Consider the following 115,343-nt stretch of genomic DNA (forward strand, 5'->3'; position numbering starts at 1 on the left):
TCAGGCCGAGGGCGATGATGATCTTGTTCATTTTCGTATTCCTTTATGTGTCGGGTTGAAGACCTGGTCTTCGATTTTGCGCCAGGGATGGGATGAAGCCGGTTGGGAGGAACCCGGCCTCATCCTGTTATCCTGGTGTTAGAAGCTGAGATTGCGCTCGCGGTTCTGCGTATCGATTGCAGCCTGCGAACCATCGCCGAGCGATGCGGTTGCCGTGTAGTCGATACCGGCCTTGCCGGCCCGATCCTGGTTTTCACCAGCGGTGTGGTAGGCAGAACCGTAGCTGGCGCCGGGAAGCTGATCGTAGTTGAAGCTGGGCTGGGCGAACGCGCCGGTTGCTGCAGCGAGTGTCAGGCCGAGGGCGATGATGATCTTGTTCATGGTCGTTTTCCTTCTGTGTTTGTCTGGTGTGTCGTTAGACGGTTGATCTGCAATTTGCTCTGAAGCGTGCGGTCCGTTGATCGTGTTGATCTGCTGTCCGGGCCGCGCCGTTCCGATGAGCTAGAGATGGGCCTGCCGCGGATGACTTGCGAAACACATGGATGTGATCGGGCCGGGAAAAATGCGTGAGCCGGCAAACCAGTATTTTTTGATGAAACTTTTTAAGCGTAATAATATCAGTGATTTAGGCTATGTTTACGGCTTCTGGCAGCGGTTTTCTCGTCAACCGCTTCTGTCATGCACCGTTCACAATCCGGCACTTCCGGGCAGGGCGAAAGACCGGAAACCCGGCATTCTTCGAAGGCGATAAAATCCGACGGGGTCGGGCCTCGGCCATCGCGCCTGACTGTCAAAACCCGCCATTCTCACGCCGCCTCACAAACGCGTGATCGGTCTTTACGGGGTGTGATTAAAATGCGGGGGACTCGGAGGGTGTTTGGACCGCTCCTGAAGTGAAATAACGCCCGCTTCTCGACGCCGGCTATGGCAAATATGCCCCGCCCGAGCCTTTTACTCCCGTCCGGTTCGGGTCGCAGCCGGTGATGCCAGCTGCGGACAGCGCACTGCAGGTCAATTTAGATCCTGCTTAATTGTATGAATTCAGATGGTTAGATATCTCGATCGAATATCATCTGTTAATTTTCGTCTGCTACCATCCGTTGTCATGGGAACACTTGGCCACACGGGAAGGGGCCAATAACAAGGGGAATGAGCTATGGCTGCGGGGACAAACTATCTGCAGAGAGAAGAATCCTTCATGTACGACCGGGAAGTCCGGTACAAGATGGAGGAAACGATGAACGAGGCCCGGATCGAATACACCGAGAAGGGCGTCATGCACATGGCGTCGCGCCGTTGCCAGTTGATCGGCATTTCGCCGGCCGCAGCCGTTCTCGGCATCCTGACCCAGTTCAAGCTGCCGCAGGAGTTCAATCTCGATGTTCCCGAGGCGCGGATCTCCAGCATCGGCTGCGTCCTGACCCGCACTTACACCAACAACACGGTCGAAGTGCGCTTCCTCAGGCTGCTGACCGACAAGGAACTGCACCGCATCTACGTCTTCAGCGCCCACCCCAACCATCGCGACCACGTCATGGACGTGCGCTCCTGGTAGGAAGGTTCATGGATCAGGCAGGCGCGGCCGGACGGCCGCGCACCCATCCATGTTTCGATTGCGTCTCTTAATAAAGAACGCTGGCGCCCTCATCGGCGGTGCCGGCGTTGTCGCGCAAGCGGGCAAACAGCTCCCGGCCCATGCCCCATTCATTGTGACTGAGATCGGCGGTTGCCGGCTCGCGGGCGGCGAACTCCTCCGCCGGCATCAGAACCTCCAGCGATCCGGTCACGGCGTCGAGACGGATCATGTCGCCGTTGCGGATGCGCGCGATCGGCCCGCCGTCCTTGGCCTCCGGCGTCACGTGAATGGCGGCCGGCACCTTGCCCGAAGCGCCGGACATGCGCCCGTCGGTCACCAGCGCCACCTTCTGGCCCCGATCCTGCAGCACGCCGAGCGGCGGCGTCAGCTTGTGCAGTTCCGGCATGCCGTTGGCCTTCGGCCCCTGGAACCGCACCACGGCGATGAAGTCGCCATCGAGTTCGCCAGCCTTGAAGGCCTCCTGCAGGCCGCTCTGCGTGTCGAACACCCGTGCCGGCGCTTCCACCACGTAGCGCTCCGGCTTGACGGCGGAGATCTTGATGACGCCCTTGCCGAGATTGCCGGTCAGCATCTTCAAGCCGCCATTGGGCTGGAACGGCTTGTCCGCCGTGGTCACCACCTTGGGATCGCCGCTGACTTTTGCGATCGGCTCGCGCACCACCGCGCCATTCTCGCCGAGCCTGGCTTCCACCGCATAAGAAGAGAGACCCTTGCCCCACACGGTGCGTACGTCCTCGTGCAGCAGTCCGGCCGAAAGCAACTGGTCGATCATGAAGCCCAGGCCACCCGCTGCGTTGAAATGGTTCACGTCGGCCGGTCCGTTCGGATAGACCCGGGCCAGCAGCGGCACCGCGTCCGAGAGCTCCGAAATGTCCTCCCAGGTCAGCCGGATCCCTGCCGCCCGCGCCATCGCCACCAGATGCATCGTGTGGTTGGTCGAGCCGCCGGTCGCGTGCAGCCCGACGACGCCGTTGACCACCGAGCGCTCGTCGATCATCTCGCCTACCGGCGTGAACTCGTTGCCGAGCGCCGTGATCGCCAGCGCCCGCTTTGTCGCCTCGGCCGTCAGCGCATCCCTCAGCGGCGTGCCCGGATTGATGAAGGATGCGCCGGGCAGGTGCAGCCCCATGATCTCCATCAGCATCTGGTTGGAATTTGCGGTGCCGTAGAATGTGCAGGTGCCCGGCCCGTGGTAGGACTTGGATTCGGCCTCCAGCAGTTCGGCCCGCCCCACCTTGCCCTCGGCATAGAGCTGGCGGATCCGCACCTTCTCGTCATTGGGCAGCCCGCTGGTCATCGGTCCGGCGGGGATGAACACCGCCGGCAGATGGCCGAAACTCAGCGCGGCGATCACCAGCCCCGGCACGATCTTGTCGCAGACGCCCAAGTAGACCGCGGCATCGAACATGTTGTGCGACAGCCCGACCGCCGCCGCCATCGCGATCACGTCGCGCGAAAACAGCGACAGCTCCATTCCGGGCTGGCCCTGGGTGACGCCGTCGCACATGGCCGGCACGCCGCCCGCCACCTGCGCCACGCCGCCGGCCTCGCGCGCCGCCTTGCGGATCAGTTCCGGATAGGTCTCGAACGGCTGATGCGCCGACAGCATGTCATTATAGGATGTGATGATGCCGAGATTGGGCACCACGTCGCCGGCCAGATCCGCCTTCTCCGCCGGCCCGCAGGCGGCAAATCCGTGCGCAAGGTTGCCGCACGACAGCGTCGAGCGGAACGGGCCCTTGGTCGCGGTCTCGCGCAGGCGCGCAAGATAGGTCTCGCGGCTTGGCTTCGAGCGTTCGACAATTCGGGCTGTGACAGCTGCAATGCGGGGATCGACAGTCATGGCTGGCATCCTTCTGTTCGATTTGGGTGTGGGCCCTCGGCCCTCTCGCCGCCCGGTCGGCGCCGGGCGCAGGTCCGGGCGCTCAGGGCGCCCAGTAGATCTCGACCGGTGTCCTGGCGTGCCTCAACACCGAACGCACCGGCATCTCGGCTTCCGGCCCGGCGCCGAGCGCCTTGGCCAGCACGGCCTGCTTCTGCTCTCCTTCTATATGGAGCACCACCAGGCCCGCTTCCACGATCCGCGGCAGCGTCAGTGTCAGCCGGGGCTCTCCGGCACCCGGCGCCTCGATCGCCATCACGCTGCGGGCGCAGGCGGGAGCGGTCACCGCATCAAGCGTGGTCCCGCCGGGAAAGAACGAGGCGGTATGCCCGTCGGTTCCCATGCCCAGCACCACCACGTCGAACGGCAGCGCCAGCGCATCGACCGCTGCGGATGCTGCCTGCGCAACCGCCTCGGCATCACCGTCGGCATGATAGAGTGGCACGAACCCGGCTTCCGCCGCCTTGTTCTGCAGCAGGAACAGAGTGGCCAGCCGGTGGTTGGAGCGCTCGTGCGCCGGCGGAACCATGCGCTCGTCGACCAGCGTCACCGTCACCTTGTTCCACTCGATCGCCCGTTTCGACAGCGCCGCGAAGAAGGCCTTCGGCGTGGTGCCGCCCGACACCGCAAGCGTCGCCGCGTCGCGCGCGGTGATCGCCATCGCCAGCGCACCCGCCACCCTGTCGGCCAGCGCCTCGGCCAGTTCGCCGCCATCGGCGAAGCTGATCTGCCTTACATTGGACTGCGCAATCTCAGTCGCTTTCATGCCAGGTCCTGCCGTCGCGTTCGATCAGCGCAATTGCCTGGCTCGGCCCCCAGGTGCCCGCCGTGTAGGGCTGCACGGTCTGCCCGGTCTCGGCCCAGGCGGTCAGGATCGGGTCGACCCATTTCCATGCGGCTTCCACCTCGTCGCGGCGCATGAACAGGGTCTGGTTGCAGCGGATGACGTCGAGCAGCAGCCGCTCGTAGGCGTCCGGATTGCGCTCCTCGAACCGGTCGGCGAAGCTCATGTCGAGCGAGACGTGCTTCAGCCGCATTCCGCCCGGACCCGGATCCTTGATCATGATCCACTGCTTGACGCCCTCGTCGGGCTGCAGCCGCATCACCAGCTTGTTGGCGGTGATCCGCCCGGCGCTCGGTCCGAAGATCGAATGCGGGATCGGCTTGAACGCCACCACGATCTCCGAGATCCGCTCGCTCATCCGCTTGCCGGTCCTGAGATAGAACGGCACCCCGGCCCAGCGCCAGTTGTTGATCTCCGCCTTGATCGCGACGAAGGTCTCGGTGTTCGAAACCCCGCCTTCGAGTTCCTCCAGATAGCCCTTCACCGGCCCGCCTGCCGAGGCGCCGGCCTTGTACTGGCCGCGCACGGTCAGCGTGTCCGCGTTGGCTTCGGTGATAGGCCTGAGCGAGCGCAGAACCTTGAGCTTCTCGTCGCGCACTGCTTCGGCGTCCATCGAAGCCGGCGGTTCCATCGCGACCAGGCACAGAAGCTGCACCAGGTGGTTTTGCACCATGTCGCGCAGCGCGCCGGCCTTGTCGTAATAGCCGGCGCGGCCTTCCAGCCCCACCGATTCCGCCACCGTGATCTGCACGTGGTCGATATGCGCCGAGTTCCACAGCGGCTCGTAAAGCGCGTTGGCAAACCTGAGCGCCATAAGGTTCTGCACCGTTTCCTTGCCCAGATAATGGTCGATGCGGTAGATCTGCTCTTCCGAAAACACCTCGCCGATGGTCCGGTTCAGTGCCCGCGCCGATTCGAGGTCCCGCCCGATCGGCTTTTCCACCACGATCCGCGTCTCGTCGGTCACCAGACCGTTCGAGCGGATCTTCTCGGAAATATCGCCGAACAGCGCCGGCCCGACGGCAAGATAGAAAGCCCGGACCCGGTCCTTGCCCTCGTCGAGCAGGGCTTTCAGCTCCGGCCAGCCCCTGTCGGATTTGGCGTCGACGGCAACATAAAACAGCCGCGCCACGAAGCGCTCGACCTCGTCATCGTGATATTCGCCCGCCTTGAGGTGCTGCTTCAGCGCATCTCGCGCGAAGCCGCGATATTCCTCATGGCTCATCTCCGAGCGCGAGGCGCCGATGATCCGGGTCGGATCGGTCAGCTGCCCGGCCATCTGCCGGTGATACAGCGCCGGCAACAGCTTGCGCTCGGCAAGGTCCCCGGTGCCGCCAAAGACGACATAGTCAAATGGGTCGACCGGGATGATGATCTGGCTCATTGCATGGCATCCTGTCCGTGAACGGTGGGTTTCTCATAATCTAATCGATTAGATAAAGCTAGGGGTACAGCTCACCGAACGTGGCAAGCATAAGAAAAAACCGGGCAGGAGAAGACTCCACCCGGTCAAGGCATTAATCGGAAGAACGAAAGCGACCAGCGCCGACGCTCAGTTAAGACGGATATGAACGCCAGTGCGAGCGAACACGCTCGACACGGCCAAACCGAATACGGATGTAGGAAAGAACCCAGACCATCGGTTTACCTCATTTTCACGAGAGGCCTTGAAATGAGGCGGTATAGATGCGATTCTTAGCGTTGGAGAGTGCCTTGAATCGATGAGGTATACCGCCTCAATCCGATTGCTTGGTCATCTAGGCCGCCTTACCCCTGCCAGGGTTTGGCGGCTTTTTCGTAGTCTCCCCTCTGGCGTCGAAGACCAGAGCGCGAGGGGCTAATCAGGTCTCATCATCGTCCTCCATGCGCGTTTTGTTGTTCCTAGCATCCCTTTCAGAAATGACCGGGATGTAGAAATTCAGGAGGTGACCAAAGGTCGCCAAAAACTGATCGCGCTTCGCTTCACTCCATCCTTCATCAGGTGACGGCAGACTTTGGAGAAGTCCGGCGATAGCGGGGTTCAAGTAGGTATGGTGTTGCGTACCCGGATCATGCTGCGTTTTCTTTTCTGCGCGGACTTGCCCACCCGCAGGTGGCGGACGCCGAGGCGTCGTGCTTCGCTGTGTGGTCTTGCGTTCAGATCCTTCACGAAGACCTGCGGCAGAAAACAGCCCCGTAAACAATGTCATCATTCGAGCTTGTTGACCAACGGGCGTGTAACTGCGGAATGCGTCCCTTATCGCTGTTTCATCAGCGTCGGGCTCTATGAAATTCAAAGCGTCGGCGTATGCGCTGCGCAACCAATCGGCCATACGGGACTTGAACTCAGTCTCTGGCGCAAGCCTTAGTCCCTCAAAGGTGTCCGAGGGCTTCCCATCTTCATCGATCAAATCCAATGCGAAAAGCGCTTGTAGGGTTCGCGGAATGAGGCTGGCTGACACACCAGCTCGCGCTAATGTGTCCGAGGTAATAGGAGATGGCAAACCTTTACTCCGGTGCCGCTCCACCAGATTGAGCACAGCAGAGGCGGGGGCATAAGGAGCAGCGGCATCTTGTGTAACTGGCATCGCGTCCTCCGGGTAAAACAATCTTGCATGAAACCTTATCAGAACGCTGTACCCGCGTCAAATCCGCGTTACAGGTACATTCGAGATCAAAAATAGTATGCTTAAGAGTATGATATATATGAATAAATATTAGCATGGAAAAGTGATTAACTTGACTTGGTGAAAACGGATGTGGGCAACGTTTTTGATGTTCGCGCCCTTCACCGAGGTGATTCGGCGTCACTGCGGAGACCTTCTAGTGGTTTCACGATGCGGTTGAGGTCCGCACATTGCTGCAACGTCCGCCAGCGAAATCGATGGCTTACAACTTCGGAGATTTTGGCGTGGGCCTGATCTATTTAAAACCGGTCCCTCAACGAAAACCAGGTCAGCGCCAGGAACAACAGCGGCTTGCGGAAGCGGTCGCCGCCGGGGAAGGGGCCGACCTTGAGGTTGCGCATCACCTCGAGATCTTCCGAACCACCCAGCACATGGTCGGCATAGAGCTTGCCGCAATAGTTCGACAGCATCACCCCGTGGCCGGAAAAGCCGCCGATCGAGGTGACGTTGTTCATCACTTCGCGCACGAAGGGCCGCCGCGACAGCGTGATCCCCACCGAGCCGCCCCAGGCATGGGTGATCTCGATGTCCTTCAGCGCCGGGTAGAGCTCGGAGATCTGCCGGCGGATATGGCTCGAAATGTCGGTAGGATTGTCCGACGTGTAGGCCTCGCGCCCGCCGAACAGCAGCCGCCCGTCGGCACTCTTGCGGAAATAGCGCACCACGAAGCGCGAATCGTCGACCGATTCGCCGCCAGGGATCACCGGGCTGTCATCACCCAGCGGCACGGTGGCGCCGATGAACGAGCGGATCGGCATCACATGCGCCGATGTCACCGGTTCGAGCCCGTCGATGAAGGCGTTGCAGGCAATCAGCGCCCGGCCGGCGACGATGTCGCCGGCGTCGGTCTTTATCGTCACCTTGCCGCCGGTGCTGGAAATCGCCCGCGCCCGCGTGTTTTCATGGAGCCGCGCCCCGGCCGTTGCGGCGGCCCGCGCCAGACCGACCACGTATTTGAGCGGATTGATGTGGCCTGTGCCCGCGTCATGGGTGCCGCCGTGATAGCGCGTCGAGCCGAGGGCCGCGGCAAGTTGCTCGCGGTCGAGAAACCGCAGGCCTTGGTAACCGTACTCTTCGGTCATGATCTTCACGTGATCGCGGTAGTCCTTGACATAGCCCGGCTTGTGCGCCGCCGAGATCTGCCCGGGACGGAAATCGGCGTCGATGCCGTGCGTTGCCGAAAAGCTGAGCAGATGCATCTTCGCCCGCTCGGCCACGGCAAACTGCGCCTTCGCGTTGTCGCGGCCGAAATCCGCCTCGCTTTCCTCCACCCAGGCCCGCTGTCCGGTGCCGAGCTGCCCGCCATTGCGGCCCGAGGCGCCGTCGCCGAAGCGCGCGCCCTCGATCAGCACCACGTCCTTGCCGCTGGCCGCCAGATGATAGGCCGCCTGCAGCCCGGTAAAGCCGCCGCCGACGATCACCACGTCGGCGGTCGCGGGTCCGGGCAGCGCAGGGTAGGCGGGACGCTCGCCGAGCGTGGCCTCATAGAACGAGATGCCCGGCGCGATGGGGCTTTGGTAGGTCATGGCTTGCATTTCTCAGACGTTGAGCAGCAGGAACTCGCGTTCCCACGGGCTGATCACCTGCATGAAGGTTTCGAATTCGCCGCGCTTGACCCCGGCATAGGTGTTGATGAACTCCTGGCCGAACACCTGGGCAAAACTTGGTTCGCTTTCCAACAGCGACACCGCCTCGAGCAGCCCGCGCGGCAGGTCGACCGAGCCTTCGTTGACCGACTGGTAGGCGGGGTCCGATGGAACGATGCCATTGACCATGCCGAGATAGCCGCAGGCCAGCGACGCCGCCAGCGCCAGGTAGGAGTTGGCGTCCGACGAGGGCAGGCGGTTTTCCACACGCCGCGCCACCGGTTCGGAATGCGGCACCCGGAAGGCGGTGGTCCGGTTGTCGTAGCCCCAGGCATTGTTGACCGGGCAGGCCATGTCCGGCGTCAGCCGCCGGTAGGAATTGACATAGGGTGCCATCATCACCAGTGCCTTGGGCACGTAGTGCTGCATGCCGCCGATGAAGTTGAAGAAGGCCTCGCTCGGCTCGCCGTCGGGCTTGGAGAAGACGTTCTTGCCGGTCTTGGCGTCGACCACCGACTGGTGGATATGCATCGCCGATCCGGCATACTGCTGCATCGGCTTGGCCATGAAGGTGGCGTACATGCCGTGCTTGATCGCAGCCTCCCGGATCGTCCGCTTGAACAGGAACACCTGGTCGGCGAGCTCGATCGGGTCGCCGTGCCTGAGGTTGATCTCCAGCTGCGCCGGGCCTTCCTCGTGGATCAGCGTGTCGATCTCCAGCCCCTGCTTGTCGGAGAAATCGTAGATGTCGTCGACCAGCTCGTCGAACTCGTTGACGCCGGCGATCGAGTAGGACTGCCCGCCGGTGATCGTCCGGCCCGAGCGGCCCCGCGGAGGCTTCAGCGGGTAATCCGGGTCGTCCGACTGGGCCACCAGGTAGAATTCGATTTCCGGCGCCACTACCGGCTTCCAGCCGCGCTCGGTGTAGAGATCCACCACATGCTTGAGCACGTTGCGTGGCGTGTAGCTCACCGGATCGCCCTTGGTGGTCACCATGTCGCAGATCACCTGCGCCGTCGGATCGGTTTCCCACGGCACCACCGACAGCGTCGACAGGTCCGGCATCAGCTTCAAATCACCATCGAGCGGATCGTAGCGGAAATCGCCGGTCTCTTCCGGGTATTCGCCCGAGATCGTGTGCCGGAACACCGCCGAGGGCAGCGACAGCGAAGTGTTGGAGGTGAATTTCGACGATGGCATCATCTTGCCGCGCGCCACGCCGGCGAAATCGGGCGTGATGCACTCGATGTCCTCGATGCCGCGGACCCTGAGCCATTCGGTGGCCTGGGTCCAGTTGGCGACACCGCGCTTGATGTCGAGATATTTCGGCGCGGCAGCTTGCGCCGGTTTGGTTGAAGCCGGCTTGCCGGACTTGCGGGGTGCCATAAATCACCTTGGTTTGATCAGTAATGGCCGGATCATAAAGCTTTTTTGCCGCAGCACCAGCCACCCGCGCCGCCACCGGCCCTGTGCGGGCACCCGCATCGGGCGTCATATCACCGCAGCCTTGCGAGATGCCGGCCGCATGTGCGTGCGGTTCGGCGGGTGCAGCCTGCGATCTACCTCTGAAATTCGAACTTGTACGTTCAGGTTGCCTTAACCCCGTTCTGCCAGCATGTGACGACGGGGAGAGGCGCCCTCCATGTGTTGGCAGCGGTGCGCCTGCATGATGCAACCCTGCTTCTCGCGGTCCGCGCGCGCCGCATGTTTCAAGTCATTTCGGCAGGAACCACTCATGATCATCGATCGGCTGCTCGCCCGTTTCTCCATCCAGACCAAGGTGGTTGTCTTCATCGTTCCCCTCATTGCGGGGATGGCCGGCCTGGCCGCGATCAACCTCTATACCGGCAACCTGCTGGGCGAACGGCTGACCGGAACCAGCGCCAGCATCGAGACGCTGAGCGGCTTCAAGGAAGCCTATGCCGGCATGACCAACTTCCTGCACGACCAGAACGAGGAACGGCGCGCCGCGGTGATGCAGAGCCTCGATTCGCAGCTGCAGCGGCTTGAAAAGATCCTGGAACTGGCCGAGACCGAGACGGAGTCCGCGGCCATCACCCGGTCCCGGACCGTGGCCGAATCCCTGCGCGGCGATGTCGACGCATTGTGGGGGCTGCACAACGAGGTCACCGGCATCCATGCAGCCTTTGCGGACACGCTCAGTGAACTCGGCAATGCGCGTGAACGTCTCAACACCACGATCAAGACCGTCGGCGAGGAACTGGCCCGGGCCGAGGACGAAACCAAGACCCTGCTGCGGGCCGCCGACCAGCTTGGCAACGGCGCCCAGGCTATCGTCAGGATCTCGGGCGGCATCTCAGGCGCCGCGACGCCGGAAGAGGCCTTCGCTGCCGCCGACGATCTCAAGCGCGAGATCCGCAAGATGGCCAGGGACCTGCCCAAGGTCATTCCCGCCGACAAGCCGGCGCTCAAGAGCCTGCTGAGCGACAATCTCGAGGGCCTGCTTGCGGCGCAGAAGGCCGGCGTGGTCAACGAGGCCGGCATGATCGAGCTGCAGAAATACGCCAACGCGCTGCGTCCCTCGGGCATCATGCTGCAGGGCCTTGCCTCCCAGGTTGCCCGCGACGCCACTCTCAAGTTCGGTCAGCTCGACGACGAGATCCTCATGGGCCAGCAGATCATCACCGACAGCCGCGATTTCCTCGCCCATCTGTCGGCCCTGGAGCTGTCGATCGTCCATTTTCTCGGCCAACCCGACGCAACCCGCGGCGAGGATGTCGCCGCCAAGCTCAGCCGTGTCGACCAGAGCATCCAGCTGATCGCCTTCTCCAATGGCGGCGAGACCGTGATGGAGGCGATCGGCCCGGCCTGGAGCGCCAAGTCAGTCACGATTCCGGCGCTGATGGCCGAACTGATTGAGAAGAAAGCGGCCGAAACCAGCCTGTTCATGACTGCGTCCGAGCGCATCGATCAGGCCTGGAGCAGCGTTGTCGACTTCACCTCAAGCCAGCAGAACGGCGCTGAAGCGGTCAAGGACCGGGCCTCCGGCATTACCCTGTCGGCCGCCCTTGTCGGCGGCGTCTTCGGCCTGGTTGCCGCCTTCATGCTGATCGCCGCGCTGAAGGGCCCGATCCGCCGCCTGGTCCGCGCCATGGGCGATGTCGCCTCCGGCGATCTTGACGTCGACGTCACCGACAGTGCCCGCGCCGACGAGATCGGCGAGATGGCCCGCGCGCTCGACGTCTTCAAGATGAACGCCATCGACAAGATCCGCATCGAGGGCGAAAGCGAGAAGGAACGCGAGATGGCCGCCCGGGCGCGCCAGCAGTCCGACACCGAGAAGGCTCAGGCCGACGCCCAGGTTCGCTTCGCCGTCGAGCAGCTCGGTGCTGCGCTGCGCGATCTGTCCCAGGGCAATCTGGTCGCCACCATCGACACCCCCTTTGCCGGCGAGCTCGACAGCCTCAGGCTCGACTTCAACGGCTCGATCGAGCAGATGCGCGATGCGCTCAGCCACATCCGCGACAATGCCCGCTCGATCAGCTCCAACAGCGGCCAGATGCGCGCCGCCGCCGACGACCTGTCGCGCCGCACCGAGCAGCAGGCGGCCTCGCTCGAAGAGACCGCCGCCGCCGTCGACCAGATCTCGGCCACCGTGCGCACCGCCTCGGGCCGCGCCGCCGACACCGACAAGCTGGCTGGCGAGACCGCCGATGACGCCCGCGCCTCGGGCCAGATCGTTGCCCGCGCCGTCGATGCCATGAGCCGCATCGAGGAGGCGTCGGGCAAGATCGACAGGATCATCGGCGTCATCGACGAGATCGCCTTCCAGACCAACCTCCTGGCCTTGAATGCCGGCGTCGAGGCCGCCCGCGCAGGCGAGGCCGGCCGCGGCTTCGCCGTCGTCGCCCAGGAGGTCCGCGAACTGGCCGGCCGCTCGGCCACCGCCGCCAAGGAGATCAAGGAACTGATCGCGGCGTCGGGCGAGGAAGTCCGCTCCGGCGTCAGCCTGGTCGGCGAAACCGGCGAGGCCATCACCCGCATCATCGCCCGCATCGAGGAAATCTCCGAGCATGTCGGCGCCATGGCGACAGCCAGCCGCGAACAGTCGACCGGGCTCGGCGAGGTCAACGCGGCCGTCAACCAGATGGACCAGATGACCCAGCAGAACGCCGCCATGGTGGAAGAAACCAGCGCCTCGAGCCACACCCTGGCCCAGGAAGCCGCCGAACTCACCGCCCTCGTCGCAAAATTCCGCCTCGACCTCGAGGACGCCGGCCACGCCGGCCACAGCCGCGCGGCGTAAGGTCGCCCTTCCTCTCCAGCCGGTTTTCCATTGGCAACCCGGCTGGTCTGGACAACAGCTTGTCCACCTCCCCTCAAGCGGGAGGGGAAGCCTTAGCCACGGCCCGTCCACACGCCCCTCACATTCCGCTTCCGTATTCCCGCGCCTTTGATATGTTGACCAAGTCAACATACACCGTGGCAGGCAGGCTCGCATGCACGACATCGACACCCGGATCGCCGAGATCCGCGCCTTCAACCGCTTTCACACCAGGCTCGTCGGCGCGCTCGACGAGGGGATGCTGGCGTCGGATTTCCCGCTCGTCCAGGTCCGGGTGCTCTACGACCTGGCCCATGCCTGCAATCTCGCCGCCGCCGATCTCGTCGCCCGCCTGGGCGTCGACGCCGGTTACATGAGCCGGATGATCGCGGCACTTGAAAGCCGCGGGCTGATCGAAAAGACCCCAGACAGCGACAACGCCAAGCGCCTGGTCCTGTCGCTGTCGCAGCAGGGCAGGGCGGTGTTCGAGCGGCTCAACCGGGCCTCCGCCGAGGAGGTGCGGCAGCTGATTGCGCCGCTGTCGGAGGATGAGCGCCGCCAGCTGGTCGGCGCCATGCACACCATCCGCCGCCTGCTCGGTGATGATGCGCTCTCGCCCTCCATCGGCCCATCGGACCCCGCCTCGGCCACTCCCTCCACCAAAACACGCTTCACCCTGCGCGCCCCCCGGCCCGGCGACATGGGCCGGGTGATCCACCGCCAGGCAGCACTCTACGCCACCGAATACGGCTGGGACTGGAGCTTCGAGGCGCTGGTCGCCAGGATCGTCTCCGACTTCATCACCGGCTTCGACCCGGCGTCCGAGCGCTGCTGGATCGCCGAGGTCGACGGCGAGATCGCCGGCTCCGTCTTCGTCGTCCGCAAGGACGAGACCACCGCCAAGCTGCGCCTGCTCTATGTCGAGGCCTCGGCCCGCGGCATGGGGCTTGGCCGGGCGCTGGTGGGCGAGGTGATCAGCTTCGCCCGCGCGCGCGGCTACACAAGCCTCGAGCTCTGGACCAATTCCATCCTCGTCTCCGCCCGGCGGATCTACCAGGCCGCGGGTTTCGAGCTCGTCGACGAACAGCCGCATGTGAGCTTCGGCCACGACCTCGTCGGCCAGACATGGGTGCTCGAGCTGTGAACACGGGTGTCGTCGCCGGGCTGTTCACCGGCATGCAGGTGGGCGTCGCCCTGTTCATGAGCCAGCTCGTGGTCGGCGATGTCGGCGTCGGCCTGCTCGGGCTGATGCGCTACGGCACCGCGCTTGTGTGCCTGCTGCCTGTCGTCTTCCTGTTCCGCAAATCCCCGCCGATCGCCGCGCGCGACTGGCCCTGGATCGTGCTTCTCGGCATGGGCCAGGTCGGACTGATGATCACGCTGCTCAATCTCGCCGTCGCCTACACCAGCGCCGCCCGCGTCGCGCTGATCTTCTCCACCCTGCCGGCCATCAGCCTGTGCGTCGACATCGCCCGCCGCCAGGTCACGGGCGGCCGGCTTTCCGTTCTCGGCATCAGCCTGAGCATCTCCGGCGTCGCCGTCCTCGTCGGCCATGATGCGTTTGCCGCGCGGCTCGCAGGCACGGAACTGATCGGCATGGTCGCGGCCCTTGCCGCCACCTCCATCGTTGCCGTCTGCTCGTCCTTCTACCGCCCCTACGTGATCCGCTACGGCGGCGCCCGGCTCGGCGTCATCGGCTTCTGCGTCTCGATGCTGCCCTTGAGCCTTCTCGTCCTCTTTCTGCCGCCGGGAACCGCTGTTGCCGACTGGCAGGCCTCGACATGGTGGCTGGTGCTCGCCATCGGCGTCTCCTCGGGCGTCGGCTATTTGCTGTGGTTCCACGCCATCAGCCGGCTGCCTGCCACCCGGGTCACCGGCTTCCTGGCGCTCAACCCCGTGACCGCCGCCGTCCTCTCGCTGATCTTCGCCGACACGCAAGTCACCCCGACCCTCATCCTCTCCGTCTGCCTTGTCTGCCTCGGCATAGCCTGCTTCGCCCTCTCCCCGCCCGCCAAGGCGCCGGATCCGGAGGCGGCGACTGTGGCGTGAGGGGGTGAGTCCGCCCGCAATATTCGTCTGCGATCCCTCCATCGTCATCCTCGGGCCCCGACCCGAGGATCCATTCCGTGATCTCATACAACGTGGACGCGGCGGTCCCCCCTCTCCCTTGGTGGGAGAGGAAGAAAAATCACGGCCTTGGTGCGTAGCGCCAAGTCGTAGATTTTTCAGGTGAGGGGGGTATTCCATCCCCCTAAACAGACCCCCTCTCTTGCAAAATCTATGACTTAGCTGGCGCTAAGTTCATGATTTTGCTTTCTCCCCCACCAGTGGGGAGAGGGTGCCCGCTGCGAGATCTGCGCAACGGAACACCGCCATTTCATCCACACCCTCCGCCCCCATGCCATACTCATCCCGCTCCCGCCGCCGGATGGTCCGCAAACGTCTCGGACCGGGCGGGAGGAAGGCCTTCCAAAGCTGCCGTAACGTGCGGCGGGCCGAGGGAGGAGGCAGAGCACCGGCATTGCTCAGCTGGCAGCCGTTGCGCCGATCAGGCGCGCGGCTGACCATCCACCGGAGAAATCCTTGCCCTTTGTGCCGGTCCGGGCCGGCCGGCAGCCGGGACGGGGATGGAAACGGGCCTGTGGCGGGCCGTCTTGCGGATGCGGGGAAGGGCACGGCGTTCAAGCGCCGCCGCCCTGGCGCCCCCGGATCGTCAACGCGAGGCCAAGCCCGTGTCGGAGAATGCCGTAAGCCGCTTGAAGCCGCCCGTGTCCGGGCAGCGATCAAGTGGCACGCCCTGCCTGTCGGATGCGGACACCATCCGGCGATCATCGGGTCTGCGCGCGGATTGCGCCACCCCCGTGCATGCGCCTCGCATGCACACACATACAAACCTTTCCCAGAGGCGTCAGCCCGCGCGCGGCCCTCCGGACCCGGTCTCCCCTTCAAAACCCCGGCGGTTGCCCGCGCGGGATCGCGGGGCGCTGTCGTTCCGTAAGTCATATCTTACGCAAATCCTCTTCACCGGAAACCGCACCCTCCCGATTGCCCCCCCGATTGCAAGGCCGGCTGCATGGCCTGTAGACTTCAGTCCTTGTATTGGCGGCAATTGCAGGCCGAGGAGGTTTTGACATGACAAACGTCACCGGCGGCTGTCTTTGCGGCAGGGTCCGCGTCACTGCGTCGGGCGATCCCGACCGGGTCGGCCTCTGCCACTGCCTCGATTGCCGCAAGCACCATGGCGCCCTGTTTCATGCCTCGGCCATCTTCGCGCAAGCCGCCGTCAGCGTCGAAGGCGAAACGCGCCATTATCAAGGCCGGCATTTCTGCCCTCATTGCGGCTCCTCCGTCTTCAGCCGCTCGGGCGACGAGTTCGAGCTCCATCTCGGTGCGCTCGACCAGCCCGATTGCTTCACACCGACCTACGAACTCTGGACCCTGCGCCGCGAATCCTGGCTGCCGCCGTTCCCGCTCGCCCGGCATTACGAGCGCGACCGCGAGGGCGAGGGCCGCGAGCAGGCGTAGCCTTGGTGCAACACCCGGTCCCCAAAACGCCCCTCCGGTTCCGGATCCGCGCTTTGCAGATCCCGAAAACGGGGCTACAGAAGTCCTCACGCCCAATTGCGGGAGCACGTGTTGTGAACAGTTTTCCATCAATCCGGTAGCTCAGGCGGATTTCAGGCCCGGTCTGCGAAGGCATTGTGACCTTCGGCGTCCTGGCAGAATCTGATCTCCGCCCGCTCCACCAGAAAATGTGACGGCCTTTCGGCAGTCAGGCTTTTCGTTTCGTCGCCGCGGCATCAGCCGCCGGAACGGGCACGTTTGCTGCTGCTGCCAATTTCTGTCAGCGAATCGAAATATCAGGAGGATGGCGCATCCCGTTTGATTGCAAGGGGTGCGGCCTTCCCGCTTCATGAGGTTGTTTCAATGTCTCCCTTCTTCCGTTCCGCGGTCGTGCTCGGCCTGTTGTGCGCCACCGGCCCGCTCGCCATCGACATGTTCCTGCCGGCGCTGCCCACCATTGCCGGCAGTCTCGGCAGCACCGTCGCCGCGGCGCAATTGACCATCACCGCCTATTTCATCGCCTATGGCCTGGCCCAGATGGTCTACGGCCCGGTGGCCGACATGGTTGGCCGCAAGCCGCCGTTGATTGCAGGTCTCGCGCTGTTTGCCGTGGGCTCGGTCGGCTGCGCGCTGGCGCCGGACATGAACTGGCTGGTCGCCGCCCGCGTCGTCCAGGCCTTGGGCGGGGCCGCGGCCATGGTGATCCCGCGCGCCATCATCCGCGACATGCACACCGGCCCCCAGGCGACCCGGCTGATGGCGCTGGTCATGCTGATCATCTCGGTCTCGCCGATGCTTGCGCCGCTCGCCGGCTCCGGCATCATCGCGCTGTCGGGCTGGCGGGCGATCTTCGCCACGCTGGCAGTCGCGGCCGTGCTCAGCATTGCCGTCACCCTGCTCATGCAGCCCGAAACGCTTCTGCCCGAGCACCGGGTTCCGGTGCGCTTCTCGGCGCTGCTTTCGGGCGTTTCGACGCTGCTGCGCGATCCGGTGTTCATGGGGCTGACCTTCGTTGGCGGCTTCGGCATGGCGAGCTTCTTCGTCTTTCTCGCCTCCGCCTCCTTCGTCTACACCGGCCATTACGGGCTTTCGCCCACCGGCTTCAGCCTGGCCTTCGCCGCCAACGCGGCGGGCTTCTTCGCGGCCTCGCAGCTTGCGGCCAACCTGGGCGAGCGGTTCGGGGCCGAGCGCGTGGTCAACTGGGCGGTCACCGGCTTCATGGGCTTCTCGCTGCTGCTGGTGGCGCTGGTCTGGCTCGGCATCGACCAGTTCGCGCTCTTGGTCGGCCTGCTGATCTGCGCCAATGCCTGCCTCGGCCTGGTCATCCCCACGGCAATGGTGATGGCGCTCGATGATCACGGCGACATCGCCGGCCTCGCCTCCTCGCTCGGCGGCATGCTGCAGATGCTCTCGGGCGGGGTGATGACCATGCTGGTCGGCCCGTTCTTCAACGGCACGCCGCTGCCCATGGTCGCGGCCATCGCCATTTCCGCAGTCCTTGCCTTTGCGGCGATGCGCTTCACCGCCAGCGCCCGCACAAGGCGCCCGGTGGCGCCGGCCTGATCGCCGCCGGCCTCAGGAGCACCCACAAAAAACCCGCCGTGGTTTAAAACCGCGGCGGGAAATTTATTGCCTGGAGGCAAATCCGGGAACAGGGATCCCGGAACCGGGGGCGGGGTCTTCAGGCTCGAACGAGCGGCCCGAAGTTGCCCGCTATCTTCAACGGCCCTGCGTGACGATCACCGGGATCAGCAGGTCACCCCAGTTGCCTTCGCCGCCATGGTGGCGGGCCGAGCGAACCAGCTCCACCGACACGCCGGCATCGACGGCCTTCATGACGGAGTGGTTGAGACGGTGCAGGTCGTTGGCCAGCATGCGGATTGCTGCCTGCTGGTCTGCATCCATTGCCGAAGACTGCTCTTCTGCTCTTTCCTTGACGCGGGTCTGGGGTGCCATGTGCATTTCTCCTCTAGCGGGGTTTGTGATCGGGTCGTCTGGGTCGTCTGTCGGGGTCCCCCACCCGCCCTTTGGCGGGTGAGGGGCTGTCTTGCTTTACTCGGCAGCCGGCTTGAACTGGGCCGATTCTGTCGATTCGCCCATTGCGGTGGTCGAGGACTTGCCGCCGGTGATCGCCATCGAGACGGCGTCGAAGTAACCGGTGCCGACTTCGCGCTGGTGCTTGGTCGCGGTGTAGCCGTTGACCTCGGAAGCGAATTCCGCTTCCTGCAGCTCCGAATAGGCTGCCATCTGGCGGTCCTTGTAGCCGCGGGCCAGTTCGAACATGCCGAAGTTGAGCTGGTGGAAACCGGCCAGCGTGATGAACTGGAACTTGTAGCCCATGGCGCCGAGTTCGCGCTGGAACTTGGCGATGGTCGCGTCGTCGAGGTTCTTCTTCCAGTTGAACGACGGCGAGCAGTTGTAGGCGAGCAGCTTGCCAGGGTGGTGCTTGTGCACGCCCTCGGCGAACTTGCGGGCCTGCTCGAGATCCGGCTTCGAGGTCTCGCACCAGATCAGGTCGCAATGCGGGGCATAGGCAACCGCGCGGGCGATGCATGGCTCGAGGCCATTCTTGATGTTGTAGAAGCCTTCGACGGTGCGGCCGGCATCGTAGTCGACGAACGGACGGTCGCGCTCGTCAATGTCGGAGGTCAGCAGCTTGGCGGCTTCCGCATCGGTGCGGGCGATGACGAGCGTCGGCGTGCCCATCACGTCGGCGGCGAGGCGGGCGGCGTTGAGGTTGCGGATGTGCGCCGCGGTCGGGATCAGAACCTTGCCGCCCAGATGGCCGCACTTCTTTTCCGATGCCAGCTGGTCTTCATAGTGAACGCCGGCTGCGCCCGCCTCGATGAAGGCCTTCATGATTTCGAACGCGTTCAGCGGTCCGCCGAAACCGGCTTCCGCGTCGGCGACGATCGGTGCGAACCAGGTGTCGACCGACAGGCCCTTGCCTTCCGAGGTTTCGATCTGGTCGGCGCGCTGCAGCGTCTTGTTGATGCGCTTGGCCAGTTCCGGAGCGGCGTTCGCCGGGTACAGAGACTGGTCGGGATACATCGACGAAGCGGTGTTGGAATCGGCGGCAACCTGCCAGCCGGAAAGGTAGATCGCCTTCAGCCCGGCGCGAACCTGCTGCATGGCCTGGTTGCCGGTCATGGCGCCCAGCGCGTTGACGAAATCTTCCTCGTGGATCAGCTTCCACAGCCGGTTGGCGCCCATTTCAGCGAGCGAGTACTTGATGTTGACCGAGCCGCGGAGCTTCTGCACGTCTTCAGGGCTGTAGGGACGCTCGATGCCGTCGTAGCGGCCTTCGGGTGCGGTTGGAACGAGATTGTAAAAATCAGTCATGACGTCTCTCCGGTCAGGGTATGTTGCTGTCCAGCGAACCAGCTTGGGAGCCCTTCGTTCGCCTTCGATGTGACTGGATTTACATTGCGCTGCACACGAAGCCGAGAGAATTCAGCAAATGCGGTCGAAAAATCAGGTCAAGCTGTCTTGTGTTTGACAAAACCGGAGTGTAAATTTGTCACAATTGTAAAAGCGAAATCTCTGCGGACTGTGGCGAAAGTCTGTAAAATCCTGTAAAGATCGAGGCGATGGCTGAACAGAAGATATTTGCCGGTCCGCGCATCCGCCGCATCCGCAACGCCAAGGGCTTGACCCAGACCGCCATGGCCGAGGCGCTCGGGATTTCTCCCTCCTATCTCAATCTGATCGAGCGCAACCAGCGGCCCTTGACGGTGCAGCTGATCCTCAAGCTCTCTTCGGTCTACAAGGTCGACGTCGAGGAGCTGCAGGGCGAGGGCGGCGGCACCACGCTGGCAAGCCTCAAGGAGGTCTTCGCCGATCCGCTTCTGACCGGCGAGCTGCCGGGCGACCAGGAAGTGGTCGAGATCGCCGAAGCCGCGCCCAATGCCAGTGCAGCCATCCTGAAGCTGCACCGCGCCTACCGCGAGCAGGCCGAGCGCCTGTCCGATCTCTCCGCCATGCTGGCCCGCGAGGGCCACAGCCCGGCGCTGTCGGGCGCGCGGCTGCCGATGGATGAAGTCCGCGAGTTGCTCGAGAACCGCCCCAATCACCATCCGGCGCTGGAAGAGGAGGCGGAATCCTTCCACCAGGTGCTCAAGCCCGGCGATGATCTGATGGGCGCGCTCAAGGCCTGGCTCAGGACCGAGCACGGCGTCGTCGTCCGCCCGCTGCCGGTTGCAACCATGCCCAACTGGCGCCGCCGCTATGACCGCCACTCGCAGCGCCTGTTCCTGTCCGAACGCCTGTCGCCGTTCGACCAGCTGCGCGAGGTCGCCATGGAAGCCTCGCTGATCCGCATGAATGTCGCCATCGCCGCCGGCGTCGGCGAGCTCAAGCTCTCGAGCGACGAGGCCCGCCGCATCGCCCGCTTCGAACTCGCCCGCTACGCCGCGCACGCGCTGATGATGCCCTATCAGGCCTTTCACGCCGCCGCCCAGCGCGCCCGCTACGACATCGACGTGCTGAAATCGCGCTTCGGCGTATCCTTCGAGCAGGCCGCCAACCGCGTCACCACGCTGTGCCGGCCGAACCTTTCGGGCGTGCCTTTCTTCATGCTTGAGGTCGATGTCGCCGGTCACCGCTTCCGCCGCGCCGGGGCGCAGGGCTTTCCGCAGCAGCGTTTTGGCGGCAATTGTCCCAAGCTGTCGATCCACGCCGCCTTCTCGCAGCCCGCGCAGGTGCTGGTCGAGGCCGTCGAAATGCCCGGCGGCGCCGAGTTCCTCACCGTCTCCCGCACACTCGAGGGGCCGCAGGGCGCGTTTTCCGAACGGCCCCGCCGCACCGCCATCCTGCTCGGCTGCGACATCGGCTTCCGCGATGAAATCGTCTATGGCGAAGCCCTGCCGATGAGCGGCGGCAAATCAGCGCAACCGGTTTCCATTCCCGTCGGTCCGGCCTGCAGGCTGTGCGAACGCGCCGGATGCCTGGCCCGCGCCGAGCCGCCGATCACCCGGCCCTTGGGGCTCGACGAGATGGTAACGGGGCTTTCAGCCTTCGATTTTCAATGACCTGACCCCGGTTGACCGCGTGCGGGCATGCCAGGTGGTGGACAACGGCGCGGCGGAAGTGCGTTGCAGCATTTTCTCGGGCAGGGGTATCAGGAAATGACCTGATCACCTCTTGTGCAACCTGAGATTCCGCCTAAAGTTGACCCATCCGCCGCACCCTGCCGCTCAAGGTCGGGACGTGGACGTCCCCCGGGCGGCCCTGCCGTCCGCCGGGTGGCAAGATCCGAAGAACGAGAGGAACAGGAATGACCCTGAAAGCCCGCCTAATCTCCGCAGCCGTCATGCTCGCCGCATCGACCGTGCTTGCAACCGCCCAGGAGCGCGTCGTCAACGTCTACAACTGGTCCGACTATATCGACGAGTCGATCCTCGAGGAATTCACCAAGGAAACCGGCATCAAGGTTGTCTACGATGTTTATGATTCCAATGAGGTTTTGGAAACGAAATTGCTCGCCGGGTCGACCGGTTACGATCTCGTGGTCCCGACCGGGACTTTTCTTGCCCGGCAGATTCAGGCCGGTGTCTATCAGAAGCTCGACAAGTCCAAGCTGCCCAACCTGGTCAACATGGACCCGGCCATCATGTCGCGGCTGGAAAAATACGATCCCGGCAACGAGCACGCCATCAACTACATGTGGGGCACCACCGGGATCGGCATCAACGTTGATATGGTCAAGGAACGTCTAGGCGACCAGCTTCTAAATACCTGGGACATCGTTTTTAAACCGGAGATACTAGCCAAGCTCGCCGATTGCGGCGTCTACATGTTGGATACTCCGGACGAAATGGTCCCTGCGGCGCTGAACTATCTCGGCCTCGATCCGGACTCCAACGCGGCCGAGGACATCGCCAAGGCCGAGGAACTCCTACTAAGTGTCCGTCCGAGCGTGAAGAAGTTCCATTCCTCGGAATACATCAACGCGCTTGCCAATGGCGATGCTTGCCTGGCCGTCGGCTGGTCCGGCGACGTTCTACAGGCACGCGACCGCGCCGCTGAAGCCGATCAGGGCGTCACCATCGATTACATCATCCCCAAGGAAGGCGCGCTGATGTGGTTCGACAGCTTTGCCATCCCGGCAGATGCGCCTAATGTCGCCGAGGCACATGAGTTCCTCAATTACATGATGAAGCCGGAAGTGGCCGCCAAAGCCTCTAACTATGTCTACTACGCCAACGGCAACGAGGCCTCCAAGAAGTTCCTCAACGAGGACGTGATCGGCGACCCGGCTATCTACCCGGATGAGGAAGCCTTCGGGCGTCTCTATAGCACCTCGCCAAAGGATCAGCGCACCCAGCGCCTCCTGACGCGGACCTGGACAAAGGTCGTCACCGGTCAGTGACACGAGAATGAACCCCCGGTCCGGTCAATGGGCCGGGGGTTTTCACTTCGGCGCCTCTGCGCCTGACGTCAAACGCAGAGGCCGCTGTAGCAGTTTGAAAGAATGCATGCGCGGTATCGCCGGGATGAACAAGGTTGAACGCGACAGGCACTGGTATTGATCATGGGGACAGTTGATCATGAAATCATTGGGCAGCATCCGGCGAAGCTTCGAACCATGGAATGATCCGAACCAGCGCCCCTATATCGCGTTCGAAAACATCACCAAGAAATTCGGCGATTTCGTCGCCGTCAAGGATCTGACGCTGCACATCTACCAGCGCGAGTTCTTCGCGCTGCTGGGCGGCTCGGGATGCGGCAAGTCAACGCTTCTGCGCATGCTCGCAGGCTTCGAGAACCCGACCGAGGGGCAGATCCTGCTCGACGGCGAGAACCTGGCCGGCGTGCCGCCCTACAAGCGGCCGGTCAACATGATGTTCCAGTCCTACGCGCTGTTCCCGCACATGAGCGTCGAAAAGAACATCGCCTTCGGCCTCAAGCAGGACGGCATGGCCAAATCCGAGATCGACGACCGCGTCGCCAACATGCTCAAGCTGGTCAAGCTCGAGCAGTTCGGCAAGCGCAAGCCGCACCAGCTCTCGGGCGGCCAGCGCCAGCGCGTCGCCCTTGCCCGCTCCATCGCCAAGCGGCCCAAGGTGCTGCTGCTCGACGAGCCGCTCGGCGCGCTCGACAAGAAGCTGCGCGAGGAAACCCAGTTCGAACTGATGGACCTGCAGCAGGATCTGGGGCTGACTTTCGTCGTCGTCACCCACGACCAGGAAGAGGCCATGACCATGGCCGACCGGATCGCGGTAATGGATGTCGGCCGCATCGTCCAGATCGGCACCCCGGCGGAAATCTACGAGGCGCCGAAGTCGGAATTCGTCGCCAGCTTCATCGGCGACATCAATTTGTTCCGCGGCGAGGTGACGGCGGTCAATGGCAATCTGGTCGATATCACCACCCCCGACGGCATGGTCATCCGCTCGGAAACCCCGCATGCCCACAAGCCGGGCGAGAAGGCGAGTTTCGCTGTCCGCCCCGAGAAGCTTCGCGTTTCCCGCAGCAAGCCCGAGGGCGGCATCAATGCCGCAGTCGGCGAGGTCTGGGACATCGGCTATCTGGGCGACATGACGGTCTTCCACGTCAAGCTCAAGAGCGGCGATGTGGTCAAGGCCTCGCTGCTCAACGCTGTCCGCACGGTCGAGAACCCGATCGGCTACGACGAGGAGATCTGGGTCTGCTTCGACACCGACAGCGGCGTCGTGTTGAGCAGTTGAGGAATGTCCATGGAGCGCACCGAGCCGTCAGACCAGGTTGCCCTGCAAAGGGCCTTCAGGACAAACCGCATCGCCGCAGTTGTCATGACCGTGGCCATCGCGGCGGGTCTGCTGCTGCAGCGTCCGGAATTTGCTGCGGTCTATGTCGGCTATGTGATTGTTTCCGTCTATTTCCTCGTTCTGGCCAAAAGCTACGGGATTTTCGTCAAGCCGTCTCCACCGGCCGAGCAGAATTTCGCGGCCTATGTGTCGATTTCCACCCTGGGTTTTTTCGCCGTCATGATCGGCGCGCCGGAGCTTGTCGACCTCTACGGCACCATGGTGCTGGCCGTTCTCTCGATGCTCATGGCGATCTTTCTCGCCCGCGCCGTTGTCAAGTCGCTATGAGGGGCTCCCGATGAAACTCATCTCCGCCATCACCCGCCGCCTGGTCATCATCATTCCCTATGCCTGGCTGTTGATCTTCTTTCTGGTGCCCTTCGGCATCGTGCTGAAGATCTCGCTCTCCGAGCCGATGATGGCGATGCCGCCCTATGCGCCGACCATCGACATGGCCGACGGCATTTCGGGCATCATCGAGGCTTTCCGCCAATTCAGCTTCGCAAACTATGTCTGGCTGACCGAGGACGCGCTCTACATCAACGCCTATGTTTCCTCGATCACCATCGCCTTCATCTCGACGCTGCTGACGCTGCTGATCGGCTTTCCGCTGGCCTACGGCATGGCGCGCGCGCCCGCCTCGCTGCGCCCGACGCTGCTGATGCTGGTGATCCTGCCGTTCTGGACCTCGTTCCTGATCCGGGTTTACGCCTGGATCGGCATCCTCAAGCCCGAGGGCCTGCTCAACCAGCTGCTGCTGGCCATCGGCGTCATCGACGAGCCGCTGATCATCCTCAACACCAACACCGCGGTCTATATCGGCATCGTCTATTCCTACCTGCCCTTCATGGTACTGCCGATCTACTCGGCGCTCGAGAAGATGGATTACACGTTGATAGAGGCGGCGCAGGATCTTGGCTGCCCGGCGATCTCGGCCTTCTGGAAGATCACCTTTCCGCTCGCCATCCCCGGCATCGTCGCCGGCTGCCTGCTGGTCTTCATCCCCGCCGTCGGCGAGTTCGTCATTCCGGACCTGCTCGGCGGCTCGCGCACCCTGATGATCGGCAAGACGCTGTGGAGCGAGTTCTTCAACAACCGCGACTGGCCGGTCTCCTCGGCGGTCGCCGTGCTGCTGCTGCTGATTCTGGTGGTCCCCATCATGTTCTTCCAGCAGGCGCAGGCCAAATCCCAGGAAAGCGGACGGTGAGGATTTTCCCATGAACACGACCTGGTCCCGCTTCAACATTGCCTCGGTGGTCTTCGGATTTGCCTTCCTCTACCTGCCGATCGTCATCCTGGTGGTCTATTCGTTCAACGAGTCCCGGCTGGTGACGGTCTGGGCCGGCTTTTCGACCAAATGGTATGGCGAACTGTTCAACAACCAGGGCCTGATGGATGCAGCCTGGGTGACTGTCCGGGTGGGGTTCGTCTCCGCCACCTTCGCAACCGTGCTCGGCACGCTGGCGGCGCTGGCGCTGACCCGCTACACCCGCTTCAACGGCCGTATCCTGTTCTCCGGCATGGTGTTTGCGCCGCTGGTCATGCCCGAAGTCATCACCGGCCTGTCGCTGCTGCTCCTGTTCGTGGCGGTGGACTTCTCGCGCGGGTTCTGGACCGTGACGCTGGCGCACATCACCTTCACCATGTGCTTTGTCGCCGTCGTGGTACAGTCGCGGCTGATCAGCTTCGACCGCTCGCTCGAGGAAGCGGCAATGGATCTGGGCGCCGGTCCCGTCACCACCTTCCTGCAGATCACCCTGCCGGTGATCCTGCCGGCGGTCATCTCCGGATGGATGCTGGCCTTCACCCTGTCGCTCGACGACTTGGTGATCGCCAGCTTCACCTCCGGTCCGGGTGCGACCACGCTGCCGATGAAGATCTACTCGCAGGTGCGTCTGGGCGTCACGCCCGAGATCAACGCGGTCTGTACGCTGCTGATCGGCGCGGTGGCGATCGGCGTCATCATCGCCTCGGTGCTCAACAAGAGCCGCGAGGTCCGCCGCCAGCGCGACGAGCAGGCTGCGTTTGCCAATCGATAGATAGTGGCGTCAGTTCCGCGGCGGCCTGAGCAGGTAGGTGACGAACCAGATCGGAACGATCACCATCGAGCCGAGCACGATGTTGGGAATCGCCCAGGCCGCCCCGTTCTGCAGGGCCTCGAAAACCCGGTCCGGCGTCAGCCCGATCTCGGCCAGCAATTCGGCCGCAGACAGGTTCAGCGCCGACAGAACCGCGCCGGTGATCAGCGAAGCCAGTCCGATTTTGACAAGTGCCGAAAGCAGTTTCAGCATTCCCTGACCGTTCCCCATATCAGCCCCGCGGGCGCCCGGCATAGCCGAAGCAGTCCGCCATACCGATTGTCGCCAAATATGCGATTTTTCGCAAGCGTGCTCGATCCCTGCCCGGTTTCACGGCGTCACCGGTGAAATCACCGGTCGCGGCCAGGATCCGCCGATGAAGAATCTGAGCGGCTCCGGAGCCGCACCGGACTGCGTGGCCTGGCCTTCGGCCACGGGCACTGGTGCCAGCACGCCGGCAATGGCAAGGCTCGAGCGCGAATAGGGAATGACGCCCGACAGCGAGATCATCTGCTGCGGGCCGACCAGTTCGGCGGTCGTCAGGTTGGCCTCGCCGCCGGCGATCGTCGCGTGAATGCGCGCCGAATTGAAGGAGAATCCGGTGCCTTCGCCCAGTTGATCGAGATCGAAGAAGCGTTCGGTCTTGGCGAGTTCCCGGAACTTGGCGATGTTGAGTCCGGGCACCATGCCGGCATCCACGGCGAGATCGATCTTGCCGGTGAGATCCGACAGCGCGGTCGCCCAGGTCGGAAAGGGAGAGGTGACTTCGATGTCGAGTGACCCGGTGCCGCGCGGCAAGGGTCCGGTCAGCCCGATTGCGTCGAACAGGCCGCCGAAATTGGTGTTGCGCGCCGAAAGCTGGACCTTGACCCCGCCGTCTATCCCCTGCTCGGAAATGCCGATGCGGCCGATCAGGTTGCCGCCATAGGCGGTGGCGTCGCCGACATCGAAATTGGCGCGGCCCTGCTCGACGCGGGCTGCGGCGGCGAGGTTGGAGAGCATCACCGGCCCGAAGCTGGCCGATTGCGCCGACAGCCTCAGGTCCAGCCCGATCTCGCGCAGGAAGCGCGTGTCGATGGTCGAGGCGATGTCCTTGCCGGCCTTGGGCAGCGGCGTGAACGCCTGCAGGAACGAGGCGATATCGAGCGAGTTGAACGCCAGCGTTCCGGCAATCAGCGGCGGTGCGTCGTCACGCAACGACATGTCCAGAACGCCGATGCCGCGGTTCCGGTCGATCATGATGATCAGGTCATCGAGCTTTGCCTTGGTCTGCTCGGCGCTGATCTTCGCCGACAGATCAAGCGCGCCCAGCGCCTCGCCGGGCTTGATCTCGGTGCCGGACCATTCGAGCGCGCGTCGCACCGATACGCTCGAAAGCTTGAGCGCGCCGGACAGGAAGTAGTTCTGCCCGAGGCTGGCCGATCCGCCAAACTCGATATTCAGCGGCGCCGAGGTCAGCTTGATGTCCACGGGTGCTGTCCGGCCGCCGAGCAGCAAGAGCGGCGCCGCGGTTGATCCCGCAAGCGTCACCTGTTCGCCGCGGAAGATGGCGGTGATGTTGGCGCGCGCCACCGCCGTCGGAGCGGTCCAGGCCAGCGTGCCGTTGATCGCGGTCAGTTTTTCCGCCGCGGCACCGGGGTCGCGGATCCATTTGACCGTGCCGTCCTCGATGGTGACGGCGCCGAGTGCGGCGGATTCGGGGATGACCGCGGTAGCCGGAGCGGCTTCACCCGATTGCGCCGCTAGGTCCCTCGCCACGGCCGCCGCGACCCCTTGCGCCAGCTCGCCGGAGGCGGAGGACCAGTTGGACGTTGCATCCGGGTAGAGTTCCACATTGAAGGTCGGCCGGATCAGCTTGAACTCGGAGAAGCTCGGTGCGCCGAGCACCGCCGAGAACAGGTTGAAGTTGGCGACGATGCTGTCGGCGCGCAGGATCGGATCGCTGCCGGCAAAGGTCGACGGCAGGATTTCGACATTGTCGAGCTGGATCGTCGGCGTTGGCCAGAAATCGAGCGAGGGGGCATTTCCGAGCGACACCGGATGGCCCGCCCAGGCGCTGATGTCGCGCTCGAGCCGGTCGCGCACCACGCCGCTGGAAACCGCCAGCGGCAGGCTTGCGAACACGGCCAGGACCGAGACGAGCACGAACAGCGCACCCGAAATCGCCGCACGTCGCAAGGACCACTGTGCGATGATGAACCCCAATCCTGATACCCCTCCGACTGTTGCCCCGTACGGCGCTGTTGGTTCTGGTTAAAGCTTGGTGAAGGCGAATGCAATTGGTGACTGCCGCGCGTGGCTTTTGTGATCGGTTGCGGCGTGAAGTTCTGTTTGCATCGGGCAGCGCCAATGCTACACCCTGACCCGCATTATCTGGCAGGAGCACATCATGACCGACACCCCGCTGTGGAGCCCCAATGAGCAGGACCTGAAGCAGAGCCCATGGATGGCATTTGCGGCGTTTGCAGGAGAACGGGCAGGCCGCCCGCTCGCCGATCCGCTGGCGCTGCATGAATGGTCGGTCACCGACCGCGAGGGCTTCTGGTCGGCGATCTGGGATTTCTGCGGCGTGCGCGGCGAAAAGGGCGAGCGGATCATCGAGAACGGTGACGCCATGCCCGGCGCCCGCTTCTTCCCCGACGCGCAGCTGAATTTCGCCGAAAACCTGCTCTCCCGCACCGGCTCCGAGCCGGCGCTGCTGTTCCGCGCCGAGGACAAGACGAAAAGCGCCATGAGCTGGGACGAACTGCACGCGCTGGTCTCGCGGCTGCAGCAGGCCTTCCGCGCCCACGGTGTTGAAAAGGGCGACCGCATTGCCGCGATGATGCCGAACATGCCCGAAACCATCGCCTGCATGCTGGCCTGTGCCTCGATCGGCGCGATCTGGTCCTCCTGCTCGCCTGATTTCGGCGTCAAGGGCGTGCTCGACCGATTCGGCCAGATCGAGCCGAAGCTGTTCATTTCCTGCGACGGCTACTGGTACAATGGCAAGCGCCAGGATGTGAGCGGGAAACTGGTCGAGATCGCCACGGCGCTCAAGCCGAAGGCCACGATCATCGTGCCGATGCTCGATGACGCGCGGACCGTCGCGGGCGCGGTGCCGGGCGCCGAAACGCTCGCCGATTTCATCGCCGGATATCAGGCCAGGCAGGTGGAATTCACGCCGCTGCCGTTTGCCCATCCGCTCTACATCCTGTTCTCGTCGGGCACCACGGGCATCCCCAAATGCATCGTCCACTCCGCCGGCGGCACCCTGATTCAGCACCTCAAGGAGCACCGCATCCACTGCGGCATCGAGCCCGGCCAGCGGCTGTTCTATTTCACCACTTGCGGCTGGATGATGTGGAACTGGCTGGTCTCCGGCCTCGCCGCCGGCGCGACCCTGTGCCTGTATGACGGCTCGCCGTTCTATCCCGACGGCAATGTCATCTTCGATTATGCGGCGGAAGAGAAATTCTCGGTGCTCGGCACCTCGGCCAAGTTCATCGACGCCGTCCGCAAGGGCGGGCTGGAGCCGGCGAAGACCCATGATCTGTCCTCGCTCCGGCTCCTGACCTCGACCGGCTCGCCGTTGTCGCCGGAAGGCTTCTCCTTCGTCTACGAGGGCATCAAGTCCGACGTGCATCTGGCCTCGATTTCCGGCGGCACCGACATTGCCGCCTGCTTCGTGCTCGGGATCCCGGCGCTGCCGGTCTGGAAAGGCGAGATCCAGGGCCCCGGCCTCGGCATGGCCGTCGATGTCTGGGACGAGGACGGCCATCCGGTGCGCGGCGAGAAGGGCGAACTGGTCTGCACCAAGCCGTTTCCGTCGATGCCCGTCGGTTTCTGGAACGACGAGGGCGGCGAGAAATATCACGCCGCCTATTTCGACCGGTTCGACAATGTCTGGTGCCACGGCGATTTCGCCGAATGGACCCCGCATGGCGGCATGATCATCCATGGCCGTTCGGACGCCACGCTCAATCCCGGCGGCGTGCGCATCGGCACCGCCGAGATCTACAACCAGGTCGAACAGATGGGCGAAGTGGTGGAAGCCATCTGCATCGGCCAGGACTGGGACGACGATGTCCGCGTGGTTCTCTTCGTCCGCCTCGCCGAAGGCGTGACCCTCGACGACGATCTCAAGGCGAAGATCCGCGCCAAGATCCGCACCGGCGCCTCGCCGCGTCACGTCCCGGCCAAGATCATCGCCGTCATCGACATCCCGCGCACCAAGTCCGGCAAGATCGTCGAACTCGCCGTCCGCGACATCGTCCACGGCCGCCCGGTCAAGAACCAGGAAGCATTGGCGAACCCTGAAGCGCTCGCGCTGTTTGCCGACCTCGATGAGTTGAAGACTGCGTGAGGTGAAGGCCGGATCGGCTCAAGCCGGGGCGGGCATCGCGCAAGCGAGCCCGCCCTTTTCTGTCTTGGCTATGCGGCCTTTGCCGGAACGCCTGACAACCGCAGCGCAATGGCCCGGACCGGCTTGCCGATCGCGACCGCGATCAGGAAGCCGAGCGGCCAGCCGATGGCAAAACCGCGGGCCCAGGACGCGAGCCATTGCGGCGTCGGTCCGAAAGCGAGGTAGGTGAAAAAGCCTGAAAAGAAGGCCGACATCGCAAACGACATCAGCAGCGCGATCAACAGGTTTATCTTAATCTGGGGTGTCATGGTCATCTCCTGCTTGGGGCAGGCTGGCGGGTTTCCACGCCGACACCTGCCCGAATTGACTTCGGGTTCAAGTGTCGCGGGTTCATTGGAAACGTGGCCCGGATCACCGGCGCCGGACGACCAATCCGGCAAGCGCCTCTTTTCGACAGGGTGAGCCTAGGCGGACGCCGCAATCGCGTCAAGCGGGCAGGGCGTTCACCCCCACCTGCCGTCGGGCCTCAGATGCGCATGCGCGGCACGTCGTGCGGGTCGAGCCTGAGTTCGATCAGGAGCGGCCGGTCGCGGGTTTCGATCGCGGCAAGTGCCGATTCGAGCTCCGCATCGGAGTGGACCTCGATGCCGTAGCCTCCGAGCGATCTGGCGATCCCGGCGAAGGACGGCCAGTGGAACTCGGTCAAGCTCGGATCCATCTTGCGGTCGAGAAACTGGATGTGCTCGGCGCCGTAGGCGGAATCATTGGCCAGTATGACGATCAGGTCGAGCCCGAGCCGCACCGCGGTGTTGAATTCGTTGATCCCGCCCATCATGAAGCCGCCATCGCCGGAAAACATCACCACCGGGCGTCCGGGAGCGGCGAGCCCCGCGCCGATGGCTTCCTGCAGGCCGAGCCCGATCGAGCCGAAATTCGCCGTCACCACGAAGCTTCGCGGGTCGGGAGCGGAGATGCGGCACCAGACCTCGGTCATGAACCGCCCGCCGTCGGTGACGAGCACGCGATCCTTCGGCAGTGCCTGCTCGAGCCGCTGCAGCGAGTGGACGTAGTTGACGCACCCGTCGGCGGCCTTGCCGGTGCCGGCGGGGTGGGCGGTCAGCACCTCGATGTCGAGTTCCCTGGTAAAGCCGCTCGCCGGGATCTCCGCCTCGTCGAGCCAGTAGACGATGGTCTCTGCGGTCCGGCCGGCGTCGGCGAGAAGGGCTGCGTCGGGATGAAGCCCGCCGCCGATCGCAGTCGGCTCGATGTCCACCTGCACGATCCGCTTGCCCTTCATCAGCTTGCCGCGATCGGTGGTGAAATCGTGCAGCCCGGTGCCGAAGCAGACGATGCAGTCGGCTTGCGCGATCAGGTCGTAGGCGGCGGGCGTGGAAAGCGTGCCGAAAATGTCGATGTTGTAGGGATGGCCGTTGAACAGGCCCTTGGCTTTCAGCGTCGTGGCCAGTGGCGCCTCCAGCCGGTCGGCGAGCCGGATCAGCTCTTCGCGCGCGGTCACCGCACCGGCCCCGGCGAGGATCAGCGGCCGGCGGGCCGAGGCGATCATGCCGATCGCCTGGTCGAGAATGTTGCCTTCGGCCACGCCGCCCGGCGCCGTGAAGACGTCGAGCACTTCGGACTTGTGGCTGACCTCCTGCCACATGAAGTCTGCCGGCATGTTGAGAACGATCGGACGCCGTTCGACCTGGGCCCGGTAGAATGCGCGAGCCACGTCCATGCCGACGGTATCTGGCGCACGCACCTGCTCGAATCCGGCGCCGGTGGCCTTGACCAGTTCGCGCTGGTCGATGCTCTGCAGATGACGCGGGTTGCTCACCGGCGTGTCCCCGGCCATCAGCACCATCGGGATATGACCGCGCGCGCCTTCGGTCAGCGCGGTGACGCAATTGGTCAGCGCCGGGCCGTGGGTGACGGTGGCCACGCCGACCTTGCCCGCGACATGCGCATAGGCCAGCGCCATCAGCACCGAGCTGCCCTCGTGCGCGGCGGGAACGAACCGGCCGCCGCAGTCGCGCACGAAACTGTCGACCATGAACAGGTTGGCGTCGCCCATCAGCCCGAACATCGTCTCCACCCCGTGGTCCGAGGCCGCGCGGGCGATGGATTGATAGACGTGCATGGTGCTGTTCATCGGGCTCTCTCCTGTGTCGACGGCCTAGGTGATAACCCAAAACCCGTGCGCGAAACGCGCAATCTTGATGCTGTGTGATGAGAATATGCCGCTGTAGAAGGAAAAGTGAAAAAATCATGCACGATTTGTGCATGTTCGGATCCGTCTCGCAAGCTCGACGCATGAGCCGGAACGGTCGGGCAGCCTGCAAGGCTGATGGAACCGCCTGGCGAAGCACCGTGCATATTGTCGGGCTGTCGTTCAGTCGAACCGCCGCCAAGGCAAGGCCCGGCCCAAGGCCTCGGTAGAATCCACAGACTGCCGGCGCCGCATGGTTAACCAGACCTTGCCGCGAAATTTAACCAAGTCCTGCGAAGCAGGCGGTTTCGCTAAAATCTTAAACATTCCGGCAAGGACCCGGAAAGGCGTTGCGAGCATAACTGTGGGCAACCTAGGGGATTATTGTTGCCTCCCGGGTGTTGGTTAGCACTGATGCAATTACACAAACGGGGACCCACTAGGTCCCCGTCTTTTTTGTCGCTACATCGCCTCAACAAGAAGGCCTCAGTCGGCCAGCACCCGCTGCGGCGGGAACGAGATCGACACCAGCGTGCCTTCGCCCGGAGCCGAGATGATGTCGAACTGGGCGCGGTTGGCCTCGACCATCGCCTTGGTCAGCGGCAGTCCGAGACCGGTGCCGTCGCCGCGCTGCCGCGGACCGGGGCCGACCTGGCCGAACGGCTTCATCGCCTGCTCGAGTTCCTTGCGGTTCATGCCGATGCCGGTGTCGCGGATGCGGATCACCACATTGCCCGAAGCCTCGTAGGAGGTCGACACCACGATCTGCCCGCCAGACGGCGTGTAGCGGATGGCGTTGGACAGAAGGTTGAGCGCGATCTGCTTGATCGACCGCTGGTCGGCCACGACATCCGGCACGCTCGCCGACAGGCTGGTGCGGATGATCACCCGCTGGCTGTTGGCCATCGGCTGCAGCAGCGAAACGCTCTCGGCCAGGTGGTCGTTGAGCGAGACAGAGACGAACTCCATGCTCACCTGGCCGGCCTCGATCTTCGAGATGTCCAGCAGGTCGTTGACGATGTCGAGCACATGCTTGCCCGAATTGCCGATGTCGTGGGCGTATTCGAGATAGCGCGGGCTGCCGATCGGCCCGAACCGCTCCTCCACCATCATTTCCGAAAAGCCGATGATGGCATTGAGCGGGGTGCGGATCTCGTGGCTGACCCGGGCGAGGAAGTCGGACTTGTGCGAATTCGCGGTTTCCGCCGCGCGCTTGGCGTTGCGCAGTTCTTCCTCGGTGCGCTTCCAGTTGGTGATGTCGCGCAAGACGGCGCAATAGCCGTTCGAGCCCGACAGCCGGCCGATGGTCATGAACAGCGGCAGGAAGCCGCCCGAAGCCTCGCGGCCGATCACTTCACGGCCGTCGTTGAGCACGCTGGAGACGCCGTGTTCGGCAAGTCCCGCGACATAATCCATCACCGCGCGCTGGCTCTCATGCGCAAACAGCATGGCGAAGGGCTGGTCGCGGGTCTCGGCCTCGTCATAGTTGAACAGCGCGCAGGCCGAGCCGTTCATCGAGCGGATGGTGCCGTCATTGTTGAGAATGACGACGCCGTCGGTGGCGGTCTCCAGAATCGAGCGCAGCTCCTGCGCCTCTATCGCCAGCGCGGTGGCCAGGTGGCTTTCTTCCCGGGCCGGCTCGGGTTCCTCGGAGGCGTCACCCTGCAGGCCCAGAGATTCTGGTTCGGCGGCCGCGGTTGCAGCCTCGCGTGGCGACAGTGCCAGCAGCAGCGCCTGGCCGTCGCCCCAGTTGACCGAGCGCAGCCGGGCCGTGACTTCGCGCCGTCCGCCGTCGCCGCGGCGGATGAACAGCCCGCCGTCGCCGGAAGCCTCGTCCTCGCCGGGACGCTCGAGCAGGTGGTCGAGACCACCGTGATCCGCCAGCTCCGCAAGCGAGTTGTACCCGGTCAGCTCGAGGAACTCGGCATTGCCGTGGATCAGCTCGTCGCCGGAATGCACCAGAAGAGCGGCCGGGATCGCATCGATGATGCCGGCATCCATGCCCGCCGGCATCACCTGACGGGCGGGTAGCGCGAATGCCGACGGCAGCGGTGCGGGTGCGGTTGCCACGATCTCGGGTGTCTGGGCGGGTTCGGCAGGTTCGGCCGGGGAGGGCGCATCGGTCTCGGGCGCTGTATCCGCATCGGCCGCTGCATGAGCCTCGTCATGGACTGCGTCGCCCGTTACAGTCTCTTCAGCCGCGAGCGCATCGGCTTCCGACAGTTCGGCTGGGCTTTCGGCCTTCTCGCCGTCAACGGAACTCCCGTCGTCGCCGGACGGCTCATCGCCGCGCGGCGGTTCCTGTCGCTTGCCGAAGGGCTGCGGCGTTTCCGGCTGTGCCGGGGCCGGGGCCGGGGACTCTGTCTTCGTCTCCGCAGTGTCCGTTGGTGCCTCCGCCGGGGGCACCGTCGTCTCGGTCAGCCGGGCGCCGATCTCGCGGAAGGCGGCCTGTTCACCCGGCGAAAGGCTCTCGCGTGCCGTGCGCGGCCGGTGCGCCTCGAGGCTGATGATCTTGTCGCTGTCGCGGCGCATCGGCGTTTCCACCAGCCGGATGGCCGGACGCTCGCCGCGGAACGGATCGGTCTCGTCGACGCCCGTCTCGCTGATACCGGTGTCGTCATCGCCGGTCTCGCCGGTCGCATCCCCGTTGGTTTGCTCCGCCTGACGTTCGTCCTCGGTCGCCTCGCCATGAACACCGTCCATGCGCGACAGGTCTTCGATGTCGTGCTCGAGGTTGCGCATTTCGAGGTCCGCGTCATCATCGATGGTCGACATGTCGTGGTCGATCAGGCCGGCCGGCTCGTCCTCGGGACGGGCATCGGCATAGTCTTCCCGCATCGCCTCGACGGCGGGCGAAACCCGGCCCGGGACCAGCGCCAGCCCCAGCGCTTCGGGGTCCCGGCGGGCTTCGCCGATGCGGACGATGCCGAAACCGCGGAAGCCGTCGAAATGCCGGTCGCGGGTGTAGGTCGGCAAGGCAGCCAGGTCGACCGGTGTCACCAGGTCGGTGCCCTGGATCGGCCAAAGCACGGTCTTGCCCGACCAGGTGTCGCGGCGGTTGAGCAGGTCGGTGATGACATGATCGGGATCGAGGTTGAACACTCGCGCCAGATCCGGGAACCTGCGGCCGATGATGTCGGCCGAATGCGGGCCGACGGCGGCGGCGAATTCGGGCGAGACTTCGCTGAACTCGCCGTCGCGGTTGATCTTCCAGACAAACCGCGCCGCCTTTGCCGCCGGATCGAAGCGGAAACCGGTTACCTCGGCCACAGCCTCTTCCGGCTGGGTCTCGTCCGGAGCCTCACCCGTCCGGTCTTCGTCCTCAGCCGATGGCAGCGCGGGCTCGTCGGTTTCGCCGGCAGTCGTGTCTTCGGCCTGATCTTCGGCCACGGCCTCCCGATCCTCGCCGGACATTTCCTCGACGGGCATTTCCTCGCCGGTGGCGGCAGGCTGCTCCCGGTCGGCACCGTCCTCGCGGGATTCCGGCAGAACGATATCTTCATCGACCGGCGCGGGATCTTCATCCAGGCTCATGTCCGGGGCGGTGTCTTCCGTAAAAGCCTCGGCGCTTTCGTCGGCATCCGGCGCCGTGTTGTCCGCCTGACGGGTGTCTTCCGCATCAACGCCATCCCCGGACGGGGTGGGCGACACCTCCGGCACTTCGAGGCCGCGCGCCTCTTCGAAGGCCTTGGGAAGCTCGGACTCCTGCTGGGCCTTGGCCAGCCGCCTGTTGAGCTCGTCACGGATCCGCCTGGTGTCGAAGAACGTCCGGCGCGGCGGCTCCTGTGCGCCGGCGGTCCCGGTTTCGGTCTTCTGTGCGCTTTCGGCAGTAACTTCTTCGGCGGCCTCGGCGGTGTCGCTTGTCTCTTCGGTACCGGAAGGCGCCTCTGTTTCGACGGCAGTCACAGTTTCCGTTGCGTCTCCGGCTTCCGCTGTTGGCTCCGCTACCGGTGCGGTCTCATCCGGCTGCATGTCTTCGCCTGAAGCGTCCGGAACCAGGTCTCCGTTGTTCTCGATGGCCGTTACTGCATCGTCGACCGGGGCCGGCTCGACTGCAAACAGCAGGTGCAGCGCCGGATCGTCCGCCAGACGCCCGATCGCGGTTGGCATCGCGCCATTGGGCGAGTCCGTCATCCGCTTGACCAGCCGGTCGGAGGCATCCGCCACGTCCGCGACCATCCGCTCGATGTCTGCGCCGGCCAGGCCGATCTCGCCGAATGTGCTCGATGCGGCGAGCACATGGCTGTCCTTGTCAAGAACCGCGACATGGGTGCCGGTTCCCTCGAACCCGGCGATGATCTGCCTCGCCCGCGCGCCCGGCGCCAGCAGCTGGCCGGCATGGCTGCTGGTCAACAGCAGCGCCTGGGCGCCGTCGGGCAAGGTGATTTCCTCAAGCGTCGCCGGCGCCATCGTCCGCGAGAAGCCGCCCGCCGCCCGCATCATGAAATTCTGCGGCCTGCCGGTGCGTCCGAGCCCGCTGACCGCGCTCTCGATCTGCCGCCGCGTCGAGATCTGGCCGCCAAGGCCTTCATCGAGCGCGTCATAGATATTGGAGAAGCCGAAGAGCTGCGCCGCCGCGCCATTGGCCCACAACACCTCGCCGAGGTCGCGGCTCAGCACGGCCACAGCATCGCCCTTGGCGAAATGGTCGCGGACCGAAGCGTGAACCGCAAGATCGATGAACGGATACTGATGTGCCGGCATGGGTGGTATTCCAGTTTGGGCCTGTCTGTCCCCTTCGTCAGGGGGAATTAAGGCTTTATTAATAGCTTTGCCACCGTCACGGGTCCAGCGAACCGGGCCTAAACGGCCGTCATTTGTCGTGAAACGGTTAACGGATGGCGCGCTGCACAATAAATGTTGCACTGCACCATAAGCCGTGCTATATATCCTTTGAAATCGAAACGGGGCCGCGAAGGTCCCACTGATGCTTCAAGGAGAAGTGACATGGCGACCAAGAAAACCACCACATCCGCAGAAATGTTTGAATTCCCGACCTTCGACGTCAGCAAGATGACTGACAGCTACCGCGAGATGGCTGACAAGTCGGTCAACCAGACCAAGGAAGCCTATGCAAAGGCCAAGACCGTCGCCGAAGATGCCACCAAGGCGATCGAATCGACGCTCGAAACTGCACAGGCCGGCACCGTCGAGCTCAGCCTGAAGGCAATCGACGCGGCTCGTGGCAATGTCGAGCATTCGCTGTCGCACATGGAAGCCCTGCTCGGCGTCAAGTCGGTCGCACAGATGATCGAACTGCAGACCGGCTTCTTCCGCAAGCAGGCTGAAATGATGGCCGACCAGGCCAAGGCCATGCAGGAAGCTGCCCGCAAGGTTGCCGAAGACGTTTCCAAGCCGGCCAAGACCGTTGCCGAAAAGGCCATGAACGAAATCAAGGCTGCCTGAAGTCTCCGGCTACTCAGCTGAATTCTTCATGCACTGAAATGACAAAAGGCTGGACCCGGTGTCCGGCCTTTTTCGTTTGGGGGTGGTTTGCGGAACCCGTCGCCTCGACTGCTTCGGGGCGAGTTTTCAGCCTGTGAATTTGCGAAAACCGGCCTGAAACCTCTTGCAAAAGCCACCTGCTGCCAGTATGTGAGCGGCAACAAAGCGACACGGACATGGTCCCTGTCAGCTGGCGTGCGGTTGTAGCTCAGTTGGTTAGAGCGCCGGATTGTGGATCCGGAGGTCGGTGGTTCGAGCCCACCCAATCGTACCATTTCATTTCCCGGCAAAATCTGTAGGAACCGCGCATCGCACATGGCCTGCGGGGCAGGTCCTGCGAACGCGGCAGCCCGTTCCCTGCAACGGCTCAGAATGCCTTGAAGGTCAGGATCGTGTGGGTCCGCTCCACGCCCGGAACGGTGTGGATGTTGTCGGCGACGAACCGGCCGATATCGACATCGTCCTCGATATAGAATTTCGCCATCAGGTCGAACTGGCCGCTGACCGAGTAGATTTCGGATGCGATCTCGCGATTGGCAATCTCATCGGCCACCGCATAGGCTTGGCCGAGCTTGCACTGGAACTCCACGAAAAAACACTGCATCGCCGGTCTCCTTCTGCCCTTGACGGATGATATCGGTGTACACCTTGGAACCATGCCCGGGCCCGGCGCGCAAGAGACAATCGCGGGCAATTTATTTTAAGCTTAAAAAAAGCACTGGAATTCTTCGGATCGGCTGGTAAGGTCGCGGACAATGGCGATGATCCGGGCGCCGCAAGCCGCTCGGATGCTCGAAAACGACGCGTGTAAGTGATGTCTGGCGAAAAATCGTGGACCATCACATGCATTGATCGCCTAAAGGGGATAAAGTTGCTTTGACCGGACCGCGACAAGGCCGGCGTTGCATAAAACACGAGAGAGGAAAACCAATGAAGAAGACAGTCTTGAGTCTGGCGACCGCCGCGTCGCTTCTGGCCGGCGTTTCGTTTGCCGCCGCCGAGCCAGTCAAGGTCGGCATGATCACCACCCTGTCGGGTGGCGGCGCCTCGCTCGGCATCGATTCCCGCGACGGCTTCCTGCTGGCAGTCAAGCAGTCCGGCAACAAGGACATTGAAGTCATCGTCGAGGACGACGCGCAGAAGCCGGATCTGGCCGTGCAGCTGGCCGACAAGCTCATTCAGTCAGACAAGGTCGATGTGCTCACCGGCATCGTCTGGTCAAACCTCGCCATGGCCGTCGTGCCGTCGGCGGTGGCCCAGGGCAAGTTCTACCTGTCCACCAACGCCGCTCCATCGCAGCTGGCGGGCGCGGGCTGCAATCCGAACTATTTCTCGGTCTCCTATCAGAACGACAATCTGCATGAAGCGGCCGGCGAATACGCCAACTCCGCAGGCATGAAGAAGGTCTTCATCATGGCGCCGAACTATCCGGCTGGAAAGGACTCGCTGTCCGGCTTCAAGCGCTTCTACAAGGGTGAGGTCACCAACGAGATCTACACCCAGCTCGGCCAGACCGATTATGCCGCCGAAATCGCCGAGATCCGCGCCTCCGGCGCCGATGGCGTGTTCTTCTTCCTGCCGGGCGGCATGGGCATCTCCTTCATGAAGCAGTATGCCGGCGCCGGCGTCGAAGTGCCGCTAATCGGCCCCGCCTTCTCGTTCGACCAGAACATTCTGCAGGCGGTCGGCGATGCGGCGCTGGGTGTCAAGAACACCTCGACCTGGTCGAAGGATCTCGACAACGAGGCCAACAAGGCATTTGTTGCCGCCTACCAGGCCGAGTACAACCGCCTGCCGTCGATCTACGCCGCGCAGGGCTATGACACCGGCAACCTGCTGCTCTCGGCCATGGCGGCCGCACCGGTCACCGACGCGGATGCGTTCCGCAAGGCGCTGGAAGCCGCCGACTTCAAGTCGGTTCGCGGCAAGTTCAGCTTCGGCCCCAACCATCACCCGATCCAGGACATCCATGTCCGCGAAGTGATCAAGGAAGGCGACATCTTTACCAACAAGGTCGTCGGCACCGCGCTCGCCGACCGGGCGGATGCCTACGCGGCCGATTGCAAGATGTGATCGTCATTCGTCATCGCCGGGCGGACCTCGCATGGTCCGCCCGGTTGGTTTCCTGCAGCGCCGCGCACCCGATCGGATGCGCAAGGGATGCTGTCAACTGTTGAAACAATGCATGTGCGCACTCGTTCAAATGAAGCCATTTGAATGCGGCATGCATTCTCACTGGTGCGAGCCCGGTAGACGATGACCGTTGCCCTTTTTCTTGAGCAGATCCTCAACGGCCTGCAACTCGGCGTCATGCTGTTCCTGATGGCGGCCGGACTGACCCTGATCTTCGGGGTCATGGGGCTGATCAATCTTGCCCATGGCTCGCTGTTCATGGTCGGCGGCTTCGTCTGCGCCGCCGTCGCGGCCTGGACCGGCTCCTTCTGGATCGGCCTTGCCGCCAGCCTTGCCGCCGCCGCGGCGCTTGGCGCGCTGGTTGAAATCACCGTCATCCGCAGGCTTTATGACCGCGATCACCTGGATCAGGTGCTGGCGACGTTCGCGCTGGTGCTGATGTTCTCCGAAGGGACCCGCTTCGTCTTCGGCTCCTTCCCGCTCTATCTCGACCCGCCTGCCTTCCTGTCCGGCCCCGTGACGCTGCCGGGAGGCTTGCCCTATCCCGCCTACCGCCTGGCAATCATCATCGCCGGTCTCGCGGTCGCAGCCGGGCTTGGCCTGCTGATCAGCCGCACGAGGCTCGGCATGCAGATCCGCGCCGGCGAGGCCGACCGCGAGATGATCGCCGCCCTTGGCGTCGATATCCGTTTTCTCTACACCGTCGTCTTCGCTCTTGGCGCAGCCCTTGCGGGCTTTGCCGGCGCGCTGATCGGCGCCATCCAGTCGGTTCAGATCGGCATGGGCGAACCGGTCCTCATTCTCGCCTTCGTCGTCATCGTCATCGGCGGCATCGGCTCGATCCGCGGCGCGCTGGTGGCAGCCCTGATCGTCGGCCTCGTCGATACGCTCGGCCGTTTCCTGCTGCCGACCCTCTTGGCCGGCGTCATGGAAGCCTCCGCCGCTCGCGGCGTCGGCTCAGCGATCGCCTCGATGCTGATCTATCTGCTGATGGCCGTCGTGCTGGTGTTCAAGCCAAAGGGGTTGTTTCCTGCCAATGCCTGAGTTTGTCACCGAACATCGTCTCAACATACTGCTGGCGCTGATCCTGCTCGGCGGGCCGCTGGTTGCCCATTACGCCGACGAGCCGTTCCTCGTCACGCTCGCCACCCGCGCCACCATCCTGGCGCTGGCCGGTGTCGGGCTGAACATCGCGCTGGGGCTTGGCGGTCTCGTCTCCTTCGGCCACGCCGCGTTCTTCGGCCTTGGCGGCTACGCCGTGGGCATTCTCGCCAGCCACCACCAGAACTACGAACCGCTGATGACGTCGCCCTTCGTCATCAACGGCACCAACCAGATGCTGGTCTTGTGGCTTGTCGCCATCATCGTCAGCGGGCTTGCGGCGCTGGTGATCGGCGCGCTGAGCCTCAGGACCTCGGGCGTCTACTTCATCATGATCACGCTCGCCTTCGCGCAGATGATCTACTACTTCGCCATTTCCTGGCCCGCCTATGGCGGCGAGGACGGCCTGTCGATCTACGTCCGCAATGCCTTCCCCGGGGTCAACACGCTGCGCCCGCTCGACTTCTTCCTGCTCTGCTACGCTGTGCTGATCGTGGTGCTGATCGCCCAGTGGAAGATGACTGGTGCGCGCTTTGGCATCGCCCTGCAGGCGGTGCGCCAGAACGAGGGCCGCGTCGCAGCCCTTGGCCTGTCGCCGTACAAGATCAGGCTTGCCGCCTTCGTGATCTCCGGCATGGTCACGGGCCTCGCCGGCGCGCTCTATGCCGACCTCAACCGCTTCGTCAGCCCCTCGATGATGTCCTGGCACCTGTCGGGCGAGATCATGGTGTTCATCATTCTGGGCGGCGTCGCCCGGCTGTTCGGCCCGGTGGTCGGCGCCTGCCTGTTCGTGCTGTTCGAACATGCCTTCGGCAGCGTCACCGAGCACTGGCAGTTCTTCCTCGGCGCGGCGCTGCTTGCAGTGGTGCTGTTCGCCCGGGGCGGTTTCATCGGCCTTGTTGCGGGGAGGGTGCGTCATGACTGAACCGGTACTGGCGCTCTCCGGCCTGAGCAAATCCTTCGGCGCGCTCAAGGTCACCGACGGCGTCGAGCTCGATCTGCGTCCCGGCGAGATCCATGCGCTGATCGGCCCCAACGGCGCCGGCAAGTCGAGCCTGATCAAGCTGGTCGCCGGCGAGCTCACGGCAGACGCGGGCTCGATCCGTTTCGATGGACGCGAGATCAGCGATCTCGACCAGATCGAACGCGCCCGCCTCGGCCTCACGCGCACTTTCCAGGTCTCCTCGCTGATCCCCGAGTTCTCGGCGCGCGGCAATGTCATGTTCGCGGCCCAGGCCCGGCGCAGATCCATCTTCGGCTTCTTCCGCCAGGTCTCCCGCGACCGGGAACTGATCGACGAGGCGATGGCCGCGCTCGACCGCGTCGGATTGGCAAGCCGCGCCTCAGTCCGCGTCAGCGAGCTGTCGCATGGTGAAAAGCGGCTTCTGGAAATCGCCATGGCGCTCGCCATGCGCCCGCGCATCTTCCTGATGGACGAGCCGATGGCCGGTCTCGGCCACGAGGGCTCGCAGAAGCTGATCGGCTTCCTCGACCAGCTGCGATCGGAAGCGCCGATCCTGCTGATCGAGCACGACATGGACGCCGTCTTTCAGCTGGCCGACCGGATTTCTGTTCTGGTGGCTGGCAAGATCATCGCCCGCGGCAATGCCGACGAGATCCGCAATGATCCGGAAGTCCGCACCGCCTATCTCGGGGAGGACGCGGCATGAGCCTGCTTCAGGTTAAAGAGCTCGAAGCCTTCTATGGCGCCTCGCAGGCGCTGTTCGGCGTCGATCTGGAGATTGCCGAGGGCGAACTGGTGGCGCTCATGGGCCGCAATGGCATGGGCAAGACCACCACCGTGCGCGCCATCACCCGCATGCTCCGCACCACGCGTGGCGAGATCCGGTTTGCCGGCCAGGATGTGTCGGTGCTGCCCTCGTTCCGCGCGGCACGGCTCGGCATCGGGCTGGCACCGGAAGGCCGCCGCTGTTTCGCCAACCTCTCAGTGTCGGAAAACCTGATGGCCTCGGCCCGATCCGGCCCGTGGGATATCGCAAAGGCGACCGAGCTTTTTCCGCGGCTCGGCGAGCGCATGACCCAGAACGCGGCCACGCTGTCGGGCGGCGAACAGCAGATGCTGGCGATCGCCCGGGCGCTTCTGACCAATCCTCGGCTGCTCATACTCGACGAGGCAACCGAGGGACTTGCGCCGGTCGTGCGCCACGAGATCTGGGCTGCCATCGCCAGGCTCAAGCAGGGCGGACAATCGATCCTGGTCATCGACAAGGCGTTCTCGGAACTGCGCGCCGTGGCCGACCGCTGCGTCATCCTCGCCCGCGGCGAGACCGCCTGGACCGGCACCCCGGCAGGCCTGACCCGCGACGTCGAGACCGAATTCCTCGGGGTCTGAAGCTTTGAATCTGAAGGGCCGGCGCTGTTGTCAGCGCCGGCCCTTGATCATTCCGCGGCCTGCTGGGTGATCACCAGCTTCGGCGGCGTTCGTTCCGCCTGGCCTTCAAGCCGCGACAGCCGTTCGCGCAGCGCGGCGATTTCTTCGCTGTTCTCGCCGATCGCAACGGTCATTGCCTCGGGTTCGAGCACCTCCATCTCCTCTTCCTTCGGACCGATGAAGCGGCTGAAGATCCAGCTCAGCAGTCGCGACAGGTCGTCCATGATCAGGAAGAACGACGGCACCACCACGAGGCTCAGCACGGTTGAGACCATGATGCCGCCGATCACCGCGATTGCCATCGGCGCGCGGAACGAGCCGCCTTCGCCGACGCCGAGTGCCGACGGCAGCATGCCCGCCGACATGGCGATCGAGGTCATCACGATCGGCCGCGCCCGTTTCTGCCCGGCCTCGATCATCGCTTCCACACGGTCCCGTCCCGAGCGGATAAGCTCGACGGCGAAATCGACCAGCAGGATGGCGTTCTTGGTGACGATGCCCATCAGCATCAGGATGCCGATCAGCACCGGCATCGACAGCGCATTGTTGGTCAGGATCAGGCCAGCGGCGACCCCGCCGATGGCAAGCGGCAGCGAGAACAGGATGGTGAACGGCTGGATCACGTCCTTGAACAACAGGATCAGCACAGTCAGCACCAGCAGAAGCCCCATCAGCATGGCGTTGAGGAAGCTGTCCATCAGCTCGTTCTGGACCTCCGCATCGCCCGATTCCAGCACCTGCACGCCGGCCGGGAGTTCGGTCGAGGCGACGATCTCGTTGAACCGCTTCTTGGCGGTATCCAGCGCCACGCCGATCGGCAGGCTGGCGCCGATGGTTGCCTGGCGTTCGCGGTTGAAGCGCTTGATGGTCGATGGCCCCTGGGTGATGACGATGTCGGCCACGGTCTTGAGCGGTACCGTCACTCCCTTGGAGGTCTGGACGCGCAGGTTGCCGATCCGGTCGATGTCGGTCCGGTAGGCGGGATCGAGCTGCACCCGGATCGGGATCTGGCGGTTGTCGAGCGAGATCTTGGCAAGTGCCGCGTCGACATCGCCGATGGTGGCGACCCTGACGGTCTCGGCGATTCGCGATGTGGTCACGCCCAGCCGGGCTGCTTCCTCGAGCCGCGGACGGATCTGCACTTCGGGCCGCGGCAGCGAACCCGAAACGCTGACACTCGATAGCACGCTCTCGGCCTTGAGCTTCGGTTCAAGCAGGGTGACTGCCCGGTCGATGGCCGCGTCGTCGGTCGAGATCACGTTGTAGCTCAGGTCGCGTTCGCCGCGATCGTTGAGCTTGTAGGCGCGGATATCGGGAATGACGGCAAGCTTGTCGAAGATCTCGGTTTCGATCTCCCCCTGCGAACGCACCCGGCCCAGCACTTCCATGCGCGGCACGAAATCGCCGGGCACGGCGCCGGCCAAACCGTTGACCACCTTCTTGACGATGGAATGCTCGATCTTCTCAAGCTGCACCGACACCGAGGCGCGACGGATGTCGAGCTCGCCGCGCGGCGAGGTGCCGCCCAGGATGAACACGCTCTCGACGCCCTCGACATCCTTGATGATGTCGTACATCGCACCCGTGGTCACGTCGGTGTCGTCGAGCGTCGCGCCGGGCGGCAGCTCGACGCTGATCGAAACCCGCGACACGTCTTCCGGCGGCAGGAACGAGCCTGGCACCTGGGCCATGAAATAGACGGCGACCATCAGCGATCCGATGGCTGCGAGCAATGTCGTGTACCGCCAGCGCAGGGTCTTGGAAACGAACCAGGTGTAGCCGCGCATGATCCGCCCGCCGCCTTCGGCTTCCTCATGGGCGTCGCTGTCGCGCATCAGGTAGGCGGCCATCATCGGCGTGATCAGCCGCGCCACCAGGAGCGAGAACATCACTGCCACGGCCACCGTCATGCCGAACTGGATGAAGTACTGCCCCGGAATGCCGGGCATGAACGAAACCGGCACGAACACCGCGATGATGGTGAAGGTGGTGGCGATCACGGCCAGCCCGATCTCGTCGGCGGCCTCGACCGCGGCCCGGTAGGGCGTCTTGCCCATGCGGATATGTCGCGAGATGTTCTCCACCTCTACAATCGCGTCATCGACAAGAATACCCGTCGCCAGGGTGATGGCGAGCAGGCTCACCAGGTTGAGCGAGAAGCCGAGCAGGTCCATGACGTAAAATGTCGGGATGGCAGACAGCGGCAGCGCAACCGCCGCAATCAGGGTTGCCCGCCAGTTCCTCAAGAACAGCAGCACCACAAGAACCGCGAGCAGGGCGCCCTCGACCAGCGTATGCAGCGCCGATTCATAGTTGCCGTAGGTGTAGAACACGGTGTCGTCGACGGGGATCAGCTGCACATTGGGATAGTCGGCGCGGATCTCATCAAGCGTTTCGGTCACCACTTCGGACACGGAAATCTCGCTGGCGCCCTTGGAGCGGAACACCGCGAAGGAGACCACCTGGTCGCCGTTGAACCGGCCGAAGGATCTCAGTTCCTCGTAGGTGTCGTGCACCGTGCCGAGATCGCTCAGCCGCACATGGCGCCCGTTCGGCAGCGCGATCGTGGTATTGGCCAGCGCCGCGACGTCCTGGGCATCGCCCAGCGTCCGGATCGCCTGCTCGCGGTTGCCGATCTCGCCGCGTCCGCCACCGAGATTGGCGTTGGTGGCGCGCAGCTGCAGGTTCACGTCGGCCGCGGTGATGCCGTAGGAATCGAGCCGCGCCGGGTCGAGTTCGATGCGGATTTCCCGGTCGGCGCCGCCATAGCGGTCAACCTTGCCGACGCCGCGCTGGCCCTGCAGCGCCCGCTTGATGGTGTCGTCGACAAACCAGGAGGCTTCCTCGAGCGTCATGTCCGGCGCATGCACGGCAAACGTCATGATCGCCTGACCCTCGACATCGACGCGGGTGACGATCGGCTCCTCCACCGAGGCCGGCAGATCGCCGCGCACCCGGTCGATGGCGTCCTTGACGTCCTGCACCGCCTGGTCGGTCGGCACTTCCATCCGGAAGATCACATTGGTGGTGGAAATGCCGTCGGAGACGGTCGAGGCGATGTCGTCGACGCCGGTGATACCGGCGACCGCATCCTCGATTTCCTTGGTGATCTGCGCTTCCATTTCGGAAGGCGCGGCGCCCGACTGAACCACGGTGATAGCCACCAGCGGCACGTCGATATTCGGGAACCGGGTGATCGGCAGGGTGAAGAAGGACTGGATGCCGACAATCGTCAGCAGCGCAAACCCGAGGATCGGAGCGATCGGATTGCGGATGGCCCAGGCGGAAAAGTTCATCGCGGCTCCCTCACTCGGTGATTGCGGCAACTGCGCCGCTGTCGGTTTCTTCCACCGGCGTGACCCGGTCGCCATCGCGCACGAAGGCGCCGGCCTTGGCGACGATCAGATCGCCGCTGGTCAGGCCGTCGACGATTTCCACCCTGCTGCCCTCGCGGATACCCGTGGTCACCGCCGTCCGCCTGGCCGTCCCGTCCTCGATCCTGAGCACGTCCGCGCCATCGGCACCCATGTTCACCGATGTCACCGGTACGGTGATGGCGTCGCGTGTGGCCACGATGATCTCCGCATCGGCGAACATGCCGGCGCGCAGCCCCGCATTGTCCTCGATGGCGATCCTCGCCAGGCCCAGCCGGGTCGTGGTGTTGAGTGTCGGCTCGACCAGCCGGATCGTGCCTCTGGCCGGGTTTGGCGCGCCGATGAGATGGATCAGCACGCTCTGGCCATCGGCGATCCTGTGCATGTCGGCTTCGGCGATGTCGGCGCGCATTTCCAGCTCGCCATCCCGGATGATGGTGAACATCGGGCCGGCGCCGGCGCTGGCGATCGATCCGACACGGGCGCCGCGCGCCGAGACGATACCGGAAACCGGCGCCTTGACCTCGGTCCGCGCCAGTCGCAGGTCGACGTCCTTCATCTGTGCGTCGATCAGCGCGATGTCGGCCTGCGCCACCTTGATCGATTCCTCGACCGACCGGATCCGCGCAAGCGCCGCGGTCGCCTGGGCTTCGGCCTGTTCGGCCTGCACCGTCGAATAGGTTCCCTGCTCGGCAAGTGTCCTGGCGCGATTGCTTGCCTTCACCGATTCCGCGGCATTCGACTGGACTTCGGCCAGTTGGGCTTCAAGCTGGGCAATGGCGGCAAGCGCCTTGGCGCGATTGGCGTCGTACTGGCTGCGCTGCAGGATCAGCTGGTCCCGCGACAGCGTTGCCAGAACAGAGCCGGCCTCGACCCGGTCGCCGACATCGGCCTTGAGGCTTTCGATCGCCAGGCCTTCGACCTGCGGTGCGACCAGCACTTCCTCGACAGCAGCGATGGTGCCGTTGGACAGGATGCGGTCGGTGATCGGGGCTTCGGTTGCCCTGACGGCGATGATGGCGGGCGGCAGCGCACCCGTTGCGGGCGCTTTCTCGGCGTCGACCGCTCCGGCCGGAAAGGCCATGAGCGCGAGCAGGGGCAGTGTGAAGAAAAGACGGGGAACAGGGCGCATATCGGATCCGGTCATTCGGCGGGAGTTGTCGGAGGAGCGAAAATCGCGTCGTGCAGCGTTGTGAGCACAAGCTCTCCAAGTGCCGCCGACTGGTCGGGGTTGATGGCTTCGCGGGCGCAATACTTGCGTTGCGCGAAACCATGGATAAGCAGCATCATCAGATGCGCCCGTGTTTCGTAGATCTTCAGCGCAGCGGCGCTGTCATCGCCATGGATCCGCGCCAGCGCCTTGACCACGTTGCAGCGCACCGTGTCGTCCATCGTGCGCATCAGCGTCGCGATTTCGGGAGAGCGGTAGGACGCCGCCTGGACCTCACTCCACAGAGCGGCGTCTTCGAACGGCAGGGTTTCGATCCGGTCCCTGAGGAGGGTCATGAACATCGCACCGGGATCGGGCGTGTTCTGAACGGCTTCGAACACGGCCTCGATCTCTTCGAGATCGCGCTTGACAAGCGCGGTGATGATGGCGTCCTTGGAAGGGAAATAGCGGTAGAAATTACCGACGCTCATCTGCGTAGCCCGGGCAAGGTCCTGCATCGACGCGCCGTCGAAGCCGTTCAGGGCGAACACGGATTTGACCTGGTCGAGAATGTCCAGCGCGCGCTGGCTGGCGTTGCTGTGTCCGGCGGTGTCGATGGTAGGATCCTTGAATAAATCTGGCACTGGTACTTGAGTAGATCAGTCGGCAACACTGTACGCAGATAAGCGGTAGCCGGATTTCCCTCTTGCCCGTTCGGTAATACTATAGTGAATGAATATTCATTCATCAAGGTGTGCGCGCACCGGAATGGCGAAAATAGGCGTTGGACCAGTGGTGTTTCGCGGCCTGAAGATCAGCTCCGGGCAAAGCGGCACGGCGGCGGAGATCGGCCTTTTCTCCCTCCCGCGCTGGTGTCTAAACCACTGATTAACCATGGTTTTGGAATTTGTCATGCAAACTGGTCTATTAGGAAGCTGTAAACCAGTTGACCCCTAGGTTCGTCCTGTTCTTGGACAGCCTCCGTATGACATGGAGGTGTGATAAAACATGTGGGGTACTCATGCACATGATGTGCACTAAATGGCCGGCGCTGGCTGCCGGCTTACTCGGGCTGACCTTGTTGTGGTTGCCCCTCAGCCTTCAGGCGCAGCTGGTCCTGAGCCTTGCAGCGCTGGGCGTGATGGTCTTCGGCATGACAAGGCCGGAAAACACGGTGTTCCGTTTCATCACTTTCGTGTTCTGTGGCGTGCTGGCGTTGCGCTATGCGTTCTGGCGCACAACCGAAACCCTGCCGTCGATCTCCGATCCGCTGGATTTCATCCCCGGACTGCTCCTCTATATCGCGGAAATGTATTGCCTGCTGATGCTGGCAATCAGCTTCTTCATGCTCGCCGATCCGCTCAAGCGCGTTGCTCCCAAGGTCCGCTCGCTCGAAGAGCTGCCCACGGTCGATGTGCTGATCCCCACCTACAATGAAGACCCCGAATTGCTGGCCGCGACGCTCGCTGCCGCCAAGTCGATGATCTATCCGCGCGACAAGCTGACCATCTGGCTGCTTGACGATGGCGGCACCGACGCCAAGCGCACGCACAAGGATCCGGCCCAGGCGCTTGCCGCCACCCGCCGCCATGAGCAGCTCAAGGCCTTGTGCAAGGCGATGGGCGTGAACTACCACGCGCGCAAGAAGAACGACCATGCAAAGGCCGGCAATCTCAACGACGGACTGCGTGTGTCGAGCGCCGACCTGGTTGTCGTGTTCGATGCCGACCACGCGCCGGTGCGCGAGTTCCTCAAGGAAACCGTGAGCTTCTTCAGGGAAGATCCGAAACTCTTCCTGGTGCAGACCCCGCACTATTTTCTCAATCCCGATCCGCTCGAGAAGAACCTTCGCACCTTCGGCTCGATGCCGTCCGAGAACGAGATGTTCTACTCGGTGCTGCAGCGCGGCCTCGACAAGTGGAACGCGTCGTTCTTCTGCGGTTCCGCCGCGGTGCTGCGCCGCAAGGCGCTCGAGACCACCGGCGGCTTCTCCGGCCAGTCGATCACCGAGGATTGTGAAACGGCGCTCAGCCTTCACGCAAAGGGCTGGCACTCGCTCTATGTCGACAAGCCGCTGATCGCCGGCCTGCAGCCCGAGACCTTCGTTGCCTTCATCGGCCAGCGCGCCCGCTGGTGCCAGGGCATGCTGCAGATCCTCATTCTCAACCGGCCGTTCCTGGCCAAGGGGCTCACCATCGGTCAGCGCATCTGCTACGCCGGAATCAACCTGTTCTGGCTGTTTCCGCTGTCGCGGCTGGCCTTCATGCTCTCGCCGCTGCTCTACATCTTCTTTTCGCTCGAGATCTACCAGGCCAATATCCAGGAATTCGGCGCCTATGCGCTGACCTACCTGATCGCCTCCTTCGCCATGCAGAGCTACCTCTACGGCAAGGTTCGCTGGCCGTGGGTGTCCGAACTCTACGAATATGTCCAGTCGATCATGCTTGTCGGTTCGATCTTCAGCGTGATCCGCAATCCGCGCAAGCCCACCTTCAATGTCACCGCCAAGGGACAGACGCTCGATAGTGATGGCCTGTCGCCGATAGCGATCCCCTATTTCGTCATGTTCTTCGTGCTGCTCGCCGCGGCGGTCTATTCGATGTGGCGGCTGGCGACCGAGCCGGTTGCCTCCGACCTGTTGATGATCGTGGCGATCTGGAACTTCCTCAACCTGCTGCTCGCCGGCGCCGGGCTGGGTGTGGTCGCCGAACGCCGGGAACTGCGCCGCAACCAGCGTCTTCCCATCCGCCGCCACGGCCTGTTGCGCCAGGGCGGTCGCACATGGGACGTGATCCTGTGCGATGCCTCGAGCGGCGGCGTCTCGGTCCAGTTCCCCGAGCACGAACCCGATATCGATCCCGAGTCCGACTGGGCCGGCGAGATCGAGGTCCGCCGGGCCGGGCGTCCGGTGTCCTTTCCGGTCACCATCCGCTCCGTGCGCGAGATCGAGGGCACCAACATGTTCGGTTTTGCCTTCCCCCAGCGCATGCCGCAGACCTTCATGGCCATCGCCGAAATCATGTACTCCGACCAGAAGCCGCTGCAGGACCGGATCACCCGTCGCCAGGTGCGCATCGACATCCTGAGCGGCACCGTGCGCTTTGCCCGCTGGAGCATCGTCGAATCCTTCAGGGCGATGGGCTATCTCATGGGGTTTGGCCGCTCCGAGAAAGTAGCATCCTTCGATGATGCGCCAATCACCGTCTCAAACAACAATGCCCGCATCCCGGGCAAGACCCCGCAGATCCCTGTGGCGGTCGGGGGAGTCCGGTCACATGCATAAGCTGTTCTCGTCGCTGGCGGCGGTTGCCCTTCTGGGAACATCCGCCGCCCCCGTCGCCATGGCCCAGAGCCTGTTGGCCGAGCCGCCGGTCACCGCCCCGGTGGTTTCCCTTCGGGGCCTCGGCCAGAGCACCATCCTGTCGACCCGGCCAGCCAGTGCAGCCACGGCTGTTGTCGGCAGGGATGCCGGCCTGACCGCTTTCGAGCAGCCAAGATCCGCTCTCAGGCTTGAAGGCGAAGACGATGTCATCAACCTCACTTTCGTGCTCGATGCTGAGAACATCGCCGCCGGTGGCGACCTCGTCCTTGCCTATCGCAATGCCGTTTCGGTGATGCCGGAAAACTCGCTGGTCTCGGTCATGGTCAACGGCTCGCCGGTCGGCGAGTTTCCGGTCCGCTCCCCGTCGGGGTTCGCGGCCCAGTCCATCGCTGTTTCGCCCGCCGTGCTGCGCGCCGGGGTCAATGACGTCCGCTTGCGCGCCGTTCAGCGTCACCGGGTCGATTGCTCGATGGAAGCGACCTACGAGCTCTGGACCGAATTCGACGAGCAGGCGTCGGGCTTTCGCCCCCGTTCGGCTGCCGGAACTGGCGGGTTTGCCAGCCTTCGCACCGTGGGACGCAACGACCGGGGGCTGACCGATCTCAGGCTGGTGCTGCCGAAAGAGTCGGGCGAGGCGGCCTTGAACCGGGCGGCGCCGATGATCGAGACGCTGGCGCTCGCCCTCAACCGCGACGACGTTTCGGTGACCGTGGCGGAAACCCCGGGCACGGGACCGGGCATCGACGTGATGGTCGCCAGCGACGACGACCGGCCATCGCAGCAGGCCATCCGCGCCGACACGCCGTACGGACTTTCGGTCATCCCCGGCGACGATCCTGCCCGCCGCAAGGTGGTGCTGCGTTCAGCCAGTGCAAGCGAGATCCCCGGCATGCTGCTGAACGCGATCCAGGGACCGCTGAAGCCTGTGCTCGACAGCGGCATCCGCGCAAGGCGCACCGGCGAGATCCGCGCCGAAGCTTCCACCGCCTATACGCTCGCCGATGCCGGTTATGTGCCAACGCCGTTCAGCGGCCGCCTGTTCCGGACCCGGTTCGACATGATCATGCCCGCCGATTTCTATCCGGCCGAGTACGCCACGCTCGACCTGGCGCTGCATGCTGCAACATCGCCCGGCCTCAAGCCGACATCGCAGCTCCTGGTCCGGGTCAACGACCAGATCGTCAAGAGCCTGCCGATGCGAGATACCGACGGCCAGGTGTTTTCCGGCCGCAAGCTGGAGCTGCCGCTCAGGGCGTTCCGCCCCGGCCGCAACCAGATCGAACTGCTGGCCGAGCTGGAGCGTCCCGCCGACGACCGCTGTGTTTTCGCCGAGCGCGACGAGTCCCAGCCGCGGTTCATCCTGCTCGACACCACCGAAATCCGGGTTCCGGCGCTGGCGCGGGTGGCCCGTTTGCCTGAGCTGGCGGCGATGGCCGGATCCGCCTATCCCTATGCGGGGTCGGACGCCGTCCATGTCCATGTGTTGAAGTCCGACGCGGTTTCGGTCTCCACGGCGCTGACCATGATCGCCAGGATGAGCATTTCCGCCCGGGCTCCGCTACTGTCGCAGGTAAGTTTCGGCCCGCCGGCAGCCGGCGCCAGCGGCAATGCGCTGGTGGTAGCCTCGAAACGGGCGGTCGAGGAACTGTCGCGGCTCGGGCCGGACGGTCTTCCCCCGGTTGCCCGCGAGATCGATTTCGCCCGCGGCTTCGACGGCGCCGATCCGATCGTCACCGCATCGATCAATCTGCCCGGCGCTGCAATCCCCGTGGCGATGACCACCGACCCCGCGGCCCTGCTCGATGCATTCCGCCAGACCACGCGGGATCGCGGCGACGGTGGCACGCTGACGGGCAGCCTGACGTCGACACTCGATGATTTCGTCCGCTCGTTCGGTCAATGGCTTAACTATCAGAACGGTCGCGATTCCGCCGCCCTGACGGATCCCCGCCGCAAGGCGGTTCTCACCCAGCGTTCGAATGTCTCCGGCGGCGGGGTGGTGACTTGGCTGACGGCGGAAACATCGCTCGACATGCGGGACGCCTCTGAAATGCTCTCCGATCCGGCGGTGTGGAACCGCATGGAAGGCGAAAGCGTGGTGTTCGATCTCGATGCACGGTCGATCCGGAGCGTGCGGGCCGGGAGTTACTTCGCCCATGAACTCAGCGACTACGGCCCGGGGAACTTGCGCAGGATCGCCGCCGCCTGGTTCTCCGATCATTTCCGGATCTACGTGGTGCTGGTCATCGCGCTGATGGCGATTTTCGCGATCTGGCTCGGTCGCATGGTTCCCGGCGCCGGTGTGAGGACCGACCGATGAGAGCTCTGTTTTGTCTTGCCGGCGCCAGCATGCTGGCCTTCACCGCCTGTGTTCCGGCGTTGTCCGAGGATTCGGCGCACCTGCTGTTTGCGGCTCCGGCCCAGCCGTTCCCGGCGGATGTCGTAGCTGCATCAACCCAGCCGCTCGCGGCCGGTGAGCCACTGACCCAGCCGGTGACGGCCGACCAGTCGGTTCTCGATCCGGTGCAAACCGCGGCGCTCTATTTCTACGCCAGGCAACGCCAGACCGGCCGCGTTGAAGCGGAAATCGCGCGCCTGCAGGCGCTGCATCCGGGCTTTGTTCCGCCGCAGGATCTCTACCTGGCAGCAGATGCCGTGGTGCCCGACGAGAGCAGCCTCTGGGCGTTGTTCGCCGCTGACGATTTCACCGGAATCGATGCCGAGATCATCCGCCGCAAGGGTGACGACCCGGCCTGGGAGCCGACCCCGGATTTCCAGGGCAAGCTTGCGCGCAAGAAATTGCGGGTGCGGATGAGCGAACTGGCCGAGGCCGGGGACTGGTTCGGCCTGCTCGATGTGTCGGCGGGCATCGATCCGGCAAGCGAGAGCGATGTGGATCTGGTCTGGATGCGCATCGACGCGCTGTCGGCGGTGGGTGACCGGGATGGCCTGGCGCGCACCCTTCGCGGACTGCTTGTCCGGGAAGGGCCGGCACGTCTGTCCGACGATCATCTTGTCGTTACCCTGCAAAAGGCGCTGCGGGATTTCCCGGCCTCCGAAATCCGCATCCTGGCCGCGACCCTGTGGCCGGACCAGTCGGCGGATTATCTTCCGGGCACGCTGCGGCTCGACATGGCCCGCAAGGAGATCGCCGCGTTCAACGAGACAAAGGACGCGGCAGGCGTTTCCGAAGAGCAACTGCGTCTGCTTTCGGTCGAGGCCAGGAACTCCCGCAGGCCCGAGGACCTGTCGCTGCTCGGATGGCATGACCTCAAGGCCGGGCAGCCGGCGGCGGCGGAGGAATGGTTCTCGCTCGCCATGGAGCATGCGCCCGATCCCGACAATGCCAAGGGCATGTATCTGAGCCTTTACCGGCAGGGGGACGAGACGCGCGCCTACGAGTTCGCGGCCGCTCATCTCGTCGATCTTTCCGATGATCCGGCCTTCCTGATGAACGTGCTGTCGCCGCGCTTCGGAAAGCCCGAGGCCGGTGCGCCGAGCGAGGAGGCCGTGCACGCCTATTCGACCGCCATTCTCGAAACCGGCGCGGCGGACCACGCCGAGATTCTTGGTTGGTATGCCTACAATTCGCGCCAGTTCGAGGCGGCCGAAGCCTGGTTCCGGCAGTCCTACGGCTGGGAGGCTTCACCGGACCGGCTGAAGGGTCTGGCACTGTCGCTGCTGCGGCGCGACCGGAAAAAGGACTACGCCGCCCTTAAGGCCGAGTTCGGCGATGTCTATCCAGACATCTGGCCGGAGATCGCCGCCGCGCCCGCGCCGAAGGCCCGCAAGGCGGCCGAGGTCGGCGAACCGTCCAAGGGCGTCAGCGCCAGCTATGTCCGGCATCTCGAGGCGAAGAACTATCCCGCCTGCCTACGCGAGATCGACCGGCTCGGCCAGGCTGCCGCCAGGCCTCAGGTCGCGGTGGTGCGCGGCTGGTGCGAACTCGGCCTGAAGCGGTTCGGAGCAGCGCGGTCCTCGTTCGAGAACGCCATGGCCGGCTCCGGGCAGGTGCGCCTTGATGCTGTCTACGGCGCCGGACTGGCCATGCTTGGCGCCCGGCTGACCGACGAGGCCGAAGCCCTGATAGCTGCCTGGCCGTTGTCGGATGCCCGTGCGCGGGAGCTCAAGTCCGAAATCTATCTGCAGCGGGCCCGGTCTTCATACGATCACAAGCAATACCAGCGGACCCTCGCCGCGCTTGATGCGCGCGCGTCGCTCGTGGCCGAACCGCGCGATCTCACGCAGTTGCGCGCCTGGACGCATTACCATCTCGGCCAGACCGAGCGGGCGAAAGCGATCTTCGCCGAGCTCAACATGGTCATGCGTGACACCGGCTCGCTGGCAGCGCTTGGCGTCATCAACAATCAGGAGGGAAGATAGATCCCATGACATTGCGTATCATGGCCATGATGGCCTTGGCGCTTTCCGTTTCAGGATGCGCCACCGGGGATGACCCCACACTTGTCACCGGTTCGATCCGGCCCGAAGCGCCGGCTCTGATCGCCGATGTCGCTCCCGACTATGCCGCAGCCTACCTGCCGCAGGTCGCTGGCCGCGTGGAAGCGGTTCGGCAATCCTCGAAGCCCGGTCATGTCTTCCAGACCATTCTCTATCCAAACCCGGGATATGAGGCCGGCGAGAACACGCTTTCCGTCTCCATCGCACCGCCGTCTTCGGACACATCCTATCGCCAGGCACCGACCCGGAACGAGATCATGGCCGAAATCCGCGCCGCCCTGCCGGGCAAGGCGATGGCGATTGCCGCTGCCCCGGGCCAGAACCTGCAGGGTCCGTTCGGCTATGCGACCGGCCCGGGCACAGCCGGCGGGGCCTGCATCTTCGCCTGGCAGGTTGCCAAGGACATCAGCCGGTCGGACGAGACCGGGTTTGGCAAGCTCGCCCGCTCCCGCCACGCGGCAAAGATCAGGCTTCGCTATTGCCACCCGTCGATGAGCGAGGCGGCGCTGGTTTCCATGATGAGCGGCTTGCGGGTCCGCGAAATCTCCGACGCGACAATCGAGATGCTGCGCTTTGCAGAAGGCTCCGGCGTGCCGATGCGTGCGGGCTATGCCAGCGAATCGTCGCCGGCAAGCCAAGCCGTGGCCCCGGCGAAGCCGGTGGTGCAATCCGTCAGCAGGCCGGTCGTTGTTGAAGAGGACAGTCCGGTGCGCGGCGCGCCTCGCGTGCTCAAGCCCGGCGAACTGCAAGCCTCTGCCGTCGCGCCGCCGGACAAGCCGGTCACCCTGACCGCAGCCCGGGTGGGTGTGGCGCCGAACCGGAAACCGCCACTGGTTCCGTTGCCGGGTGATCTCTAGCCCAGATGCGGAAGAGGCGGCCCGAAAGCCGCCTCCTGATGGTCTTGATCCGAGCTATTCCGCCGCGTCCGCGTAGTCCGACATCGGCGGACAGGAGCAGACCAGGTGGCGGTCGCCATAGACATTGTCGACCCGGTTGACCGGGGCGAAATACTTGGCGTTGCGGATCGCGCCCGCCGGGAAGCAGGCGGTCTCTCGGTCATAGGGCCGGTCCCACGGGCCGACCAGATCCTCGATCGTGTGCGGCGCATTCTTGAGCGGGTTGTTCTCCCGGTCGAGCCGCCCGTCCTCGATCGCCCAGGCCTCCTCGCGGATCGCCAGCATCGCCGCGCAGAAGCGGTCGAGCTCGGCCTTGACCTCCGATTCCGTCGGCTCGATCATCAGCGTGCCGGCCACCGGCCAACTCATGGTCGGCGCGTGGAAGCCGCAATCGATCAGCCGCTTGGCGACATCGTCGACGCTGACGCCGGCGCTTTGCACCAGTGGCCTTGTGTCGAGAATGCACTCGTGCGCCACCCGTCCCTTGGACGAGGTGTAGAGTATGTCATAGGCGCCCTTCAGCCGGGCGGCGATGTAGTTGGCGTTGAGGATCGCGATCTTCGTCGCCTGGGTCAGGCCCTCGCCGCCCATCATCAGGCAGTAGGCCCAGGAGATCGGCAGGATCGAGGCCGAGCCGAACGGGGCGGCCGACACCGCGCCCGGCTTGCCGTCTGTCTGGCAGTGCCCCGGCAGGTGCGGGGCGAGATGTGCCTTCACCCCGATCGGCCCCATGCCCGGACCACCGCCGCCATGCGGAATGCAGAAGGTCTTGTGCAGGTTGAGGTGGCTGACATCGGCGCCGATGTCGCCGGGCCGCGCCAGCCCCACCAGCGCATTGAGATTGGCCCCGTCGAGATAGACCTGGCCGCCGTGCTTGTGGGTGATGGTGCAGACTTCCGCCGCCGTCTCCTCGAACACGCCGTGGGTGGACGGATAGGTGATCATGCAGGCGGCGAGATTGTCCGCATGCTGTTCGGCCTTGGCGCGGAAATCATCGAGATCGATATCGCCGTTCTCGCGGGTGCCGACGGCGACGACGGTCATTCCGGCCATCTGCGCCGATGCCGGGTTGGTGCCGTGCGCCGAGGTCGGGATCAGGCAGACATGCCGGTGGCCTTGACCATTGGCGCGGTGATAGGCGCGGATCGACATCAGCCCGGCATACTCTCCCTGGGCGCCGGAATTGGGCTGCATCGAGATCGCATCATAGCCGGTGATCTGGCACAGCTTGTCCGACAGATCGTCGATCATCTGCTTGTAGCCGAGCGCCTGGTCGGCCGGCGCGAACGGATGAATGTCGGCGAATTCCGGCCAGGTGATCGACAGCATTTCCGCCGTCGCATTGAGCTTCATCGTGCAGGAGCCGAGCGGGATCATCGTCCGGTCGAGCGCCAGATCCTTGTCCGACAGCCGCCGGATGTAGCGGGTCATCTCGCTCTCGGCCCGGTTCATGTGGAAGATCGGGTGCTCGAGGTAGCGCGACTGCCGGACCAGCGGATCGGGGATGATCGGCTCGGCCAGCAGGTCCTTGAACTTCAGGTTTCCGCCAAAGGCGCGCCAGACGGCCTCCACGGTCTCGGGCCGCGACACCTCGTCGAGCGCGATGCCGATGCGGTCGTCGCCGACCTTGCGCAGGTTGATGCCTTCGCGTCGCGCGGCTTCGAGAATTTCCGATTGGCGGCCTTCAGCGAACACGGTGACGGTGTCGAAAAAGATCGCCGGATCGATGATGAAATCGAGCTGCTTGAGACCGGCTGCCAGCGTCGTCGCCTTGATATGGACGCGGCCGGCGATGGCGCGAAGTCCGACCGGGCCGTGGAAGACGGCATACATCGAGGCGATGACGGCGAGCAGCACCTGCGCGGTGCAGATGTTCGATGTCGCCTTCTCGCGGCGGATATGCTGTTCGCGGGTCTGCAGCGCCAGCCGGTAGGCCTGGTTGCCGCGTGCATCGACCGTGACGCCGACCAGACGGCCGGGCATCGAGCGCTTGTAGGCATCCTTCACCGCCATGTAGGCCGCGTGCGGCCCCCCGTAGCCGACCGGAACGCCGAAGCGCTGCATCGAGCCGATGGCGATGTCGGCGCCCATTTCGCCGGGCGACTTGAGCAGCGTCAGCGACAGCGGATCGGCGGCGACGATGGCGATGGCGTTCTCAGCATGCAGGTGTGTGATCACGTCGGTGAAATCGTGCACATGGCCGAAGGTGCCGGGATACTGGAAGATCGCGCCGAACACGGCTTCCGGCTCCAGTCCGGTAAACGGATCGCCGACAATCACCTCCCAGCCGAGCGGCTCGGCGCGGGTGCGGATCACGTCGATGGTCTGCGGATGGCAATGGTGATCGACGAAGAACGCGGTCTTCTTCGATTTCGATGCCCGCTCGGCCATCGCCATGGCTTCCGCCGCCGCCGTCGCCTCGTCGAGCAGCGAGGCGTTGGCGATATCGAGCCCGGTGAGATCGGCGACCATGGTCTGGAAGTTCAGAAGCGCTTCCAGCCGGCCCTGGCTGATTTCCGGCTGGTAAGGCGTGTAGGCGGTGTACCAGGCCGGGTTCTCCAGAATCGTACGCTGGATCACCGGCGGCATGATGGTGCCGTGGTAGCCCTGACCGATCAGCGACAGCATCACCTTGTTCTTCTTCGCCGTCGCGCGCAGGTGATCGAGCACCTCGCGCTCGCTCATCGGGTCGCCGAAGGCGAGCGGCGCCTTCTGGCGGATCGAACCCGGCACGGTCTCGTCGATCAGCGCGTCGAGCGACGCGGCACCCACCACCTCGAGCATGTCGGAGATCTCCGCCGGCGACGGGCCGATATGGCGGCGGTTGGCGAAGTCGTAAGGGTTGTAGTCGGTCAGCTTGATGGTCATGGTCTGTCTCAGCCGATCATTGCTTTGTAGGCGGCTTCATCCATCAGGTCGTTGGCAGCAGCGGCGTCATCGAGCTTGAGCTTGAAGAACCAGCCGGCGCCCGTGGGATCCGAATTGACCAGCGACGGATCGTCGGCGATCGCCTGGTTGACCTCGGTAACTTCGCCTGCGAGCGGTGAGTAGACATCCGATGCCGCCTTGACCGATTCCACGGTCGAGGCCTCGCCGCCCTTGTCGAGCTTCGCGCCGACCTCGGGCAGTTCGACGAACACCAGATCGCCCAGCTGCTCGGCTGCGTGTTCGGTGATGCCGACGGTGGCGACATCGCCCTCGATCTTGAGCCATTCGTGGTCTTCGGTGAATTTCAGCATGGTAATGTTCCTGTTGGACTTAACGTTTGTAGGTGGAGGGGACGAAGGGCAGTGCGGCGACGGTGCATTCGAGCCGCTTGCCGCGCACTTCGGCGAAGATCGGTGTGCCGGTCGCGGCCATCGCCGCCGGCACATAGCCCATTGCGACCGGGCTGCCCGCACTGGGGCCGAAGCCGCCCGAGGTGACCGTGCCGATGGCCTCGCCGCCGGTCTCCTGCGCAAACAGCACCGCGCCGGCGCGCACCGGCGCCTTGCCGGCAGGCTGCAGGCCGACCCGGAGGCGGGAAGCGCCGTTGTCGAACTGGGAGAGGATCACGTCGGCGCCCGGGAAGCCGCCCTGGCGCGCGCCGCCATTGCGCCGGACCTTCTGGATCGCCCATTTCAGGTTGGCTTCCACCGGCGTCGTGGTCTCGTCGATATCGTTGCCGTAAAGACAGAGCCCGGCTTCGAGCCGGAGTGAATCCCGCGCCCCGAGCCCGATCGGCGCGACATGGTCGTCCGAAAGCAACAGCCGGGCGATGCGGTCTGTCTCCTCCGCCGGAATCGAGATCTCGTAGCCGTCCTCGCCGGTATAGCCCGAGCGCGACACCACCACCGGCACGCCGGCAATTTCGAGATCGGCCACGTCCATGAACATCATGTCCTCGGCCTTGGGAGCATAGGAGGACAAGACGCCTTCCGCCGCCGGGCCCTGCAGCGCGATCAGCCCGCGGTCGAACTGCGCCTCGATCTCGCAAGTATCCGAAAGCGCCGCCTTGATGCGCTTGAGATCGTCATGCTTGCAGGCGGCGTTGACCACCAGGTAGAGATGTTCGCCGCGGTTGGCGACCATGAAATCGTCTTCGAGCCCGCCCTGATCATTGGTGAACAGCCCGTAGCGCTGGCGTCCGGGTTTGAGATCGGCCACGTCGACCGGGGTGATGGTCTCGAGCGCCAGTGCCGCGTCGCGGACGTTGCCGCTCTTGGCGCGGATCAGGATCTGCCCCATGTGCGAGACATCGAACAGACCGGCATTGGCGCGGGTGTGCAGGTGTTCCTGCATGACGCCCATCTTGTACTGGATCGGCATGTCGTAGCCGGCAAAACCCGCCATGCGCGCGCCAAGCTCGAGATGCAGGGAATGTAGAGGCGTTTTCAGAAGGTCAGCTGTGGTGTCCACGCTGCAGTCTCCATCTCGGGTGCGGGCAGGTTGCGCGCACGGGCCAATCGTCAAGCGTCAAACGCTTTCAAACAGCCCCCTCTGTCCTTTTGCCTGAGATTGTTATCCCTTCGGCAGACGCGATGAGCGCCATTCTCCAGAGTCCTAGTGTTCCGTTGGTCCTTTTGCCTGAGAGTTTCCGGGGCGGTTGCTCCTTCGGCACCGGCATGAACCGGCTTCTCCCAACGGGATGCGTTATCTAGGCTGAATCGTGCGGGGAAGGCAAGGGGGGAGGAGCGGAGCAGGCGCTTGCCAACAGGAAGAGAGGATCGCAGCGACACATTTCATCGGCTTGCGGTGACGATGGCGAGCAAGGTGTCGTCGAGCGCCGTTCGAATGCGAAAATGGCCCGGGAAGCCGATGGCCCGGAAGACAATGGGGATGACCGGCACCGCCTCCACTCCCCGGCCTGTCCGGACCGGAACTTGCCGCTGGCCGCGAGAGGACCGGAAGCCGGACTTGCCTGCGCCCGGACGGATTGCTGTCCGCCCGGGCCAGACAGGCCTGTTAGTTAGAGAAGATCCACTTTTCCGGTGGCGATGTCATAGATGCCGGCGACGGACTTGATCTTGCCCGATGCATGGAAATCGGAAAGGATCGGATCCGCGGTGGCTGCCCTTTCGGCATTGAGCCTGGCGTTCTGCGCTGTTGCGGCAGCCAGCAGGTCACTCGGGTTTTCGGACAGGACGTCGTAGACGGCGGGCCGGATCGCGTTGACCAGATGAGGAAGATGGCCGGGCGGCAGGGTCCGGTCCTCGATCGCCTTGATTGTCGCGCCGACCGCGCCGCAGGAGGTGTGCCCGAGAACGACAATCGTCTTGATGCCGAGGACCGCAGCGCCATACTCCAGGCTTGCCAAGCCGTCGTCATTGATGAAATTGCCGGCAACGCGGATGACGAAGAGGTCGCCCGGTCCCTGGTCGAAGATCAATTCCGGAACGACCCGGGAGTCGGCACAGGCAACGATGGCCGCGAAAGGCTGTTGCCCCATTGAGCGCGCGGCCCGGCCGGCCGAGTGATCGGTGTTGATCGCCGTGTTCGACACATAGCGTGCATTGCCGTCGATGAGGCGTTGAAGCGCCTCGTCTGGCGTGGTTGGCGCCGGTTCGCTGGATTGGGCGAAGGCTGGGGAACCGGAGGCCGCTGCCGACAAGGTAAGAGCCAGGCCGCCCGCGAACAGGCCGCGACGGCTGATGGATGTTGTTGAACACACTTCACACATGATTATTCTCCTTGAGTGGTTTCGTTATCTGTCCGGAATGCGCAAACAATCCGGGCTGCAATTCATTGAGTGTAGGCTGAGTAAAGATGTTGCATGACTTCGCCCGCGGCTGCGTCGGCTGTGGCTCCGGGAAAATTCGTAGTGACGACAACGGCGAGATCCCGGGCCGGATCGAGGACGATCTTGGCGAGGTTCATTGAATTCGAGCCGTTGTGGGTCAGCAGGGGGCCGTCCGCCCATTCAAAGGTCACGACACCCCAGCCAAGCCCGTAGCCGCCCGTGCTGGGAGTCCCTGGCGGCGGGTTGTCCCTCACGGGCGTCTGTACCTTGACGGTGTGGATATAGGTGAACGTCTGTGGAGACACGAGCGCCGGCTCACGTGCGCCGCTGCTGGCATTCCATCCGGCCCATTTTGCGTAATCGATGATGGACATGTGTGCGTTGCCAGCCGGTGCCATGACCTGCGGCACATCGGCTGCGGATCCCCAGAGCATTGGTGTCATGCTTCCGTCAGCCTCGATCCTGTGCCCGACCGGCGCATCAATCAATCCGTAGGTTGCCTGTGCCCCAAGTCCCGCCGTGTTCATCTCCAGGGGCATGAAGATGCGTTCATGTATCAGTTGCTCCCACGGTGTGTCCGCAACGGTTTCGATCATCATTCCGGCAATGATGTAGCCGAGATTTGAATACTGGAACGGAGAGCCTTCAGGGACTGCGATCTCGTTCTCTTTCCACTGATCCAGCAGGTGACGGCGCAGGTCGGTCAGGTTGTATTCAAAGGCGTCGGCGCTGAAGTAAAGCTCGATGATGGCGTCATCATCGCCGGGAATGCCGCTTGAGTGGGACAGAAGCTGTTCAAGCGTGGCGTCGGCCAGACTTTGACTCATGCCTTTGGCATTGTCGCCGAGGATTTCGCCGACCCGGGAGTCCCACCGCAATTTTCCCTCGTCGACCATCATCCCGGCCAGGGTCGCCGTCATGGATTTGGTGTTCGAGCCGATATGGAACCGGTCATCGATCGTGACGGGAAGATCCTTGCCCAGGATACGTGTGCCGACTGCGGCGGCAGCAACAATGATGCCGTCCTTGACCACCGCCGCCGCAAGTGCGGGCAAGCCGGCCTTGTCGCGCACGCTGGTCAGGTAGCTGCCAAGATCCATTTCCTGTGCCGGTGCGGGAGCAACCAGCAGCAGTGAACCCAGCAGACAGGTTGGAAAAAACCGCGACCATCTCTGATCGCCGGCGCGCGCGGTGCTGTCGGGCATTGTCTCGTGTGTCCGAAGTTGCCTCGCCTGCAGATAGGCGATGTGTTTCTGTCAAGGTGCAGGCGGAAAACCGCTCAACTCCGATCGATACGCTTCGCAACCAGAGTACAGCCGGGGGTAGAGACGGGCAATTGCTTTTCCGAAAGTTGAGAGGCAAATAGCTGATTCGACACCGTTTCTCTGCCGACACGGTTAACCCTGTGCTAACACGAGTGGGCGATGAGGACGCCGGTGGCGTCTCGGTCAACACTTCCTTCACGGCCACTCCGAGGGAAGGCAGACAGACGCCAGGGCAGCCCTGCAGGGTGCTCCAGCATCCCGGATTCCCGGCTTGGCGGGCGCCGGAAGCTGGCCGTGAAGAGCTGGAAACGGGTGTGGACGGGTGCGCTCGAGTTTGCCATCGATGGGCCCTAGGACTCTTGGCCCTTGCGACCCGCGCGATGACAGCTGTTCGGACAGGCTTGATCGGCCCGTGGCCCTGGACCACTATGCCGGCGATCCACGGTGCGGAGGACGGTTGTCATGGCAAGTCGAGATTATGTGCTGCTGATGGCGCGCTACAACATGTGGCAGAATGAAAACCTGATCAAGGCAGCGAGCGGGCTTGACCAGGCCGCACGCCAGGCCGAGCGCGGCGCCTTTTTCGGCTCGATCGAGAAGACCTTCTCGCACCTGTTGTGGGGTGACGGGATCTGGCTCAGCCGCTTCGAGGGCCGCGATCCGCCGGCAAGTTACAAGCTGGACTCCACCGCACTGATCGAAAGCTGGGACAAGTTTCCGAACGACCGCGCGGCACTCGACCGCCAGATCCTGGACTGGGCGCGCGGGGTTGCGCCCGAGTGGTTCGAAGGCGATCTGACCTGGTATTCAGGAATGAGCGGCCGCACCGCCTCCCGGCCCAGGAGGATGCTGGCTGTCCAGCTGTTCAATCACCAGACCCACCACCGCGGCCAGATCCACGCCATGCTGACAGCCGCCGGCGCCAAGCCGGATGCGACAGATGTGCAGGCGATGCCGGAGAGGTTCTTGGAGATGTAGGGGGAGGTGGGTGAAGCCAGTCAATCGTCAGGCGTCAGACGCCTTTGATGGCCCTTCTGTCCTATTGCTCGAGAGTTTCCGGGGCGGTTGCTCCTTCGGCGCTGAATCGAACCGGGATTCCAGCGGAATGCGGGTATCTAGGTTGAATCGTGGGGGCAAGAGGGAGGGGTATGAGGCCATCCCTCCGTAAGACACCCAACTCGCAGAAAGGGTTTCGTTTCGTCATTCGCGTAAGATATGCATCGAAATTGCAAAAATCGGGAACTCTTTTGCATCGTCCAGGTCATCGAAAAGGAAAGACGGCAAAAGTTGTGGAATTCTTCCTGCTTGCTCCTAATTCATTGTGAGCTGAGAATGGCGTAATAAGGTGCAATGGCTTAAACAATTATCCGCGAATGTTATCGATCTGAGGTTGGAAATTTGATTTTTGGGAAGAAATTAGTCGCAAACAGATCGCTTTCGCTATGAATATATTTTTCCTCTGATACATATGGATAATCGTAATAATGTATTCGCTGTAGTTTCCGGCCCGTTGTCGGCGTTTGGAATCATGTCGTCGGCGTTTTCCATAGATCAATTCGAGTCATATCTAAGTTATGAATTGAAATTCTTGCATGAAAATTTAGTAATAAGATTGTCCTCAGTGCTTGATGTAGGAGATAATTTTTATATTTTATTGTTTGTCATAATTTCTGCTTTATTTCAAATATTATCAATGTTTTTTGCGTACAAAAACGCTGACTATAAATTTGATGGCGTTGACGGACCTGGAAATAGAATTGCCGCTGCTTATATAGAGTATAGAATCGCACAACATATAGCGGTCGATAATATGAGAGAGGGTTATAAATCCGCAATAGAAGGATTAAAATTGGTTGTAGGGCAAATTAAAGGGATGTATTTATCTTATGGTGCTTTTGGAAAATTTATTTTGTTTTTTATATCTTTGTTCGTTTTTATTATTATAATTATCATGTCGGCTCTTCTTGTTTTGTTTTATATTATCGCTGCTTTATATTTTTCTTTTCAAATATTGGTTCTCATTTTGGGAGTTTCGATAAAATACATTTCTAGCCCAATTATGCTGATATTCGGTAGTAAGTATGATCGGCAGGTGGCTATAAATAACTTATTATTTACATTTTATTCGTTTTCTGCTGCAGTTTCGGGTAGTGCTGTTTTGAGGTATGCGGCGAATAAATTTGATGTCCTGTAGTCATACACGAAATTTACCTCCCTCACAGTGCTCTTAGGTTGTTGCTCGCGGGCTGGTTCAGCCCTCGGTGCGCCACGCAGGCGGCCGCGGCCGCAGGGCCTTACGATCGGTTTTCCACCCAGTCGCGGTCGATGGTGCCTTCCTGGGCCTTGTGGAAATACTGGCTGGCCACCAGCCAGCCCTTCACGGGGCGCAGGGGGGGCACGCAGGTCAGCAGCATCAGGGGGACGGTGGTAAGAAAATGCACCCACCAGGCCGGCTCGTAATTGATCTGCAGCCAGAGTGCGAAAATCGTACTCGGGACACAGGCGAACATCATGATGAAAAATGCGGGTCCATCGGCCGGGTCGGCAAACGAGTAGTCGAGGCCGCAGACTTCACATTTGGGGCGGAGCGTCAGGAAGCCTTGAAATATGTGGCCTTCCCCACAGCGCGGGCAGCGTCCCCTGATGCCGGTTCGGACAGGTTCAAGCGGTGGCCATTCGCGTTCGCTGTGCATCGGGCTTCCTTTCGTGATCTGTGCGAGACCATTCCCGGCATGAGGAGCCGGTGATGTGGCTCGGACACCGGTTCGCTCATCGCTGTGTGCTATCAATTATTTATTGTATGTATATTGTATGCTTTCAATGTCAAGTGTATGGATGGATGGCGCGCTGGTTTCAGACAACCATTGAAAACGCGGCGGGCGACTGGTCCAGAAGATCGGCAACCACCTGCAGGCTTTTGGCGAGGTCTTCGCGGCTCTCGGGCGCTCCAAGGCCCAGCCTTACCGCTTCGGGAGCAGGACCCAGGGCAAAGGCATCGCTCGCAACAACGCTGATGCCTTCCGATCGCAGGCGCGACGAAAACTCTGCCCGGGTCCATGGTGGCGTGAGGGTCAGCCAGGCATGGAAGCCTTGTGGATCCGATCTCACATTCCTTGCCGGCAGGATGCGGATCGCAATGGATTGGCGTGCAGCAGTCTCGCGCCGGATCGCCGCCACCACGGCTTCGGCGATTCCGTCTTCAATCCAGTGCGATGCGATCGCGGCGGTCAAGGGAGACGCCATCGAGGCGGTTGCCCGGATTGCGTTGTTCACTCTCGACGTTGCGCTGCCTTCCGGAGCGACCAGATAGGCGATGCGCAGCGCCGGCGCGACGCATTTGGCGAGGCCGGCAACATGATAGACCAGTTCGGGGGCAAGGCTTGCCAGCGGGGGCAACGGGGTCACCGGCAGCGCACCGTAGGCATCGTCCTCAATGATGGGAACGTGGTAGCGCCGCGCGATGTCGACAATCGCATGGCGTCTCGCCGTCGAAAGCGTTGCCGTCGTGGGATTGTGGAGGTTAGGCGTGCAGTAAAGCGCCTTTGGCTTTGTACGGAGGCAGGCGTCCTCGAATGACTGGGGAATGAGGCCTTCCTCATCCATTGCCACTGCGGCAAGATTTACCCTCAGATGGGCGGCAACGGAGCGGATCCCGGGATAGGTCAGGGCCTCGGCCAATATGGTCTCCCCGGGCGCCGCCAGGAGGCCCACCAGCGCCAGCAGTGCGCCTTGGGCGCCGGGGCAGATCAGAACGCGGTCGGGTGTGACGCCGTCGAGGCGCGAAGACAGCCAGAGCGCTCCGGCTTCCCTGTCGCGTCGCGCTCCACCGGCCTCCTGGTAACGCATCAACAGATCAATGCCGCCCGAAGTTTCGAGGTTGCGTATTCCCTCCCACATGCGCGAAACCAGTTCAGCGTCATCAAAACGCGGCGGCAGGTTCATGCTCATGTCGACAAGTCCGCTCGGCACGGGCCGTCTTGCTGCGGAATGCTTCTTGCGGACATAAGTGCCCTGTCCGACCTTGCCCTCGACAAGCCCGCGCTTGCCTGCCTCGGCGTAGGCGCGGCTGACCGTCGTGAAATCGATCTCCAGGGCTTCAGCCAGAGCGCGTTGCGGGGGAAGCCGGTCACCTGCCGCGAGCTTGCCGGACAGGATATCGGCAGACAGCGCGTCCGTGATCGCCAGATAGAGCGGCCCGTCAGCCTTTCGGATGGTCGGGCACCAGACGATCTTGGATTCCGTTTTGGCCATCACGATACCCCGGTTTGAAATTATATGGATATTGTATGGAGTTCATCGCAAAGGCAAGTCGTCCCTTTGCGTCAGGACAGGGCGCCTGGCGCATGGGCGGGGAGGCGCTGCCTATTTGTCAGCGACGGCCGCGATGCGTTCGGTCGCGGTTGATCCGGCCAGCCGCCGCATCCTCAAATCCCGCAGCTGGCTCACCACCAGCGCCACCACGAACAGGCCGGTCATCATCAGCACCATGGTCGGGGCCGGTTCGCTGTCGATGTGGTAGCTTGCGAAGATGCCGACGAGGGCCGAGAGCATCACCGAACCGACCGCCACGGTCAGCATGCCGGCAAAGGTGCGGGCCACCAGAAAGGCGATGGCGCCCGGCGCCACCAGGAGAGCGATCGACAGGATGATGCCCACAGCCTTGAGACTGGCGACGATCATCAGCGCGATGGCCGTCAGCAGCCCGTAATGCAGCCAGCCGGTCTTCAGGCCGATGGCCCGCGCATGCAGCCCGTCAAAGGCCTGGGCGACGAGATCGCGCCACTTGATCAGCAGGAAGCCGCCGCAGAGTGCCGCGAGGAGGGCGGTCGCGGAAATGTCGGACCAGCTGACGCCGAGCATGTCGCCGAACAGGATGTGATCGAGATGCAGGCTGGAGCGGACGCTGACATGCAGCACGATGCCCAAGCCGAACATGCCGGAAAACACGATGCCCATCACCGTGTCTTCCTTCACCCGGCTGTTGGCGTTGAGCCAGCCGGTGGCCACCGCGCAGAACAGGCCTGCGGCGAAGGCGCCGATCACCAGCGGCAGGCCGGCGATATAGGCCATGACGATACCTGGCAGCACCGCGTGGCTCATCGCGTCGCCCAGGAGCGACCAGCCCTTGAGCACCATCAGCGAACTCATCGCCGCCATCGGCAGTGCGATCAGGAAGGTGATCAGGAACGCCTTCTGCATGTAGGCGAAGCGGAACGGGTCGATGAAGAAGTCGAGCGCCACGTCCATCACGCAGCTCCCGTTTCGGGTTTCATGCCGCCGCGCGCTTTCGCCCGCTGGGCCAGGATGCCGTGCCGCGGCGCAAACACGAAGGCCAGGAGGAACAGCCCGGTCTGCAGCATGATCACCACGCCGCCGGTGGCGCCGTCGAGGAAATAACTGAGGTACACTCCCACGAACGAGGTGATCGAGCCGATCGCCACGGCAATGACGATCAACCGCGGGAACCGGTCGGTGAGCAGGTAGGCGGTGGCGCCGGGCGTCACCACCAGCGCGATCACCAGGAAGGCGCCGACGGTCTGCATCGCAGCCACCGTGGAGGCGGCGAGAAGCGTGAAGAAGATGCCCTTGAGCAGGTCGGCACGGATGCCGATGGTGCGCGCATGGCTCTCGTCGAAGAACACCAGCATCAGGTCCTTCCAGATCAGGCTCAGCACGACGAGGGTGACGGCGCCGATGATGATCAGCTGCAGCGAATCCGATGGCGTGATCGCCAGCACGTTGCCAAGCACGATGGTCTGCACGTTGATCGGCGTCGGCGAGATCGACACCATGAACAGCCCGAGCGCAAAGAATGAGACGAAGATCATGCCGATGATTGCGTCCTCCCTGAGCCGCGTGCGCGAGCGGATGGCGAGCATGGCGGCGGCGGCCAGTCCTCCGGCGAGGAACGCACCGGCGGCGAACGGCAGGCCGAGCATGTAGGCGCCGGCGACGCCCGGCACGATCGAGTGCGACAGCGCGTCGCCGATCAGCGACCAGCCCTTGAGCATCAGGTAGCAGGAGAGAAACGCGCAGATCGCCCCGGTCAGCGCCGAGACCCACATGGCATTGACCATGTAGCCGTAACTGAAGGGTTCGAGCAGCAGGCTCATGCGCCGCCTTCCTTGCCCGGGCCCCCGGTTTCATCGGGCACCCCGACAGCACTCTTGCCCTTGCGGGCCTTGCGTTCGGCCTCGCCATAGATGACGAAGGGCCGTTCGTCGTCGGTCAGCACTGTGACCTGGCGCCGGTCGTCATCATCGTGCAGATCCTGCCCGCCAAGCACGAAATGCCTGAGCACGCCGCCAAAGGCTTTTTGCAAGTTCTTCTGGGTGAAGACCTCGCCGGTCGGCCCCTCGGCCAGGACGGACCGGTTGATCAGCACCGCCCGGTCGCAGAATTCAGGCACACTTCCCAGATTGTGGGTCGAGACCAGCATCACCCGGCCTTCCGCACGCAGATCCTTGAGCAGCTCGATGATCTGGTTTTCGGTGGTCACGTCGACGCCGGTGAACGGCTCGTCGAGCAGGATCACCTGGCCTTCCTGGGCCAGCGCCCGGGCGAGGAAGACGCGCTTCTTCTGCCCGCCCGAGAGCTCGCCGATCTGGCGCTTGCGATAGGCCGTCATGCCGACCCGCTCGAGCGCCTCGTTTACAGCTGTGCGGTCGGCGGGCCGGGTCATGCGCAGAAAGTTCATGTGGCCGTAACGGCCCATCAGCACGACGTCTTCGACCAGCACCGGGAACGACCAGTCGATCTCCTCGCTCTGTGGCACGTAGGCTACGAGATTGCGGCTCAAGGCCTGCTTTACCGAGAGCCCCATGATGCTGATCTCGCCGCTGGCCAGCGGCACGAACCCCATCAGCGACTTGAACAGCGTCGACTTGCCGCTGCCGTTGATGCCCACCAGTGCTGTGATCGAGCCTTTCGGCACGGAGAACGAGGCGCCGTCGAGCGCCTTGTTGCCGTTGCGGTAGATCACCGAGACGTCGCGGACGTCGAGACCGGTGATCGCTGTAGCCTGCGTGCCAGTGGGGGCGGGAGCGTTCATGGTTTTGCCGTCAGTCCGTTAACGATCGTTTCCGACGTCACCTTGAGCAGGTCGAGATAGGTCGGCACCGGACCGTCGGGTGTCGACAGCGAATCCACATAGAGCACGCCACCATAGGCCGCGCCGGTTTCCCGCGCCACCTGCTCGGCCGGCTTCGGCGAGACCGTGCTTTCCGAAAAGATCACCGGGATCCGGTTTTCGCGCATCAGGTCGATGATGCGGCGCACCTGCTGCGGCGAGCCCTGGCTGTCGGCGTTGATCGCCCAGATAGAGGCCTCCTTCAGCCCGAAATCCCGGGCCAGGTAGGAGAATGCGGCTTCGCTGGTGACCAGCCAGCGCTTCTCTTCCGGCAGCGCCTCGATGGCCGCGCGGATCGGCGCGAAGGTCGCCGCGATCTCGGCCTTGTAGGCCTCGCCATTGGCGGCATAGGCGGCCGCGTTCTCCGGATCGGTCTCAGACAGGGCGCGGACGATGTTGTCGATATAGATGTTGGCGTTGCCCGGCGACATCCAGGCGTGCGGATTGGCGCGCCCCTGGTAGCTGCCTTCGGCAATAAGGATCGGCTCGACCCCGTCGGACAGGATATAGGCCTTCACGTCACCGAGATTTTCCAGATAACGCTCGAACCAGGTTTCGAGCCCGAGGCCGTTCCACAGCACCACGTCGGCGCCCAAGCCCCGCTTGATGTCGCCGGGCGTCGGCCGGAACATGTGGATCTCGGCGCCCTCGCGGGTGATGGAGACCACTTCCGCATGATCGCCGGCGATGTTGCGGGCCATGTCGGCGAAGACGGTAAAGGAGGTCAGGACCTTGATCTGCGCCAGTGCCGGCATTGCCGGTCCAAGGCTGAACACCGTCAGAAATCCCAGAACTGCGAAGATGCGCATGATTGCTTCCTGCGAATGGTTTGCAACAAGCAATCTATGCGCATTCCGATCGTTGTCAATGCTCTTGCAAATCATTTGCAAGAAGCTGATTCCCGGTCTGGTCAGCCGGCTTGCCGCGTTGCGGCTGCCGGTTGGAATGCTCTGGAGTTGGGGTGGGGCCTGAAGTCGTCAGCCCGGTCCGGCCGGCGCGCTCAGGCGCTGCCCAGGCGGGTGTTGCGGTCGATCAGGAACTTGTCGAACAGCGGCAGGCTGGCAGCACCCAATGCACGGGCGAGGTGGCCGACGGTTCCGGGCAGGATCTTCGGCACTTCCAGGCCGCGAACGTCGTAGGCGTTCACTTCCGCGCGTGTCGCAGCCACCAGCTTTTCCCGCACCTCCGCGGGAATGCCGCCGTCGATGATCACGTGTTCGAAGTCGATGATCGAGGCGCCCGAGACGATCGCCTGGGCCAGGCCGCGGGCGACGATCCCGACCCATTCGTCGGCAAGCGCCTCGAATCCGGACCAGTGGTCAGGGTTGTTCCACAGCGGCGACGGGTCCTGGCCGGTGGCCCGGAGCATGCGTTCGAGCAGCATGATCGAGGCCCGGTCGATCAGCTGCACCAGCTTGCCGTCCGGTCCGACCACGGGCAGGGGGCCAAGCGCGCCGGCATTGCCGGTGCGACCGGAATAGACGCTGCCATTGAGCGCCACGCCACCGCCGACGAAGGTGCCGATGTAAAAATACAGATAGTCGCTCAGGCCTTCGTGCTTGCCGAATACCAGTTCAGCGGCGCAGGCCGCGGTGGCGTCGTTCTGCAGGTAGACCGGCATGTTGCTGAAGCTGGCGATCTCGGCCCTGAGGTCGCAGTCGCGCCACAGATCCATCTCCTCGCGCGGCGCGCCGGCCTGCTCGGTCCAGTCCCACAGATGAAACGGCGTGGCGATGCCCAGTCCTGCCACCCGGTCGCGCAGGTTTTCGGGAAGGCCCTGGATCATCGCCTCGATGCCCTCGCGCACGAAAGTGACGATCAGCGGCGGGGTGGGCCACGGGTAGCTCTTGCGCAGGATCGCCTTGGGCTCGCCGAGGAAGTTGATCAGGATGAGTTCGGCGCTGCGGCGCCCGACCTTCAGGCCGATGAAGAAGGCACCGTCGGGATTGATCGACAGTGGCACCGAGGGCTGGCCGACCTTGCCGCGGATAGGCTCGCCCTTGACGATGAGGTCCTCGGCTTCCAGTTCGCGCATGATCACCGAACCGGTCTGCGCCGACAGCCCGGTCATGCGGGCGATGTCGGTCTTGGCCAGATTGCCGTGGGTGTAGACGAGGCTCAGAACCAGGCGCTGGTTATAGGCGCGCAGCCCGCTCTGGTTCGACCCCCGCATCGCCTGACTCACTGAGCCGGTACGGTCTTCGCTGGTCTTCGGATCTTGCGGCACCTGTCAGAGTCCTCCGGGTTTCGCTGGCCCCGATTTCGTTGACCTGAATTTTGTTCACAAGGCAACGATTTTCAATCGCGGTTGTTCCTTAGCAAAACAATGCGGCAAAGACGATCCCCCGTCAATTACTAAATAAGAGTTATTTATTAATTGACAAGTGCCGGCGTTTGGTGTTGTCTTGGTGATGACGCAATGAACGGAAGTGAGGATTTCCTGTTCGGCGCGCATGCAGACTGACCTGCAAAGCCAATCCCCGGGAGGATCACATGAAAACCACTACCGCACTGAAGACCGCTCTGTTCGCTGCTGCCGCATTTGGCGCTCTCGCCGCTGCTCCGGCACAGGCTGCCAGCCACAGCGTCGGCGCTTGCCTCATTACCAAGACTGACACAAATCCGTTCTTCGTCAAGATGAAAGAGGGCGCCGAAGCCAAGGCCGCCGAGCTCGGCGTGTCGCTGAAATCCTACGCCGGCAAGGTTGACGGCGACCATGAAACCCAGGTTGCGGCCATCGAGACCTGCATCGCAGATGGCGCCAAGGGCATCCTGCTGACCGCATCCGACACCTCGTCGATCGTCTCCGCGGTCAAGCAGGCCCGTGATGCCGGCCTGTTGGTGATCGCGCTCGACACGCCGCTCGATCCGATCGATGCGGCCGACGCGACATTCGCCACCGACAACTTCCTCGCCGGCGAACTGATCGGCAAGTGGGCAGCCGCAACGCTTGGCGCCGAAGCCGCCAACGCCAAGATCGCCATGCTCGACCTGGGTGTGAGCCAGCCTACCGTCGGCGTGCTGCGCGACCAGGGCTTCCTCACCGGCTTCGGCATCGACGTCAAGGATCCCGGCAAGTGGGGCGACGAGGATGATGCCCGCATCGTCGGCAACGACGTCACCGCCGGCAACGAGGAAGGCGGGCGCAAGGCAATGGAAAACCTCCTTGCCAAGGACCCGATGATCAACGTCGTCTACACCATCAACGAGCCCGCTGCTGCCGGCGCCTATGAGGCGCTGAAAGCCATCGGCCGCGAGGGCGACGTGCTGATCGTCTCCGTCGACGGCGGCTGCCCCGGCGTTGCCAACGTCAAGGACGGCGTCATCGGCGCCACCTCGCAGCAGTATCCGCTGCTGATGGCTTCCAAGGGTATCGAAGCCATCGCCGCCTGGGCCAAGGACGGCACCAAGCCGGCTCCGACCGAAGGCAAGAACTTCTTCGACACCGGCGTGGCCCTTGTCACCGACAAGCCGGCTGAAGGCGTCGAGTCGATCTCGGTCGCCGAAGGCATGGACCGCTGCTGGGGTTGATTGCCTCACAGTATGGGTAAACACTGCCGGGGCGGCTTCACGGCCGCCCCGTTGCAAAGCACCGCCGTACTGTTGCTGTTACGGCCGCTCATCCATGCCGTGTGACCTTGGAGGAGGAACCATGTCCAGTACGCAGGAATTCGAAAAGGCCGCGGCCTCGAGCCCGACTGCCGTCGCCGCATTTGCGACCAATGACAAGGGTGCCGTCAAGCGCATCCAGCATGCCCTGCACCAGACGCCGTGGATGGTCCCGGCAATTGTTCTGGTCGGTTCGATCCTCGTCTTCGGGCTGCTTCTGGGCCAGAAATTCTTCTCGCCCTTCGCGCTCACCCTGATCCTGCAGCAGGTCCAGATCGTCGGCATTCTCGGCGCCGCCCAGTCGCTGGTGATCCTGACCGCCGGCATCGACCTCTCCGTCGGCGCCATCATGGTGCTGTCGTCGGTGGTTATGGGGCTGTTCTCCTTCCGCTACGGCCTGCCGGTCGAGATCGCGGTGGCCGCCGGCATCGCCTGCGGCACCCTCTGTGGCTACATCAACGGGTTTCTCGTCGCCGTGATGAAACTGCCGCCCTTCATCGTCACGCTCGGCATGTGGCAGATCGTGCTTGCCACCAATTTCCTCTATTCCGCCAATGAGACCATCCGCGCCCAGGACATAGCCAATGAGGCGCCTCTGCTGCAGTTCTTCGGCAACAAGATTGCGTTCGGCGGCGCCGTGTTCACTTACGGCGCGATCTTCATGGTTCTGCTGGTGTTGTTTCTGGCATATGTGCTCAAGCAGACCGCCTGGGGACGCCATGTCTACGCGGTCGGCGACGATCCCGAAGCCGCCGAACTCTCCGGCGTTCAGGTCAAGCGCACGCTGATCTCGGTCTATATGCTCTCGGGCCTGATCTGCGCCTTTGCCGGCTGGGCCCTGATCGGCCGTATCGGCTCGGTTTCGCCGACATCGGGACAGTTGGGCAACATCGAATCCATCACCGCCGTGGTGATCGGCGGCATCTCGCTGTTTGGCGGCCGCGGCTCGATCATGGGCATGCTCTTCGGCGCGCTGATCGTCGGCGTTTTCTCGCTGGGGCTCAGGCTGCTCGGCGCCGACGCGCAATGGACCTACCTGCTCATCGGCGTGCTCATCATTGCCGCCGTCACCGTCGACCAGTGGATCAGAAAGGTGTCAGTCTGATGGAACCCATTCTCAAGGGACGCAATCTCGTCAAACGCTATGGCCGTGTGGTCGCCCTCGACAATTGCGATTTCGATCTCCAGCACGGTGAAATCCTGGCCGTCATCGGCGACAACGGCGCCGGCAAGTCGACCCTGATCAAGGCCGTGTCCGGAGCCGTTACCCCGGACTCGGGCAAGATCTGGCTCGAGGGCAAGGAAGTCAAATTCCACTCGCCGCTGGATGGCCGCCACGCCGGCATCGAGACGGTCTACCAGACGCTGGCCATGTCGCCGGCCCTGTCGATCACCGACAACATGTTCATGGGCCGCGAATTGCGCAAGCCCGGCTTCCGCGGCTCGCTGCTGCGCCAGCTCGACCACAAGGCGATGGACGCCTTCGCCCGCGAAAAACTCAATGAACTCGGACTGATGACCATCCAGAACATCAACCAGGCGGTCGAGACCCTCTCGGGCGGCCAGCGCCAGGGCGTGGCGGTGGCCCGTGCCGCCGCCTTCGGCTCCAAGGTCATCATTCTCGACGAGCCGACCGCGGCGCTCGGCGTCAAGGAAAGCCGGCGCGTGCTGGAACTCATTCTCGACGTCCGCTCGCGCGGCATTCCGATCATCCTGATCTCGCACAACATGCCGCATGTCTTCGAGGTGGCGGATCGCATCCATATCCACCGGCTGGGCAAGCGGCTCTGCGTCATCAATCCCAAGGACTACACCATGTCGGATGCCGTCGCTTTCATGACCGGGGCCAAGGAGCCGCCGCAGGAAGCGGTCGCGGCCTGAAGAGATCATGAAACGTCAGGCAAATGCCATACGCATAGCGGATCAGGCGATCGAAAGGGCAGGCGGAAGCCGGCGCTTTGTCATTGCGCTGGCCGGCCCCCCCGGCGTTGGGAAGTCGGCTCTTTCGCAGGCATTGGTGGACGAAATGGAAAGGCGAGGGCAGGGCGCTGCCATCGTGCCGATGGACGGGTTTCATTTTGACAATGCCGTGCTTGAAGCGCGCGGGACGCTGCCACGCAAGGGCGCTCCCTTTACCTTCGACATCGATGGATATGCGGCACTGCTCAAACGCCTTCGCACGGAAGCCGATCACGAGATTGCTGTCCCGGTGTTCGACCGCTCGCTTGACCTGTCGCGTGCGGGAGGCAGCGTCATAACCCGTGATCATCGATTCCTGATTGCGGAAGGCAACTACCTTCTGCTGGATGATCAGGACTGGTCGCCGATGGCAGAGCTGTTCGACATGACTGTGATGCTTACCGCGGGACCGGACGAGTTGCGGCAGAGATTGACCGATCGCTGGCTCGAACACGGTCTCGATCCCGAACGGGCTCTCGCCCGCGCGCTGTCCAACGACATTCCCAATGCCGAACTGGTGGTCGGCAAATCCCGCGGCGCCGACCTCGAACTCTCGACGGCGACGTGATGGTCGCGGAAGCGATGGAGACATTCGGAATGGGCTCTCTGCACCACCCTGAACGATTTCCACACTCGTGATGACAACAAAAAGCCCCGGTGCTTTCACACCGGGGCTCCAATCAGTCAGTTCAATCGAAGACTATTCGATTTCGGCGTACTTGCCGTCCGACCACTTGTAGAAGACGTAGCCCGGGAGTGAGACGTCGCCCTTGGCGTCGAACTTCAGGTCGCCGAGAACGGTGCTGAAGTTGCCCGAGTTGAGTGCACCGCGAACGGCGTCATAGTCGGTCGAACCGGCGGTGGTGACAGCCTGTGCATAGGCCTGGATGGCCGCATAGGTGTACATCACGTAGCCTTCGGTGGTCTTGCCGGCGTCCTGCAGCGCCTTGACGACAGCGGCAGCGCTTTCGCGCTTGGTCGGGTCAGGCGAGAAGGTCATCAGCGTGCCTTCGCCGGCATCGCCGGTGATGGCCCAGTACTCGTCGGTGACCAGAGCGTCGCCCGACACCAGAACGGTGGACATGCCCTGTTCCTTCATCTGGCGAGCCATCAGGCCGGCTTCGGTGTGGTAGCCGCCGACGTAGAGCACGTCGATGCCTTCCTGCTTCATCTTCGAAACCAGTGCCGAGTAGTCCTTTTCACCAGCGGTGTAGGCTTCGTACATGGCTGGCTTGCCGCCGCCTGCTTCGAACGAACCCATGGTCGCGTCTGCAAGACCCTTGCCGTAGGCGGTCTTGTCGTGAACGAAGGCGATCTTCTTGCCGGCAAAGTTCTTGAGCAGGTACGCAGCAGCGGTTTCGCCCTGCTGGTCGTCACGGCCGCAAACGCGGTAGCTGCCGCCATCGGCGCCGCCCGGACGCTCATCGGTGAAGGTCGGGTTTGTCGAGGCAGGCGAGATCTGGATGATGCCTTCATCCGCGTACACGGCCGATGCCGGAATCGAGGAACCCGAGCAGAAGTGACCTGCCACGAACACCACGCCGCTACCGGCAAACTGGTTGGCAACGGCAACGGCCTGCTTCGGATCGCAGGCATCGTCACCGATTTCGAGCTTGAGCATTTCACCGTTGACGCCGCCGGCGGCGTTGATGTCGGCCACGGCCTGCTCGGCGCCGGTCTTCATCTGTTCCCCGAAGGATGCGTATTGGCCTGTCATCGGACCTGCGGTTGCAATGACAATCTCAGCCGAGGCTGTGGACATAGCGAAGCCGAGCGCGGCTCCGGCCAAAAGAATCTTCTTCATGTTAACTCCCAGCAACACCTGTTTGTTTCCTGGCACCGGCTCCGCAGGCGCTGACATAGTTCGGCGCCGGTGTGGGGGGCTTTTGCCCCGTGTACAACCATCTAATCCGATCTCTTCAAAGAAATACAGACCTTTTTGGATGGTGGTTCGAGCTGTTTTGCTGTGCGGTTAATTGCTTTTCTGACGCCAGCCGAACGGCCCTGAACGGGTGAATGCGAAACTGTACTGTCTTGCAATCTGCTCGGCGCGGGTAAACCGCATGCCGAGAAAGGCAAAGACAAGAATGAAAACGAAATCGATCAGGAAATAGTAGCCCGAAAGCAGCGTCCCGTGGAACAGCGCGAAATGGATGAAGCGCACCGCAAGGCTCAGGAGTATCATGTACCCGGCGAGTTGAAGCGGGGTGCGCCAGGTCTGGGCCACCGCACGGCCGGTCATCCAGGCCGTGCCGCCGCCCAGGATCATGGTCACAAAGATGAAATCCGCAATGGAGACTTCCCACAAGAGGCTGTTTTCCATGTCTTACCTCCGTTTAATGAGCTCCGCCTTCAAGATAGGCGGCGCGAACTTCATCGCGTTTGAGCAACTCGGCGCCGGTGCCCGACAGGGTGATGTTGCCGTTGACCATCACATAGCCGCGATGCGCCAGCTTCAGTGCGTGAAACGCATTCTGTTCAACAAGGAACACGGTTAGCCCCTCGTTGGAATTGAGTTCCTTGATGATCTCGAAGATCTGCTTGACGATCAGCGGCGCCAAGCCGAGCGACGGTTCGTCGAGCAGCAAGAGCTTGGGCCGGCTCATCAGCGCGCGGGCGATCGCCAGCATCTGCTGCTCGCCGCCCGACAGTGTTCCGCCGCGCTGGCCTGCCCGCTCCTTGAGCCGTGGAAACAGGCCGAACACGCGCTTCAGGTCGTCTTCGAAGTGCTTGTCGTCGACCAGTTGCGCGCCCATCTGGAGGTTTTCCATGACAGTCATGCGGCCGAAGATGCGGCGGCCTTCCGGCGACTGGGCGATGCCCATCCGGATGATCTCGTGCGTCGGCGTGCGGGAGATGTCCTGGCCGTCGAAAATGATTTCGCCCGTGCGGGCCCGCGGACTGCCGCAGATCGTCATCATCAGCGTTGACTTGCCGGCGCCGTTGGCCCCGATCAGCGTGACGATCTCGCCTCTCTTCACATCGACATCGACACCGCGCAGCGCGACGATCTTGCCATAATAGGTTTCGACGCCACGAATTGTCAGAAGGTTCTGCTCAGTGCTCATGACTGGCCTCCTTCACCATTTTCCGCAGGCTTGGTCTTGCCGTGAATGACCGGCATATCGATGCTTTCCTCGACGGCTGCGACCTCGTCCTCGTCAACCCCGAGATAGGCCGAAATCACCTTCGGATCGTTTTTCACCTGATCCGCGGTGCCATCCGAGATCTTCTGGCCATAATCGAGCACCACCACATGATCCGAGATTTCCATGACCACGCCCATGTCGTGCTCGATGAGCAGGATCGAGGTGCCGTGGTCCTTGCGGATATACTGGAGCAGGTTGTTGAGCTCGGTGGATTCGCGCGGGTTCAATCCCGCCGCCGGCTCATCAAGGCACAACAGATGCGGCTTTGTGCACATGGCCCGGGCGATCTCGAGCCGCCGCTGGTCGCCGTAGGGCAGGTCGGCGGCCGGATCGTCGGCCCGGTCGATCAGGCCTGTCTTCTCCAGCCAGTAGGCAGCGAAGTCGATCGCTTCGGCCCGCGCCTTGCGGTAACCCGGCAGGTTGAAGATGCCGCCGATGGTCATCGACGAGGCGAGCATCAGCGGATTGTGCTGGGCCACCAGCAGGTTTTCCAGCGCCGTCATCCCGCCGAACAGGCGAATGTTCTGGAAGGTACGGGCAACCTTGGCGCGCTTGGAGATCTCGAAATCCGGCATCCGCTCAAGCAGGAAGACCCGGTCGTCGCCATCATCGTTGAACTGCCGTCCGGTGCGGGTCAGCGCCTCGATCTTGTCGGCCTGCAGGCCCGCGCCGTGCCGCATGACGATGCGGCCTTCGGTGGGCTTGTAGAAGCCGGTGACACAGTTGAATACGGTGGTCTTGCCGGCGCCGTTCGGGCCAATCAGTGCCGTGATGTCGCCACGGCCGACATTGAAGCTCAGGTCGTTGACGGCGATCAGGCCGCCAAAGCGCATGGTCAGATGCTCGACCGAGAGCACGACATTGTCGTCCCAGGTCTGCGCGGGGGGCGTTTTCATTGCGTTTTCCATCAGTGGCCCTCACCTTGAGCGACCATGTCCGAGCTGATCTTCTTGCGTTCCTTGTAGACCGCGGAAGGGTTCCGGCTGGAAATGATGCCACGCGGCTTCCACACCATGATCAGAACCATGGCGAGGCCGAAAATCAGCATGCGGTACTGGGTGGGTTCGAAATCGGGACCGAAGATCTCCTTCAGGAAGCCGAGGTTGCGCAGGATCTCGATGCCGCCGATCATCACCACCGAGGCGATGACCACGCCGATCTGCGAGCCGAGACCGCCAAGCACCACGATTGCCAGGATGATGGCCGATTCGAGGAAGGTGAAGCTCTCGGGCGAGATGAACCCCTGCCTTGTGGCGAAGAACGAACCTGCGAGGCCGCCAAACATCGCGCCGATGGAGAACGCCGTCAGCTTGGTGTTGGTGGTGTTGATCCCCAGCGAACGGCAGGCGATCTCGTCTTCGCGCAGCGCTTCCCATGCCCGCCCGATCGGCAGCTTGCGCAGCCTCAGCGTGACGAAGTTGGTGATCAGCGCCAGGATCAGGATGATGTAGTAGAGATAGATGAAGCGATGGATCGAATCGTAATCGAGGCCGAAGAATTCCGCGAAGCCGCCGGTCCGCGAAAAGTCGAGGCCAAAGAAGCTCGGCTTCGGAATGCCCGAAATTCCGTCCGGGCCGCCTGTGAACTCATACCAGTTGAGCAGCACCACCCGGATGATTTCCCCGAAGGCCAGTGTCACGATGGCGAGATAGTCGCCGCGCAGCCGGAGCACCGGATAGCCAAGGATGATCCCCCACACCGCCGCAAGCAGACCGGCCAGCGGCAGCGCCGTCCAGAATCCGATTTGAAAATATTGCGCCAGCAGCGCGAAGGAATAGGCGCCGACGGCGTAAAACGCCACATAGCCAAGGTCCAGCAAGCCGGCGAGACCGACCACGATGTTCAGGCCCCAGCCGAGCATGACATAGGTCATGATCAGGATAGCAAGGTCGATGAACTGACGGTCGCGGTCCGGATAGACGGCCATGACGATGAACGGCAGCGTGAGCGCGATCAGCAGCAGCACCGGTCCGAGCACGCGGCCGATACCCGATTTGACGCCCTCGGGGATCGAGATGCTCATTCCGCCGGTGATCGGCTTGGCAGTCTTGAACACGAAGAGGTTCAAGAGCAACCGTCCCCCAAAGGCGATCGCAATCGCGATGAACCACAGTCCCCACCGGTAGGTAAGATCCAGGCCACCGGTGCCGATGTCGGTGCGAAGGGCGAAGAAGAAAAAGCCCAGAACGGCGACGAGGAGTGCGGCTATCGCTGCATCCTTGACGGAGTCGGCCACAAGGCCGGGTTTGACGGCGGCGCTCATCAGACTTTCTCGACTTCGGGTTTGCCAAGCAATCCGGACGGCATGAAGATCAGCACGATCACCAGGATCGAGAACGCGGCGACGTCCTTGTACTCGACCGAGAAATACCCCGACCAGAACACTTCGATCAGGCCGATCAGAAGGCCGCCGAGCATGGCGCCCGGAAGCGAACCGATCCCGCCGAGCACGGCTGCGGTAAACGCCTTCACCCCGGCAAGGAAGCCGATGTAGAAATCGATCACGCCGTAGAGCAGCAGGAACATGAAGCCGGCCACCGCAGCAAGTGCTGCGCCCATGACGAAGGTCAGCGAAATGGTGCGGTCGACATTGACGCCGAGCAGCGCGGCCATCTTCTGATCCTGCTCGCAGGCGCGCTGCGACCGGCCCAGCGATGTCTTGGAGATCAGCAGCGAGAAGCCGATCATCAAGGCCAGCGTCGTGGCGATGATGATCATCTGCATGTAGGACAACTGCACCGCGATAGTGCCGTTCTCGGTGACGCCTTCGATCAGCGTGACGCCGCCCTGGATCTGCGGCGGCAGCGGCTTGACGCGTGCGCCTTGCGTGATCTGGACGAAATTCTGCAGCACGATCGACATGCCGATCGCCGTAATCAGTGGCGCCAGCCGGAAAGATCCGCGCAACGGCCTGTAGGCCAGCCGTTCCACCGTCCAGCCCCAGGCGGAGGTGAAGAGCATGGCCACCAGAAGCGTGATGAACAGGATCAGCGGCAGGGCGGAGATGCCGATGGCGACCAGCGCCAGGAACGTCGCGAGCGCGATGAACGAACCGACCATGAAGATGTCACCATGGGCAAAGTTGATCATGCCGATGATGCCATAGACCATGGTGTAGCCGATGGCGATAAGCCCATAAATGGAGCCCAGAGTGAGCCCATTGATAAGCTGTTGAAGAAAATACTCCATGAGGCAGCTGTCCTCTCGTCTTTTTATGGGGAGCGCTTTCATGCGCCCTCTTTCCCCTTCCAGCCTCTATAGCGTGTTTTTGAACGGCGAGAACAGGAAAAGTTGGAGCGCTCGAGGTTTTTAGGTATTCAATCGATTTAAATGGAAACACCTAGTGAAATCCGCGGCTTTCAACATCTGTGGGCCGGAAAACAGGGGGTGTCGCACATTCATTTTGCCGTTTTGGCGCAAACTGGGCGATGCGCTCTTTATCCGTTCCGGCTTTACTGTGCGTGGTTGCCTGTCGATTCGGCAACGCCTGCCGCGCCGGTCCCGATCGAACCGCCAGCTTTGCGTCCGGCGGACTTGCAACGGGTCAGGGTTTGATCACGTAGCCGCCGGGAGCATTTGCCCAGGGGAAGCGCTTGACGGGCAGGGATTGCCCTCTCCTGGCGGCAAACTCGTCCCAGGCCCTGGTTTCTCCCGGCCATTTGCTGGTGGCATATTCATCGAGGATCAGGACGCCGCCGGGAACGAGCCGGTCCCAGCAATTCTCGAGAATTGCATAGGTGGGTTCATAGATATCGACGTCGATGTTGATCAGGCAGAAGCGGGCTTCGGAATTGGCCTTGAGCCACGCGGGCAGGCTTTCGACGATGTTTCCGATGATGATGCTGCCACGGTTGGCCGGTATGACCGAATCCTGGTTGTGAAGCTCAAGGAGCAGCTTGAATTCCTCGAGAAACGAACTTGAGCTCAACCCGCCGGTCCTTTTTTCCACCGACGTGTCTTCGTCCCCGTCCTGTGGCGCCAGTTCCGGAAAGCCCCCGAACGTATCGAAGCCGATCACCTTCTTGTGGGTTGCGGTTGGCGTCAGGGTCTCGATGAACTTGTGCCATGTGAAGTAGGATCGACCGAAGTAGACACCGAAATCGATATAATGTCCGGGCAGGTCCATGGTCAGCTTGAACAGTTCGTAGTGCGCCAATTGTCGGATGAAGCTCCTGCGGCTCGCATAGACCGGCACAAGGTCCAGGTAGTGGCGCAAGTCGTGCGGGTACTTGTCCGTTATCGCCTTCAGTTTCTCGAAAAATGAATCTTCTCCGCTGGAGGGGTAAAAAAACATGTCTTCGGAAGAGCTCATCTTGGATTGTTCCTTGCGTTCGAGTGCGGTCTCGAGTCGGGGAGGTCATGGGAGGCTACGGCGATTCCGGAAGCCGGGTTCAGTGCGCATCACAGATCATAGCCAGGGCAGTGATATCCGCACCCCGGGCTTATCGGGGATCTGGTTCCGTTCATTACAGCAAACGGCTCTCGAGCAGATGAATGGGAAACATCATGGTGTCGAGGATACCATAATACTCCGCTGTGGATTCGGCGGCGCCGATACCCATGTCAAATCGGAGTTCGTTGTTGTGGAACCCGACAAAGTACGGAATGTCGGTGCGGAACTTGTATTTCGGTTCGAATGAGGAGAGGGCGTCTTTGCCGCGCCACTCAAGAATTGCCTTCCGGTAGGCATCCTTGCGGGCTTCGAAGATCTTGCGATCAGGCTGGCTCTCGCAATCAAGCGCGCAGGCCTTGATGAAATTGTCTTCCCACGCAGTGATTTCGATGCCCTGCTCCTGCTTGAAGGCTTCGATCACATGGCCAATCTGCGCGGTGATCCCGAGTTCGATGGGGAAGGGAAAATTCGCTGCTTCGATCTTTCCATCCATTTCCCGGAGGAAGGTTTCAATCACGGTGCGCGCCAATTTCTCGTCCCGCAATCCCATCGTGTTTGACGCCTTGCAAGCTCCGAACACCGACATTGGACGCTCAAAATATACAAAACTGTTACCCACCATCAACGTCCGGCAGATATTGTCGTAATCGACGATCGGATGTCCAAAATACTGACCCGAAAAGGTGTTGCGGATGTCTTCGAGCAGGGTGCGCCTGACTGCACCATGATAGACTCCGAAAGGACATTTCGGCCGGTCGGAGGCATCTTCCCAGAAGAACAGCTTGCGGATCATGTCTTCTTTCTTGATCCTGATCAGATGGTTCCCACACGATACCTTGGTGATCTCGGGGCCACTGCGTGCTTCAGGCCAGATGAAATGGAGCCGTCCCCACGTCAGCGCATCCGCAGTGGGCACGACCATCTTGGTAACGCGGATCACCTCGCAAAGCTCAGGATCAAGATAGTCGTCATCCCCGATATAGCTGATCCATTCGCCCGATGTTTCCCTGACGATCCGCTCCCAGTTCGCCCGCATCGACAGCACCTGGTCTTGGGGCGGCAGCAGCTTGAGCCTTGGGTCGGCGCAGTTGGCGACAAACTCTGCCAGCGGTGCGGCATCATCGGAATTGTCCGCCAGAACCACTTCGAAGTCGTCCCGTTCGGAAGTCAGCATTTCGCGCACCGCCGACATGGCATAGATTTGCCGATTGCGGGTAGGGATGCAGATTGAAAGCAACGTCATGCCGCAAACGCCTGTCTTGCCGAAACCAGATATTTGACCGGCATCAGGAAGGATTCAGCAAAGTGATAGAACTCGGCAGGCGTCTTGATCTTCGGGAGCCCGCTCTCGCGGATATACAGATATCCGCGGTGCACTCCGGTGAGCTCGTTTTGTGACTTTGCCGGAGTGAAGTGTTCAGGCGGATTGAAATGGGCAGCCCAGGCACCGTCCTCAAATGCTGCAAAACCCCTTTTCAACCCTTCAACCTTGATCCGGTATTCCTCAATCGTTCGCGACATCAGGCATTCCTGCATCGCCGAATGGGCGAAATTCTCCTGGAACCCTTCATTCTCGACGCCGTACTTGCGGCAGAACCACCAGGTTGCTGCTGCAATCGACGAAATGATGGCAAGCCCGGGCAGCCTGGGCGAGAATGGGAAGTCTTCGTTCTCGATCCGCTCGTGACTGCCAAGTTCGCTATAGTATTCATCGACAAGCTTCTGCATGACTTCAAAGGACTGAGTGCTGGACGAGTTGGACGCAGCACAGGCTCCGAGGACTGAAAACGGCCGCTGGCAGTAAATCATCGACTTGGCTTCGAGTATAACCTTGCAGATATTGTCAAAATCTACGGTCGGATTCTCGAAATAGCGATTGCTGAATTTTCGCTTGATTCGCTCCATCAGCGAACGGCGGACCGCGCCATGGTAGATACCGAACCCGCCTGCAGGGCGTCTTTCCCGTTGGCTCCAGCGATACAATTGATCACGCATGATCTTCCTGTCGGGAACATGAGTGCCATGGCCAACCGGCACTGCAGCGAGTGTTGCAATTATGCGGTTGTCCGGCCAGTTGAAGTTCAGGCGAGCCCAGCCCACCACTTCAAGATCTGGCTGATCGCGCTCATAGCGCCTGAGAAGCTGAAGAACGCCTGGATCGATATGGTCGTCGTCGCCGATCATCGTGATCCAGCGGCCACGCACTTCGGGAATGGTGCGTTCCCAGTTGTCGACCATCGGCAGAACCGTGCCGGTTGGCGGCAGCAACCTGAAGCGGCTGTCGTTCAACTGGGTCCGGAAATAGTCGTCGAGAATGGTGGCATCGTCGGAATTGTCGGCGACGATGACTTCGAAATCCGTTTCGTCCGATTCCGCAATGGCCTTGATGGCTTCGATGCAGTAGCGCTGCCTGTTCCGCGTGGGGATACAGATCGTGTAATACACCAAAGTTGAAGCTCCTGTCTGGCAACAAACGCCAAGTATACGCTCGCAAAATTAGCTTGCGTGACGCTGACCCGAAGTGGCGACGCCCGCCCGGGCGATCCGGCGGAGGCGGAACCGGTGGCGCGGCGCATGGGTAACCCTCGATCTGTCGTCAGGCGTTGGAGGTTTCGGGCGTCCCCGGTGCGAGGTCAAGATCGGGATAGCAGGCCAGGAAATGGGCGAGGCTGCCCTTGGAGGCCGCCTGGCCCGTCTGCGGTGAGGGATTCTCACCCTGCGGCCCGCCCTGCAGCGCCTCGTACCAGTCGCGTGGCGTGGGACCGAGCGCTCCGGCAAAATCGGGTCTCCGCTTAGGCTGATGCATGGCTTCCTGCCACAGGCCACGAAAAGCGGCGATGGAGCGATCCGGTGTTTTCTGCTCGAGCACCTCCGCCCGCGCCGTCTCGCCCATCCGGCGCACCTCGTCCGGGTGCTCAAGCATCCAGTTCAGCAGTTGGATGGCGTGGTCGACCGACGTTGCGACCAGGCCGGTCTCGCCATCGCGCACGATCTCCAGCTCGCAGGGGTTGGCGAAGACCAGCGGCGCGCATCCCAGCGACATCGCCTCGACAAGTGCGTTCTCCGCGGTGCCGAAGTGAAACGGCTGCAGCAGGTAGAGAAAAACCGATGTCCGCGACAGTGCCGCCCGCGGATCCCCGGTGTGGCCCCGCAGCCGAAGCCGCTCCGGATGCTTCATCGCCGCGACCGCGTCGCGGACCGGGCTCTGGGCGCCAACGTCTCCCCAGACATCGACCCTCGCGCCCTCGCGCTCCAGCCGGTCGGCGACCTGCATCATCGCCGGGCTCATCTTGGTGAACTCGACGGTGCCGAGGTAGCTGATGCCGCATTTCTCACGGTCGGGACCCTCGCCGGCGCCGGAGCCTGCATGGACAAAGCCGCTGTTGATGACGGCTGTCCGCTCAAGGCCGTAAGATGCTGGCCCGGACAGGTTGGGGGCAAGCCTGGAGCAGGCCGAGGTGAAGACGAACCGGTCGGCCGCCGCGACCAGTCCTGCCGGAATGAACGGTGCGGCGATGCCGGAGACATGGCTCCAGAACACCGACCGCATCGCGGGCAGGGGCGGGCCGGCGAGCAGCCCGCACATCAGCGGATGGTTCCACCATTCGAACTGGACGATGTCGGCGCTATCCATCAGCTCGCCGATCGTCTGACGGTCCGGGGCAATCGTGACATCGGCGCCGGTCTCGCGGATGTCATCCAGGTGCCGGTGGTCGCGCGGCTCTTCGAGAAGCACGTAGTGGCGGCCGGCGGCTTCGCTGTCCGCAGCGCACAGGGCCGCATGTGCCTTGCCCACACCCCCGCCCAGATGCGGGGTGATGTGGACGATTTTCATTCGGCGGCGATGACCGGGGCGGCGCGCTTGGCGCCGGGCGCCGAGACGTCGGGGTCGAGCTTGACCATCTCGCGGAACCGTTCGAGCAGCATCGGCCGGTACGGGTCGATATTGTCGGGCAGGCAATGGCTCAACTGGCCGCAACTGCCGCAGGTGCCGTTCTCGCAACGGCGGCCCTCAAGGTGCTGCAGCCTGAGCGCGTTCATCTTGTCGGAATTCCAGACCTCTCGGATCGACTGGCTCTTGACGTCGCCGATGATGAGATCGCGCGACCAGTCGAGGAAGCAGGAACTGACCAGCCCGTCCGGGTTCACCGACATGGAATAGAAGATGTAGGGGCAGGTTTCCGTGTTGGAGACTTCCTGCTGGTAGATGCCTTTCTCGATCTTCACGCCGGTGTGCTTCTCGATGTCGAATTCGGGCCAGCAGGGGGCAAAGTTCTCGACGAAGATCCGGTCGCAATGGTCGCCGAAGGTGTCGAAGAATTTCTCCCGCTCGCCCGGTTCCAGCAATTCGCCGGGGATCTTGATCGAGATCTCCATGTCGCCCTTGTTGGCGTAGACCCATTTGACGTTCTCGACAAAGCTATCGAAATCGAAGTTGAACTTGGTGAAGCGCTGATAGGTGTTCTTGTTCATGCCGTCGACGGAGATGTTGATCTTGTCGAGGCCGGCCTCGATGACGGGGCCCATTCGCTCGGGCGTCAGGAAGGTGCCGTTGGTGGTTGTGTCGATGTAGTCGACATGGCCGCTCTGCTTGGCATAGGCGATCATGTCGGCCAGCCGCTTGTTGAGGAACGGCTCGCCGTCCTTGTACATCCGCAAGACCTTGATCGGTTTGCCGAACTCGGCGAGGTCGTCGATGATCTTGGTGAAGAGGTCATACTTCATCGCACCCTGGAACCTGCCGGTATCGGCGATCATGTCCCGGTGTCCGGTCGGGCAGAACGTGCATTTGAAATTGCAGGCGCTCGAGGGATCCACGAACACCACGAAGGGCGTCTCGAGCGGAATGACAGTTTCCAGCGCGGTCCTGTCCTCGAGGTTGATCCGCGGTTTCAGCTGAGCTTTCATGACCGTGCGTCCCTTTTTGATCCTTCAAAGACATGATTTGGCACACCAACCACCGCGGAAGGATCGCGCGGATGGGGTTGGTGGGTTCCGAACTCGAGCAAGTCGCGCCGCCCGTACCGGTCGGCGATGCTCTCGGCGAACTGGCGAACACTCACCGCTTGACCTGAACAAATGTTGATTGCGCCAGCCTGACCAGTGTCCACGACGCCGGCGATGCGGGCGCCTGCAACCGCGACATCGAGATAATCGCGCAACTGGGTGCCTGCCCCGAGTTTGGCTGTCTCGCCCGCTTCAAGGCATCGCCTGAGATAGGGGTAGAGACGTTTCTCATTCTCTCCCTCGCCATACAGGTAGAACAGCCGGCACCAGGAAAACAGCACACCGGTGTCTTTGAAGAGGGCGTCCAGGATTTCGAACAGCGCCAGCTTGCAGGCGCCGTAGACCGTGGTCGGTGCGGTCGGCGAACCGACCTCAAGCCTTTCTGAAGGCAGCGCGTATTCCATACAGGTTCCCACCCCGACGAAATGCCGGACGCCGGCCCGCGCCGCACCTTGCGCCATCCGGAAGCTGCCCGAGACACAGGCAGCGTTTTTCTCGGAATCGAGGTAATCGGCGGGGTTCACGTACCAGGCCGCATGCACGACGGCATCCACCCCCTCGCAGGCCTCGGTCCACCAGTCGACCGATTGGGCAAACAGGTCCTGGCATTGCACGACCGTGGCGTCCGGGAACCTCGATGCAAGCCGCACCGCGGCTTCGGGCCGGGCCACGAGCCGCAAGGCGTGCCCCTTTCCCGAAAGCTGGTTGACGATCTGCGCACCGACAAAGCCGCTTGCGCCGCTGACAAGAACGACGCTCAAGGCAAGGCCCGGAAAAGCTTAAGGGTGTTATTTGCCGCCACGAGACGTGTCCTGTCCGGGGAATCTGATTCTCTCATGCAGTGTCGCACAAGGGAAGCGGTCCAAACATGACGAAAATCTCCCCCTCAGCTATTGGGCATGACGCGGGGTATTTTGACGTGGAGAGCCTCTATCCGTCACGCTCATTTGATGGAGTTCCCGAGTGTTCGGAAGCGCGAAGGCTGCTGGACGATCTGGCCCACCAGCCCTGCCTAGCTGCGCCCGTCGCCCCGGCCGGGCCACTGGTGATCTATGGCGCGGGCACCTTCGGCAGGATGGCGCTGGATTTCCTGCGGGACGTCGGCGTGGAGCCGGCACTGGTCGTCGACGCCCGGGCAGACCGGATCCGTGGCAGCGACGCCTGGCAGGGTGTCGAGCTACTGGCGCCGCACGAGGTGCCGGACCGGCTCAAATCCAAGGCGCTGCTGGCCGTCAGTATTGTCACCGCCCCCGTCACGCCGATCATGGAGGAGCTTCAAGCCCAGGGCTGGCGGCACGTCGTTCCCTTCTACGATGTGGCCGAGAGTTTCCGCCCGGCCCATCCGCTGTCCAATGGCTGGTTCGCCGACCAGCCACAGCCGACTGACCTGGTCGAAATCGCCGGATGCCTCGAAGCGTGGGACGACGATCTTTCCCGCGCGCACCATCTCACCTTTCTCGCCTGGCGGCTGGCCCGGCAGGAATGGCGGTTCTCCGGCGTACCGGTCGACAATTCAAACCGTTTCTTCATTCCCGAGGTTCTTGCCGCGCTCGCGGATGACGACTTGTTGCTGGATGGAGGCGCCCATCATGGCAGCGTCTCCGCGGCATTTCTGGCCGCAACCGGGGCCGGCAGCCGCATCGTCGCCTTCGAGCCGGATGATGAAAACGCCGATCGATATGCCGGCTGGGTCGCGAGCCTGCCGGACGAGGCCGTCGCGCGCATCGAACTGCGCCGGGCTGCCCTTGACGCCGCTTCGCGTTCCCGCCGGTTTCACGGCGGGCTCGGATTCATGTCGCAGTTTGCGGACACCGGCCAGACCGGTATCCAGACCGACACCATCGATGCAGCCGGTCTCGCACCCGGGTTCATCAAGCTGCATCTCGAAGGCGGCGAACTCGATGCGCTCAGGGGCGGACTTGCGACCATATCGAAAAGCCGGCCGGTGATCGCCCTCACGGTCTATCACGATGCCGACGGCCTGTGGCGCACCGCCCGCTGGATGCGCGAGAACCTGAAGGATTATGTTCTGCTGATGCGAACCCACAGCTGGTGCGGGACCGGTGCCGTCATTTACGCGATTCCCGGGGAACGGATGCCTGAAACGGTCAGCTGACCTTCAGGATCGCAAGCGAGGATGGATATGGAAAGCAACACTGCCGCGCCTGGGGACAACCGCGTGAAAGCACTCAATCAGAACCTCGCGCAAACCAGACGAGCCGCCCTCATGTCGGCGCTGGCAAGGAAGGCGTTCAGGGACAGGGTCAAGGCGCTCGAAATAGGCGTCTGGTACGGCGCGGGTTCCACAAGCATCTGGCTTGAGAATTTCATGCCCGGCTCCGATGTGGTCCTGCTGGACGCCTGGCGGCCCTATGCGTCGGCGGCGGATGTTTCGGGCGATCAGTTCGGATCGGCAAACTGGGACTATGCCAAGATGGACAGCCTGACGTCGGAGGCGTTCCTGTCGGCATTTCTCAATGTCCGAAAGTTCGAGAACGAGCAGGACGACAAGAATGTCTCGTTGATACGCGGAAAATCCTCGGCATTGCTGCCGATGTTCAAGGATGGCAGCTTCGATTTCATCTATATCGATGCCGACCACAAATATGACTCGGTGAAGTCCGATATCGTCAATGCGAAAAGGCTGATCAACAAGGATTTCGGAATCATCTGCGGCGACGATCTGGAGAGGCTTCCAACCGCGGAACTCGTGAACCTGGCAAGGGAATACAAGGACAGGGACTACATCAAGGGTGATTTTGGCTATCACCCCGGTGTATGTCTGGCAGTCTCCGAGGAGTTTGTATCGGTCAACATGAGCGACGGATTCTGGTGGGTGGTCTGCAGGAACGGCGAGTTCCTGGTTGACGATATTACGCTCGAATACCTGCAGGCGGACTGAAAGTGGGTTTGTCTGTTCACTCATCCCCGCGCACCGGGCCGGATCCTGCAATATCCACCGGGTTGAACCTATCCGAGCTGCCTGGCCGGATCCCGTCAGGCGTGCCATCCAATTTGCTTTCCGAAAACCGCGCTAGCAGGTTCGCGCATCAGAACCTGTCGAACACAAGGATTTACCCGTGAGCCAGGAAACTGAATTCGCCGCCTATGTGCAGAACAACATAAACGCCGCGGCCAATGATCCCGGTTTTGTCGGTCTTTCCCAGGTCTGGGTGCGCGAAAGCATCCGCTACAAGTACGCCTACAATTTCAGCTGGCTCGGCCGCCCGATCATCCAGGTTCCCCAGGACACCTACGCCTACCAGGAACTGATCTGGAACTGCCGGCCCGACCTGATCATCGAGACCGGCATCGCCCATGGCGGCTCTCTGGTGATGAGCGCCTCGATGCTGGCCATGCTGGATTACTGCGATGCGGTCACGGCCGGCACCGTGCTCGATCCGATGGCGAGCCGCCGCAAGGTGGTCGGCATCGACATCGATATCCGCCCCCACAACCGCGCCGGTATCCTGGCGCATCCGATGCAGCACAAGATCCAGATGATCGAGGGCTCGGCGATCGACAAGGCGGTTGTCGATGAGGTCCACGCGATCGCCAGCGGCTATGACCGGGTGATGGTGTTCCTCGATTCCAACCACACCCATGAGCACGTACTGGCCGAACTCCACGCCTACGCGCCGCTGGTCTCGCAAGGCTCCTATTGCGTGGTCTGGGACAGCGGTGTCGAGGACCTGCCCGCCGACATGTGCGCCGACCGGCCATGGGGCAAGGGCGACAATCCGAAGACGGCCGTCCACGCCTATCTCGCCGATCAGGACAGTGCCAATCGGTCTGGCGCTGACGGCCAACCGCTGAATTTCGAGATCGATCACGTAATCGAGTCCAAGCTGATGATCACCGCCTCATCCGACGGTTTTCTGAAGCGGATCTGATCTGCAACAAGGGTGTGGCGAAAAATCCGCTGGTGACACATGCCTCGCGATGTCGCAAGCGGGGCTGGATTTCCGCGCCGATACCTGATCGATTGCGCCCGATTGAGATGAGATTCCGGAGCACGTCATGAAGATCAAGGATGTCCAGACTTTCGTGGTTGCCAACCCGCCGCCGCAGACCGGCGGCCGCTACTTCCTCTTCGTCAAGCTGGTCACCGATGGCGGTGTCGTCGGATATGGCGAGGCCTATGATGCGGCCTTCGATCCGCATCTGACTGCGAAGCTGATGGAGGATGTCGCCGCGCGCTACCTTGTCGGTCGCGATCCGCACGACATCGAGAATTTCTTCCGGCTCTGCTATTCCTCGGGCTTCTCGCAGCGCCCGGACATGACCATGATGGCCTGCTGCTCGGCGCTGGAAATGGCCTGCTGGGACATCATCGGCAAGGAGGCGGGCCAGCCGGTGCACAAGCTGCTCGGTGGCCGGGTGCACGAGGGCCTGCGCTCCTACACCTATCTCTATCCGGAGACCGGTAGCGTCTATCCGACCGAGACCGACAGCCCGAAAAACGTCTACAACGACCCCGACATGGCCGCCTCGGCAGCGCTTGCAGCGGTCCGGCAGGGCTTCACCGCAGTCAAGTTCGATCCCGCCGGCCCCTACCGGGTGCAGGGCGGTCATCAGCCGCTTCTCGCCGACATCGATCTCTCCGCCCGCATGGTCCGCGCGGTGCGCGAGGCGGTCGGCACAAGCGCGGACATCCTCTTCGGCACCCACGGCCAGTTCACCGCAGCCGGCGCCATCCGCATGGCCCGCGCCATCGAGGCCGCCGATCCCTTGTGGTTCGAGGAGCCGGTGCCGCCCGATCAGCTGGGCGCGCTTGCCGAAGTGGCGCGCGCCACGTCGATCCCGGTTGCCACCGGCGAGCGGCTGGTCACCAAGCATGAATTCGCCCGCGTCATCGAAACCCGCGCAGCAGCCATCCTGCAGCCCAACCTGGGCCGCTCGGGCGGGCTTCTCGAAACCAAGAAAATCGCCGGCATGGCCGAGGCCTTCGGCATCCAGATCGCGCCGCACTGCTATTGCGGCCCGCTGGTCGCCGCCGCCAACATCCAGCTCGCCGCGACGCTGCCCAATTTCCTGGTGCTCGAATCGATCAAGACCTGGGACGGGTTCCACGCCGAGGTGCTCAGGAAGAAGATCGAATGGCAGGATGGCTATGTCATCCCGTCGAACGAGCCGGGGCTGGGCGTCGAACTGGATGAGGCGGTCTGCGAGGCCAATCCCTGGACCGGCAGCGTGCTGCACCTGGAGATGACCCGCGATCCGATCCGGTACTGATCAGATCGGGACGATCCGCTTGTCCCAGTCGGGATCGTCGAAACTCTGGATCTCGATGCGGTAGCCGTCCGGCGAATGGAACAGCGACGAGTAGACGCCGAACTCAGCGCTGTGCTCGGGTCCGCTGACATAGGTCACGCCCTTGGCCTCGAGGAAATCGCGCCAGCCGTCCACATCCGGCGACACGATGGTCAGCGTCACGCCGGCCGTCCCCTGCGGGCGGTCGGGCAGGTTGCACACGCCGATATAGCTCATCGGCGTCAGCCGGTAGATGTGGCAGGCACCCTGGTCGACCACGAAATCCAGTTCCATCACCTCGCGCAGGAACCGCGAGCCGCGTTCCAGATCGTTCGTGTAGGTGAAGACGATGGAATGGCTGATCGGTGGTCTGGGCATCGAGGGCTCCTTTGGCGTTCGGAGCGAGCCTGCCCGCTGCGGCATGATTCGGGCAAGAGGTCGCAGGGCTTTGCACAGGCTTGATCCAAAGCCGTCTTGACCTTGGCGCGCCTGATCGGGCAAACCGCTGTCCAACGGGCCGGAGCCACGAGGCACGGCCGCTCCCACGCCGAGGTTAGCGCCATGTCCAAGCCCACAGTGTCCAAGCCCATCCTGATCGCCCCGTCCATTCTGTCGGCGGACTTTTCCCGCCTGGGCGATGATATCGAAGGTGTCATGCGCGCCGGGGCCGACTGGATCCATCTCGATGTGATGGACGGCCACTTCGTCCCCAACATCACCTTCGGCCCCGGCATCATCAAGGCGGTGCGCCCGCGCACGACGGCAGTCTTCGACTGCCATTTGATGATCGAGCCCTGCGATCCCTATCTCGAGGCCTTTGCCGATGCCGGTTGCGACATCATCACGGTGCATGCCGAAGCCACCAAGCATCTTGATCGATCGCTGCAGGCGATCCGCGCGCTCGGCAAGAAGGCCGGGGTTTCGCTCAATCCGTCGACGCCCGAGAATGTCATCGAATATGTGCTCGACCGGCTCGACCTGATCCTGCTGATGACCGTCAACCCCGGCTTTGGCGGCCAGGCCTTCATCCCGTCGGTGGTTGACAAGGTGGCGCGGGTGAAAAAGATGATCGGCGACCGTCCGATCCACATCGAGATCGACGGCGGCGTCACTCCGGCGACAGCCCCACTGGTCACCGCCGCCGGTGCCGATGTCCTGGTCGCCGGCTCGGCGGTGTTTAACGGCGCCGGCGAAGATGATTGGGCGCAGAATATTTCGGCCATTCGCCTGGCGGCGCAGATCGCCACCTGAGAACACCGGCAAGCTGCGAAAACGTTCAGCCCTGCGATTGGGTCACAAAGAAAAGCCCCCGGCGATGAACCGGGGGCTTCTTGTCTTTAAAGCTTCGGTTGACCTCAGTCGTCAAGATCCTCAGGCAGCGCAAGGTTCAGCACGATGGCGATCAGGGCCGCCGGCAGCAGGCCGCTGGTCAACAGGATCTGGGCGGTCTTGCCAAGATGCTGCAGGGCTTCCGGCACCAGTTGCAGCCCGAGGCTGATCGACAGGGCGGTGGCGAAGATCACCATGTTGCGGCGGTTCCAGTTGACATCCGACAGCATGTTGACACCCGCCGCGCAGACCATGCCGAACATCACGATGACGCCGCCGCCGAGCACGTTGATCGGCACGGTGTTGATGATCGCGCCGACCTTCGGGATGAAGCCTGCGGCGATCAGGAAAATCGCCCCGATGGTAACCACGTGACGGCTCATCACGCCGGTCATGGCGACCAGGCCTACATTCTGCGAGAACGAGGTGTTGGGCAGGCCGCCGAAGACACCGGCGACCGCGGTGCCCAGACCGTCGGCGAAGGTCGCGCCCTCGATTTCCTTGTCGGTGGCTTCACGCCCGGCCCCGCCCTTGGTGATGCCGCTGGTGTCGCCCACGGTTTCGATGGCTGAGACGATGGCCATGAAGCACATGCCCAGAACGATGGCGAAGTTGAACTCGAAGCCCCACTTGAACGGGATCGGCGGTGCGAAATAGCTGGCGCGCGCCAGGCTTGCGAAGTTCACCTGGCCCATCAACAGCGCCACGATGTAGCCGGCAATGATGCCGATCAGCACGGCCGCCACGGCCGCGAAACCGCGGGTGAAGAACTTGATTGCCAGGGTGACGACGATCACCACCAGAGCCGGGATCCACATGGCCAGGCTGCCGAATTCCGGCTTGCCCATCAGCGGCACGCCGCCGGCGGCATATTGCACGCCGACCTTGACCAGCGCCAGGCCGATCATCAGCACGATAAGCCCGGTCACCAGCGGCGGCAAAGCATAACGAATGCGTCCGACGAAGAAGCCGAGACAGAAGTGAAACACGCCGCCGATCATCACGCCGGTCATCAGCCCGGCGAGCCCGGCGGTGCCGAGGCCCGCGACGGCCGGGATCATCACCGGCACGAAGGCGAAGCTGGTGCCCTGGACGATCGGTAGCCGGGCGCCGACGGGACCCATGCCGATGGTCTGGAACAGCGTCGCTATGCCGGCGAACAGCATCGACATCTGGATCATGTAGGTCATGTCGGGGAAGCCGACCGCGCCCTGGTCCGAGCCGAAGCCGATGCCGGCGGCGCCGGCAACGATGATCGCTGGCGTGACGTTGGAGACAAACATTGCCAGCACGTGCTGGATCCCCAGCGGAACGGCTTTGGCAAGCGGTGGTGTGTAATTGGGATCCCGCAGTTGCTCCGCGGTTCCAAGCGATGAGTCGGCCATAGGCTGTCCTTTTCCCTCAGGGGCGTTAGTCATACCGGTTCGCCGCCCCCACTTGCTGCGAACCGGCTGAAAAGCCAGTCACTGTCGACCTCGAAATGATCCGGCTGCGCCCCCGCGCCAGATCATTGCCCCGGTCAGTGCCTCAGAAAACCCGGACCCTTGCCATGATGTCCGTTCATGTCCTGATCAGGCGAGACTACCTGTCAGTTTCAGTCTGCTGACCCCGCCATCCGGGAAAATGTTGAGCCTCACATGCGTCACCGGGCCGATGTCGCGGATATGCGCCGACAGGTCGTGCACATGGTCCGCCGAGAGCTTCTGTTGCCCGATCAGTTCCGGCCAGAACATCGACGCGGTGATGATTGCATCGCCCGCATCGGTGCCGAATTCGCTCATGTCGGCGGCCTGGATCGAGCACATGTCGGGAAAATTGCCCTTGAAATAAGCGGTGTCGACGATTGCGCCGGACAGCACGCCGCGAGCGCCGAGCGCGATCACGATCCACTCGTTGCCGGGAACCCGCCGGCGGCTGGTTTCCCATCCGTCGCCCATGTTCTCGCCGCGTCCGGGCGCCAGCAGACGGTGATAGGAGCCGTAATGCGCATCCGAGAAGCCGACGATCCGTCCGCCATTGAGTGCTGACGACAGTTCGACCGGGCCGGTGCCCAGCCGCGACCGGTCGAGGAACGGCTGGCCGAAGACCCTGAGCCGCGCCACGCCGCCATCGGGATAGATGTGCAGCCTGACATGGGTGAAGATCTCGGAAGAGGTCGACGCGAAATAGTGATGCGCGCCCGGTCCCAGCGGGGAGGTGCCGAGCACTTCCGTCCACTCCGTGCTTTCATCCGGGTCGCCCGTCACATTGCAGGCCTCGATGCGGGCGGCCGGCGGATAGTTGCCGGTGAAATGCGAGGTGTCGACATCGAAGCCGTCGATGCGCCCGGCCACCGCCAGCCGGATCACTGCATGGTCATGGCCGAGAACCCGCTTGCGGCGGCTTTCCCAGCCGTCCATCCACTTGCCGTTGTCATCGTACTTGTCTTCGATAAAGACGGCCGGCTGATCGCTCAGCATGCGCTCGAGTGGCGCAAAAAATTCGTCGGTAACAGAAATGCCCTTCGCACCAAGTCCCGCCGATGCGAGGTTGACCGAATTGCGCGCGAAACCCGGAAGCTGCGCCGGCATGTTCTCACTCATCATGTGTCTCCTGGACGAATGCGTCCGGTTCGCCGGAACCGGATTTCAATGCCTATAGTATGCAAAGAAAATGCAGTTCGGTTTCAAATTTTTCCTGAAGATGTTGATGCCGCGGCCCGGTCTATCTCGGCGCGGATCCCCTTGATGACATGGTCGATGAACAGCTTGACCTTCGGATCCTGCAACCGCTTGTGAGGATAGAGACAGGAGAAGGGTTGAGGCGTCTGCGGAGTCGATTGTGCCACTTGCACCAGGCGGCCGGCGTCCAGCTCCGCTGCGACATCGTAGCGGGTCTTGCTGGCGATGCCGCAATCGGCCAGCGCCCAGGCCGTCAGCACATCGCCGTCATCGCTTTCGAGTGACCCTTCGGGATGGAAGGCGCGGACTTCACCGTCGACCATCAGGTTCCAGTAGAACTCCGTTGCGCCGGGATAGCGCAACAGCAGGCACTTGTGCTTTTCGGCAATGATCTCGTCACCGCTTTCCGGCATGCCGTGCTTCTTGACATAGGCGGGTGAGGCGACCAGCACGCGCTCGAACTCGTGGATCGCCCGTACCCTCAGATCCGAATCGGGAAGCGGCCCGAGCACGAAGGCGGCATCGAGCCCTTCCTGGGCAATGTCCACCTTTCGGTCGGACAGTCTGAGCCGGACATTGATGTCGGGATATTCCGCCTTGAACGCGGGTATCAGCGGCGCCACCAGCTTCTTGCCAAGCGCCAGCGGGGCGGAGATGAACAGCGTTCCCTTCGGCTGCGCGGTGATTTCGGCGATGCCGCCTTCGACTTCCCTTATCGTATCGAGGATCTTGATCGCGCCCTTGTAGAACAGCTCGCCATGCGCCGTGGCGCGCAGGCTGCGGGTGGTGCGGTTGAACAGCCGCACGCCGAGGCTCTTTTCGAGATCCGAGATGCGGCTCGAGGAGACCGCCGCCGACACCCGCAGATCGCGCGCGGCGGCCGACATGCTGCCCAGCTCGTAAACGCGCACAAATGTCTTGAGCATGTCCACATAGGCCATGAGAGATATCCCCCGGTAAGCTGATCGGCTCAATTGAGCGCGGGGCGCGCCGATTGTCCAGAAGAAATGGAAAACAAGGACGATTGCCTTGTATGAGGCGAAAATGACAGGCCTGAATCGGGCGTTCAGCCGTGCCGCTTCAACCGTACCAGGGCCAGATCGAGCGCCGAGAGAAAGCGTGACCGGTCCTGGCGGGAAAACGGCGCCGGGCCGCCGACCTGCGCGCCGCCGGCTCTCAGGTCCGCCATGATCGAACGTGTCGCCACCGCCATGCCGATCGAATCATGGGTGAAGGGTTTTCCGGTATGGCTCATCACCGCTGCAGCGTCCGCCTTCAGGCAGCGCTCTGCCAGCAGGATGTCGGCGGTCACCACAACGGCGCGCCTGGTCACATGCTCGACAATGCGGTCGTCGGCGGCATCGAAATTTCCCGGTACGATCTCGCGCTCGACCAGCGGATCGGTCTCGATCCGGAAGTAGCTGTTGGACACGAACGTCACCTTGACGTCGTGGCGCAGCGCCACCTTGACGCATTCCTCGCGCACCGGGCAGGCATCGGCATCGACAAGCAGGCGGATCGGCGGGGTTTCTAGGTCAGCACTGGTCATGCCCGTCCATACCCCGTGTCACCGCCTTCGCCAAGCCGGTTGCAGCACGGTTTCCGGGCCGCGCGGCGGTCAGGCTGGCTCGGCGGCGCGTGTCAGCATGCCGAACAGGTCGCGCGGATCGTCCGGATCGGCGATCATGTCGAGCTGCTGGAAGTGGCCGGTCTTCAGGGCCCGCTGGTAGACATATTTGAGCGCCGAGAAATCCTCGATGGCAAAGCCGACGCCGTCAAACAGCGTGATCTGTGACGCCGACTTCCGGCCCTGAACCTCACCGGTGATCACCTGCCACAGTTCGGTGACCGGGTAATCCTCCGGCATCTGCTGGATCTCGCCCTCGATCCGCGTCTGCGGCGGATATTCGACGAAGATCTCCGAGCGCAGCAGGATGTCCTTGTGCAGCTCGGTCTTGCCCGGGCAGTCGCCGCCAATCGCGTTGATGTGGATTCCGTCACCGATCATATTGTCGGTCAGGATGGTGGCGTACTGCCTGTCGGCGGTGCAGGTGGTGACGATCTGTGCGCCTTCCATCGCCTCCTGCGAGGAGCTGCAACTTGTCACCTTCAGCCCGGAGCCGGCGAGGTTGCGCGCGCATTTGGCCGTTGCCGCGGGGTCGATGTCATAGAGCCGCACTTCTTCGATACCGACCACCGCCTTGAACGCCATCGCCTGGAACTCGGACTGGGCGCCGTTGCCGATCACCGCCATCACCTTGGCACCCTTCGGTGCCAGGTGCCGCGCCGCCATCGCCGAGGTCGCTGCCGTCCTCAGCGCCGTCAGCACCGTCATCTCCGAGAGCAGCACCGGGTAGCCCGAGGAGACCTGCGCCAAGAGCCCGAAGGCGGTCACCGTCTGCAGGCCCTGCTTGGTGTTGGACGGGTGGCCGTTGACATATTTGAAGCCGTAGAGATCGCCGTCCGAAGTCGGCATCAGCTCGATCACCCCGACATCGGAATGGCTGCCGACCCGCGGCGTCTTGTCAAACAGCGGCCAGCGGGTGAAATCGTGCTCGATGACGTCGGCCAGTTCCTTCAGCATCGTCTCCATGCCGATCGAATGAATGAGCCGCATCATGTTCTCGACGCTGATGAAGGGCACATAGGCCAGGTGCGAAGGAGGGGTCATTTGTCTGTCTCCGGTGGTGAGAAGGGGGATGGTCGCTGACCTCAGAGGCTTCGGTTGATGCGGTCGAACACCTTGCGGCCCATCAGGCTGGCGGTGAGATCGACCATCAGCCGGGCGGTGCGTCCGCGCTCGTCGAGAAACGGGTTGAGTTCGACCAGGTCGAGCGAACTGACAAGGCCGGACTCGTGCAGCATCTCCATGACCAGGTGCGCCTCGCGGAAGGTCGCCCCGCCGGGCACCGTGGTGCCGACCGCCGGAGCGATCGACGGATCGAGAAAGTCGACATCGAGCGAGACGTGCAGAAGCCCGCCCGCCGCCCGCACCTGGTCGAGGAAGGCGCTCAGGGGCGCGACGAAGCCGCGTTCATCGAGTTCGCGCATGTCGACCGGGGTGATGCCATGGCCGCGCAGCGCCGTGCGCTCGTCAGGATCGACCGAGCGGATCCCGAACAGGCAGATGCGATCGGCAGGCACCGGGTCCGGAAACGGCGGAAAGGCCTCGAAGTCTCCAAGCCCGGCCAGATAGGCGACCGGCGTGCCGTGCAGATTGCCCGAGCGGGTGGTCATCGGCGTGTGAAAATCGCTGTGGGCGTCGAGCCACAGCACGAACAGCGGCTGCCCCTGCCTTTGGGCGTAGGCGGCAACACCGGCCACTGTGCCGAGCGAAAGACTGTGATCGCCACCGAGGAAGACCGGAAATCCGGCCGCCATGGCCGCCTCGGCGGACGACGCCAGCGCTTGCGTCCAGGCAATCGTTTCGGCCAGGTGGTGCACCGCCGCATTGGCGCAGGTCCCGGCGGCAAGCGGCCTTGGCGCGACGTCGCCGCGGTCCTCGACGCTGCAGCCGAGTTCGGCGAGCGTTTCGGAAAGGCCCGCGACCCGGTAGGAGGCCGGTCCCATCAGACAGCCGGGGTTGGATTGACCGCTGTCGACGGGCGCGCCGACCAAAATGCAAGGCTGGTTCATCGGATTTCCTCTGTTCGGATAACCCGTCGCAGAGGCCGCTGGCGGTTGAAATGGGAAGTTTGTCCGTTCCGGGCGGCAATACCGCGCTTGTGTCAGTCAGCTTTGCCAATTTGGCAAAGCCGGGTGGCAAGAAGCAGGCGTGCTCGCCTTGAAATGAAGAAATACTTGGCTCTTTGCTAAGCTTGATTGGTCGATTATGATCAAATCGAAAAATCACGTGACCAGATCGGTAGCAAAGCATGTCAACATTGGACGATATCGACATTCGCCTGATTGCGGCACTCAGGCGCGACGGGCGGGCGTCGATCTCCGATCTGGCGGGAAAGCTGAAGCTGGCCCGCGCCACCGTGCGCAGCCGCATCGAGCGGTTGATGGCCAGCGGCGAGATCGCCGGGTTCACCGCTCTCACCCGCGCCGACGTGACGGCGGCGCCGGTGAGGGGGCTGACCATGATCGGCATTGAGGGCAGGGGGACCGAGCGGATCATCGCCCATCTGCAGGGCATGCCGGCGGTTCAGGCGGTGCATTCGACCAATGGCCGCTGGGACCTGATCATCGAACTGGCGACCGACACGCTGCAGGAACTTGATGACACGCTGGTTCGCATCCGCCGCTTCGAGGGCATCACCTCCAGCGAGACCAACCTGTTGCTGTCCTCCCGCCGGGCGTCGACCCGGCGATGATCTGCCCTTCCGGACAAAGTGCGCATCGGGCGGCGCGGGCTCATTGCCGAGGTGCGACGATCGGAACCAATGCCGGACTTTGGCGTTGATCCGGGAGGACGGCTTTGGCCGTCATTTACCTCGCCAGAAGCTTCGAAAGGGACCCGCACCATGCCCCATCAGGATGTGAAATCAGACGTCAGGACGATTGTCGAAGACTCCGGTCTGTCCGATGCCGACAAGATCGATCTGCTTCAGCGGATGCACGAAAGCGTCAGGGCCGAAATGCGCGCCGCGACCGAAAGCGCCATGGTCAATGACAACGATGTCGGCGACGAACTCAAGCATATCGAGCAGGCGCTCAATGAATTGTCAGCCGATGTTGTCTCCCCCGAGGATGGCGGCGGCGCCACCTTGTAGATGAAGCGCGCCGCGCAGGCGGGATCTCAGAAGCCGATGTCGAAGCGGCGAACCACGCCGAACGAGGCGCTGTACTGGTTTTTCGAACCCTGCGCCGTGATCGGCGATCTGGCGGCATCGCCGGTCAGCCGCGACCAGCCGGCATCCGCCTCGACTGCCCAGTTGTCGTCAACCTGGAACCGCACGCCTGCTTCCAGACCGGCGCTGTACAATCCGCCCGATGCGGTCGTCGCCGGATAGAGCGCGGAAGCTTCCGCCGCGGTGACGCCGAAATAGGTGTTCGTGAATTTGGAGCTGCCGAAATTCAGCCGCGGGCCGGCATGGAAGGTCCACTGATCGCCGGACCTGAAGATGGCGTCGGCGCCGAATTCGGCGCGCACGCCCTTGTGGCCGCCGAAGCCCTGCCTTACAGCGCCCGTCACCCTGAAATTGCCCGTCTGGTACTTCGCCTTGACGCCGAGTTCGACCGCGGCGTCGATGGTGTTGAGCCCCGTCAGTTCAGGAGAATTTGCGGTCGAGCGCCGCCCGATCACGTCGATCGACGGGCTGAGCGAAAAACCCTCTTCAGACCCGCCGCCGATGGTAAATCCGTTCGGCAATTCCAGGCGCTTGAGCCGGAACAGCGGAACCGGCGAGAGCACCAGCTTGCTGGCACCGAAATAGCGTGGCGCCACCTTGCCTGCCGCACCGAGTTCAAACGAGATGCCCGGACTGCGGGCGTCCTGCGCCTGAGCCTGCGGAATGAACGCGGCGGCTGCAGCGACAAGCGGAAGTGCGGTGAAGCGGCGGGGTCTCATCATTGGTCGGTCCTGGGTACGAACTACTGTTTCAGTTGTCAGTCACCATAAGTGGTGAGGGTTAACAACCCTGTGTTTGGTCACAAATACGGGAGCGTCTTTCTGCACACTCGCCACCGATCTGTCGTTTCCCGGCCTCCTACGCAGGACTGTCCCTGCCGGATCAGCAGCGCCGAGCGGACGATCCGCCTCTTGCCACATAATCCATATGTGAATATGTTATTCAAATAGGAATTTTGGAGGGGTCATGAGATCTTCGTTCGAGCCCACGGTGGGCGTTGCCAGCACGCATCCGCGCAACATGCCCCGGGAGCATGCGGAGCTGCCGGTCTGGAACGCCGAGAACTGGTTTTACGAGGACTGGCAGCCCGGTCACCAGATCCGGTCGCTGCGCCGGACCATTGCCGAGGGCGAAAGCCACATGTTCAATACCCTCGTGGTCGACATCCATCCTTACGTACAGGACCAGATGTTTGCCGAAAGCGAAGGCATCTTCGGCCGCCGCCTGGTCGCCGGCGCTTTCGTGTTTTCCGCCGGCCTCGGACTGGTGGCGACCAACTGCGTAAACGCGTTTTCCTATGGCTACGACAAGCTGCGCTTCATCAAGCCCGTCTTCATCGGCGAGGCCATCTACACGGTGCGCACCAATCTCGACAAGAAACCGCGCTACCCGGACATGGGGCTGATCCGCGCCAGCTATGAAGTGTTCAAGGGCGAAGGCGAGCTGGTGCTCTACTGCGAGCACCTCCAGACGGTGAAATACAGAAACCCGGCCGAGTTTGCCGGCAGGACCGAAAAGACATCATGACAACAGATACCGACCTGCCACTGGATGGCCTCGTCATCCTCGATATGAGCCAGTTCCTGTCGGGGCCCTATGCCACCTTGCGGCTGCAGGATCTCGGCGCACGCGTCATCAAGATCGAGCGTCCCGGCGCGGGGGATCTCTCGCGCTCGCTTTATCTCAGCGATACCGAGATCGGCGGCGATTCGACGATCTTCCACGCCATCAACCGCGGCAAGGAGAGCCTGGCCATCGACCTCAAGAACGAGGCCGATCTCGACGTGCTGCGCGCGCTGATCGGCAAGGTCGATGTCCTTGTCCAGAATTTCCGCCCCGGTGTCATCGAGCGTCTCGGCCTCGACTACGAGACTGTTCGCGCCCTCAATCCGAAACTCGTCTACGCTTCCATCAGCGGCTATGGCGAGGAGGGCCCCTGGGTCAAGCGCCCGGGCCAGGACCTGCTTGCGCAGGCGCGCTCGGGGGTGATGTGGCTGAGCGGCGACGATGGCGACGGCCCGGTGCCGATGGGGCTCGCGATCGGCGACATGCTCGCCGGCGCCGCCACCGCGCAGGGGATCCTCGCGGCGCTGGTCAAGCGCGGCATTTCCGGCCGCGGCAGCCATGTCGAGACCAGCCTTCTCGAGGTGCTGGTCGATTTCCAGTTCGAGGTGCTCACCACCTATCTCAACGACGGGCGGCGCATGCCCAGGCGCTCGGGCTTCCGCAGCGCCCATGCTTATCTCTCCGCACCCTACGGCGTCTACGAGGCCAGCGACGGGTTCCTTGCAATTGCCATGACGCCGATCCCGCGGCTTCAGGATCTGCTGCAGCTGGATGCGCTGGCGCCCTATGCCGCCGATCCGAAATCCTGGTTCACTGCCCGCGACGAGATCAAGCGCCTGATTGCCGACCGAATCAAGACGAAAACGGTAGATGAATGGCTGGCGATCCTGGAGCCGGCCGATATCTGGTGCTCGCGCGTGCTCGACTGGGACGACCTGATGCAAAGTGAGGGTTTCGAGGTGCTCGACATGCTGCAGCGGGTCGAGCGCGACGACAATGTTTCGATCCTGACCACCCGCTCGCCGATCCGTGTCAACGGCCAGCGGCCGAAAACCACCCGCGCTGCCCCCCGCGTCGGCGAACACAGTGCGGCGATCAGGGCTGAATTCGGGCTTTAGAGGCTAGCCCTCAAAGGTTCCAGATGCGCCGGGCGTTTCCGGCGAGCAGCTTCTGCTTTTCATCCCCGCTGGCGCCGTTCGTCAGCGCATGCGTCGCCGCGACCCATGCCATCAGCCCGCCGCCGAGCGTGCAGACCGGCCAGTCGCTGCCCCAGACCACCCGGTCCCAGCCGAAGCTCGAGATCGTGTGCTCGACCCAGGGCCTGAGCGTGTCCGCAATCCAGGTTTCCGGATCGGCATAGGCGATGACGCCTGAAATCTTGGCGACCACGTTGGGGCGCCTGGCGAGCTCGGTTATGTGGTCCTGCCAGGGCTGCCTGGCGTCGCCCTTGATGTCGGGAACGCCGCAATGGTCGAGGATGAAGGTGACGTCGGGCGCGAGATCCGCCAGCGCCATGGCATTGGGCAGCTGGCGCGGCAGCACGCACAGATCGAAGGTCAGGCCGGAGCCGGCCATCCGCTTGATGTTGTCCCGGAACAGCGGCTGCTCGGACACTTCGTCCGGCATCACGTGCAGAACCCGGCGAAAGCCCTTGACCAGCGGATTGTGGCGCTGTCGCTCGAGATAGGCCGCGAACTCCGGTTCTTCCGGCCGGCAGGAGGCGATGGCGCCGGCAATCAGACTGTCGGGACGCTGCGCCAGCGTAGCAATGTAATTGGTTTCGTCCTCGATCCGCTCCGGCGCCACGTCGACTTCCATGTGCAGCGTCCGCGCGATGCCGGCGCGGCGCGCCTCCAGCTCATAGGCTGAATAGGGCCAGCCCTGGTTCAGCGCAGGGACGGTCGCCAGCCAGGGGTAATCCAGCGTCCACGGGTCCACGACATGCAGATGGGTGTCGATGATCATGCGGGTTCCTCCTCGAATGCGCCGGCTTGCCGTGCCCGGGCACGGACCACATACTCCCACAGGGAAATAGACTATTCAAATAAGAATTCAGCCTGGCAATTCGAAATCGGCGCCGGCCAGTTTCGACAGCTGCCGCGAGGTTTTGGTCAGCATTTCCTGGGTCTCGGCCATCTCGGGCGCCTGGGATACGTTGACCAGGCTGATATAGGGGATGGTCAGCGCCGCGATGGCGCGGCCGTCCGGGCCGAGAACCGGGGCGGAAAGATTGAAGACGCCGGCGGTCTGGGCGCTCGGCATGACCTCGTAGCCGCGCTCGCGGATCAGGTCGAGACGCTCGAAGAACGCGCTTTCGAGCTTTGGCTGTTCGCCGCTGGCCGAATACTCGTTGATCATCATCTGTCGTTCTTCGGGCGAGCGGAAGGCCAGAAGCACGTGGCCCGATCCGGTGTCGTAAAGGCTGATATGCGAGCCGACGCGGATGGATATGCCCCAGTAGCCGGGTGCTTCCTGCTGCGCCACGACGACCACGGAACCGCGGTCGAAGACGGCGAGCTGGTTGGCCTGCCGGGTTTCCTCGGCAAGCTCGCGCATGAACGGCGTCGCGTAGGACACCAGCCGGCGAACCGGGACATGCAATTGCGCCAGGCCGAAGAGCTTGAGCGTCAGCGAGTAGCGGTCGCCGTCGAGCCGGGTGACATATCCGCGCCGCACCAGCCGGTCGAGCATCCGGTAGAACTCGTTCGGGCTGCGGCCCAGCCGCTTGGCGATCTCCGCCTGGGTGAGCCCGCCATCGATTTGTGCAAGCAGCTCGAGAATGTCGAGACCTTTGTCGAGCGCTGGCGCCCGGTAGCGGTCGTCTTCGGTTTCCATGTGTTTCTCCGTAAATCTCGAAATTCATATACGCATAATGGGTTCAAATAACAACGAAACATTCCCTTGACCGCTGGTGAAGATGATGTTTGTATATGAATGAACCTCTCATCTGTGAGGGTTCGAGGGGGTGACCCCAGGAGTTAAACGTCTCGGGAGGAGGCTCATGAACAAGCTATTGACCGGCGTATCGGCCGGTGTCGTTCTATTGATGGCCGGCGGAATTGCGGCTGCCCAGGAATTGCCGGGCAAGTTCGAAGGCGTGACCATCGATGCCAAGCTCATCGGCGGTCAGCAGTATGAGAACCTCTATTCGCGCATCAGCGAATGGGAAAAGGCGACCGGCGCGACCGTCAACGTCATTTCGAAGAAGAACCACTTCGAACTCGACAAGGAAATCAAGTCGGACATCGCTGTTGGCGCGATCAGCTGGTGCGTTGGCTCGAACCACTCGTCCTTCGCGCCGCAGTATCCGGGCATCTACACCGATCTGGCAGTACTTCTGCCCGCTTCGGAAATCGACGCCTTCGTCGACGCCAACATTGCCGCGTCCACGCTTGACGGCAAGCTCGTCATGCTGCCGCGCGCGCAGTTCGACGTCTCCGCTATGTATTACCAGAAGAGCCTTTACGCCGACGAGACCAACAAGGCGAAATTCAAGGAGAAATACGGCTATGACCTTACGCCGCCGGACACCTGGGAGCAGGTGACCGACCAGGCCGAATTCTTCGCCAATCCGCCGGACTTCTATGGCACCCAATATGCCGGCAAGGAAGAGGCCATCAACGGCCGCTTTTACGAAATGCTGCGCGCCGAGGGTGGAGAATATCTCAACGCCGATGGCGAACCGGCCTTCAATTCGGAGGCCGGCGTGCGGGCGCTGAACTGGTTCGTCGATCTCTACAAGGCCAAGGCGGTCCCTGCCGGAACGACCAACTATCTCTGGGACGACCTCGGCCAGGGCTTTGCATCGGGAACCGTCGCGCTCAATCTCGACTGGCCGGGCTGGGCCGGGTTCTTCAACGACCCGGGCGCATCCAAGGTGGCCGGCAATGTCGGTGTCGTTGCTCCGCCCAAGGGATCTTCCGGTGCGCGCACCGGCTGGTCCGGGCATCATGGCTTCTCCGTCACCGAAAACTGCGCCAACAAGGAAGCTGCAGCGTCGCTGGTCTGGTTTCTCACCAATGAGGACAGCCAGAAGCTGGAAGCCGGCGCCGGTCCGCTGCCCACACGCGATGCGGTCTGGGACTGGGTGATCGAACAGGCCAAGGATGATCCATACCGCAAGGAAGTCCTCGAAGCCTTCCAGGAAGCCGCGAAGGGCGCCTATCCGGTTCCCCAGTCTCCGTCATGGATCGAGATTTCCAACGCGGTCTATCCGGAACTGCAGGCCGCCATTCTTGGTGACAAGACCTCGCAACAGGCCCTCGACGATGCCGCTGACAAGGCCACGGCCATCCTCGAGGATGCAGGAGAACTGTAAAGCCTCCTCCCGGAAGAGGGCGCGGGACCTGCCTGCGCCCTTTTTCCCCCAAGCCGGTAGGCGCACGCCCCAGGCCGATGCGCTATGACTGTTCCCGATAATTTTGATACGAGGATCCGATGAGAGGCTGGAAGCCTGCGCCGCATATCCTGCTGCTGCTGCCGGCCTTTGTCGTGCTGGCGGCGGTCGTGGTGGTGCCGCTGTTGCTGTCGCTCTACTCGAGCTTCACGCCGTTCCGGCTGACCCGGCCGGATTCGATCTACACCTTCATCGGTTTCCGCAACTACCTCCGGCTTTTCGCCGACCAGGAATTCTGGGTCGCCTTCGGCCGCACCGTCTTGTTGCTGACCATCGCGCTCAATCTCGAGATGGTGCTTGGGCTGTTTCTGGCGCTGCTTGTCGAAAAGGCCACGCGCGGCCAGCGCCTGCTGCGCACCATCATGATGTTTCCGATGATGTTCTCGCCGATCCTCGTCGGCTTCCAGTTCAAGTTCATGTTCAACGACAACATCGGGCTTGTGAACAACGCCCTGCAATCGCTCGGCCTGACCGATCGCGCCATCCCCTGGCTGATCGACAGCCAGCTGGCGTTCACCTCGATCCTGATTGCCGAGATCTGGTCCTCGACCTCGGTGTTCGCCATCTTCATCCTCGCGGGGCTGATGGCGATGCCCAAGGAGCCGCTCGAGGCGGCCAAGGTCGACGGCTGCACGCCGCTGCAGAGCTTCCGTTATGTCACTTGGCCCTTCATCATGCCGTTTGCCTACATCGCCATGACCATCCGGTCGCTCGACATCGCCCGCGCCTATGACATCGTCAAGATCATGACCGACGGCGGGCCGGCCAAGCGCACCGAGATCCTCTGGACGCTGATCTCGCGCACCGCCTATTCGGACGCCCGCATGGGGCTAGCCAATGCAATGGCCTATGTCGCGATCTTCCTGTCGATTCTGTTCACCATCCTGTTCTTCCGGCAGCTTGCGAAAGCCCGCCAGCAGATCGGCGCGGAGTGGTGATCATGGACGAGAACCAGACCAACCGCATCAAGCAGATCCTGCTGAAGATCGGCCATCTCGTCGGCCTGTTCATCGCCATGGCGATCATCTGCCTGCCGGGCCTGTGGATCGTGCTGTCCTCGCTCCGCCCCACCGTCGAGATCATGGCCAAGCCGCCGGTCTGGATCCCTGAGAGCCTGTCGTTCGACGCCTATATCGCCATGTTCTCCGGCGTCGGCCAGGGCGGCATCCCGGTGCTCGACTATTTTCGCAACTCGATCATCATCTCGGTCACCTCGACGGTCATCGCGCTGGCGATCGGGCTGGCCGGCGGCTATGCCTTTGCCCGCTACCGCTTCCGCGGCAAGACTGCGATCTTCCTGGGCTTCATGCTGACCCGGACAGTCCCGGGCATCGCGCTGTCGCTGCCGCTGTTCTTCGTCTATGCGAAGCTCGGCATGATCGACACCCATTTCGGGCTGATCCTTGCCTATGTCGCGCTCAACGTGCCGTTCACGGTCTGGCTGATCGACGGCTTCTTCCGCCAGGTGCCGCGCGATCTCGCCGAGGCGGCCCAGATCGACGGCTGCACCCGCTGGCAGGCCTTCTGGCAGGTCGAGTTTCCTTTGGCCCGATCGGGCATTGCCTCGGCCGGCATCTTCGCCTTCCTGATCTCCTGGAACGAGTTCGCGCTCGCCTCGCAGCTGACGCGCTCGACCAATTCCAAGACGCTGCCGGTCGGCCTGCTTGATTACACCGCCGAATTCACCATCGACTGGCGCGGCATGTGCGCGCTCGCCGTAGTGATGATCATCCCGGCGCTGACCCTCACCTTCATTGTCCAGAAACACCTCGTGTCCGGCCTGACCTCCGGCGCCGTCAAGGGATAGTCATGGCCACCGTTTCGCTCAAGAACCTCGTCAAGAAATATGGTCACCTCGAAGTGGTGCACGCCATCAATCTCGATGTCGCCGACCGCGAGTTCGTCGCCCTCGTCGGCCCGTCCGGCTGCGGCAAGTCAACCACGCTCAGGATGATCGCCGGTCTCGAAGCCATCAGCGGCGGCCACATCCATATCGGCGACCGGGAGGTCAACAACCTGCCGCCGCGCCAGCGCAATATTTCCATGGTGTTCCAATCCTACGCGCTCTACCCGCACATGACGGTGGCCGAGAACATGGGCTTCTCATTGAAGATCGCCGGCAAGTCCCAGGACGAGATCGCCAGCGCCGTGGCCGATGCCGCCAAGACGCTGGGCCTCGAGGAATTGCTCGACCGCCGCCCGTCGCAGCTTTCGGGCGGTCAGCGCCAGCGCGTCGCCATGGGCCGCGCCATCGTCCGCCATCCCGACGTGTTCCTGTTCGACGAGCCGCTCTCCAATCTCGACGCCAAGCTCAGGATGCAGATGCGCACCGAGATCAAGAAGCTGCACGCCAAGGTGCAGTCGACGGTGATCTACGTGACCCACGACCAGGTCGAGGCGATGACGCTCGCCGACCGCATCGTCATCATGCGTGACGGTCATATCGAGCAGGTCGGCCCGCCCGAGGAGGTGTTCCGCCGTCCTGCGACACGCTTCGTCGCCGGTTTCATCGGCTCGCCGACCATGAACCTGCACAATGCGGTGGTCAGCGATGGCAGGCTCGTCTTCGCCAACGGCGACACCCTGCCGCTGCCCGCCCAGTTCAAGGACCGTGTCAGCGCCGGCCAGAAGGTGATCTTCGGCCTCAGGCCCGACGATCTCTACCCGACCGGCCACGGCATCCATTCCGGCGAAGCGGCGGAAGTCCACGCCGTCGAGGTTCCGGTGTCGCTGACCGAGCCGCTCGGCAACGAGACGCTGGTCTTCGCCGAATTCGCCGGCCAGGACTGGATCTCGCGCATGCTCAATCCGAAGCCGCTGCGGGTGGGCGACCGGATCAACCTGAGCTTCGACCTGAGCCAGTCGCATTTGTTTGACGCGGCATCCGAGAAAAGCCTGAGGGGGTAGGGCCATGGCGCGTATCGAAAAAGTCGAACTGCGCATGGTCGACCTCAAGCCGAAGGTCAGGCGCACCGATGCGATCCAGAGCTTCGTCAGCCAAGAGACCCCGATCGTCACGATCACCGATTCCGATGGCGCCACCGGCACCGGCTACAGCTACACCATCGGCACCGGCGGCTCCTCGGTCATGCGGCTGATCGCCGACCATCTCGCCCCGCGGCTGATCGGACGCGATGCCGACATGATCGAGGCGATCTGGCACGAGCTGGAATTCGCCACCCACGCCACCACCATCGGCGCCATCACCGCGATCGCGCTTGCCGCCATCGACACGGCGCTGTGGGATCTGCGCGCCCGCAAGCAGGGACTGCCGCTGTGGAAACTGGCCGGCGGCGCCAAGGAGAAATGCCCGCTCTACACCACCGAGGGCGGCTGGCTGCACATCGAGACCGAGGCGCTGGTCGATGACGCGGTCCAGGCCAAAGCAAAAGGCTTCCTCGGCTCCAAGGTCAAGATCGGCCGCCCGCATGGATCGGAAGACCATGCCCGGCTGTCTGCCGTGCGCGCCGCCGTCGGCGATGGCTACGAGATCATGACCGACTGCAACCAGGGTTTCACCGTCGACGAGGCGATCAGGCGCGCCGACCGGCTGCGCGAACTGGATCTTGCCTGGTTCGAGGAACCGCTTCCCGCCGACGACATCGACGGCCATGTCCGCCTCTCGCGCTCGACCTCGACTCCGATTGCCGTGGGGGAATCGCTCTACTCGATCCGCCATTTCCGCGAATACATGCAGAAGGGCGGCTGCTCGATCGTCCAAGTCGATGTCGGCCGCATCGGCGGCATCACGCCCTGGCTGAAGGTGGCCCACGCGGCAGAGGCCTTCGACATTCCCGTCTGCCCGCATTTCCTGATGGAGCTGCATGTCAGCCTCACCTGCGCGGTGCCGAACGGCAAGTATGTCGAATACATACCGCAGCTCGACGAACTGACCTCAAGCCGCATGCGCATCGAGAACGGCCATGCCTATGCACCATCCGAACCGGGCATCGGCATCGACTGGGACTGGGATGCGGTGCGCGGAAGGAGCATCGCCGAATTCACCACCGTGATTACGGAAAGGGAGGGCTGAACCATGCAGCGAATGGGAATGGTCATCGGCCTGAAGCCGGAGGAGATCGCCGAGTACAAGCGCCTGCACGTCGCCGTCTGGCCGGACATCCTCGACATGATCTCGAAGTGCAACATCCGCAACTACACGATTTTTCTCAGGGAGCCGGAAAACCTGCTGTTCGGCTACTGGGAATATCACGGCGCCGATTTCGAAGCCGACGCGGCGAAGATGGCGGCCGATCCGAGAACGCAGGAATGGTGGGACGTCTGTATGCCTTGCCAAGAGCCGTTGGACACCCGCAAGGACGGGGAATGGTGGGCGATGATGGAGGAGGTGTTCCATCATGACTGAGATTTTGTCGGGGGATGGGATTTCCCCCTCACCAACTTCGGCCAAGAGCTCGCTTCGCTCGCCCGGCCTTCGTATCCTCTCCCACGAGGGGAGAGGCAGAGCCCCCGTGAGATCGCCATTGCGGCATCCTCTCCCCTCGTGGGAGAGGATAGCAAGCCCGTATGAGACGCAGTCGAATACTTGGGCGCGCTTGGTGAGGGGGCTTTTGAGGCTCAAACTATTTGTGGGATCCCATCCATGAGCTTCGATCCCACCACCCTGCAGCAAGCCTGGCCGGCGCCTTCCAGCCCCCGCCCCATCGTCACCTTCGGCGCGGGCTCCATCGTCGGCGATGCGCATTTTCCGGCCTACCGCAAGGCGGGCTTTCCGGTTGCGGGCCTCTATGATCCAGACATTGCGAAGGCACGGAAGCTTGCCGACGAGTGGGGCCTGACGGCCTATACCTCGGCGGAAGAAGCGGCTGCGGTTCCCGGCGCTGTCTTCGATCTCGCCACCCCGCCCAACGTCCACGCCAGCGTGCTGCGCCTGCTGCCCGGAGGTGCCGCAGTGCTGATCCAGAAGCCGATGGGCAGCGACCTGGCGGCGGCGACCGAAATCCTGACCATCTGCCGCGAGAAGAACCTCAAGGCTGCTGTCAATTTTCAGCTGCGCTTCGCGCCGATGATACTTGCTTTGAAAGATGCGATCGCAAAGGGCTGGCTCGGCGAGGTTGTCGATTTCGACGCCTGGCTGGCGCTGGCGACGCCCTGGCAATTGTGGCCCTTCCTCAAGGGCCTGCCGCGCATCGAGATCGCCATGCATTCGATCCATTATCTCGATCTGATCCGGCAATTGCTCGGCGATCCGCACGGCGTTCACGCCAAGTCCATCGGCCACCCGAACCACGACGTCGCCCAGACCCGCACCAGCGCCATTCTCGATTACGGCGACCGGGTCCGCTGCGCCTTGTCGATCAACCACGATCACGATTTCGGCCGCAGGCACCAGGCCTGCGAGTTCCGCATCTCAGGTACCGAGGGCGCGGCCTATTTGCAATTGGGCGTCAATCTCGACTATCCGCGCGGCGAGCCCGACATACTCGAAGTCCGGCCCAAGGGCAGCGATGAGTGGATTGCGGTGCCGCTGAAAGGCTCCTGGTTTCCCGATGCCTTCGTCGGCCGCATAGCCAATCTGCAGCGCTTCGCCGCTGGAGAAGACACGGAGCTTGTAAGCTCGGTCGAGGATGCCTGGAACACCATGGCGCTGGTCGAGGCGGCCTACCGGTCCTCTGCCGCCCCGGCGACCCCGCTTGAGAAGAGACCCTGAGTATGGAACAGACAACCTATTTCGAAGACTATGAAATCGGCAGCCAGCGGACCACTTACGGACGCACCATCACCGAGACCGATTTCGTCGTCCATGCCGGCCACACCGGCGATTTCTTCCCGCACCACATGGATGCCGAGTTCATGAAGACGCAAGCCTTCGGCCAGCGCATCGCCCACGGCACGATGGTGTTTTCCATCGGTGTCGGCCTGACCGCGAGTGTCATCAACCCGGTGGCGTTTTCCTATGGCTATGACCGCATGCGCTTTGTCAAACCGGTCTTCATCGGCGATACAATCCACACCCGCACGACGATCGCCTCCAAGGA

General features: G+C 63.0%; 98 protein-coding genes, 1 tRNA gene and 2 riboswitches (1 of these 101 cut by a window edge). Of the genes, 47 read left to right on the top strand and 52 right to left on the bottom strand.

Going from position 1 to position 115,343, the window contains the following annotated elements:
* Positions 1-138 precede the first annotated feature (138 nt).
* On the bottom strand, positions 139-381 hold the full coding sequence (locus tag O4H62_RS16835) for a hypothetical protein (RefSeq protein WP_269389616.1): 243 nt from the start codon (positions 379-381) through the stop codon (positions 139-141).
* Between the two features lie 775 nt (positions 382-1,156).
* Here O4H62_RS16835 and O4H62_RS16840 point away from each other — a divergent pair.
* Positions 1,157-1,555 (top strand): hypothetical protein, encoded by a 399-nt coding sequence (locus tag O4H62_RS16840; RefSeq protein WP_269389618.1) that lies wholly within the window; start codon positions 1,157-1,159, stop codon positions 1,553-1,555.
* Positions 1,556-1,622: 67 nt separating this feature from the next.
* Here the strand turns inward: O4H62_RS16840 and edd are convergent, their stop codons facing one another.
* The 6 genes from edd to O4H62_RS16870 all read right to left on the bottom strand — a co-directional run bounded on the left by edd (position 1,623) and on the right by O4H62_RS16870 (position 9,961).
* Positions 1,623-3,440 (bottom strand): phosphogluconate dehydratase, encoded by a 1,818-nt coding sequence (edd, locus tag O4H62_RS16845; RefSeq protein ID WP_269389620.1) that lies wholly within the window; start codon positions 3,438-3,440, stop codon positions 1,623-1,625.
* 82 nt (positions 3,441-3,522) lie between these two features.
* Positions 3,523-4,245 carry a 6-phosphogluconolactonase gene (pgl, locus tag O4H62_RS16850; protein ID WP_269389622.1) on the bottom strand — a complete coding sequence of 241 codons (723 nt, stop codon included), beginning with the start codon at positions 4,243-4,245 and terminating at the stop codon, positions 3,523-3,525.
* Entirely contained in the window at positions 4,232-5,707 is a 1,476-nt protein-coding gene (gene zwf, locus O4H62_RS16855) for a glucose-6-phosphate dehydrogenase (RefSeq protein WP_269389624.1), read from the bottom strand. Before zwf ends, pgl begins: the two co-directional genes overlap by 14 nt.
* 457 nt (positions 5,708-6,164) lie before the next feature.
* Entirely contained in the window at positions 6,165-6,890 is a 726-nt protein-coding gene (locus O4H62_RS16860; RefSeq protein ID WP_269389626.1) for a DUF5343 domain-containing protein, read from the bottom strand.
* Positions 6,891-7,228: 338 nt separating this feature from the next.
* A complete protein-coding gene (locus O4H62_RS16865; RefSeq protein ID WP_269389627.1) occupies positions 7,229-8,515 on the bottom strand; it encodes an NAD(P)/FAD-dependent oxidoreductase in 1,287 nt (428 codons plus the stop codon).
* A 12-nt stretch (positions 8,516-8,527) separates the two neighbouring features.
* Positions 8,528-9,961 (bottom strand): glutamine synthetase family protein, encoded by a 1,434-nt coding sequence (locus O4H62_RS16870; RefSeq protein WP_269389628.1) that lies wholly within the window; start codon positions 9,959-9,961, stop codon positions 8,528-8,530.
* Positions 9,962-10,310: 349 nt separating this feature from the next.
* Here O4H62_RS16870 and O4H62_RS16875 point away from each other — a divergent pair, with 349 nt between their 5' ends.
* The 5 genes from O4H62_RS16875 to O4H62_RS16895 all read left to right on the top strand — a co-directional run bounded on the left by O4H62_RS16875 (position 10,311) and on the right by O4H62_RS16895 (position 17,987).
* A complete protein-coding gene (locus tag O4H62_RS16875; protein WP_269389629.1) occupies positions 10,311-12,842 on the top strand; it encodes a methyl-accepting chemotaxis protein in 2,532 nt (843 codons plus the stop codon).
* Positions 12,843-13,035: 193 nt separating this feature from the next.
* Positions 13,036-14,004: a bifunctional helix-turn-helix transcriptional regulator/GNAT family N-acetyltransferase gene (locus O4H62_RS16880; protein WP_269389630.1), complete on the top strand. Its 969-nt coding sequence runs from the start codon at positions 13,036-13,038 to the stop codon at positions 14,002-14,004.
* Entirely contained in the window at positions 14,001-14,909 is a 909-nt protein-coding gene (locus O4H62_RS16885) for a DMT family transporter (protein ID WP_269389631.1), read from the top strand. Before O4H62_RS16880 ends, O4H62_RS16885 begins: the two co-directional genes overlap by 4 nt.
* A 1,083-nt stretch (positions 14,910-15,992) precedes the next feature.
* Positions 15,993-16,385, top strand: coding sequence for a GFA family protein (locus O4H62_RS16890; protein WP_269389632.1), 393 nt, complete (start codon positions 15,993-15,995; stop codon positions 16,383-16,385).
* A gap of 402 nt (positions 16,386-16,787) precedes the next feature.
* On the top strand, positions 16,788-17,987 hold the full coding sequence (locus O4H62_RS16895) for a multidrug effflux MFS transporter (RefSeq protein ID WP_269389633.1): 1,200 nt from the start codon (positions 16,788-16,790) through the stop codon (positions 17,985-17,987).
* A gap of 156 nt (positions 17,988-18,143) precedes the next feature.
* Here O4H62_RS16895 and O4H62_RS16900 read toward each other — a convergent pair whose 3' ends face one another.
* Positions 18,144-18,380 carry an SMc00767 family acetate metabolism repressor gene (locus O4H62_RS16900; protein WP_269389634.1) on the bottom strand — a complete coding sequence of 79 codons (237 nt, stop codon included), beginning with the start codon at positions 18,378-18,380 and terminating at the stop codon, positions 18,144-18,146.
* A 96-nt stretch (positions 18,381-18,476) separates the two neighbouring features.
* Positions 18,477-19,766, bottom strand: a complete 1,290-nt coding sequence (aceA, locus tag O4H62_RS16905; RefSeq protein WP_269389635.1) for an isocitrate lyase — start codon at positions 19,764-19,766, stop codon at positions 18,477-18,479.
* Positions 19,767-20,014: 248 nt separating this feature from the next.
* On the opposite strand from aceA, the gene O4H62_RS16910 reads away from it, so the two are divergent.
* The 6 genes from O4H62_RS16910 (at position 20,015) to O4H62_RS16935 (ending at position 26,250) form a co-directional block, all read left to right on the top strand.
* Entirely contained in the window at positions 20,015-21,454 is a 1,440-nt protein-coding gene (locus O4H62_RS16910) for a helix-turn-helix domain-containing protein (protein WP_269389636.1), read from the top strand.
* 245 nt (positions 21,455-21,699) lie between these two features.
* Positions 21,700-22,794, top strand: a complete 1,095-nt coding sequence (locus tag O4H62_RS16915) for a polyamine ABC transporter substrate-binding protein (RefSeq protein ID WP_269389637.1) — start codon at positions 21,700-21,702, stop codon at positions 22,792-22,794.
* A gap of 178 nt (positions 22,795-22,972) precedes the next feature.
* The gene (locus O4H62_RS16920) at positions 22,973-24,112 is read left to right on the top strand and encodes an ABC transporter ATP-binding protein (protein ID WP_269389638.1); all 1,140 of its coding nucleotides are present in this window, start codon (positions 22,973-22,975) and stop codon (positions 24,110-24,112) included.
* 9 nt (positions 24,113-24,121) lie between these two features.
* Positions 24,122-24,499 carry a hypothetical protein gene (locus O4H62_RS16925; protein ID WP_269389639.1) on the top strand — a complete coding sequence of 126 codons (378 nt, stop codon included), beginning with the start codon at positions 24,122-24,124 and terminating at the stop codon, positions 24,497-24,499.
* A 10-nt stretch (positions 24,500-24,509) separates the two neighbouring features.
* On the top strand, positions 24,510-25,418 hold the full coding sequence (locus tag O4H62_RS16930; RefSeq protein ID WP_269389640.1) for an ABC transporter permease subunit: 909 nt from the start codon (positions 24,510-24,512) through the stop codon (positions 25,416-25,418).
* A gap of 10 nt (positions 25,419-25,428) precedes the next feature.
* Positions 25,429-26,250 carry an ABC transporter permease gene (locus O4H62_RS16935; RefSeq protein ID WP_269389641.1) on the top strand — a complete coding sequence of 274 codons (822 nt, stop codon included), beginning with the start codon at positions 25,429-25,431 and terminating at the stop codon, positions 26,248-26,250.
* A gap of 9 nt (positions 26,251-26,259) precedes the next feature.
* On the opposite strand, the gene O4H62_RS16940 is transcribed toward O4H62_RS16935, so the two are convergent.
* Positions 26,260-26,502: a DUF6460 domain-containing protein gene (locus O4H62_RS16940; RefSeq protein WP_269389643.1), complete on the bottom strand. Its 243-nt coding sequence runs from the start codon at positions 26,500-26,502 to the stop codon at positions 26,260-26,262.
* 117 nt (positions 26,503-26,619) lie between these two features.
* Positions 26,620-28,494: an AsmA family protein gene (locus tag O4H62_RS16945; RefSeq protein ID WP_269389644.1), complete on the bottom strand. Its 1,875-nt coding sequence runs from the start codon at positions 28,492-28,494 to the stop codon at positions 26,620-26,622.
* A gap of 181 nt (positions 28,495-28,675) precedes the next feature.
* Here O4H62_RS16945 and O4H62_RS16950 point away from each other — a divergent pair, with 181 nt between their 5' ends.
* Positions 28,676-30,634 (top strand): acetoacetate--CoA ligase, encoded by a 1,959-nt coding sequence (locus tag O4H62_RS16950; RefSeq protein WP_269390277.1) that lies wholly within the window; start codon positions 28,676-28,678, stop codon positions 30,632-30,634.
* Between the two features lie 68 nt (positions 30,635-30,702).
* Here the strand turns inward: O4H62_RS16950 and O4H62_RS16955 are convergent, their stop codons facing one another.
* From O4H62_RS16955 to O4H62_RS16965, 3 genes are all read right to left on the bottom strand, one after another.
* Positions 30,703-30,942, bottom strand: coding sequence for a DUF2798 domain-containing protein (locus O4H62_RS16955; RefSeq protein ID WP_269389647.1), 240 nt, complete (start codon positions 30,940-30,942; stop codon positions 30,703-30,705).
* A gap of 218 nt (positions 30,943-31,160) precedes the next feature.
* A complete protein-coding gene (locus O4H62_RS16960) occupies positions 31,161-32,783 on the bottom strand; it encodes a thiamine pyrophosphate-binding protein (protein ID WP_269389649.1) in 1,623 nt (540 codons plus the stop codon).
* A gap of 543 nt (positions 32,784-33,326) precedes the next feature.
* Entirely contained in the window at positions 33,327-37,544 is a 4,218-nt protein-coding gene (locus O4H62_RS16965) for an ATP-binding protein (RefSeq protein WP_269389650.1), read from the bottom strand.
* A 243-nt stretch (positions 37,545-37,787) separates the two neighbouring features.
* Between O4H62_RS16965 and O4H62_RS16970 the strand changes: the two genes are divergently transcribed.
* Positions 37,788-38,246 carry a phasin gene (locus O4H62_RS16970; RefSeq protein ID WP_269389651.1) on the top strand — a complete coding sequence of 153 codons (459 nt, stop codon included), beginning with the start codon at positions 37,788-37,790 and terminating at the stop codon, positions 38,244-38,246.
* 236 nt (positions 38,247-38,482) lie between these two features.
* Positions 38,483-38,559: transfer RNA gene (locus O4H62_RS16975), tRNA-His, on the top strand.
* 93 nt (positions 38,560-38,652) lie between these two features.
* On the opposite strand, the gene O4H62_RS16980 is transcribed toward O4H62_RS16975, so the two are convergent.
* Positions 38,653-38,889 carry an Lrp/AsnC ligand binding domain-containing protein gene (locus tag O4H62_RS16980; protein WP_269389652.1) on the bottom strand — a complete coding sequence of 79 codons (237 nt, stop codon included), beginning with the start codon at positions 38,887-38,889 and terminating at the stop codon, positions 38,653-38,655.
* Between the two features lie 326 nt (positions 38,890-39,215).
* Between O4H62_RS16980 and O4H62_RS16985 the strand changes: the two genes are divergently transcribed.
* The 5 genes from O4H62_RS16985 to O4H62_RS17005 all read left to right on the top strand — a co-directional run bounded on the left by O4H62_RS16985 (position 39,216) and on the right by O4H62_RS17005 (position 43,872).
* Positions 39,216-40,358, top strand: coding sequence for an ABC transporter substrate-binding protein (locus O4H62_RS16985; RefSeq protein WP_269389653.1), 1,143 nt, complete (start codon positions 39,216-39,218; stop codon positions 40,356-40,358).
* A gap of 183 nt (positions 40,359-40,541) precedes the next feature.
* Entirely contained in the window at positions 40,542-41,462 is a 921-nt protein-coding gene (locus O4H62_RS16990; protein WP_269389654.1) for a branched-chain amino acid ABC transporter permease, read from the top strand.
* Complete coding sequence (locus O4H62_RS16995; protein ID WP_269389655.1) at positions 41,455-42,444, top strand: branched-chain amino acid ABC transporter permease; 990 nt, start codon at positions 41,455-41,457, stop codon at positions 42,442-42,444. The genes O4H62_RS16990 and O4H62_RS16995 overlap by 8 nt, the downstream gene beginning before the upstream one ends.
* A complete protein-coding gene (locus O4H62_RS17000) occupies positions 42,437-43,189 on the top strand; it encodes an ABC transporter ATP-binding protein (protein ID WP_269389656.1) in 753 nt (250 codons plus the stop codon). The genes O4H62_RS16995 and O4H62_RS17000 overlap by 8 nt, the downstream gene beginning before the upstream one ends.
* Positions 43,186-43,872: an ABC transporter ATP-binding protein gene (locus tag O4H62_RS17005; RefSeq protein WP_269389657.1), complete on the top strand. Its 687-nt coding sequence runs from the start codon at positions 43,186-43,188 to the stop codon at positions 43,870-43,872. The genes O4H62_RS17000 and O4H62_RS17005 overlap by 4 nt, the downstream gene beginning before the upstream one ends.
* A 47-nt stretch (positions 43,873-43,919) precedes the next feature.
* Here O4H62_RS17005 and O4H62_RS17010 read toward each other — a convergent pair whose 3' ends face one another.
* Genes O4H62_RS17010 through O4H62_RS17020 form a run of 3 tightly spaced genes read right to left on the bottom strand, consistent with a single transcriptional unit; the run spans position 43,920 to position 49,079 of the window.
* The gene (locus O4H62_RS17010; protein WP_269389658.1) at positions 43,920-47,207 is read right to left on the bottom strand and encodes an efflux RND transporter permease subunit; all 3,288 of its coding nucleotides are present in this window, start codon (positions 47,205-47,207) and stop codon (positions 43,920-43,922) included.
* A gap of 10 nt (positions 47,208-47,217) precedes the next feature.
* On the bottom strand, positions 47,218-48,417 hold the full coding sequence (locus O4H62_RS17015) for an efflux RND transporter periplasmic adaptor subunit (protein WP_269389659.1): 1,200 nt from the start codon (positions 48,415-48,417) through the stop codon (positions 47,218-47,220).
* A gap of 11 nt (positions 48,418-48,428) precedes the next feature.
* Positions 48,429-49,079, bottom strand: a complete 651-nt coding sequence (locus tag O4H62_RS17020) for a TetR/AcrR family transcriptional regulator (protein WP_269389660.1) — start codon at positions 49,077-49,079, stop codon at positions 48,429-48,431.
* 383 nt (positions 49,080-49,462) lie between these two features.
* On the opposite strand from O4H62_RS17020, the gene bcsA reads away from it, so the two are divergent.
* The 4 genes from bcsA to bcsN are packed head-to-tail and all read left to right on the top strand — an operon-like array spanning position 49,463 to position 57,075.
* Complete coding sequence (gene bcsA / locus O4H62_RS17025; protein WP_269389661.1) at positions 49,463-51,718, top strand: UDP-forming cellulose synthase catalytic subunit; 2,256 nt, start codon at positions 49,463-49,465, stop codon at positions 51,716-51,718.
* Positions 51,711-54,077 (top strand): cellulose biosynthesis cyclic di-GMP-binding regulatory protein BcsB, encoded by a 2,367-nt coding sequence (locus O4H62_RS17030; protein ID WP_269389662.1) that lies wholly within the window; start codon positions 51,711-51,713, stop codon positions 54,075-54,077. Before bcsA ends, O4H62_RS17030 begins: the two co-directional genes overlap by 8 nt.
* Positions 54,074-56,140: a hypothetical protein gene (locus tag O4H62_RS17035; RefSeq protein ID WP_269389663.1), complete on the top strand. Its 2,067-nt coding sequence runs from the start codon at positions 54,074-54,076 to the stop codon at positions 56,138-56,140. The genes O4H62_RS17030 and O4H62_RS17035 overlap by 4 nt, the downstream gene beginning before the upstream one ends.
* A gap of 5 nt (positions 56,141-56,145) precedes the next feature.
* Positions 56,146-57,075 (top strand): cellulose biosynthesis protein BcsN, encoded by a 930-nt coding sequence (bcsN, locus tag O4H62_RS17040; protein WP_269389664.1) that lies wholly within the window; start codon positions 56,146-56,148, stop codon positions 57,073-57,075.
* 54 nt (positions 57,076-57,129) lie between these two features.
* On the opposite strand, the gene gcvP is transcribed toward bcsN, so the two are convergent.
* The 5 genes from gcvP to O4H62_RS17065 form a co-directional block, all read right to left on the bottom strand.
* Entirely contained in the window at positions 57,130-59,982 is a 2,853-nt protein-coding gene (gcvP, locus tag O4H62_RS17045) for an aminomethyl-transferring glycine dehydrogenase (protein WP_269389665.1), read from the bottom strand.
* A gap of 8 nt (positions 59,983-59,990) precedes the next feature.
* Complete coding sequence (gcvH, locus tag O4H62_RS17050; RefSeq protein WP_269389666.1) at positions 59,991-60,353, bottom strand: glycine cleavage system protein GcvH; 363 nt, start codon at positions 60,351-60,353, stop codon at positions 59,991-59,993.
* A gap of 19 nt (positions 60,354-60,372) precedes the next feature.
* Entirely contained in the window at positions 60,373-61,512 is a 1,140-nt protein-coding gene (gene gcvT / locus O4H62_RS17055) for a glycine cleavage system aminomethyltransferase GcvT (RefSeq protein ID WP_269389668.1), read from the bottom strand.
* 146 nt (positions 61,513-61,658) lie between these two features.
* A riboswitch (glycine riboswitch) is annotated at positions 61,659-61,746 on the bottom strand.
* Between the two features lie 316 nt (positions 61,747-62,062).
* The gene (locus tag O4H62_RS17060) at positions 62,063-62,773 is read right to left on the bottom strand and encodes a carbonic anhydrase (protein ID WP_269389670.1); all 711 of its coding nucleotides are present in this window, start codon (positions 62,771-62,773) and stop codon (positions 62,063-62,065) included.
* A 62-nt stretch (positions 62,774-62,835) separates the two neighbouring features.
* Positions 62,836-64,038 carry a serine hydrolase domain-containing protein gene (locus O4H62_RS17065; RefSeq protein WP_269389671.1) on the bottom strand — a complete coding sequence of 401 codons (1,203 nt, stop codon included), beginning with the start codon at positions 64,036-64,038 and terminating at the stop codon, positions 62,836-62,838.
* A gap of 522 nt (positions 64,039-64,560) precedes the next feature.
* On the opposite strand from O4H62_RS17065, the gene O4H62_RS17070 reads away from it, so the two are divergent.
* Both O4H62_RS17070 and O4H62_RS17075 read left to right on the top strand, forming a co-directional pair.
* The gene (locus tag O4H62_RS17070; RefSeq protein WP_269389672.1) at positions 64,561-65,076 is read left to right on the top strand and encodes a DinB family protein; all 516 of its coding nucleotides are present in this window, start codon (positions 64,561-64,563) and stop codon (positions 65,074-65,076) included.
* Positions 65,077-65,122: 46 nt separating this feature from the next.
* Positions 65,123-65,209, bottom strand: a riboswitch (glycine riboswitch).
* Positions 65,210-65,719: 510 nt separating this feature from the next.
* A complete protein-coding gene (locus O4H62_RS17075) occupies positions 65,720-66,292 on the top strand; it encodes a hypothetical protein (RefSeq protein ID WP_269389673.1) in 573 nt (190 codons plus the stop codon).
* Between the two features lie 100 nt (positions 66,293-66,392).
* On the opposite strand, the gene O4H62_RS17080 is transcribed toward O4H62_RS17075, so the two are convergent.
* The 7 genes from O4H62_RS17080 to O4H62_RS17110 form a co-directional block, all read right to left on the bottom strand.
* A complete protein-coding gene (locus O4H62_RS17080; protein ID WP_269389675.1) occupies positions 66,393-66,791 on the bottom strand; it encodes a DUF983 domain-containing protein in 399 nt (132 codons plus the stop codon).
* Between the two features lie 160 nt (positions 66,792-66,951).
* Positions 66,952-68,349 carry a PLP-dependent aminotransferase family protein gene (locus tag O4H62_RS17085; protein ID WP_269389677.1) on the bottom strand — a complete coding sequence of 466 codons (1,398 nt, stop codon included), beginning with the start codon at positions 68,347-68,349 and terminating at the stop codon, positions 66,952-66,954.
* Between the two features lie 111 nt (positions 68,350-68,460).
* Positions 68,461-69,345 (bottom strand): metal ABC transporter permease, encoded by an 885-nt coding sequence (locus O4H62_RS17090; RefSeq protein ID WP_269389678.1) that lies wholly within the window; start codon positions 69,343-69,345, stop codon positions 68,461-68,463.
* Complete coding sequence (locus O4H62_RS17095) at positions 69,345-70,211, bottom strand: metal ABC transporter permease (protein WP_269389680.1); 867 nt, start codon at positions 70,209-70,211, stop codon at positions 69,345-69,347. Before O4H62_RS17095 ends, O4H62_RS17090 begins: the two co-directional genes overlap by 1 nt.
* Positions 70,208-71,149: a manganese/iron ABC transporter ATP-binding protein gene (locus O4H62_RS17100; protein WP_269389682.1), complete on the bottom strand. Its 942-nt coding sequence runs from the start codon at positions 71,147-71,149 to the stop codon at positions 70,208-70,210. Before O4H62_RS17100 ends, O4H62_RS17095 begins: the two co-directional genes overlap by 4 nt.
* Positions 71,146-72,036, bottom strand: coding sequence for a metal ABC transporter substrate-binding protein (locus O4H62_RS17105; RefSeq protein WP_430538457.1), 891 nt, complete (start codon positions 72,034-72,036; stop codon positions 71,146-71,148). Before O4H62_RS17105 ends, O4H62_RS17100 begins: the two co-directional genes overlap by 4 nt.
* Positions 72,037-72,227: 191 nt before the next feature.
* Positions 72,228-73,400, bottom strand: coding sequence for an ROK family transcriptional regulator (locus O4H62_RS17110; protein WP_269390281.1), 1,173 nt, complete (start codon positions 73,398-73,400; stop codon positions 72,228-72,230).
* A 320-nt stretch (positions 73,401-73,720) separates the two neighbouring features.
* On the opposite strand from O4H62_RS17110, the gene O4H62_RS17115 reads away from it, so the two are divergent.
* The 4 genes from O4H62_RS17115 to O4H62_RS17130 all read left to right on the top strand — a co-directional run bounded on the left by O4H62_RS17115 (position 73,721) and on the right by O4H62_RS17130 (position 77,363).
* Positions 73,721-74,758 carry a sugar ABC transporter substrate-binding protein gene (locus O4H62_RS17115; RefSeq protein WP_269389683.1) on the top strand — a complete coding sequence of 346 codons (1,038 nt, stop codon included), beginning with the start codon at positions 73,721-73,723 and terminating at the stop codon, positions 74,756-74,758.
* Between the two features lie 121 nt (positions 74,759-74,879).
* Positions 74,880-75,941, top strand: coding sequence for an ABC transporter permease (locus tag O4H62_RS17120; protein ID WP_269389685.1), 1,062 nt, complete (start codon positions 74,880-74,882; stop codon positions 75,939-75,941).
* Positions 75,941-76,717 carry an ATP-binding cassette domain-containing protein gene (locus O4H62_RS17125; protein WP_269389686.1) on the top strand — a complete coding sequence of 259 codons (777 nt, stop codon included), beginning with the start codon at positions 75,941-75,943 and terminating at the stop codon, positions 76,715-76,717. The genes O4H62_RS17120 and O4H62_RS17125 overlap by 1 nt, the downstream gene beginning before the upstream one ends.
* A gap of 7 nt (positions 76,718-76,724) precedes the next feature.
* On the top strand, positions 76,725-77,363 hold the full coding sequence (locus O4H62_RS17130) for a nucleoside triphosphate hydrolase (protein WP_269389687.1): 639 nt from the start codon (positions 76,725-76,727) through the stop codon (positions 77,361-77,363).
* A gap of 132 nt (positions 77,364-77,495) precedes the next feature.
* Here the strand turns inward: O4H62_RS17130 and O4H62_RS17135 are convergent, their stop codons facing one another.
* The 12 genes from O4H62_RS17135 to O4H62_RS17190 all read right to left on the bottom strand — a co-directional run bounded on the left by O4H62_RS17135 (position 77,496) and on the right by O4H62_RS17190 (position 90,105).
* A complete protein-coding gene (locus O4H62_RS17135; protein WP_269389689.1) occupies positions 77,496-78,599 on the bottom strand; it encodes a branched-chain amino acid ABC transporter substrate-binding protein in 1,104 nt (367 codons plus the stop codon).
* A 168-nt stretch (positions 78,600-78,767) separates the two neighbouring features.
* Complete coding sequence (locus O4H62_RS17140; RefSeq protein ID WP_269389690.1) at positions 78,768-79,118, bottom strand: DUF6867 family protein; 351 nt, start codon at positions 79,116-79,118, stop codon at positions 78,768-78,770.
* Positions 79,119-79,131: 13 nt separating this feature from the next.
* Positions 79,132-79,863 (bottom strand): ABC transporter ATP-binding protein, encoded by a 732-nt coding sequence (locus tag O4H62_RS17145; protein WP_269389692.1) that lies wholly within the window; start codon positions 79,861-79,863, stop codon positions 79,132-79,134.
* Entirely contained in the window at positions 79,860-80,840 is a 981-nt protein-coding gene (locus tag O4H62_RS17150) for an ABC transporter ATP-binding protein (RefSeq protein WP_269389694.1), read from the bottom strand. Before O4H62_RS17150 ends, O4H62_RS17145 begins: the two co-directional genes overlap by 4 nt.
* A gap of 11 nt (positions 80,841-80,851) precedes the next feature.
* Positions 80,852-82,207 carry a high-affinity branched-chain amino acid ABC transporter permease LivM gene (gene livM, locus O4H62_RS17155; protein ID WP_430538458.1) on the bottom strand — a complete coding sequence of 452 codons (1,356 nt, stop codon included), beginning with the start codon at positions 82,205-82,207 and terminating at the stop codon, positions 80,852-80,854.
* Positions 82,207-83,133 (bottom strand): ABC transporter permease subunit, encoded by a 927-nt coding sequence (locus O4H62_RS17160; protein ID WP_269389695.1) that lies wholly within the window; start codon positions 83,131-83,133, stop codon positions 82,207-82,209. The genes livM and O4H62_RS17160 overlap by 1 nt, the downstream gene beginning before the upstream one ends.
* A gap of 355 nt (positions 83,134-83,488) precedes the next feature.
* Positions 83,489-84,256, bottom strand: a complete 768-nt coding sequence (locus O4H62_RS17165; RefSeq protein ID WP_269389697.1) for a TylF/MycF/NovP-related O-methyltransferase — start codon at positions 84,254-84,256, stop codon at positions 83,489-83,491.
* A 154-nt stretch (positions 84,257-84,410) separates the two neighbouring features.
* Positions 84,411-85,580: a glycosyltransferase gene (locus tag O4H62_RS17170; protein ID WP_269389699.1), complete on the bottom strand. Its 1,170-nt coding sequence runs from the start codon at positions 85,578-85,580 to the stop codon at positions 84,411-84,413.
* On the bottom strand, positions 85,577-86,782 hold the full coding sequence (locus O4H62_RS17175; RefSeq protein WP_269389701.1) for a glycosyltransferase family 2 protein: 1,206 nt from the start codon (positions 86,780-86,782) through the stop codon (positions 85,577-85,579). The genes O4H62_RS17170 and O4H62_RS17175 overlap by 4 nt, the downstream gene beginning before the upstream one ends.
* A 151-nt stretch (positions 86,783-86,933) precedes the next feature.
* Positions 86,934-88,172 carry a glycosyltransferase gene (locus O4H62_RS17180; RefSeq protein WP_269389703.1) on the bottom strand — a complete coding sequence of 413 codons (1,239 nt, stop codon included), beginning with the start codon at positions 88,170-88,172 and terminating at the stop codon, positions 86,934-86,936.
* Complete coding sequence (locus O4H62_RS17185; protein WP_269389704.1) at positions 88,169-89,245, bottom strand: radical SAM protein; 1,077 nt, start codon at positions 89,243-89,245, stop codon at positions 88,169-88,171. Before O4H62_RS17185 ends, O4H62_RS17180 begins: the two co-directional genes overlap by 4 nt.
* Positions 89,242-90,105 carry an NAD-dependent epimerase/dehydratase family protein gene (locus tag O4H62_RS17190; RefSeq protein ID WP_269389706.1) on the bottom strand — a complete coding sequence of 288 codons (864 nt, stop codon included), beginning with the start codon at positions 90,103-90,105 and terminating at the stop codon, positions 89,242-89,244. Before O4H62_RS17190 ends, O4H62_RS17185 begins: the two co-directional genes overlap by 4 nt.
* 107 nt (positions 90,106-90,212) lie before the next feature.
* Between O4H62_RS17190 and O4H62_RS17195 the strand changes: the two genes are divergently transcribed.
* The 4 genes from O4H62_RS17195 to O4H62_RS17210 all read left to right on the top strand — a co-directional run bounded on the left by O4H62_RS17195 (position 90,213) and on the right by O4H62_RS17210 (position 94,579).
* Positions 90,213-91,460: an FkbM family methyltransferase gene (locus O4H62_RS17195; protein ID WP_269389707.1), complete on the top strand. Its 1,248-nt coding sequence runs from the start codon at positions 90,213-90,215 to the stop codon at positions 91,458-91,460.
* 63 nt (positions 91,461-91,523) lie between these two features.
* Positions 91,524-92,246 carry a class I SAM-dependent methyltransferase gene (locus tag O4H62_RS17200; protein ID WP_269389708.1) on the top strand — a complete coding sequence of 241 codons (723 nt, stop codon included), beginning with the start codon at positions 91,524-91,526 and terminating at the stop codon, positions 92,244-92,246.
* A gap of 178 nt (positions 92,247-92,424) precedes the next feature.
* Positions 92,425-93,237 carry a cephalosporin hydroxylase family protein gene (locus O4H62_RS17205; RefSeq protein WP_430538459.1) on the top strand — a complete coding sequence of 271 codons (813 nt, stop codon included), beginning with the start codon at positions 92,425-92,427 and terminating at the stop codon, positions 93,235-93,237.
* A 127-nt stretch (positions 93,238-93,364) separates the two neighbouring features.
* Complete coding sequence (locus tag O4H62_RS17210; RefSeq protein ID WP_269389709.1) at positions 93,365-94,579, top strand: mandelate racemase/muconate lactonizing enzyme family protein; 1,215 nt, start codon at positions 93,365-93,367, stop codon at positions 94,577-94,579.
* Here the strand turns inward: O4H62_RS17210 and O4H62_RS17215 are convergent, their stop codons facing one another.
* Positions 94,580-94,975, bottom strand: coding sequence for a VOC family protein (locus O4H62_RS17215; RefSeq protein WP_269389710.1), 396 nt, complete (start codon positions 94,973-94,975; stop codon positions 94,580-94,582).
* A 183-nt stretch (positions 94,976-95,158) separates the two neighbouring features.
* Here O4H62_RS17215 and rpe point away from each other — a divergent pair, with 183 nt between their 5' ends.
* Positions 95,159-95,848, top strand: coding sequence for a ribulose-phosphate 3-epimerase (gene rpe, locus O4H62_RS17220; protein WP_430538460.1), 690 nt, complete (start codon positions 95,159-95,161; stop codon positions 95,846-95,848).
* A 104-nt stretch (positions 95,849-95,952) separates the two neighbouring features.
* Here rpe and O4H62_RS17225 read toward each other — a convergent pair whose 3' ends face one another.
* The 6 genes from O4H62_RS17225 to rocF form a co-directional block, all read right to left on the bottom strand.
* Positions 95,953-97,311 carry a uracil-xanthine permease family protein gene (locus tag O4H62_RS17225; RefSeq protein ID WP_269389711.1) on the bottom strand — a complete coding sequence of 453 codons (1,359 nt, stop codon included), beginning with the start codon at positions 97,309-97,311 and terminating at the stop codon, positions 95,953-95,955.
* A gap of 186 nt (positions 97,312-97,497) precedes the next feature.
* Complete coding sequence (gene alc / locus O4H62_RS17230; RefSeq protein WP_269389713.1) at positions 97,498-98,508, bottom strand: allantoicase; 1,011 nt, start codon at positions 98,506-98,508, stop codon at positions 97,498-97,500.
* Between the two features lie 83 nt (positions 98,509-98,591).
* Positions 98,592-99,527 carry a LysR family transcriptional regulator gene (locus tag O4H62_RS17235; RefSeq protein ID WP_269389715.1) on the bottom strand — a complete coding sequence of 312 codons (936 nt, stop codon included), beginning with the start codon at positions 99,525-99,527 and terminating at the stop codon, positions 98,592-98,594.
* A gap of 125 nt (positions 99,528-99,652) precedes the next feature.
* Positions 99,653-100,135: a YaiI/YqxD family protein gene (locus tag O4H62_RS17240; protein ID WP_269389717.1), complete on the bottom strand. Its 483-nt coding sequence runs from the start codon at positions 100,133-100,135 to the stop codon at positions 99,653-99,655.
* 69 nt (positions 100,136-100,204) lie between these two features.
* Positions 100,205-101,257: an ornithine cyclodeaminase gene (locus tag O4H62_RS17245; protein WP_269389719.1), complete on the bottom strand. Its 1,053-nt coding sequence runs from the start codon at positions 101,255-101,257 to the stop codon at positions 100,205-100,207.
* Between the two features lie 41 nt (positions 101,258-101,298).
* Positions 101,299-102,222: an arginase gene (gene rocF / locus O4H62_RS17250; protein WP_269389720.1), complete on the bottom strand. Its 924-nt coding sequence runs from the start codon at positions 102,220-102,222 to the stop codon at positions 101,299-101,301.
* Positions 102,223-102,461: 239 nt separating this feature from the next.
* On the opposite strand from rocF, the gene O4H62_RS17255 reads away from it, so the two are divergent.
* Positions 102,462-102,905 carry an Lrp/AsnC family transcriptional regulator gene (locus O4H62_RS17255; RefSeq protein WP_269389723.1) on the top strand — a complete coding sequence of 148 codons (444 nt, stop codon included), beginning with the start codon at positions 102,462-102,464 and terminating at the stop codon, positions 102,903-102,905.
* A 150-nt stretch (positions 102,906-103,055) separates the two neighbouring features.
* Positions 103,056-103,304 (top strand): hypothetical protein, encoded by a 249-nt coding sequence (locus tag O4H62_RS17260; protein ID WP_269389725.1) that lies wholly within the window; start codon positions 103,056-103,058, stop codon positions 103,302-103,304.
* Between the two features lie 26 nt (positions 103,305-103,330).
* Here O4H62_RS17260 and O4H62_RS17265 read toward each other — a convergent pair whose 3' ends face one another.
* Entirely contained in the window at positions 103,331-104,104 is a 774-nt protein-coding gene (locus O4H62_RS17265) for a MipA/OmpV family protein (protein WP_269389726.1), read from the bottom strand.
* 244 nt (positions 104,105-104,348) lie between these two features.
* Here O4H62_RS17265 and O4H62_RS17270 point away from each other — a divergent pair, with 244 nt between their 5' ends.
* Entirely contained in the window at positions 104,349-104,909 is a 561-nt protein-coding gene (locus tag O4H62_RS17270; protein ID WP_269389728.1) for a MaoC family dehydratase, read from the top strand.
* Positions 104,906-106,066, top strand: a complete 1,161-nt coding sequence (locus O4H62_RS17275) for a CaiB/BaiF CoA transferase family protein (RefSeq protein WP_269389730.1) — start codon at positions 104,906-104,908, stop codon at positions 106,064-106,066. The genes O4H62_RS17270 and O4H62_RS17275 overlap by 4 nt, the downstream gene beginning before the upstream one ends.
* A 10-nt stretch (positions 106,067-106,076) precedes the next feature.
* Here the strand turns inward: O4H62_RS17275 and O4H62_RS17280 are convergent, their stop codons facing one another.
* Both O4H62_RS17280 and O4H62_RS17285 read right to left on the bottom strand, forming a co-directional pair.
* Positions 106,077-106,913: an amidohydrolase family protein gene (locus tag O4H62_RS17280; RefSeq protein ID WP_269389732.1), complete on the bottom strand. Its 837-nt coding sequence runs from the start codon at positions 106,911-106,913 to the stop codon at positions 106,077-106,079.
* Positions 106,914-107,000: 87 nt separating this feature from the next.
* The gene (locus O4H62_RS17285; RefSeq protein WP_269389733.1) at positions 107,001-107,783 is read right to left on the bottom strand and encodes an IclR family transcriptional regulator; all 783 of its coding nucleotides are present in this window, start codon (positions 107,781-107,783) and stop codon (positions 107,001-107,003) included.
* Between the two features lie 166 nt (positions 107,784-107,949).
* On the opposite strand from O4H62_RS17285, the gene O4H62_RS17290 reads away from it, so the two are divergent.
* The 8 genes from O4H62_RS17290 to O4H62_RS17325 form a co-directional block, all read left to right on the top strand.
* Positions 107,950-109,266 carry an ABC transporter substrate-binding protein gene (locus tag O4H62_RS17290; RefSeq protein ID WP_430538461.1) on the top strand — a complete coding sequence of 439 codons (1,317 nt, stop codon included), beginning with the start codon at positions 107,950-107,952 and terminating at the stop codon, positions 109,264-109,266.
* A gap of 119 nt (positions 109,267-109,385) precedes the next feature.
* The gene (locus O4H62_RS17295) at positions 109,386-110,282 is read left to right on the top strand and encodes a carbohydrate ABC transporter permease (RefSeq protein WP_269389734.1); all 897 of its coding nucleotides are present in this window, start codon (positions 109,386-109,388) and stop codon (positions 110,280-110,282) included.
* Positions 110,283-110,284: 2 nt separating this feature from the next.
* Complete coding sequence (locus O4H62_RS17300) at positions 110,285-111,151, top strand: carbohydrate ABC transporter permease (RefSeq protein WP_269389735.1); 867 nt, start codon at positions 110,285-110,287, stop codon at positions 111,149-111,151.
* A gap of 2 nt (positions 111,152-111,153) precedes the next feature.
* Positions 111,154-112,251 carry an ABC transporter ATP-binding protein gene (locus tag O4H62_RS17305; RefSeq protein ID WP_269389737.1) on the top strand — a complete coding sequence of 366 codons (1,098 nt, stop codon included), beginning with the start codon at positions 111,154-111,156 and terminating at the stop codon, positions 112,249-112,251.
* 4 nt (positions 112,252-112,255) lie between these two features.
* Positions 112,256-113,377, top strand: coding sequence for a mandelate racemase/muconate lactonizing enzyme family protein (locus tag O4H62_RS17310; protein ID WP_269389739.1), 1,122 nt, complete (start codon positions 112,256-112,258; stop codon positions 113,375-113,377).
* Positions 113,378-113,380: 3 nt separating this feature from the next.
* Complete coding sequence (locus O4H62_RS17315; protein ID WP_269389741.1) at positions 113,381-113,710, top strand: L-rhamnose mutarotase; 330 nt, start codon at positions 113,381-113,383, stop codon at positions 113,708-113,710.
* Positions 113,711-113,947: 237 nt separating this feature from the next.
* Positions 113,948-115,015: a Gfo/Idh/MocA family protein gene (locus O4H62_RS17320; RefSeq protein WP_269389743.1), complete on the top strand. Its 1,068-nt coding sequence runs from the start codon at positions 113,948-113,950 to the stop codon at positions 115,013-115,015.
* Positions 115,016-115,017: 2 nt separating this feature from the next.
* Positions 115,018-115,343, top strand: partial view of a MaoC/PaaZ C-terminal domain-containing protein gene (locus tag O4H62_RS17325; RefSeq protein WP_269389744.1) — the 5' portion only. It continues 127 nt past the right edge of the window; 326 of the gene's 453 nt are visible here — the first part of the coding sequence; its start codon is at positions 115,018-115,020; its stop codon lies off the right edge, out of view.

Origin of the sequence: Parahoeflea alexandrii, from assembly GCF_027214025.1 — a bacterium.
GTDB classification, from domain to species: Bacteria; Pseudomonadota; Alphaproteobacteria; order Rhizobiales; family Rhizobiaceae; genus Hoeflea; species Hoeflea alexandrii_A.

Excerpts from the sequence above, each read along its gene's own strand:
- O4H62_RS16835 (WP_269389616.1), bottom strand. The coding sequence starts at position 381 with ATGAACAAGATCATCATCGCCCTCGGCCTGACACTCGCTGCAGCAACC.
- O4H62_RS16840 (WP_269389618.1), top strand. The coding sequence starts at position 1,157 with ATGGCTGCGGGGACAAACTATCTGCAGAGAGAAGAATCCTTCATGTAC.
- edd (WP_269389620.1), bottom strand. The coding sequence starts at position 3,440 with ATGACTGTCGATCCCCGCATTGCAGCTGTCACAGCCCGAATTGTCGAA.
- pgl (WP_269389622.1), bottom strand. The coding sequence starts at position 4,245 with ATGAAAGCGACTGAGATTGCGCAGTCCAATGTAAGGCAGATCAGCTTC.
- zwf (WP_269389624.1), bottom strand. The coding sequence starts at position 5,707 with ATGAGCCAGATCATCATCCCGGTCGACCCATTTGACTATGTCGTCTTT.
- O4H62_RS16860 (WP_269389626.1), bottom strand. The coding sequence starts at position 6,890 with ATGCCAGTTACACAAGATGCCGCTGCTCCTTATGCCCCCGCCTCTGCT.
- O4H62_RS16865 (WP_269389627.1), bottom strand. The coding sequence starts at position 8,515 with ATGACCTACCAAAGCCCCATCGCGCCGGGCATCTCGTTCTATGAGGCC.
- O4H62_RS16870 (WP_269389628.1), bottom strand. The coding sequence starts at position 9,961 with ATGGCACCCCGCAAGTCCGGCAAGCCGGCTTCAACCAAACCGGCGCAA.
- O4H62_RS16875 (WP_269389629.1), top strand. The coding sequence starts at position 10,311 with ATGATCATCGATCGGCTGCTCGCCCGTTTCTCCATCCAGACCAAGGTG.
- O4H62_RS16880 (WP_269389630.1), top strand. The coding sequence starts at position 13,036 with ATGCACGACATCGACACCCGGATCGCCGAGATCCGCGCCTTCAACCGC.
- O4H62_RS16890 (WP_269389632.1), top strand. The coding sequence starts at position 15,993 with ATGACAAACGTCACCGGCGGCTGTCTTTGCGGCAGGGTCCGCGTCACT.
- O4H62_RS16895 (WP_269389633.1), top strand. The coding sequence starts at position 16,788 with ATGTCTCCCTTCTTCCGTTCCGCGGTCGTGCTCGGCCTGTTGTGCGCC.
- O4H62_RS16900 (WP_269389634.1), bottom strand. The coding sequence starts at position 18,380 with ATGGCACCCCAGACCCGCGTCAAGGAAAGAGCAGAAGAGCAGTCTTCG.
- aceA (WP_269389635.1), bottom strand. The coding sequence starts at position 19,766 with ATGACTGATTTTTACAATCTCGTTCCAACCGCACCCGAAGGCCGCTAC.
- O4H62_RS16910 (WP_269389636.1), top strand. The coding sequence starts at position 20,015 with ATGGCTGAACAGAAGATATTTGCCGGTCCGCGCATCCGCCGCATCCGC.
- O4H62_RS16915 (WP_269389637.1), top strand. The coding sequence starts at position 21,700 with ATGACCCTGAAAGCCCGCCTAATCTCCGCAGCCGTCATGCTCGCCGCA.
- O4H62_RS16920 (WP_269389638.1), top strand. The coding sequence starts at position 22,973 with ATGAAATCATTGGGCAGCATCCGGCGAAGCTTCGAACCATGGAATGAT.
- O4H62_RS16925 (WP_269389639.1), top strand. The coding sequence starts at position 24,122 with ATGGAGCGCACCGAGCCGTCAGACCAGGTTGCCCTGCAAAGGGCCTTC.
- O4H62_RS16930 (WP_269389640.1), top strand. The coding sequence starts at position 24,510 with ATGAAACTCATCTCCGCCATCACCCGCCGCCTGGTCATCATCATTCCC.
- O4H62_RS16935 (WP_269389641.1), top strand. The coding sequence starts at position 25,429 with ATGAACACGACCTGGTCCCGCTTCAACATTGCCTCGGTGGTCTTCGGA.
- O4H62_RS16940 (WP_269389643.1), bottom strand. The coding sequence starts at position 26,502 with ATGCTGAAACTGCTTTCGGCACTTGTCAAAATCGGACTGGCTTCGCTG.
- O4H62_RS16955 (WP_269389647.1), bottom strand. The coding sequence starts at position 30,942 with ATGACACCCCAGATTAAGATAAACCTGTTGATCGCGCTGCTGATGTCG.
- O4H62_RS16960 (WP_269389649.1), bottom strand. The coding sequence starts at position 32,783 with ATGAACAGCACCATGCACGTCTATCAATCCATCGCCCGCGCGGCCTCG.
- O4H62_RS16965 (WP_269389650.1), bottom strand. The coding sequence starts at position 37,544 with ATGCCGGCACATCAGTATCCGTTCATCGATCTTGCGGTTCACGCTTCG.
- O4H62_RS16970 (WP_269389651.1), top strand. The coding sequence starts at position 37,788 with ATGGCGACCAAGAAAACCACCACATCCGCAGAAATGTTTGAATTCCCG.
- O4H62_RS16980 (WP_269389652.1), bottom strand. The coding sequence starts at position 38,889 with ATGCAGTGTTTTTTCGTGGAGTTCCAGTGCAAGCTCGGCCAAGCCTAT.
- O4H62_RS16985 (WP_269389653.1), top strand. The coding sequence starts at position 39,216 with ATGAAGAAGACAGTCTTGAGTCTGGCGACCGCCGCGTCGCTTCTGGCC.
- O4H62_RS16990 (WP_269389654.1), top strand. The coding sequence starts at position 40,542 with ATGACCGTTGCCCTTTTTCTTGAGCAGATCCTCAACGGCCTGCAACTC.
- O4H62_RS16995 (WP_269389655.1), top strand. The coding sequence starts at position 41,455 with ATGCCTGAGTTTGTCACCGAACATCGTCTCAACATACTGCTGGCGCTG.
- O4H62_RS17000 (WP_269389656.1), top strand. The coding sequence starts at position 42,437 with ATGACTGAACCGGTACTGGCGCTCTCCGGCCTGAGCAAATCCTTCGGC.
- O4H62_RS17005 (WP_269389657.1), top strand. The coding sequence starts at position 43,186 with ATGAGCCTGCTTCAGGTTAAAGAGCTCGAAGCCTTCTATGGCGCCTCG.
- O4H62_RS17010 (WP_269389658.1), bottom strand. The coding sequence starts at position 47,207 with ATGAACTTTTCCGCCTGGGCCATCCGCAATCCGATCGCTCCGATCCTC.
- O4H62_RS17015 (WP_269389659.1), bottom strand. The coding sequence starts at position 48,417 with ATGCGCCCTGTTCCCCGTCTTTTCTTCACACTGCCCCTGCTCGCGCTC.
- bcsA (WP_269389661.1), top strand. The coding sequence starts at position 49,463 with ATGATGTGCACTAAATGGCCGGCGCTGGCTGCCGGCTTACTCGGGCTG.
- O4H62_RS17030 (WP_269389662.1), top strand. The coding sequence starts at position 51,711 with ATGCATAAGCTGTTCTCGTCGCTGGCGGCGGTTGCCCTTCTGGGAACA.
- O4H62_RS17035 (WP_269389663.1), top strand. The coding sequence starts at position 54,074 with ATGAGAGCTCTGTTTTGTCTTGCCGGCGCCAGCATGCTGGCCTTCACC.
- bcsN (WP_269389664.1), top strand. The coding sequence starts at position 56,146 with ATGACATTGCGTATCATGGCCATGATGGCCTTGGCGCTTTCCGTTTCA.
- gcvP (WP_269389665.1), bottom strand. The coding sequence starts at position 59,982 with ATGACCATCAAGCTGACCGACTACAACCCTTACGACTTCGCCAACCGC.
- gcvH (WP_269389666.1), bottom strand. The coding sequence starts at position 60,353 with ATGCTGAAATTCACCGAAGACCACGAATGGCTCAAGATCGAGGGCGAT.
- O4H62_RS17060 (WP_269389670.1), bottom strand. The coding sequence starts at position 62,773 with ATGTGTGAAGTGTGTTCAACAACATCCATCAGCCGTCGCGGCCTGTTC.
- O4H62_RS17065 (WP_269389671.1), bottom strand. The coding sequence starts at position 64,038 with ATGCCCGACAGCACCGCGCGCGCCGGCGATCAGAGATGGTCGCGGTTT.
- O4H62_RS17070 (WP_269389672.1), top strand. The coding sequence starts at position 64,561 with ATGGCAAGTCGAGATTATGTGCTGCTGATGGCGCGCTACAACATGTGG.
- O4H62_RS17080 (WP_269389675.1), bottom strand. The coding sequence starts at position 66,791 with ATGCACAGCGAACGCGAATGGCCACCGCTTGAACCTGTCCGAACCGGC.
- O4H62_RS17085 (WP_269389677.1), bottom strand. The coding sequence starts at position 68,349 with ATGGCCAAAACGGAATCCAAGATCGTCTGGTGCCCGACCATCCGAAAG.
- O4H62_RS17090 (WP_269389678.1), bottom strand. The coding sequence starts at position 69,345 with ATGGACGTGGCGCTCGACTTCTTCATCGACCCGTTCCGCTTCGCCTAC.
- O4H62_RS17095 (WP_269389680.1), bottom strand. The coding sequence starts at position 70,211 with ATGAGCCTGCTGCTCGAACCCTTCAGTTACGGCTACATGGTCAATGCC.
- O4H62_RS17100 (WP_269389682.1), bottom strand. The coding sequence starts at position 71,149 with ATGAACGCTCCCGCCCCCACTGGCACGCAGGCTACAGCGATCACCGGT.
- O4H62_RS17105 (WP_430538457.1), bottom strand. The coding sequence starts at position 72,036 with ATGCGCATCTTCGCAGTTCTGGGATTTCTGACGGTGTTCAGCCTTGGA.
- O4H62_RS17110 (WP_269390281.1), bottom strand. The coding sequence starts at position 73,400 with ATGCGGGGGTCGAACCAGAGCGGGCTGCGCGCCTATAACCAGCGCCTG.
- O4H62_RS17115 (WP_269389683.1), top strand. The coding sequence starts at position 73,721 with ATGAAAACCACTACCGCACTGAAGACCGCTCTGTTCGCTGCTGCCGCA.
- O4H62_RS17120 (WP_269389685.1), top strand. The coding sequence starts at position 74,880 with ATGTCCAGTACGCAGGAATTCGAAAAGGCCGCGGCCTCGAGCCCGACT.
- O4H62_RS17125 (WP_269389686.1), top strand. The coding sequence starts at position 75,941 with ATGGAACCCATTCTCAAGGGACGCAATCTCGTCAAACGCTATGGCCGT.
- O4H62_RS17130 (WP_269389687.1), top strand. The coding sequence starts at position 76,725 with ATGAAACGTCAGGCAAATGCCATACGCATAGCGGATCAGGCGATCGAA.
- O4H62_RS17135 (WP_269389689.1), bottom strand. The coding sequence starts at position 78,599 with ATGAAGAAGATTCTTTTGGCCGGAGCCGCGCTCGGCTTCGCTATGTCC.
- O4H62_RS17140 (WP_269389690.1), bottom strand. The coding sequence starts at position 79,118 with ATGGAAAACAGCCTCTTGTGGGAAGTCTCCATTGCGGATTTCATCTTT.
- O4H62_RS17145 (WP_269389692.1), bottom strand. The coding sequence starts at position 79,863 with ATGAGCACTGAGCAGAACCTTCTGACAATTCGTGGCGTCGAAACCTAT.
- O4H62_RS17150 (WP_269389694.1), bottom strand. The coding sequence starts at position 80,840 with ATGAAAACGCCCCCCGCGCAGACCTGGGACGACAATGTCGTGCTCTCG.
- livM (WP_430538458.1), bottom strand. The coding sequence starts at position 82,207 with ATGAGCGCCGCCGTCAAACCCGGCCTTGTGGCCGACTCCGTCAAGGAT.
- O4H62_RS17160 (WP_269389695.1), bottom strand. The coding sequence starts at position 83,133 with ATGGAGTATTTTCTTCAACAGCTTATCAATGGGCTCACTCTGGGCTCC.
- O4H62_RS17165 (WP_269389697.1), bottom strand. The coding sequence starts at position 84,256 with ATGAGCTCTTCCGAAGACATGTTTTTTTACCCCTCCAGCGGAGAAGAT.
- O4H62_RS17170 (WP_269389699.1), bottom strand. The coding sequence starts at position 85,580 with ATGACGTTGCTTTCAATCTGCATCCCTACCCGCAATCGGCAAATCTAT.
- O4H62_RS17180 (WP_269389703.1), bottom strand. The coding sequence starts at position 88,172 with ATGAAAATCGTCCACATCACCCCGCATCTGGGCGGGGGTGTGGGCAAG.
- O4H62_RS17185 (WP_269389704.1), bottom strand. The coding sequence starts at position 89,245 with ATGAAAGCTCAGCTGAAACCGCGGATCAACCTCGAGGACAGGACCGCG.
- O4H62_RS17195 (WP_269389707.1), top strand. The coding sequence starts at position 90,213 with ATGACGAAAATCTCCCCCTCAGCTATTGGGCATGACGCGGGGTATTTT.
- O4H62_RS17210 (WP_269389709.1), top strand. The coding sequence starts at position 93,365 with ATGAAGATCAAGGATGTCCAGACTTTCGTGGTTGCCAACCCGCCGCCG.
- O4H62_RS17215 (WP_269389710.1), bottom strand. The coding sequence starts at position 94,975 with ATGCCCAGACCACCGATCAGCCATTCCATCGTCTTCACCTACACGAAC.
- rpe (WP_430538460.1), top strand. The coding sequence starts at position 95,159 with ATGTCCAAGCCCACAGTGTCCAAGCCCATCCTGATCGCCCCGTCCATT.
- O4H62_RS17225 (WP_269389711.1), bottom strand. The coding sequence starts at position 97,311 with ATGGCCGACTCATCGCTTGGAACCGCGGAGCAACTGCGGGATCCCAAT.
- alc (WP_269389713.1), bottom strand. The coding sequence starts at position 98,508 with ATGAGTGAGAACATGCCGGCGCAGCTTCCGGGTTTCGCGCGCAATTCG.
- O4H62_RS17235 (WP_269389715.1), bottom strand. The coding sequence starts at position 99,527 with ATGGCCTATGTGGACATGCTCAAGACATTTGTGCGCGTTTACGAGCTG.
- O4H62_RS17240 (WP_269389717.1), bottom strand. The coding sequence starts at position 100,135 with ATGACCAGTGCTGACCTAGAAACCCCGCCGATCCGCCTGCTTGTCGAT.
- O4H62_RS17245 (WP_269389719.1), bottom strand. The coding sequence starts at position 101,257 with ATGACCCCTCCTTCGCACCTGGCCTATGTGCCCTTCATCAGCGTCGAG.
- rocF (WP_269389720.1), bottom strand. The coding sequence starts at position 102,222 with ATGAACCAGCCTTGCATTTTGGTCGGCGCGCCCGTCGACAGCGGTCAA.
- O4H62_RS17255 (WP_269389723.1), top strand. The coding sequence starts at position 102,462 with ATGTCAACATTGGACGATATCGACATTCGCCTGATTGCGGCACTCAGG.
- O4H62_RS17260 (WP_269389725.1), top strand. The coding sequence starts at position 103,056 with ATGCCCCATCAGGATGTGAAATCAGACGTCAGGACGATTGTCGAAGAC.
- O4H62_RS17265 (WP_269389726.1), bottom strand. The coding sequence starts at position 104,104 with ATGATGAGACCCCGCCGCTTCACCGCACTTCCGCTTGTCGCTGCAGCC.
- O4H62_RS17270 (WP_269389728.1), top strand. The coding sequence starts at position 104,349 with ATGAGATCTTCGTTCGAGCCCACGGTGGGCGTTGCCAGCACGCATCCG.
- O4H62_RS17275 (WP_269389730.1), top strand. The coding sequence starts at position 104,906 with ATGACAACAGATACCGACCTGCCACTGGATGGCCTCGTCATCCTCGAT.
- O4H62_RS17280 (WP_269389732.1), bottom strand. The coding sequence starts at position 106,913 with ATGATCATCGACACCCATCTGCATGTCGTGGACCCGTGGACGCTGGAT.
- O4H62_RS17285 (WP_269389733.1), bottom strand. The coding sequence starts at position 107,783 with ATGGAAACCGAAGACGACCGCTACCGGGCGCCAGCGCTCGACAAAGGT.
- O4H62_RS17290 (WP_430538461.1), top strand. The coding sequence starts at position 107,950 with ATGAACAAGCTATTGACCGGCGTATCGGCCGGTGTCGTTCTATTGATG.
- O4H62_RS17295 (WP_269389734.1), top strand. The coding sequence starts at position 109,386 with ATGAGAGGCTGGAAGCCTGCGCCGCATATCCTGCTGCTGCTGCCGGCC.
- O4H62_RS17300 (WP_269389735.1), top strand. The coding sequence starts at position 110,285 with ATGGACGAGAACCAGACCAACCGCATCAAGCAGATCCTGCTGAAGATC.
- O4H62_RS17305 (WP_269389737.1), top strand. The coding sequence starts at position 111,154 with ATGGCCACCGTTTCGCTCAAGAACCTCGTCAAGAAATATGGTCACCTC.
- O4H62_RS17310 (WP_269389739.1), top strand. The coding sequence starts at position 112,256 with ATGGCGCGTATCGAAAAAGTCGAACTGCGCATGGTCGACCTCAAGCCG.
- O4H62_RS17315 (WP_269389741.1), top strand. The coding sequence starts at position 113,381 with ATGCAGCGAATGGGAATGGTCATCGGCCTGAAGCCGGAGGAGATCGCC.
- O4H62_RS17320 (WP_269389743.1), top strand. The coding sequence starts at position 113,948 with ATGAGCTTCGATCCCACCACCCTGCAGCAAGCCTGGCCGGCGCCTTCC.